105 protein-coding genes, 5 tRNA genes and 4 pseudogenes (1 of these 114 only partly in view) are annotated in these 114,316 nt (G+C 70.6%); 82 read left to right on the top strand and 32 right to left on the bottom strand.

Annotated elements, in window-relative coordinates:
- The 5 genes from ACWD35_RS32495 to ACWD35_RS32475 form a co-directional block, all read right to left on the bottom strand.
- Positions 1–734, bottom strand: the 5' portion of a protein-coding gene (locus ACWD35_RS32495; protein WP_451354914.1) for a sensor histidine kinase. It extends 2,440 nt beyond the left edge of the window; the window shows 734 of its 3,174 coding nt (coding positions 1–734); it begins with the start codon at positions 732–734; its stop codon lies beyond the left edge, outside the window.
- 376 nt (positions 735–1,110) lie between these two features.
- Positions 1,111–1,686 (bottom strand): GTP-binding protein, encoded by a 576-nt coding sequence (locus ACWD35_RS32490; protein ID WP_451354913.1) that lies wholly within the window; start codon positions 1,684–1,686, stop codon positions 1,111–1,113.
- The gene (locus tag ACWD35_RS32485) at positions 1,667–2,065 is read right to left on the bottom strand and encodes a DUF742 domain-containing protein (RefSeq protein ID WP_369037137.1); all 399 of its coding nucleotides are present in this window, start codon (positions 2,063–2,065) and stop codon (positions 1,667–1,669) included. The genes ACWD35_RS32490 and ACWD35_RS32485 overlap by 20 nt, the downstream gene beginning before the upstream one ends.
- A gap of 112 nt (positions 2,066–2,177) precedes the next feature.
- The gene (locus ACWD35_RS32480) at positions 2,178–2,591 is read right to left on the bottom strand and encodes a roadblock/LC7 domain-containing protein (RefSeq protein WP_005479910.1); all 414 of its coding nucleotides are present in this window, start codon (positions 2,589–2,591) and stop codon (positions 2,178–2,180) included.
- Between the two features lie 9 nt (positions 2,592–2,600).
- Positions 2,601–6,380: a nitrate- and nitrite sensing domain-containing protein gene (locus ACWD35_RS32475; RefSeq protein ID WP_451354912.1), complete on the bottom strand. Its 3,780-nt coding sequence runs from the start codon at positions 6,378–6,380 to the stop codon at positions 2,601–2,603.
- Positions 6,381–6,950: 570 nt separating this feature from the next.
- On the opposite strand from ACWD35_RS32475, the gene ACWD35_RS32470 reads away from it, so the two are divergent.
- The 9 genes from ACWD35_RS32470 to ACWD35_RS32430 all read left to right on the top strand — a co-directional run bounded on the left by ACWD35_RS32470 (position 6,951) and on the right by ACWD35_RS32430 (position 11,036).
- Positions 6,951–7,139: a hypothetical protein gene (locus tag ACWD35_RS32470; protein ID WP_451354911.1), complete on the top strand. Its 189-nt coding sequence runs from the start codon at positions 6,951–6,953 to the stop codon at positions 7,137–7,139.
- Between the two features lie 159 nt (positions 7,140–7,298).
- A complete protein-coding gene (locus tag ACWD35_RS32465; protein ID WP_451354910.1) occupies positions 7,299–8,084 on the top strand; it encodes a fumarylacetoacetate hydrolase family protein in 786 nt (261 codons plus the stop codon).
- On the top strand, positions 8,077–9,561 hold the full coding sequence (gene gltX, locus ACWD35_RS32460; RefSeq protein WP_451354909.1) for a glutamate--tRNA ligase: 1,485 nt from the start codon (positions 8,077–8,079) through the stop codon (positions 9,559–9,561). The genes ACWD35_RS32465 and gltX overlap by 8 nt, the downstream gene beginning before the upstream one ends.
- A 179-nt stretch (positions 9,562–9,740) precedes the next feature.
- A complete protein-coding gene (locus ACWD35_RS32455; RefSeq protein WP_451354908.1) occupies positions 9,741–10,484 on the top strand; it encodes an HAD family hydrolase in 744 nt (247 codons plus the stop codon).
- 90 nt (positions 10,485–10,574) lie between these two features.
- Positions 10,575–10,646, top strand: a tRNA-Gln gene (locus tag ACWD35_RS32450).
- 21 nt (positions 10,647–10,667) lie between these two features.
- Positions 10,668–10,740, top strand: a tRNA-Glu gene (locus ACWD35_RS32445).
- Positions 10,741–10,769: 29 nt separating this feature from the next.
- Positions 10,770–10,842: transfer RNA gene (locus ACWD35_RS32440), tRNA-Glu, on the top strand.
- A 21-nt stretch (positions 10,843–10,863) separates the two neighbouring features.
- A tRNA-Gln gene (locus tag ACWD35_RS32435) sits at positions 10,864–10,935 on the top strand.
- 28 nt (positions 10,936–10,963) lie between these two features.
- Positions 10,964–11,036: transfer RNA gene (locus tag ACWD35_RS32430), tRNA-Glu, on the top strand.
- A 42-nt stretch (positions 11,037–11,078) separates the two neighbouring features.
- Here the strand turns inward: ACWD35_RS32430 and ACWD35_RS32425 are convergent.
- Positions 11,079–11,723 (bottom strand): MerR family transcriptional regulator, encoded by a 645-nt coding sequence (locus ACWD35_RS32425; protein ID WP_451354907.1) that lies wholly within the window; start codon positions 11,721–11,723, stop codon positions 11,079–11,081.
- A 90-nt stretch (positions 11,724–11,813) separates the two neighbouring features.
- Between ACWD35_RS32425 and ACWD35_RS32420 the strand changes: the two genes are divergently transcribed.
- Positions 11,814–12,341 (top strand): DUF4188 domain-containing protein, encoded by a 528-nt coding sequence (locus tag ACWD35_RS32420; RefSeq protein ID WP_451354906.1) that lies wholly within the window; start codon positions 11,814–11,816, stop codon positions 12,339–12,341.
- Positions 12,342–13,183: 842 nt separating this feature from the next.
- Here the strand turns inward: ACWD35_RS32420 and ndgR are convergent.
- Complete coding sequence (gene ndgR, locus ACWD35_RS32415) at positions 13,184–13,900, bottom strand: IclR family transcriptional regulator NdgR (RefSeq protein WP_145883474.1); 717 nt, start codon at positions 13,898–13,900, stop codon at positions 13,184–13,186.
- A 192-nt stretch (positions 13,901–14,092) separates the two neighbouring features.
- Between ndgR and leuC the strand changes: the two genes are divergently transcribed.
- From leuC to ACWD35_RS32395, 4 genes are all read left to right on the top strand, one after another.
- On the top strand, positions 14,093–15,526 hold the full coding sequence (gene leuC / locus ACWD35_RS32410; protein WP_451354905.1) for a 3-isopropylmalate dehydratase large subunit: 1,434 nt from the start codon (positions 14,093–14,095) through the stop codon (positions 15,524–15,526).
- Positions 15,527–15,531: 5 nt separating this feature from the next.
- Positions 15,532–16,125, top strand: a complete 594-nt coding sequence (gene leuD / locus ACWD35_RS32405; protein ID WP_451354904.1) for a 3-isopropylmalate dehydratase small subunit — start codon at positions 15,532–15,534, stop codon at positions 16,123–16,125.
- A gap of 287 nt (positions 16,126–16,412) precedes the next feature.
- Positions 16,413–16,643 carry an SCO5555 family protein gene (locus ACWD35_RS32400; RefSeq protein ID WP_451354903.1) on the top strand — a complete coding sequence of 77 codons (231 nt, stop codon included), beginning with the start codon at positions 16,413–16,415 and terminating at the stop codon, positions 16,641–16,643.
- Between the two features lie 136 nt (positions 16,644–16,779).
- Positions 16,780–17,424 (top strand): HU family DNA-binding protein, encoded by a 645-nt coding sequence (locus tag ACWD35_RS32395; RefSeq protein WP_451354902.1) that lies wholly within the window; start codon positions 16,780–16,782, stop codon positions 17,422–17,424.
- Between the two features lie 88 nt (positions 17,425–17,512).
- Here ACWD35_RS32395 and ACWD35_RS32390 read toward each other — a convergent pair whose 3' ends face one another.
- Together ACWD35_RS32390 and cofC are read right to left on the bottom strand one after the other, a co-directional pair.
- Positions 17,513–17,716, bottom strand: coding sequence for a hypothetical protein (locus ACWD35_RS32390; RefSeq protein ID WP_451354901.1), 204 nt, complete (start codon positions 17,714–17,716; stop codon positions 17,513–17,515).
- A 63-nt stretch (positions 17,717–17,779) separates the two neighbouring features.
- Entirely contained in the window at positions 17,780–18,418 is a 639-nt protein-coding gene (gene cofC / locus ACWD35_RS32385; protein ID WP_451354900.1) for a 2-phospho-L-lactate guanylyltransferase, read from the bottom strand.
- A gap of 141 nt (positions 18,419–18,559) precedes the next feature.
- Between cofC and ACWD35_RS32380 the strand changes: the two genes are divergently transcribed.
- From ACWD35_RS32380 to ACWD35_RS32370, 3 genes are all read left to right on the top strand, one after another.
- Positions 18,560–19,330 (top strand): lysophospholipid acyltransferase family protein, encoded by a 771-nt coding sequence (locus tag ACWD35_RS32380; protein WP_451354899.1) that lies wholly within the window; start codon positions 18,560–18,562, stop codon positions 19,328–19,330.
- On the top strand, positions 19,327–20,337 hold the full coding sequence (locus ACWD35_RS32375) for an NAD(P)H-dependent glycerol-3-phosphate dehydrogenase (protein WP_451354898.1): 1,011 nt from the start codon (positions 19,327–19,329) through the stop codon (positions 20,335–20,337). The genes ACWD35_RS32380 and ACWD35_RS32375 overlap by 4 nt, the downstream gene beginning before the upstream one ends.
- 93 nt (positions 20,338–20,430) lie before the next feature.
- Positions 20,431–21,588 carry a D-alanine--D-alanine ligase family protein gene (locus tag ACWD35_RS32370; protein ID WP_451354897.1) on the top strand — a complete coding sequence of 386 codons (1,158 nt, stop codon included), beginning with the start codon at positions 20,431–20,433 and terminating at the stop codon, positions 21,586–21,588.
- Between the two features lie 25 nt (positions 21,589–21,613).
- Here ACWD35_RS32370 and ACWD35_RS32365 read toward each other — a convergent pair whose 3' ends face one another.
- Both ACWD35_RS32365 and ACWD35_RS32360 read right to left on the bottom strand, forming a co-directional pair.
- Positions 21,614–22,132 (bottom strand): DUF3515 domain-containing protein, encoded by a 519-nt coding sequence (locus tag ACWD35_RS32365; protein ID WP_451354896.1) that lies wholly within the window; start codon positions 22,130–22,132, stop codon positions 21,614–21,616.
- A 20-nt stretch (positions 22,133–22,152) separates the two neighbouring features.
- Complete coding sequence (locus ACWD35_RS32360) at positions 22,153–22,386, bottom strand: Lrp/AsnC family transcriptional regulator (RefSeq protein ID WP_030040983.1); 234 nt, start codon at positions 22,384–22,386, stop codon at positions 22,153–22,155.
- Between the two features lie 249 nt (positions 22,387–22,635).
- Between ACWD35_RS32360 and ACWD35_RS32355 the strand changes: the two genes are divergently transcribed.
- A complete protein-coding gene (locus ACWD35_RS32355; protein WP_451354895.1) occupies positions 22,636–23,601 on the top strand; it encodes a thiamine-phosphate kinase in 966 nt (321 codons plus the stop codon).
- A complete protein-coding gene (gene thiD / locus ACWD35_RS32350; protein ID WP_451354894.1) occupies positions 23,598–24,398 on the top strand; it encodes a bifunctional hydroxymethylpyrimidine kinase/phosphomethylpyrimidine kinase in 801 nt (266 codons plus the stop codon). Before ACWD35_RS32355 ends, thiD begins: the two co-directional genes overlap by 4 nt.
- A 123-nt stretch (positions 24,399–24,521) precedes the next feature.
- On the opposite strand, the gene rpmB is transcribed toward thiD, so the two are convergent.
- Entirely contained in the window at positions 24,522–24,707 is a 186-nt protein-coding gene (gene rpmB, locus ACWD35_RS32345) for a 50S ribosomal protein L28 (RefSeq protein WP_009190838.1), read from the bottom strand.
- Between the two features lie 258 nt (positions 24,708–24,965).
- On the opposite strand from rpmB, the gene ACWD35_RS32340 reads away from it, so the two are divergent.
- Positions 24,966–26,684 carry a DAK2 domain-containing protein gene (locus ACWD35_RS32340; RefSeq protein WP_451354893.1) on the top strand — a complete coding sequence of 573 codons (1,719 nt, stop codon included), beginning with the start codon at positions 24,966–24,968 and terminating at the stop codon, positions 26,682–26,684.
- A gap of 12 nt (positions 26,685–26,696) precedes the next feature.
- On the opposite strand, the gene ACWD35_RS32335 is transcribed toward ACWD35_RS32340, so the two are convergent.
- The gene (locus tag ACWD35_RS32335) at positions 26,697–29,669 is read right to left on the bottom strand and encodes a tetratricopeptide repeat protein (RefSeq protein WP_451354892.1); all 2,973 of its coding nucleotides are present in this window, start codon (positions 29,667–29,669) and stop codon (positions 26,697–26,699) included.
- On the bottom strand, positions 29,669–31,528 hold the full coding sequence (locus ACWD35_RS32330) for an HSP90 family protein (protein ID WP_451354921.1): 1,860 nt from the start codon (positions 31,526–31,528) through the stop codon (positions 29,669–29,671). Before ACWD35_RS32330 ends, ACWD35_RS32335 begins: the two co-directional genes overlap by 1 nt.
- A gap of 177 nt (positions 31,529–31,705) precedes the next feature.
- On the opposite strand from ACWD35_RS32330, the gene recG reads away from it, so the two are divergent.
- The 8 genes and pseudogenes from recG to mutM all read left to right on the top strand — a co-directional run bounded on the left by recG (position 31,706) and on the right by mutM (position 38,932).
- Positions 31,706–33,928: an ATP-dependent DNA helicase RecG gene (gene recG / locus ACWD35_RS32325; protein WP_451354891.1), complete on the top strand. Its 2,223-nt coding sequence runs from the start codon at positions 31,706–31,708 to the stop codon at positions 33,926–33,928.
- Positions 33,929–33,999: 71 nt separating this feature from the next.
- Positions 34,000–34,599, top strand: a pseudogene (gene rsmD / locus ACWD35_RS32320) (16S rRNA (guanine(966)-N(2))-methyltransferase RsmD); the annotation flags it as partial.
- A 26-nt stretch (positions 34,600–34,625) separates the two neighbouring features.
- Complete coding sequence (coaD, locus tag ACWD35_RS32315) at positions 34,626–35,105, top strand: pantetheine-phosphate adenylyltransferase (protein WP_451354890.1); 480 nt, start codon at positions 34,626–34,628, stop codon at positions 35,103–35,105.
- A 57-nt stretch (positions 35,106–35,162) separates the two neighbouring features.
- On the top strand, positions 35,163–36,224 hold the full coding sequence (locus ACWD35_RS32310) for a cell division initiation protein (RefSeq protein ID WP_451354889.1): 1,062 nt from the start codon (positions 35,163–35,165) through the stop codon (positions 36,222–36,224).
- A gap of 145 nt (positions 36,225–36,369) precedes the next feature.
- Positions 36,370–37,014: a YceD family protein gene (locus tag ACWD35_RS32305; RefSeq protein ID WP_451354888.1), complete on the top strand. Its 645-nt coding sequence runs from the start codon at positions 36,370–36,372 to the stop codon at positions 37,012–37,014.
- Between the two features lie 2 nt (positions 37,015–37,016).
- Positions 37,017–37,190 carry a 50S ribosomal protein L32 gene (rpmF, locus tag ACWD35_RS32300; protein ID WP_003951102.1) on the top strand — a complete coding sequence of 58 codons (174 nt, stop codon included), beginning with the start codon at positions 37,017–37,019 and terminating at the stop codon, positions 37,188–37,190.
- A gap of 8 nt (positions 37,191–37,198) precedes the next feature.
- Positions 37,199–37,990, top strand: a complete 792-nt coding sequence (gene rnc / locus ACWD35_RS32295; RefSeq protein ID WP_451354887.1) for a ribonuclease III — start codon at positions 37,199–37,201, stop codon at positions 37,988–37,990.
- An 81-nt stretch (positions 37,991–38,071) separates the two neighbouring features.
- On the top strand, positions 38,072–38,932 hold the full coding sequence (gene mutM, locus ACWD35_RS32290) for a bifunctional DNA-formamidopyrimidine glycosylase/DNA-(apurinic or apyrimidinic site) lyase (RefSeq protein ID WP_451354886.1): 861 nt from the start codon (positions 38,072–38,074) through the stop codon (positions 38,930–38,932).
- Here the strand turns inward: mutM and ACWD35_RS32285 are convergent.
- Positions 38,905–39,300 (bottom strand): winged helix-turn-helix transcriptional regulator, encoded by a 396-nt coding sequence (locus tag ACWD35_RS32285; protein WP_451354885.1) that lies wholly within the window; start codon positions 39,298–39,300, stop codon positions 38,905–38,907. The genes mutM and ACWD35_RS32285 overlap by 28 nt on opposite strands.
- Positions 39,301–39,426: 126 nt before the next feature.
- On the opposite strand from ACWD35_RS32285, the gene ACWD35_RS32280 reads away from it, so the two are divergent.
- Positions 39,427–40,011 carry a flavodoxin family protein gene (locus tag ACWD35_RS32280; RefSeq protein ID WP_451354884.1) on the top strand — a complete coding sequence of 195 codons (585 nt, stop codon included), beginning with the start codon at positions 39,427–39,429 and terminating at the stop codon, positions 40,009–40,011.
- A gap of 9 nt (positions 40,012–40,020) precedes the next feature.
- On the opposite strand, the gene ACWD35_RS32275 is transcribed toward ACWD35_RS32280, so the two are convergent.
- On the bottom strand, positions 40,021–41,145 hold the full coding sequence (locus ACWD35_RS32275) for a CAP domain-containing protein (RefSeq protein WP_451354883.1): 1,125 nt from the start codon (positions 41,143–41,145) through the stop codon (positions 40,021–40,023).
- Positions 41,146–41,325: 180 nt separating this feature from the next.
- Between ACWD35_RS32275 and ACWD35_RS32270 the strand changes: the two genes are divergently transcribed.
- The 4 genes from ACWD35_RS32270 to ACWD35_RS32255 all read left to right on the top strand — a co-directional run bounded on the left by ACWD35_RS32270 (position 41,326) and on the right by ACWD35_RS32255 (position 47,786).
- A complete protein-coding gene (locus ACWD35_RS32270; protein WP_451354882.1) occupies positions 41,326–41,607 on the top strand; it encodes an acylphosphatase in 282 nt (93 codons plus the stop codon).
- A 382-nt stretch (positions 41,608–41,989) separates the two neighbouring features.
- Complete coding sequence (locus tag ACWD35_RS32265; protein ID WP_451354881.1) at positions 41,990–42,193, top strand: hypothetical protein; 204 nt, start codon at positions 41,990–41,992, stop codon at positions 42,191–42,193.
- A gap of 297 nt (positions 42,194–42,490) precedes the next feature.
- Complete coding sequence (locus tag ACWD35_RS32260; RefSeq protein WP_451354880.1) at positions 42,491–46,165, top strand: AAA family ATPase; 3,675 nt, start codon at positions 42,491–42,493, stop codon at positions 46,163–46,165.
- A gap of 202 nt (positions 46,166–46,367) precedes the next feature.
- On the top strand, positions 46,368–47,786 hold the full coding sequence (locus ACWD35_RS32255; protein ID WP_451354879.1) for a sugar porter family MFS transporter: 1,419 nt from the start codon (positions 46,368–46,370) through the stop codon (positions 47,784–47,786).
- A 117-nt stretch (positions 47,787–47,903) separates the two neighbouring features.
- On the opposite strand, the gene ACWD35_RS32250 is transcribed toward ACWD35_RS32255, so the two are convergent.
- The 3 genes from ACWD35_RS32250 to ACWD35_RS32240 are packed head-to-tail and all read right to left on the bottom strand — an operon-like array spanning position 47,904 to position 50,786.
- The gene (locus tag ACWD35_RS32250) at positions 47,904–48,263 is read right to left on the bottom strand and encodes a hypothetical protein (protein ID WP_451354878.1); all 360 of its coding nucleotides are present in this window, start codon (positions 48,261–48,263) and stop codon (positions 47,904–47,906) included.
- Between the two features lie 48 nt (positions 48,264–48,311).
- Positions 48,312–49,283: an LLM class flavin-dependent oxidoreductase gene (locus ACWD35_RS32245; RefSeq protein ID WP_451354877.1), complete on the bottom strand. Its 972-nt coding sequence runs from the start codon at positions 49,281–49,283 to the stop codon at positions 48,312–48,314.
- A 54-nt stretch (positions 49,284–49,337) separates the two neighbouring features.
- The gene (locus ACWD35_RS32240) at positions 49,338–50,786 is read right to left on the bottom strand and encodes a cytosine permease (protein ID WP_451354876.1); all 1,449 of its coding nucleotides are present in this window, start codon (positions 50,784–50,786) and stop codon (positions 49,338–49,340) included.
- Positions 50,787–50,962: 176 nt separating this feature from the next.
- On the opposite strand from ACWD35_RS32240, the gene ftsY reads away from it, so the two are divergent.
- The gene (ftsY, locus tag ACWD35_RS32235; protein ID WP_451354875.1) at positions 50,963–52,177 is read left to right on the top strand and encodes a signal recognition particle-docking protein FtsY; all 1,215 of its coding nucleotides are present in this window, start codon (positions 50,963–50,965) and stop codon (positions 52,175–52,177) included.
- A gap of 139 nt (positions 52,178–52,316) precedes the next feature.
- Here ftsY and ACWD35_RS32230 read toward each other — a convergent pair whose 3' ends face one another.
- On the bottom strand, positions 52,317–52,979 hold the full coding sequence (locus ACWD35_RS32230) for a bifunctional DNA primase/polymerase (RefSeq protein WP_451354874.1): 663 nt from the start codon (positions 52,977–52,979) through the stop codon (positions 52,317–52,319).
- Between the two features lie 457 nt (positions 52,980–53,436).
- Here ACWD35_RS32230 and nsdA point away from each other — a divergent pair, with 457 nt between their 5' ends.
- The 6 genes from nsdA to ftsH all read left to right on the top strand — a co-directional run bounded on the left by nsdA (position 53,437) and on the right by ftsH (position 63,091).
- Positions 53,437–54,915 carry a transcriptional repressor NsdA gene (nsdA, locus tag ACWD35_RS32225; protein ID WP_451354873.1) on the top strand — a complete coding sequence of 493 codons (1,479 nt, stop codon included), beginning with the start codon at positions 53,437–53,439 and terminating at the stop codon, positions 54,913–54,915.
- A gap of 344 nt (positions 54,916–55,259) precedes the next feature.
- Positions 55,260–56,600, top strand: a complete 1,341-nt coding sequence (locus ACWD35_RS32220) for an ammonium transporter (RefSeq protein WP_451354872.1) — start codon at positions 55,260–55,262, stop codon at positions 56,598–56,600.
- The gene (locus tag ACWD35_RS32215) at positions 56,597–56,935 is read left to right on the top strand and encodes a P-II family nitrogen regulator (RefSeq protein WP_451354871.1); all 339 of its coding nucleotides are present in this window, start codon (positions 56,597–56,599) and stop codon (positions 56,933–56,935) included. The genes ACWD35_RS32220 and ACWD35_RS32215 overlap by 4 nt, the downstream gene beginning before the upstream one ends.
- Before the next feature lie 26 nt (positions 56,936–56,961).
- A complete protein-coding gene (locus tag ACWD35_RS32210) occupies positions 56,962–59,478 on the top strand; it encodes a [protein-PII] uridylyltransferase (protein WP_451354870.1) in 2,517 nt (838 codons plus the stop codon).
- An 83-nt stretch (positions 59,479–59,561) separates the two neighbouring features.
- Positions 59,562–61,109, top strand: a complete 1,548-nt coding sequence (ffh, locus tag ACWD35_RS32205; RefSeq protein ID WP_451354869.1) for a signal recognition particle protein — start codon at positions 59,562–59,564, stop codon at positions 61,107–61,109.
- A gap of 44 nt (positions 61,110–61,153) precedes the next feature.
- Positions 61,154–63,091 (top strand): ATP-dependent zinc metalloprotease FtsH, encoded by a 1,938-nt coding sequence (ftsH, locus tag ACWD35_RS32200; RefSeq protein ID WP_451354868.1) that lies wholly within the window; start codon positions 61,154–61,156, stop codon positions 63,089–63,091.
- A 30-nt stretch (positions 63,092–63,121) separates the two neighbouring features.
- On the opposite strand, the gene ACWD35_RS32195 is transcribed toward ftsH, so the two are convergent.
- A complete protein-coding gene (locus tag ACWD35_RS32195; protein WP_451354867.1) occupies positions 63,122–63,994 on the bottom strand; it encodes a class I SAM-dependent methyltransferase in 873 nt (290 codons plus the stop codon).
- Positions 63,995–64,529: 535 nt separating this feature from the next.
- Here ACWD35_RS32195 and ACWD35_RS32190 point away from each other — a divergent pair.
- The 17 genes and pseudogenes from ACWD35_RS32190 (at position 64,530) to ACWD35_RS32110 (ending at position 77,594) form a co-directional block, all read left to right on the top strand.
- The gene (locus ACWD35_RS32190; RefSeq protein WP_451354866.1) at positions 64,530–65,132 is read left to right on the top strand and encodes a hypothetical protein; all 603 of its coding nucleotides are present in this window, start codon (positions 64,530–64,532) and stop codon (positions 65,130–65,132) included.
- Positions 65,133–65,426: 294 nt separating this feature from the next.
- Positions 65,427–65,846, top strand: coding sequence for a 30S ribosomal protein S16 (gene rpsP, locus ACWD35_RS32185; protein WP_449200920.1), 420 nt, complete (start codon positions 65,427–65,429; stop codon positions 65,844–65,846).
- A gap of 5 nt (positions 65,847–65,851) precedes the next feature.
- The gene (locus ACWD35_RS32180) at positions 65,852–66,091 is read left to right on the top strand and encodes an RNA-binding protein (RefSeq protein ID WP_005479813.1); all 240 of its coding nucleotides are present in this window, start codon (positions 65,852–65,854) and stop codon (positions 66,089–66,091) included.
- 82 nt (positions 66,092–66,173) lie between these two features.
- Entirely contained in the window at positions 66,174–66,716 is a 543-nt protein-coding gene (rimM, locus tag ACWD35_RS32175) for a ribosome maturation factor RimM (RefSeq protein WP_451354865.1), read from the top strand.
- On the top strand, positions 66,716–67,549 hold the full coding sequence (gene trmD, locus ACWD35_RS32170; protein ID WP_451354864.1) for a tRNA (guanosine(37)-N1)-methyltransferase TrmD: 834 nt from the start codon (positions 66,716–66,718) through the stop codon (positions 67,547–67,549). The genes rimM and trmD overlap by 1 nt, the downstream gene beginning before the upstream one ends.
- Before the next feature lie 135 nt (positions 67,550–67,684).
- A complete protein-coding gene (gene rplS, locus ACWD35_RS32165) occupies positions 67,685–68,035 on the top strand; it encodes a 50S ribosomal protein L19 (RefSeq protein WP_059252839.1) in 351 nt (116 codons plus the stop codon).
- A 45-nt stretch (positions 68,036–68,080) separates the two neighbouring features.
- Complete coding sequence (lepB, locus tag ACWD35_RS32160; protein ID WP_451354863.1) at positions 68,081–68,782, top strand: signal peptidase I; 702 nt, start codon at positions 68,081–68,083, stop codon at positions 68,780–68,782.
- Positions 68,775–69,863: pseudogene (gene lepB, locus ACWD35_RS32155) on the top strand (signal peptidase I); the annotation flags it as partial. The gene lepB (ACWD35_RS32160) and the pseudogene lepB (ACWD35_RS32155), both read left to right, overlap by 8 nt.
- The gene (lepB, locus tag ACWD35_RS32150) at positions 69,754–70,764 is read left to right on the top strand and encodes a signal peptidase I (RefSeq protein ID WP_451354862.1); all 1,011 of its coding nucleotides are present in this window, start codon (positions 69,754–69,756) and stop codon (positions 70,762–70,764) included. The pseudogene lepB (ACWD35_RS32155) and the gene lepB (ACWD35_RS32150), both read left to right, overlap by 110 nt.
- Before the next feature lie 103 nt (positions 70,765–70,867).
- Positions 70,868–71,593 (top strand): signal peptidase I, encoded by a 726-nt coding sequence (lepB, locus tag ACWD35_RS32145; protein WP_451354861.1) that lies wholly within the window; start codon positions 70,868–70,870, stop codon positions 71,591–71,593.
- Positions 71,583–72,119 carry an NUDIX hydrolase gene (locus ACWD35_RS32140; protein WP_451354860.1) on the top strand — a complete coding sequence of 179 codons (537 nt, stop codon included), beginning with the start codon at positions 71,583–71,585 and terminating at the stop codon, positions 72,117–72,119. Before lepB (ACWD35_RS32145) ends, ACWD35_RS32140 begins: the two co-directional genes overlap by 11 nt.
- 75 nt (positions 72,120–72,194) lie before the next feature.
- On the top strand, positions 72,195–72,503 hold the full coding sequence (locus tag ACWD35_RS32135) for a DUF2469 domain-containing protein (RefSeq protein ID WP_008745401.1): 309 nt from the start codon (positions 72,195–72,197) through the stop codon (positions 72,501–72,503).
- 107 nt (positions 72,504–72,610) lie between these two features.
- On the top strand, positions 72,611–72,976 hold the full coding sequence (locus tag ACWD35_RS32130) for a YraN family protein (protein ID WP_451354859.1): 366 nt from the start codon (positions 72,611–72,613) through the stop codon (positions 72,974–72,976).
- A complete protein-coding gene (locus ACWD35_RS32125; protein WP_451354858.1) occupies positions 72,977–74,602 on the top strand; it encodes a YifB family Mg chelatase-like AAA ATPase in 1,626 nt (541 codons plus the stop codon).
- Positions 74,599–75,759, top strand: coding sequence for a DNA-processing protein DprA (gene dprA, locus ACWD35_RS32120; protein ID WP_451354857.1), 1,161 nt, complete (start codon positions 74,599–74,601; stop codon positions 75,757–75,759). The genes ACWD35_RS32125 and dprA overlap by 4 nt, the downstream gene beginning before the upstream one ends.
- 351 nt (positions 75,760–76,110) lie before the next feature.
- Positions 76,111–76,953: an RNA polymerase sigma factor WhiG gene (whiG, locus tag ACWD35_RS32115; protein ID WP_451354856.1), complete on the top strand. Its 843-nt coding sequence runs from the start codon at positions 76,111–76,113 to the stop codon at positions 76,951–76,953.
- A gap of 83 nt (positions 76,954–77,036) precedes the next feature.
- The gene (locus tag ACWD35_RS32110) at positions 77,037–77,594 is read left to right on the top strand and encodes a TetR/AcrR family transcriptional regulator (protein WP_451354920.1); all 558 of its coding nucleotides are present in this window, start codon (positions 77,037–77,039) and stop codon (positions 77,592–77,594) included.
- 43 nt (positions 77,595–77,637) lie between these two features.
- Here the strand turns inward: ACWD35_RS32110 and ACWD35_RS32105 are convergent, their stop codons facing one another.
- A complete protein-coding gene (locus tag ACWD35_RS32105; protein WP_451354919.1) occupies positions 77,638–78,210 on the bottom strand; it encodes a murein hydrolase activator EnvC family protein in 573 nt (190 codons plus the stop codon).
- Positions 78,211–78,494: 284 nt separating this feature from the next.
- On the opposite strand from ACWD35_RS32105, the gene rpsB reads away from it, so the two are divergent.
- From rpsB to ACWD35_RS32040, 13 genes are all read left to right on the top strand, one after another.
- Positions 78,495–79,397, top strand: a complete 903-nt coding sequence (gene rpsB, locus ACWD35_RS32100; RefSeq protein WP_451354855.1) for a 30S ribosomal protein S2 — start codon at positions 78,495–78,497, stop codon at positions 79,395–79,397.
- Between the two features lie 231 nt (positions 79,398–79,628).
- Positions 79,629–80,465 (top strand): translation elongation factor Ts, encoded by an 837-nt coding sequence (gene tsf / locus ACWD35_RS32095; protein ID WP_451354854.1) that lies wholly within the window; start codon positions 79,629–79,631, stop codon positions 80,463–80,465.
- Positions 80,466–80,668: 203 nt separating this feature from the next.
- A complete protein-coding gene (pyrH, locus tag ACWD35_RS32090; protein WP_451354853.1) occupies positions 80,669–81,427 on the top strand; it encodes a UMP kinase in 759 nt (252 codons plus the stop codon).
- 184 nt (positions 81,428–81,611) lie between these two features.
- The gene (gene frr, locus ACWD35_RS32085; RefSeq protein WP_451354852.1) at positions 81,612–82,169 is read left to right on the top strand and encodes a ribosome recycling factor; all 558 of its coding nucleotides are present in this window, start codon (positions 81,612–81,614) and stop codon (positions 82,167–82,169) included.
- Complete coding sequence (locus tag ACWD35_RS32080; RefSeq protein WP_451354851.1) at positions 82,169–83,419, top strand: phosphatidate cytidylyltransferase; 1,251 nt, start codon at positions 82,169–82,171, stop codon at positions 83,417–83,419. Before frr ends, ACWD35_RS32080 begins: the two co-directional genes overlap by 1 nt.
- A 176-nt stretch (positions 83,420–83,595) precedes the next feature.
- Positions 83,596–84,045, top strand: a complete 450-nt coding sequence (locus tag ACWD35_RS32075; protein ID WP_451354850.1) for an SRPBCC family protein — start codon at positions 83,596–83,598, stop codon at positions 84,043–84,045.
- 110 nt (positions 84,046–84,155) lie between these two features.
- Positions 84,156–84,569 (top strand): DUF1003 domain-containing protein, encoded by a 414-nt coding sequence (locus tag ACWD35_RS32070; RefSeq protein ID WP_451354849.1) that lies wholly within the window; start codon positions 84,156–84,158, stop codon positions 84,567–84,569.
- A 25-nt stretch (positions 84,570–84,594) separates the two neighbouring features.
- Positions 84,595–84,822 (top strand): tautomerase family protein, encoded by a 228-nt coding sequence (locus ACWD35_RS32065; RefSeq protein ID WP_451354848.1) that lies wholly within the window; start codon positions 84,595–84,597, stop codon positions 84,820–84,822.
- Between the two features lie 109 nt (positions 84,823–84,931).
- Positions 84,932–86,038: a 23S rRNA (adenine(2503)-C(2))-methyltransferase RlmN gene (gene rlmN, locus ACWD35_RS32060; protein WP_451354847.1), complete on the top strand. Its 1,107-nt coding sequence runs from the start codon at positions 84,932–84,934 to the stop codon at positions 86,036–86,038.
- Between the two features lie 224 nt (positions 86,039–86,262).
- On the top strand, positions 86,263–87,345 hold the full coding sequence (locus ACWD35_RS32055) for a thiamine ABC transporter substrate-binding protein (protein ID WP_451354846.1): 1,083 nt from the start codon (positions 86,263–86,265) through the stop codon (positions 87,343–87,345).
- Between the two features lie 44 nt (positions 87,346–87,389).
- Positions 87,390–88,991, top strand: a complete 1,602-nt coding sequence (locus ACWD35_RS32050) for an ABC transporter permease (protein WP_451354845.1) — start codon at positions 87,390–87,392, stop codon at positions 88,989–88,991.
- Positions 88,991–90,013, top strand: a complete 1,023-nt coding sequence (locus tag ACWD35_RS32045) for an ABC transporter ATP-binding protein (protein ID WP_451354844.1) — start codon at positions 88,991–88,993, stop codon at positions 90,011–90,013. Before ACWD35_RS32050 ends, ACWD35_RS32045 begins: the two co-directional genes overlap by 1 nt.
- Positions 90,014–90,038: 25 nt before the next feature.
- Entirely contained in the window at positions 90,039–90,833 is a 795-nt protein-coding gene (locus tag ACWD35_RS32040; RefSeq protein ID WP_451354843.1) for a maleylpyruvate isomerase family mycothiol-dependent enzyme, read from the top strand.
- 74 nt (positions 90,834–90,907) lie between these two features.
- On the opposite strand, the gene ACWD35_RS32035 is transcribed toward ACWD35_RS32040, so the two are convergent.
- The 6 genes from ACWD35_RS32035 to ACWD35_RS32010 form a co-directional block, all read right to left on the bottom strand.
- The gene (locus ACWD35_RS32035; RefSeq protein WP_451354842.1) at positions 90,908–91,564 is read right to left on the bottom strand and encodes an LAETG motif-containing sortase-dependent surface protein; all 657 of its coding nucleotides are present in this window, start codon (positions 91,562–91,564) and stop codon (positions 90,908–90,910) included.
- Positions 91,565–91,788: 224 nt separating this feature from the next.
- Positions 91,789–92,196: a VOC family protein gene (locus ACWD35_RS32030; protein WP_451354841.1), complete on the bottom strand. Its 408-nt coding sequence runs from the start codon at positions 92,194–92,196 to the stop codon at positions 91,789–91,791.
- Positions 92,197–92,287: 91 nt separating this feature from the next.
- Positions 92,288–93,652, bottom strand: coding sequence for a hypothetical protein (locus ACWD35_RS32025; protein WP_451354840.1), 1,365 nt, complete (start codon positions 93,650–93,652; stop codon positions 92,288–92,290).
- Positions 93,634–94,374 (bottom strand): ABC transporter ATP-binding protein, encoded by a 741-nt coding sequence (locus tag ACWD35_RS32020; RefSeq protein ID WP_451354839.1) that lies wholly within the window; start codon positions 94,372–94,374, stop codon positions 93,634–93,636. Before ACWD35_RS32020 ends, ACWD35_RS32025 begins: the two co-directional genes overlap by 19 nt.
- A gap of 211 nt (positions 94,375–94,585) precedes the next feature.
- Complete coding sequence (locus ACWD35_RS32015) at positions 94,586–95,950, bottom strand: aspartate aminotransferase family protein (protein WP_451354838.1); 1,365 nt, start codon at positions 95,948–95,950, stop codon at positions 94,586–94,588.
- 19 nt (positions 95,951–95,969) lie between these two features.
- Entirely contained in the window at positions 95,970–96,488 is a 519-nt protein-coding gene (locus ACWD35_RS32010) for an Lrp/AsnC family transcriptional regulator (protein WP_451354837.1), read from the bottom strand.
- A 206-nt stretch (positions 96,489–96,694) separates the two neighbouring features.
- Between ACWD35_RS32010 and ACWD35_RS32005 the strand changes: the two genes are divergently transcribed.
- The 4 genes from ACWD35_RS32005 (at position 96,695) to ACWD35_RS31990 (ending at position 101,549) form a co-directional block, all read left to right on the top strand.
- Positions 96,695–98,134: a gamma-aminobutyraldehyde dehydrogenase gene (locus ACWD35_RS32005; RefSeq protein ID WP_451354836.1), complete on the top strand. Its 1,440-nt coding sequence runs from the start codon at positions 96,695–96,697 to the stop codon at positions 98,132–98,134.
- 206 nt (positions 98,135–98,340) lie between these two features.
- Positions 98,341–99,534 (top strand): ABC transporter substrate-binding protein, encoded by a 1,194-nt coding sequence (locus tag ACWD35_RS32000; protein WP_451354835.1) that lies wholly within the window; start codon positions 98,341–98,343, stop codon positions 99,532–99,534.
- A gap of 97 nt (positions 99,535–99,631) precedes the next feature.
- On the top strand, positions 99,632–100,981 hold the full coding sequence (locus ACWD35_RS31995) for an FAD-dependent oxidoreductase (RefSeq protein WP_451354834.1): 1,350 nt from the start codon (positions 99,632–99,634) through the stop codon (positions 100,979–100,981).
- 31 nt (positions 100,982–101,012) lie between these two features.
- The gene (locus tag ACWD35_RS31990) at positions 101,013–101,549 is read left to right on the top strand and encodes a hypothetical protein (RefSeq protein ID WP_451354833.1); all 537 of its coding nucleotides are present in this window, start codon (positions 101,013–101,015) and stop codon (positions 101,547–101,549) included.
- Here ACWD35_RS31990 and ACWD35_RS31985 read toward each other — a convergent pair.
- The 3 genes and pseudogenes from ACWD35_RS31985 to ACWD35_RS31975 all read right to left on the bottom strand — a co-directional run bounded on the left by ACWD35_RS31985 (position 101,539) and on the right by ACWD35_RS31975 (position 104,691).
- A complete protein-coding gene (locus tag ACWD35_RS31985) occupies positions 101,539–102,681 on the bottom strand; it encodes a serine hydrolase domain-containing protein (RefSeq protein ID WP_451354832.1) in 1,143 nt (380 codons plus the stop codon). The genes ACWD35_RS31990 and ACWD35_RS31985 overlap by 11 nt on opposite strands.
- A gap of 169 nt (positions 102,682–102,850) precedes the next feature.
- Entirely contained in the window at positions 102,851–103,537 is a 687-nt protein-coding gene (locus ACWD35_RS31980) for a glycerophosphodiester phosphodiesterase (protein WP_451354831.1), read from the bottom strand.
- 45 nt (positions 103,538–103,582) lie between these two features.
- Positions 103,583–104,691 (bottom strand): annotated as a pseudogene (locus tag ACWD35_RS31975) (adenosine deaminase).
- 97 nt (positions 104,692–104,788) lie between these two features.
- On the opposite strand from ACWD35_RS31975, the gene ACWD35_RS31970 reads away from it, so the two are divergent.
- A complete protein-coding gene (locus ACWD35_RS31970) occupies positions 104,789–105,406 on the top strand; it encodes a DUF4190 domain-containing protein (RefSeq protein ID WP_451354830.1) in 618 nt (205 codons plus the stop codon).
- Positions 105,407–105,453: 47 nt separating this feature from the next.
- On the opposite strand, the gene ACWD35_RS31965 is transcribed toward ACWD35_RS31970, so the two are convergent.
- Positions 105,454–106,011 carry an NADAR family protein gene (locus tag ACWD35_RS31965; protein ID WP_451354829.1) on the bottom strand — a complete coding sequence of 186 codons (558 nt, stop codon included), beginning with the start codon at positions 106,009–106,011 and terminating at the stop codon, positions 105,454–105,456.
- Positions 106,012–106,219: 208 nt separating this feature from the next.
- On the opposite strand from ACWD35_RS31965, the gene ACWD35_RS31960 reads away from it, so the two are divergent.
- The 7 genes and pseudogenes from ACWD35_RS31960 to ACWD35_RS31930 all read left to right on the top strand — a co-directional run.
- Complete coding sequence (locus ACWD35_RS31960; protein WP_451354828.1) at positions 106,220–107,755, top strand: gamma-aminobutyraldehyde dehydrogenase; 1,536 nt, start codon at positions 106,220–106,222, stop codon at positions 107,753–107,755.
- A 92-nt stretch (positions 107,756–107,847) separates the two neighbouring features.
- Complete coding sequence (locus ACWD35_RS31955) at positions 107,848–109,095, top strand: ABC transporter substrate-binding protein (RefSeq protein WP_451354918.1); 1,248 nt, start codon at positions 107,848–107,850, stop codon at positions 109,093–109,095.
- An 8-nt stretch (positions 109,096–109,103) separates the two neighbouring features.
- On the top strand, positions 109,104–110,258 hold the full coding sequence (locus tag ACWD35_RS31950; RefSeq protein ID WP_451354827.1) for an ABC transporter ATP-binding protein: 1,155 nt from the start codon (positions 109,104–109,106) through the stop codon (positions 110,256–110,258).
- Positions 110,258–111,187, top strand: coding sequence for an ABC transporter permease (locus tag ACWD35_RS31945; RefSeq protein ID WP_451354826.1), 930 nt, complete (start codon positions 110,258–110,260; stop codon positions 111,185–111,187). The genes ACWD35_RS31950 and ACWD35_RS31945 overlap by 1 nt, the downstream gene beginning before the upstream one ends.
- Positions 111,188–111,988, top strand: a complete 801-nt coding sequence (locus tag ACWD35_RS31940) for an ABC transporter permease (protein WP_451354825.1) — start codon at positions 111,188–111,190, stop codon at positions 111,986–111,988. It abuts the gene before it with no gap.
- 35 nt (positions 111,989–112,023) lie between these two features.
- Positions 112,024–113,454, top strand: coding sequence for an NAD(P)/FAD-dependent oxidoreductase (locus tag ACWD35_RS31935; RefSeq protein WP_451354824.1), 1,431 nt, complete (start codon positions 112,024–112,026; stop codon positions 113,452–113,454).
- 147 nt (positions 113,455–113,601) lie between these two features.
- Positions 113,602–114,316: pseudogene (locus ACWD35_RS31930) on the top strand (hypothetical protein); the annotation flags it as partial.

Genomic DNA, 114,316 nt, shown 5'->3' with positions numbered 1-114,316 from the left:
AGGTTCGGGGCGTCCGGGCCGGGCTTGACCAGCAGGTGCATGCCGATCGACCGCTCCAGCGACAGCGCCGCCTTGGTGAGCGACATCGCGTAGACGGTACGGCCGTAGGAGGTGATGTTGCCGGTGCCCAGACCGAGCTCGTTGGCGAACTCCATCAGGGGGTGGATGACCTTGACGTAGCCCTCTTCGGTCTGCACGCCCGTGAGCTTGGAGGTGTACGCGACCTGGCGCAGCACGGGCAGCTTGGCCTGGGCCTCGCGGAAGATCTTCAGCCGGCGCTCCAGGCCCGACTTGTGCGGCATGTTCTTCGCGGCCTGGTCGAAGCCGGTGGCCGCCGCGTCCGACTGCTGACGGGCGTCGGTGACGGTCTGCTTGTCCTTGTTCGCCAGAATGGGGGCCGCGCTGACGTCGCGCTCGGTCTCCAGCGCGTCGGCGTAGGTGAGGGCGGCACGGACCAGGCGGGCGGTCTGCTCGGCGTCGCGGGCTTCCTGCCAGGTGTCGATCGAGTTCTTCACCTGGAAGCCGCCCATGACGAGGCCGACCGCCACGGGTATGAGCAGGATCGCGTTCAGCCGGGTCCGCACCCGCCAGTTACGCATGGTGAAACGGCCGCCGCTGGGTGCGGGAGTGGCCGGTGCCTCCGTACCTGGCACAGGGCTGGGCGCCGCAGCGCGCGGCGGCGGGGTGAAGTTGCCCCGCGCCGACGGCTCGGGACCGTTCTTGCTTCGCCTCACTCGACCAACAACCTCTCGGCGGTCGGCACCTACGTCGTGCCGCAGTCTCTCAGAGCCCGTTCAGCCATCGACCGTTCAGTACGACATTGACCAATGGGCAGTTCAGGCATTCCAGCACGTGGACCAGCGCACTTCCAAACAGTGGAAACCCCCGGGCGGGGCTCCGGCGCGCCATAGATAAAACGGTCATAAAGAGCGAGCCCCGCCAAAAGGCGGGGCCTTTGTGAGCGCAGCGGCACCGGTCGACCGCGACGCGTGGCGACGCCACCTGATTCCTCTGCCGAAACGTTATGAACACCGGAGCCGACCGTGTCAAAGGCCACAGTCGGCTCCGTTCCGTTTACGGCAACTGCCGTATGGCACGTCTTGTTTGCGGCTACCGCAGGCGGGCCATCAGGGCGTGTTCCACCAGCGTGATCAGCGCGCTCTTGGCGTCGGCACGATGCCGCGCGTCGGTCGTGATGATCGGGGCGTCGGGACCGATCTGCAGAGCCTCGCGCACCTCGTCCGGGTTGTACGGCTGGTTGCCGTCGAAGCCGTTGAGGGCGATGACGAACGGCAGACCGCTGTTCTCGAAGTAGTCCACCGCCGGGAAGCAGTCCGCGAGACGGCGCGTGTCCACGAGCACCACCGCGCCGATCGCGCCGCGCACCAGGTCGTCCCACATGAACCAGAAGCGGTCCTGGCCGGGGGTGCCGAACAGGTACAGGATCAGGTCCTGGTCCAGGGTGATGCGGCCGAAGTCCATGGCCACCGTGGTGGTGGTCTTGTCTCCGGTGTGGGTGAGGTCGTCGATGCCCGCGCTCGCGGACGTCATGACGGCCTCTGTGCGCAGCGGGTTGATCTCCGAGACGGCGCCGACGAACGTGGTCTTGCCCACGCCGAAGCCGCCCGCCACCACGATCTTCGCGGAGGTGGTCGCCCGGCCCGCGTCAGAGCTTGCGAAGTCCACTGAGCACCCTTTCGAGCAGCGTCACAGCCGGAGCGCCGCCGTTGTTCTCGTCGCCGCCCGGCTGGTGGATGGCCACCAGGCCCGCCTCGGCGAGGTCGGCCACCAGGATCCGGGCCACGCCCAGCGGCATGGCCAGCAGCGCGGAGACCTCCGCGACCGACTTGACCTCGCGGCACAGGTGGCAGATGCGCTGGTGCTCCGGGAGCAGGCCCATCAGCGCTGCCGGGTCGGCCGTGGTGCTGATCAGGGCCTCGATGGCGAGCTGGTAGCGCGGCCGGGTCCGGCCGCCGGTCATCGCGTACGGACGCACCAACGGCTGGTCGCCCTCATCCCCGTACGGCTCAGCGTACGGATCATGAGAGGCGGTGGGCGGGGTCATGAATCCTCCGGGCGGGACAGCAAGTCGGTCGGTCGTGCCGTCTTGTCGGGGCCGGTGGGGGGATTGTGGCGGCCGGACGGTGTTTTCGTGAGGTGGGTGGTGCCGGGGCTGGTCAGTGAAGCAGACTGCCCTGGAGTTCGGCGCGCAGGTCCGGGGTGAGTACCGCACCCGCGCGGTCGACGAGCAGTGCCATCTCGTAGCCGACGAGACCGATGTCGCACTCCGGGTGGGCCAGGACCGCGAGGGACGACCCGTCCGAGACGGACATGAGGAAGAGGAAGCCGCGCTCCATCTCGACGACCGTCTGCGCCACGTCGCCGCCCTCGAAGATCCGGGACGCCCCGGCCGTCAGCGAGGTCAGCCCGGACGCGACGGCCGCCAGCTGGTCGGCGCGGTCGCGGGGGAAGCCTTCGGACATGGCCAGCAGAAGGCCGTCGGCGGAGACCACCACCGTGTGGGACACCCCGGGGGTGTTGTCCACGAAGTTGGTGATCAACCAGTTCAGGTTCTGTGCCGCCTGGCTCATCGGACTCAACTAACGCTCCTGCTGGTGAGTGGGGCTCGGGAAGCTGCCGGTCTGGCCGCTGCCGGCCTGACGGCCCTGAGCGATGCCCCGACGGAGGTTGGTCAGCCGGCCGCGTACGTCGTCAGGCGCACGCGAGACCTGCGGACCCGCTTGGTTCTGCTGCTGCTGAGCCGTGCCCGGAACGAGGTTCGCCCGGGGCACGCGGCGCGGCAGGCCGGAGGTGGTGATACCGCCCGCGGCGGGCTGCCGGACACGCTCGGCCTGCCGGACGAGTTCGTCGTTCGGCGAGGTACGCCAGGTGCCGGTGTCGGTGGTGTTGCGCTGCGGCGCGGGCGCGGGGGCCTGCTGCTGCGGCTGCTGCGGGGCCTCCGGCTGCCGTTCCTGCTGGCTGCCGTGGAACCAGTTGGTCTCGAGCGTGTCGTACAGCGGGGTACGGGCCTCGGGCTGAGCGACGGCCGGCGGCAGAGCCCACCCGTCACCCGGCCGCTGCGCGGCGCCCCCATTGTCTGGCTCGGGGCGGGTACGACGCTGCGGGGCCGCCGGGCGCCCGGCACCGGAGGCGTCCCGGCCGCCCGCCTGCGGGCGCTCGAACTGGCCGGTCTGCGCGGGGCCCTGACGGCCGGGCATGGCGTGCTGCCCGGTGGAGCTGCCGTCGTAGCCGCCGTTGAAGCCGTTGTCGTAGGCCTGTGGGGCCTGCGGAGCCTGCGGGGCCTGCGGGGCCGCGAACTGGCCCGTGCTCTGCGACGGGCTGTCCTGCCGAGTGGGCGCCGGCGTGCCGAAGATGTCGGAGCGGACGAACGAGCCGGACTCCTGCTGGGCGCCGGGGTGCTGGAACTGCCCGGTGCTCTGCGGGAGTTCGGGCCGCGCGAACTGGCCGGTGCTCTGCGGGCCGTGCATGCCGTTCAGGTCCGCGCGCGGGTACTCGCCCGTGGGCGCCGGACCCTGCGGGTCGATCCGGGGTATCTCCGCGGTCGAGCCGGGACCCTGCCGGTCGTCCACGCGCGGCATGGGCGCGGTGTGCGTCGGGTCCTGCAGCTCGTCGTGGCCGCGCGGGGCGTCCAGCGAGGCGCCGCTCCAGTCCGGCGTGTGCGGCTGCGTGTTGCTGCCGGGCAGCTCGGCCCGTGGACCGCCGCGCGGCGGCAGCTGGGGCTGACGGCCCTGGTCGGAGGGGTTGGCGCCGCGCTGCGGGCCACGGCCGCCGAAGGCGTCCTGCTGCGGACCGCCCGGGTTCGCGGCCTGCAGGCCCTGCGGCGCGGCCGGAGCCTGACCGCCGAAGCCCGCACCCGCACCGGCACCGCCGGGCACCTGTCGGCCCTGCTGCTGCGCACCGGGACCGCCCTGCGGACCGCGCGGTCCGCCCGGCGTACCGGGACGCCCGCCCTGGCCCGCGCCGGGCAGCGCGGCCCGGGGACCCTGGCCGGCACCGACCTGGCCGCGCGCACCGGGACCGGCACCCAGCCGGCCACCGCCGGCGGGGGCACCGCCGCTGAGGAGACCACCGGGGGCCGAGCCCTGGCCGCCCCCGCCGTTCTGACGGCGGGCCGCGGCGGCACCGGCGGCGGCCTGCGCGGCGGCGGGACCGCCGGTCGGCAGGGACGCGCCGGACTTGCCCGGGGCGGGCTTCTTGTTGCCCTGGGCGACGTCGACGGGAAGCATGACCAGCGCGGTCGTACCACCGGAGTCGGACGGGCGCAGCTGGATGCGGATGCCGTGGCGCTGCGACAGACGACCGACCACGAACAGACCCATGCGGCGGGAGACGGAGACGTCCACGGTGGGCGGCGAGGCGAGCCGCTCGTTGATCGCCGCGAGGTCCTCCGGGGAGAGACCGATACCGGTGTCGTGGATCTCGATCAGCACGCGGCCGTCGGGCAGCGCGTGACCGGTGACCTTGACCTTGGTCTGCGGGGAGGAGAACGAGGTCGCGTTCTCCAGCAGCTCGGCGAGCAGGTGCACGAGGTCGTTGACGACCCGGCCGGCGACCTCGGTGGTCGGGACGGCGGCCAGTTCGATGCGCTCGTACTGCTCCACCTCGGACGCGGCGGCGCGGAGCACGTCGACCAGCGGGACCGGGCGGGTCCAGCGGCGGCCGGGCTCTTCACCCGCGAGGACGAGGAGGTTCTCGCCGTTACGGCGCATACGGGTGGCGAGGTGGTCCAGCTTGAACAGCGAGGACAGCTGGTCCGGGTCCGCCTCGCGGGACTCCAGCTCGGAGATCAGCGACAGCTGGCGCTGGATCAGACCCTGGGAGCGGCGCGAGAGGTTGGTGAACATCGCGTTGACGTTGCCCCGCAGCAGGGCCTGCTCGGCGGCGAGGCGGACCGCCTCGCGGTGCACGTCGTCGAAGGCCGCGGCCACCTGGCCGATCTCGTCCCGGGAGTGCACACCGACCGACTCGACCGAGGTGTCGACGTCCTGCGGGTCGGACTCCGACAGCTGCTTGACCAGCTCGGGCAGGCGCTCCTGGGCGACCTTGGTCGCGGTCTCCTGGAGGCGGCGCAGCGAGCGGATCATGGAGCGGGCCACGACGAAGGCGCCGACGAGCGAGATGCCGAGCACGAGCAGGATCAGCGCACCGGAGATGATCGCGTCGCTCTCGGAGGCGCTGCGCAGCTCGCGGGCCTTCTGCTCCATGTCCTCGAGCAGCGTGTGCTCGATCTTCTTCATCTGCTCGATCTTGGTCGAGCTGTCGTCCACCCAGTCGCGGTACGAGCGCGCGGGCTGGTCGGCGAGGCCGCCGGGGTTGCCCAGGGTGCGCTTGGCGTACGTGTCGGCCGACTGGATCGTCGGGTTGCCCTGCTCGATCGGCTTGAGGAGTTCCTCGGCGTTCTGGCTGGCGTACACCTTCCGGAAGATCGCCAGCTCGGAGCCCTCGCTCTGGTAGGCCGACCAGCCGTAGAGGCGGTCGTTCTCGGCGAGGTTGCCCTTGGTGGTGTTGGTGGAGTTCAGGGCCGCGGCGATGACGGCGCGCTGGACCGACGCGTACTCCTTGGCCGTGGAGAAGGCCGCGAGTGCGCGGGTGCGCTCGATCATCTGCGGGTTGCTGGACGCCTCGGCCATGGACTGGGAGAGGTCGATCAGCTGGGTGATCAGGCGGTGGTACGACTCGACCGTCTGCGTCGAGTTGTCCTTGGCCGTGTAGGCGTGCTTGCGGATCTGGGCCAGCGTTTCCAGCTGGCTCTCCAGACCGACGACGGTGTCGCGGACACCCTGGAGGTTGCCGTTCTTGCTGGCCGAGCCGATCTGCTCGGTGGCGTCCTCGAAGTTCTGCTTGGCCCGGTCGGTCTTGTCCCGGTAGCCCTTGATCGAGTAGTCGTTCGCCTTCAGGCCGTGCGACAGCGGACCGGCGGACTGGTCGCGCTCCTCCTGGAGCGCGGCGGCCAGCTCGGTGGCCTGCTTCGTCATGTCCGTCAGCAGCCGCATGTTGTCGAGCTGCTGGATGTCGTCCATGTTCTGGTTGATGCGCAGCGCGCCCAGCGAGGTCGCCGCGACCACGGGGAGCGCCAGCAGCGAGACCAGTCGCGTGGAGATGCGCCAGTTGCGCAGGGCCAGGCGCGAGCCGGGGCCGGTGGGGCCCTGGGAGGACTTCACGCTCGGCTTGGGGCTGCCGGACTTCGCGGTCCCCGAGGAGGCCGGGGTGCCGGGACCCCCGGCGCGCTCACCGCCGTCTCCGGACGGAGCCGGGTTCTGGGCGTGCTGGGGCGCGGAGCTGCCTTTCATCGGGCCAGTCCCGCCGTGCGGCTCCGGCTCCGCCGAAGCGCTGCCATCCCTCTTGAAACGTCCCTGCACTAGCGTCGCAACCTCTGGACCAGGCACCCCTTCGCGCGAACGAAGGGACACGGTGTCGGCGTCTTGGAGAGCGCCCTGAATACGCCCCCCGGTGGTCTTGAGTGACCGGCGCTGATTCCCCCTATCTCGCCGCCACTCGGCGCTGCGTTGCGCCCTGCGCGCCGGCTCGATCCTGCGGCGGTCCGTGGAATTCCAGCACAGTGCCGGATCTCCAACAAGAGCCATGGTCCGAGCCGTGACCTTCGTGACGGGCTGTGAGGGCTGGGTTACGAGCCGTGGAGGCGGATCCTGTAAATAACGGACGTATCCCTGCGATTCGCCGCTCGGTGTCTGGTGTCCCAGTCGCCATGATCAGGAGCGGAATGATGTCTTCAGGTAGTCAATGTCCGTTTCGCTGGGGTCGATTGCGGGCCGGAATTGACCGGTTTGACCGCGAGGTCGTGAGCAAACTCACACGCAGATCAGGGGCGGTTGGCGTCTTCGGCGGGGAATCGGATGTTTAGCCTGGCGCTTTACATGACGGGCGACTATGCCAACCCACCCCTACCCCGAGGGCACAGGACGACAACCGTGAAGACGACGATGATGTTCCGCAACATAGCCAACCCGCGGCGCACGACCCTGGCGCACCTCGCGGACGCCGACGAACTGCAGTCGCCCGAGCTGCCGGAGCACTCCGCCGACCTGCCCGCCCAGACGGCCAACCCGAGGCGCACCATCCTCATGGAGATCCCGGTCCAGAGCCTGGCCGGAGAGTAGCCGAGCGGGCCGTACACGCGCACGGCGCGGCCGGGAAGATCACCCATTCGTGACGATCTTCCCGGCCGCGCCCGCGTTTACTCACCGCGCTTCCGTCTTTGCGACCGGTTAACCTGGGGCGTCAGTACGCCGGTTCTCAGTAAGGGGCGCAAGGATCCCGTGCGCATCGCCAGGTTCTCCATCGACGGGAACGTAGCCTTCGGCGCGGTCGAGGGCGACAAGCAGGACGAACTCGTCCTCGACATCATCAAGGGCATCCCGTTCGCGGACTACGAACTGTCCGGTACGAAGGTGCCGCTGAGCAAGGTCAGGCTGCTCCCGCCGGTGCTCCCCAACAAGGTCGTGGCGTTCGGCCGCAACTACGCCGAGCACGCGCGCGAGCTGGGCAACGAGGTGCCTGAGGCGCCCTTCGCCTTCTTCAAGCCCTCCACCTCCGTGATCGGCCCCGGCGACGAGATCCAGTACCCGTCGTTCTCCGAGGAACTGCACCACGAGGCGGAGCTGGCCGTGGTCATCGGCCGTATGTGCCGCGAGGTCCCGCGCGAGCGCGTCAAGGACGTGATCTTCGGCTACACCTGCGCGAACGACGTCACCGCCCGCGACGTGCAGCGGCGCGAGAAGCAGTGGGCACGGGCCAAGGGCTTCGACACCTCCTGCCCGCTCGGCCCCTGGGTGGAGACGGACCTGAGCCTGGCCGAGGCGTCCGACCTGACCATCCAGCTCACGGTCAACGGCGAACAGCGCCAGCTGGGCCGCACGAGCGAGATGATCCACTCCATCGAGGACCTGATCGTCAACATCACGCAGGCCATGACCCTGCTGCCCGGCGACGTGATCCTCACCGGCACCCCCGCGGGGGTCGGCCCCCTGAACGTCGGCGACGAGGTCGCCGTCACCATCGAAGGCATCGGCACTCTCACCAACAAGGTTGTCAAGCGTGGCTAGCGCATCCGGCTCACCCGTACGCGTCCGTTTCTGCCCCTCGCCCACCGGTAACCCCCACGTGGGCCTGGTCCGCACCGCCCTGTTCAACTGGGCGTTCGCCCGGCACCACCAGGGCACCCTGGTCTTCCGCATCGAGGACACCGACGCGGCCCGCGACTCGGAGGAGTCGTACAACCAGCTCCTCGACGCGATGCGCTGGCTCGGCTTCGACTGGGACGAGGGCCCCGAGGTCGGCGGCCCGCACGCGCCGTACCGCCAGTCGCAGCGCATGGACATCTACAAGGATGTCGCGCAGAAGCTCCTGGACGGCGGCTACGCCTACCACTGCTACTGCTCCCAGGAAGAGCTGGACACCCGCCGCGAGGCCGCCCGCGCCGCCGGCAAGCCGTCCGGCTACGACGGCCACTGCCGCGACCTGAGCGCCGAGCAGATCGAGGCGTACGAGGCCCAGGGCCGCGCCCCGATTGTCCGCTTCCGGATGCCGGACGAGACGATCACCTTCACGGACCTGGTCCGCGGCGAGCTGACGTTCACCCCGGAGAACGTCCCGGACTACGGCATCGTCCGCGCGAACGGCGCTCCGCTGTACACGCTGGTCAACCCGGTGGACGACGCCCTGATGGAGATCACCCACGTCCTGCGCGGCGAGGACCTGCTCTCCTCCACCCCCCGCCAGGTCGCGCTCTACAAGGCGCTGACCGAGCTGGGCATCGCGAAGCAGACCCCGGCCTTCGGCCACCTGCCGTACGTGATGGGCGAGGGCAACAAGAAGCTCTCCAAGCGCGACCCGCAGGCGTCCCTCAACCTCTACCGCGAGCAGGGCTTCCTGCCGGAGGGCCTGCTCAACTACCTGTCCCTGCTGGGCTGGTCGCTCTCGGCGGACCAGGACATCTTCACCATCGACGAGATGGTCGCCGCCTTCGACATCGCGGACGTCAACCCCAACCCGGCGCGCTTCGACCTGAAGAAGTGCGAGGCGATCAACGCCGACCACATCCGCATGCTGGATGTGAAGGAGTTCACGGAGCGCTGCGCGCCCTGGCTGAAGGCCCCCTTCGCGCCCTGGACGGCGGAGGAGTTCGACGCGGCGAAGTGGGAGGCGATCGCCCCGCACGCGCAGACCCGCCTGAAGACCCTGTCGGAGATCACCGACAACGTCGACTTCCTGTTCCTGGCCGAGCCGGTCTTCGACGAGGCGTCGTGGACGAAGGCGATGAAGGAAGGGTCCGACGCCCTCCTCCGCACGGCCCGCGAGAAGCTGGAGTCGGCGGACTGGACGTCGGCCGAGTCCCTCAAGGAGGCCGTCCTGGCCGCCGGCGAGGCCCACGGCCTCAAGCTGGGCAAGGCCCAGGCCCCGGTCCGCGTCGCCGTCACCGGCCGCACGGTCGGCCTGCCGCTGTTCGAGTCCCTGGAGATCCTGGGCAAGGACAAGACGCTGGCCCGCATCGACGCGGCGCTGGCGAAGCTCGCGGCGTAAGCACCGAGTCACCCCACAGGGGCGGCACCCGGAACTCCGGGTGCCGCCCCTGTGCGTTCGGTCACGCGGCGTCGACGCCGACGATCGCGACAACGTGTTCGATACGACATCCATTCGATGCCGGACCCATCCGGGGACAAGCCCTGGACGCCGGCCGGTCGGGCAGTACCGTCGCTGTCATGACGATCAGTGCCGTTGTCTGGGACGTGGACGACACCCTTTTCGACTACACGAGCGCGGATCGGCAGGGGCTGTGCGAGTACCTCGCCGAGCAGGGGCTGCTCGGCTGGTACGGCGGGGCCGAGGAGGCGCTCGCCTGGTGGCGGGAGGTCACCGAGCAGCACTGGGCGCAGTACGCGGCGGGGGAGAACACCTTCGAGGGGCAGCGGCGCGACCGCGTGCGGTACTTCCTGGGCGAACCGCTGAGCGACGCGGAGGCGGACGCCTGGTACGAGCGCTACCGCAGCCACTACGAGGCCGCCTGGCGGCTGTTCCCGGACGTCCTGCCCGCGCTGGACGCCCTCGCCGTCAGCCACCGGCACGCGGTGCTCTCCAACTCCAGCAGCACGGTCCAGGAGCACAAGCTGAGCGCCCTGGGTGTCCGCGACCGCTTCGAGGCCGTCCTGTGCGCGGCCGAGCTGGGTGTCTCCAAGCCGACGGCCGGTGCCTTCCTGGCGGCCTGCGAGGCGCTCGGGCTGCCCCCGCACGAGGTGGCGTACGTCGGCGACCACCCGGAGATCGACGGCCGGGGCGCCGCCGAGGCCGGGCTGCTGTCGGTGTGGATCGACCGCGGGGCGGCATACGCGCGGGCCGGTGCGGAGGCTGGTGGGGAGGTCCTGGTGCACCGGATCACGACCCTCGCCGAACTCCCCGCGCTGGTCCGTGCGGATACCCGTTTTGGAGCCCCGTCCACCTTCAGGTAATGTTCTTCCTGCGCCGAGGGGAACGGGCCGAAAGGCCGAAGCCTCGAGGAGCAAGCTAGAACGAGAACCCCGCAGGGGCTTGAGTTCCAGTGGCCTATGGTGTAATTGGCAGCACGACTGATTCTGGTTCAGTTAGTCTTGGTTCGAGTCCAGGTAGGCCAGCTCGCAGAGCTTATCTGCAAAGCCCCCGTTGTGTAGCGGCCTAGCACGCTGCCCTCTCAAGGCAGTAGCGCCGGTTCGAATCCGGTCGGGGGTACTGATCTCGATCAACTCGAGATCGCTAGGGCCCCCGTTGTGTAGCGGCCTAGCACGCCGCCCTCTCAAGGCGGTAGCGCCGGTTCGAATCCGGTCGGGGGTACTGACTGGTCTAAACCATCATTGGTCTATGGTGTAATTGGCAGCACGACTGATTCTGGTTCAGTTAGTCTTGGTTCGAGTCCAGGTAGACCAGCTCGGACCTGCGGAAACGCAGTGTCCAGGCCCCCGTTGTGTAGCGGCCTAGCACGCCGCCCTCTCAAGGCGGTAGCGCCGGTTCGAATCCGGTCGGGGGTACGCACAGGAAAGGCCCTCCACTTCGGTGGAGGGCCTTTCGCGTTACTTGAAGCCGTACCGCCGCGCGGACTCCTCCTCCTGCGCCAGCCGGTGCAGCGCCTGCAGCAACGGCTCGGCCAGGATCGCTCCGAGCACCGCGGTCTCCACCTTCTCCGCCTCCGAGGGGTGCGTCTCCACGAAGTCGAGGTCGAGGATCGCCGCCTGGTGCATCAACTGGGCGTAGGCGGCGAGCCGTTCGGGGGCCCAGTCGTAGCCGAGCCGGCGGAGCGCGGCCACGGACACCACGAGTGAGCGGTACGCGGGGGAGATGGCGACGAGCATCTTGGCGTTCGACCAGCCCAGCGAGTCCAGCAGCTCGTCCGCTTCGCGGTGTGCGGCCTGGATGTACTCGTCGTCCTCGTCCGGCTCCGGCAGCTGCGGCAGCGCCCACAGGGCGGCGCCCATGCGGATCGTGCGGCCCAGTGAGTCGTCGTCGACGTGCCCGAGCACCTCCCGGACCGTCGCCACCGGGATCCGGCCGACCTGAATCATCGCGCGCACCAGCCGCAGCCGGCGCAGGTGCTCCTCGTCGTACTCCGCGGTCGTCATGTTGACCTGGCGGCCCGGGGCCAACAGCCCTTCACGCAGGTAGTACTTGATCGTCGCGGTCGACACACCGCTGCGTCTGCTCAACTCGGCGAGCCGCATCCCTTGCGTCCCTTCTTGGATAACGGCACTATCTAAACACGCGCCGCTTGGATAGCGGTGCTCGCCGACACGGGGTGACGAGGGGGAGCCATGCCTGAAAACCGGATCATCCGGGGTCGTACGACCGCTGATGCCGAGGGCGATGTGGTGGTCCTGCTGATAGGCATGCGGATCAACCGCTTCTGGGCGGTGCACGTATGGCTGCCGGTGATGCTGGCGATGCTCCGCATGCTGCGGGAGCTGAAGCGCGACCCGGCACGCGGCCTGCGCAGCCACGTCCTGCTGACGGCGTCGCCGCGCACGTACTACGTCGTGCAGTACTGGGAGTCCAAGAAGCAGCTCTACGCCTACGCGACCGCGCCCGACGCCTTCCACCACGAGGCCTGGGCAACCATCAACCGCAAGGACCGAGCCGGGAAGCTGGCCGGACGCGTGGGCATATGGCACGAGACGTACATAGTCCCCGAGGGCTCCTACGAGGCCATCTATGGCGACATGCCGGCCTTCGGCCTGGCCGCGGCCCACGGCCAGATCCCCCTGGAGCGCCGTGGCCGCTACGCCAAGGACCGCTTCGCCTACCGCTCACAGCAGGCACCGGCGGCAGAGAAGACCGGCTGAGCGGGGGAGAGGGCTGGTCTGCGGGGGGCCGTTGGGGAGGCCGACTGGCGGGGGCCGCGCGCGGGAGGCCGGCCGGCGGGAGATCCGGCCTACGGGGTCCGTCGGCCGGGGGCTGGCCGACGGGAGGCTGGTCCACGGGGGCCGGTTGCCGGGGGGAGCCAGTCTGCGGGGGTGGTCGGCGGGGGCCGCGCATGGGAGGCGGGCTGACGGGGGGGGCCGGTCTACGGGGGGCTGGCTGGCGAGAGCGCTGGTCTACGGGGGAGCCCGTCTGTGGGGTCGGGCGGCGAAGGAGCCTGTCGACAGGGGGGCTGGTTGGCGGGAGATCCGGTCTGCTGGGTCGGTTGGCCGGGGAGCCGGTCCAGGGGCCGGTTGCCGGGGGAGCCGGCCCGGCAAGGGAGCCGTGCAGGAGGCCGGCTGGGTGGGGAACGGTCGACGGGGAATCCGTGTACGGGAGGCCGGCCGACGAGGGATCCGGCCTACGGGGTCCGTCGGCCGGGAGCCGGCCGACAGGAGGCTGGTCGACGGGGGCCGGTCTGCTCGCTCGGTCAGCGGAGGGGCCGGTTGCCAGGGAACCGGTCGACAGGGGGGCCGGTCGGCAAGGGCCGTGCAGGAGGCCGGCTGGGTGGGGAACGGTCGACGGGGAATCCGTGTACGGGTGGCCGGTTGCCAGGGGAGCCGGGCGCTGGGGAAGTCGTGCACGGGAGGCCGGCCGGCGGGGAACCGGTCGACAAGGGAGCCGTGCGCGGGGGGCCGGTCGGCGGGGGAAGTGAGGAGGGCTGCCGCGGCGTTGGGGCAGGCCCTCCTCGGGGTTTCCGGGAGTTTGCCGGGGGTTCGGCGGGGGTTCAGCCTGAGCGGCGCAGCGCCTCGGAGAGGCGGCCGGCGGCGTCGATGACCGCCTGGGCGTGCATACGGCCGGGGTGGCGCGTCAGGCGCTCGATCGGGCCGGAGACGGACACCGCGGCCACCACGCGGTTGGAAGGTCCGCGTACGGGCGCTGAGACGGACGCGACGCCGGGCTCCCGCTCGCCGATGGACTGGGCCCAGCCGCGCCGCCGTACGCCCGAGAGGGCCGTCGCCGTGAAGCGGGCGCCCTGGAGGCCGCGGTGCAGGCGCTCCGGCTCCTCCCAGGCCATCAGGATCTGTGCCGAGGAGCCCGCCTTCATCGTGAGCGTGGAGCCGACCGGGACCGTGTCCCGAAGTCCGGACAGCCGCTCCGCCGCGGCCACGCAGATGCGCATGTCACCCTGGCGTCGGTAGAGCTGTGCGCTCTCGCCGGTGACATCGCGCAGGTGCGTGAGCACCGGGCCCGCCGTGGCCAGCAGGCGGTCCTCGCCGGCCGCCGCGGCCAGTTCCGCGAGGCGCGGGCCGAGGATGAACCGGCCCTGCATGTCGCGTGCCACCATGCGGTGGTGTTCCAAGGCCACGGCCAGACGGTGGGCCGTGGGTCGTGCCAGTCCGGTGGCTCCGACCAGACCCGCGAGGGTGGCCGGACCGGACTCCAGAGCGCTCAGGACGAGGGCCGCCTTGTCCAGAACGCCGACGCCGCTACTGTTGTCCATGCAACGATATTCACGTCTCACTCTGTGAAACGCAAGTTCAATTTTCCGTGGAACCCGCCACTCTGGAATCACACAGCGGCCCGTGGACCAAAGGGCCTGGCGGCGGACGCCCGGAATCAGCAGGGGCGAGGGCGCCGTCTCCTCAAGATCTCTAGTTGGGCCGCAGAACATTTGTCGGCCGAAGGGAAAGCGATGGGTAGGACACTCGCGGAGAAGGTCTGGGACGACCACGTCGTCCGGCGCGCCGAGGGCGAGCCCGACCTCCTCTACATCGATCTGCACCTGCTGCACGAGGTGACCAGCCCCCAGGCCTTCGACGGCCTGCGCAAGAGCGGTCGCCAGGTGCGCCGCCTCGACCTCACCATCGCGACCGAGGACCACAACACCCCGACCCTCGACATCGACAAGCCGATCGCCGACCCGGTCTCCCGCGCCCAGCTGGAGACCCTGCGCAAGAACTGCGCCGAGTTCGGTGTGCGCCTGCACCCGCTCGGCGACGTCGAGCAGGGCGTCGTCCACGTCGTGGGACCGCAGCTGGGTCTGACCCAGCCGGGTACGACCGTCGTCTGCGGTGACTCCCACACCTCCACGCACGGCGCCTTCGGTGCCCTGGCGTTCGGCATCGGCACCTCCCAGGTCGAGCACGTGCTCGCCACCCAGACGCTGCCGCTGGCCCGCCCCAAGACCATGGCCATCACCGTCGAGGGCGAGCTGCCCGAGGGCGTCACCGCCAAGGACCTGATCCTGGCGATCATCGCCAAGATCGGTACGGGCGGCGGCCAGGGCTACATCCTGGAGTACCGCGGCTCCGCCATCGAGCAGCTCTCGATGGAGGCCCGGATGACCATCTGCAACATGTCGATCGAGGCCGGCGCCCGCGCGGGCATGATCGCCCCCGACGAGACCACCTTCGCGTACCTCGAGGGCCGCCCGCACGCTCCCGAGGGCGCCGACTGGGACGCCGCCGTCGCGTACTGGAAGACGCTGAAGACCGACGAGGACGCCGTCTTCGACGCCGAGGTCGTCATCAACGCCGCCGAGCTGTCCCCGTTCGTCACCTGGGGCACCAACCCCGGCCAGGGCGCGCCCCTTTCGGCGTCCGTCCCCGACCCGGCTTCGTACGAAGACGCTTCGGAGCGCCTCGCCGCCGAAAAGGCCCTGGAATACATGGGGTTGGAGGCCGGCCAGCCGCTGCGCTCCATCAAGGTGGACACCGTCTTCGTAGGCTCCTGCACCAACGGCCGCATCGAGGACCTGCGCGCCGCCGCCGAGCTGCTGCAGGGCCGCAAAGTCGCCGACGGCGTACGGATGCTGGTCGTCCCGGGCTCCGCGCGGGTGGGTCTGCAGGCCGTCTCCGAGGGCCTGGACGTGGTCTTCAAGGAGGCCGGCGCCGAATGGCGGCACGCGGGCTGCTCGATGTGCCTCGGCATGAACCCCGACCAGCTGGCCCCGGGTGAGCGCTCCGCGTCCACCTCCAACCGCAACTTCGAGGGCCGGCAGGGCAAGGGCGGCCGTACGCACCTGGTGTCGCCGCAGGTCGCGGCGGCCACCGCGGTCCTGGGCCACCTGGCCTCGCCCGCCGACCTGACCGACGTATCCGCCGCTGCCGCGCCCGCTGGAGTCTGAGAACCATGGAAGCCTTCACCACCCACACCGGCCGGGCCGTCCCGCTGCGCCGCAGCAACGTCGACACCGACCAGATCATCCCTGCTCACTGGCTCAAGAAGGTGACCCGGGACGGGTTCGAGGACGGGCTGTTCGAGGCCTGGCGCAAGGACCCGGAGTTCGTGCTCAACCGCCCCGAGCGGCAGGGCGCGACCGTCCTGGTCGCCGGGCCCGACTTCGGCACCGGCTCCTCCCGTGAGCACGCGGTCTGGGCGCTGCAGAACTACGGCTTCAAGACCGTGATCTCCGCCCGCTTCGCGGACATCTTCCGGGGTAACTCGCTGAAGAACGGCCTGCTCACGGTGGTCCTCGACCAGAAGACCGTGGACGCGCTGTGGGAGCTGACCGAGCGGGACCCGCAGGCGGAGATCACCGTCGACCTCGAGGCCCGCGAGGTGCGCGCCGAGGGCGTCACCGCCTCCTTCGAGCTGGACGAGAACTCCCGCTGGCGGCTGCTGAACGGCCTGGACGACATCTCCATCACCCTCCAGAACGAGGACGACATCGCCGCCTACGAGACCAAGCGCCCCTCGTACAAGCCGCGCACGCTCCAGGGCTGAGATCCGTACCCCGAAGGGCCGGACCTCCGCATCCTGAGGGGTCGAGTTTCGGCCACCTCAACACCTACCCTGTACCCCCGATCGCCACGATTGGGGGTACAGCTGTGTCTGCACCCGGACGGCCCCGCGCGCTCTCGCCGCCGCGCTCAACTTCCCACGTTAGAAGGGTGATTGGCGGGGTACGCGCACCGTTGGATCCAGGCTTTCGGAGCGGCCGAGAGGGCTGTCAGGGGCGGCAGTTACCCCCTGCGCAGGCGACAACTCGCCCCAGATGGCACAATCTGTGCATGGAACACGACGGCCAACTCGACCTCTATACGGCAGTCGCGGACCAACTAAAGGAAGCGCACTCCCGGGTGCGCGCACTGCAAGTCCCGGAGGGCGTACGGATGGCGCTGACCCGGAAGCTGCTGGTCATTACGGCTGCGGCCAAGCACGATCTCGCCGATGCGGCAAGGCGGCTCGAACGGTTCACCGCGGACCTCGACGAGGGTCGGATCCCCGAAGAGGACAGCTGAACAGTTCGAGACAGCCGAGTCCGTTGCGGCACAAGGGTGATAAGCCCGTTTCGTGTTTGATTTGCGGTATATATCTGCCTAACGTGCGAAAAAGCTTGAACACTTTCGTTCTGGCGATGTCTCCGAAGGGGAAGACGTGAACAAGGCGCAGCTCGTAGAAGCGATTGCCGACAAGTTGGGGGGCCGCCAGCAGGCCGCCGAGGCTGTCGACCATGTCCTGGACGCCATCGTCCGCGCGGTCGTCGCAGGTGAGCGGGTCTCGGTCACCGGCTTCGGGTCCTTCGAGAAGGTGGACCGCCCCGCCCGTTACGCCCGCAACCCCCAGACGGGCGAGCGGGTTCGGGTCAAGAAGACCTCCGTTCCGCGCTTCCGCGCCGGCCAGGGCTTCAAGGACCTGGTGAGCGGCTCGAAGAAGCTCCCGCGGGGCGGCGAGGTCTCCGTCAAGAAGGCCCCCAAGGGCAGCCTCACCGGCGGTGCTGCCGCGACGGTCAAGAAGGCCGCCGCGAAGAAGACCGCCAAGGCTGCCGCGAAGAAGGTCACGGCCAAGAAGGCCGCACCGGCGAAGAAGGTCACCGCCAAGAAGGTCACCGCGAAGAAGGTCACGGCGAAGAAGGTCACCGCCAAGAAGACCACGGCCGCCGCCAAGACGGCTGCCGCGAAGAAGGTCACGGCCAAGAAGGCCCCGGCGAAGAAGGTCACCGCCAAGAAGGCCCCGGCCAAGAAGTCGACGGCTCGCAAGACCACCGCCAAGAAGGCCACCGCTCGCAAGGCGACGTCGTAAGGACGCCAGGGCACTCACGCGCCGGGCCGGACTCCCCTGGGGAGCCCGGCCCGCGGCGTATGTAAGGGGAGTTACTGCGTAACGGCAGTTACAGCGTCTGAAGCGTCACGAGGGTGATCCGGACGGCGTCCTTCTCGCCCTCCGTCTCGATCCGCACCCGCTGCCCCGGCCGCAGCAGCCGCAGCCCGCCCGCGTCGAACGCGGCGGCATCGAAGGGCACCGGGGTGCCGTCGTCCAGCAGCACCTGCCCACTGCGGGTTTCCGGGTCGTACGTGTACGCGGTCGCTTGCATGGCGGCCAGCCTAATGCTCGGGCGTCTGCGGCACCTTGCCGGCGCCGGTGGGCGACCCCCGGCTCAGGACCCCGGGATCAGCAACCCCGCCGACACCGCTGCCGTATGCCGGCCCACCCCCAGCGCCAGCGCCGCGCGCAGGTCCGCGCCGGTGTCCACGTCCTGCCGTACCGAATCCACCGCCGGCAACCGCAGTTCCGCTGCGCCCGAGGCGCGGTGGCGGGCGCGGGAACCGGTGCCGAAAGCCGGGAGCAATTCCTGGCCGGGGGCCGCGGCCAGCAGCGTCGTGCCGAGTGCCGCCGCGTCCGGGAGAAAAGCCCGCGGGAATTCCGCCGCCGCCTCCAGTACCCGGGACAATTCCTGCGGGCGCAGAGCCGGCAGATCGGCGTTCAGGGCCGCGACCGGGACGCGGGGGGACATTTCCCGTACGACGGTGGCTCCGTGCCTCAGGGCGGCGTTCAGGCCGCTTCCCGGGGCGTCGGGGACGATCCGTGCACCCAGCGCCGCCAGTTCCCGGCCGGCCAGCTCGTCGTCCGTGACGACCGCCACACCCGCGACCGCCCCGCAATCGACGGCCGCGGCCACCGTGTCCTGCGCGAACGCGAGTGCCAGTCCCGGGCGCACCCCGTCGGCGGCGGTGTCCGAGAGCCTGCTCTTGGCCAGCGTCAGGGGCTTCAGGGGGATCACCAAGGTCCACTGCACCGGATCATTGTCCCCCGGGTCATCTGGCGGCCCTCGTGTCGGGGCGTACGGTGTTCTCGACAGACCGGCGGCCTGGAGCGACACTTGTGCGGCCCCCGGCCCAGGTGGCAGCCCCTTAGAGGCCTAGAGGAAGGTGTCCGCGTGCCCCGCCGCAGAATCGGCTTCTGGTACCGCTTCGCCGCGGTGATCTGCAAACCGCCGCTGGTGGTTCTGATCAAGCGGGACTGGCGTGGAATGGAGCACATTCCGGCCGAGGGCGGATTTATCACCGCGGTGAACCACAATTCCCACGTTGATCCTTTCGCGTACGCCCATTACCAGTACAACACCGGACGGGTTCCGCGATTCCTGGCGAAGAGCGGACTTTTCAAGAAGGGATTGGTCGGCGCCGCCATGCGCGGTACCGGACAGATCCCCGTCTACCGCGAGAGCACGGACGCGCTCAGCGCCTTCCGCGCCGCGATCGACGCCGTGGAGCGCGGCGAGTGCGTCGCCTTCTACCCCGAGGGCACCCTCACCCGCGACCCGGACGGCTGGCCCATGACCGCCAAGACCGGCGCCGCGCGCGTGGCCCTGCAGACCAAGTGCCCGGTCGTCCCGGTCGCCCAGTGGGGCTGCAACGAACTCCTGCCGCCCTACTCGAAGAAGCCCAACCTCTTCCCGCGCAAGACCCACCACGTCCTCGCGGGCCCGCCCGTGGATCTCTCCCGCTTCTACGACCAGGAGATGACCGCCGAGCTCCTGAAGGAGGCCACGGAGGCCATCATGGCGGCCGTCACCCGCCAGCTGGAGGAGATCCGCGGCGAGAAGGCGCCCGCGACGCCGTACGACCCGCGCCTGGAGCGGATCGAGCAGCGCCGCCGCACCCAGGCGCAGACGACGGGCAAGCAGGAAGAGGGGCAGAGCAAGTGAGCAAGCCGGTCAAGGCGGCGGTCTTCAGCGCCGGTTCGTGGGGCACGGCCTTCGGCATGGTGCTCGCGGACGCCGGGTGCGAGGTCACCCTGTGGGCGCGCCGCCCGGAGGTCGCGGAGGCGATCAACGCCACCCGGACCAACCCGGACTACCTCCCGGGCGTCGAGCTTCCGGAGAACCTCCGCGCGACCACCGATCCCGCCGAGGCCGCCGCCGACGCCGACTTCACCGTCCTGTCGGTGCCCTCCCAGACCCTGCGCGCCAACCTCGCCGAGTGGGCCCCGCTGCTCGCCCCCGGGACCGTCCTCGTCTCCCTGATGAAGGGCGTCGAACTCGGCTCCACCATGCGGATGAGCGAGGTCATCGAGGACGTCACCAAGGTCGGCCCCGAGCGCATCGCCGTGGTCACCGGGCCCAACCTGGCCCGTGAGATCGCCGCTCGTATGCCCGCCGCCGCCGTGGTCGCCTGCACCGACGAGGCCGTCGCCCGGCGGCTCCAGGCCGCCTGCCACACGCCGTACTTCCGGCCGTACACCGAGACGGACGTGGTCGGTTGCGAGCTGGGCGGCGCCGTGAAGAACGTCATCGGCCTCGCCGTCGGCATCGCGGACGGCATGGGGCTCGGCGACAATGCCAAGGGTTCGCTCATCACGCGCGGTCTCGCGGAGACCGCGCGGCTCGGGGTCGCGCTCGGCGCCGACCCGCTGACCTTCTCCGGACTCGCGGGCCTGGGCGACCTGGTGGCCACCTGCTCCTCGCCGCTGTCCCGCAACCACACCTTCGGCACCAACCTCGGCAAGGGCATGACCCTGGAGGAGACCATCGCGGTCACCAAGCAGACCGCCGAGGGCGTCAAGTCCTGTGAGTCCGTGCTGGATCTGGCCCGCCGGCACGGCGTCGACATGCCCATCACCGAGACGGTCGTCGGAATCGTCCACGAGGGCAAGCCGCCGGTGGTCGCTCTCAAGGAGCTGATGTCGCGCAGCGCGAAGCGCGAGAGGCGTTGACCACGACGCTGAGCGACCGTCCGTGCGACGCTGAGCGACGGCGGCAAAGTGGGCGCTGACTCGGGGGATACCAGCGGGTACTCTCAACGCGATATGAGCACCGAGAACCTCCCCCAGAGCCCTGAGCAGCCGTCCCGGAAGCCGCGCGTGGCCGTTGTATTCGGCGGGCGCAGCTCCGAACACGGGATCTCCATGGTCACCGCCGGCGCCGTCCTCGAGGCCATCGACCGGACGAAGTACGACGTCCTGCCGATCGGCATCACGCGGGAGGGCCGCTGGGTGCTCACCGCCGACGCGCCGGAGCGGATGGCGATCACCGACCGCCGCACCCCCGAGGTCCAGGACCTGGCGGAATCCAGCGAGGGCGGCGTCGTGCTCCCCGTCGACCCCGCGAACCGCGAGGTCGTCTACACCGAACCCGGCTCCGTGCCCAAGGCCCTCGGCGAGGTCGACGTGGTCTTCCCGGTGCTGCACGGCCCCTACGGCGAGGACGGCACCCTCCAGGGCCTCCTGGAACTGTCCGGAGTGCCGTACGTGGGCTCCGGCGTGCTCGCCTCGGCCGTCGGCCAGGACAAGGAGTACATGAAGCGGGTGTTCACCTCCTTCGGGCTCAAGGTCGGCCCGTACGTGGTGATCCGGCCCCGCGAGTGGCAGCAGGACGAGTCCGCCGCCCGCAAGAAGATCATCGACTTCGCCGGCGAGCACGGCTGGCCGCTCTTCGTGAAGCCCGCGCGCGCGGGTTCGTCGATCGGCATCACCAAGGTCGACGACCTCTCCGGTCTCGACGAGGCCATCGCCCTGGCGCAGCAGCACGACCCGAAGATCCTGGTGGAGGCGGCGCTCAGGGGCCGCGAGATCGAGTGCGGCGTCCTGGAGTTCGAGGACGGGCCGCGCGCCTCCGTCCCGGCCGAGATCCCGCCGCCGGACGCGCACGCGTACTACGACTTCGAGGCCAAGTACATCGACTCCACGCCCGGTGTCGTGCCGGCCCCGCTCACCGACGAGGAGACCGCCGAGGTGCGCCGTCTCGCGGTGGACGCCTTCGAGGCGGCCTCCTGCGAGGGCCTGGTCCGCGCGGACTTCTTCCTCACCGAGGACGGCGAGTTCGTGATCAACGAGATCAACACGATGCCCGGCTTCACGCCCATCTCGATGTACCCGCAGATGTGGCAGGCCACCGGCATCAGCTACCCGGAGCTGGTGGACCGCCTGGTGCAGGCCGCGCTGCGCCGCTCGACCGGGCTGCGCTAGCGCTCCCGTCACACCGCATGGAGGCTCAGCGCATGGAGGCGATCCCCTTGGGGATCGCCTTCCTGACGGAGGGCGCGAGATCCGCGAGGATCGAGGCGCCCTCCTGCTGCGCCGACATGCCCTTGGGCACGGTCACCTGCACATAGGCCACGCGCTTGGCCGTGGTGAACCGCCAGGTGCCGTCGCCCTGCTTCTCCATGAGCCAGTCGACGCCGTCGACCCCGCCCGGGATCGCGTCCGGGTCACCGCCCTCGGCCACCTTGGGATCGACCATCTTCGGCGGCCGTACGACACCGCAGCGCAGTATGATCGCCGGGTTTCCCCAGCCCGCCGTGTAGGCGGACCGGGGCGCGGGGTCGTTGCGGGTCCGTCCGTCCAGCTTCCCGGGCAGCACCGGGTGCAGCGCACGGCACGCCTTCGCCGTCCTGGCGTCGGGGGTGGGAACCGTGGTCGCCGCGTTGTCGTCTGCCGAGGAGCAGCCCGCGACCGCGATCAGCAGGGCGGGCGCGAGCAGGCCGAGGGGCCGGTGACGGAAGAAGTTCACCGGCCAAGCGTAGACGGGGGCTACAGATGCACGACCGGACAGGTCAGGGTGCGCGTGATGCCGTCCACTTGCTGGACCTTGGCGACCACCATGCGGCCGAGGTCGTCGACCGTGTCGGCCTGGGCGCGCACGATCACGTCGTACGGACCCGTCACGTCTTCGGCCTGGATCACTCCAGGGATCTTGTTGATGGTCTCGGCGACGGTCGACGCCTTGCCGACCTCCGTCTGGATCAGGATGTACGCCTGTACCACGGAACCTCCAAGGCGGCCACGAGGATCATGTGGGGAAAAGGAACGCCACGGTATCGCGTCGCCGCTCTCCGCGGGGAGACCCACGGAAACCGGGCTTGCGCGCCAGGGTGCAGGCACGACAGAAGTTGACGGTCGTCCCGACAGTATCGGACGGTCATCCTGACCGTATCTGACGGTCTTCTCGACCGTATCGAGGACACTGGTGACGCGCGAGCGGGCAAGGCAAGAGGCAGAAGGGGAGCAAGCGTCATGAAGGGCACTGTTGGTGAGCTCGGAGAGTTCGGGCTCATCAGGGAGCTCACCTCCCGTCTGACCACCACCCCGGCGGTCCGGGTCGGCCCCGGCGACGACGCCGCGGTGGTCGCCGCCCCCGACCGCCGGGTGGTGGCGAGCACCGACATCCTGCTGGAGGGGCGGCACTTCCGCCGCGACTGGTCCACGGCCTACGACGTGGGCCGCAAGGCGGCGGCCCAGAACCTCGCGGACATCGCCGCCATGGGCGCCGTACCGACCGCGCTGCTGCTCGGCCTGGTCGTCCCCGCCGAACTCCCGGTCACCTGGCCCAGCGAGCTGATGGACGGCCTGCGCGACGAGTGCCAGGTAGCCGGCGCCTCCGTGGTCGGCGGAGACGTCGTACGCGGCGACACGATCATGGTGTCGATCACCGCGCTCGGCGATCTGCGCAACCAGGAGCCCGTGACCCGCTCCGGAGCCCAGCCCGGCGACCTCGTTGCCGTCACGGGCTGGCTGGGCTGGTCCGCGGCCGGTTACGCGGTGCTCTCCCGCGGCTTCCGCTCGCCGCGCGCCTTCGTGGAGGCCCACCGGCGCCCCGAGCCGCCGTACCACGCGGGTCCGGCCGCCGCCGCGCTCGGCGCGACCGCCATGTGCGACGTCAGCGACGGTCTGATCGCCGACCTCGGGCACATCGCCGAGGCCAGCAAGGTCCGCATCGACATCCGCTCCGGCGCGATCGACATCCCGTCCCAGATGAACGACATCGGACAGGCCGTCGGCGTCGACCCGATGCAGTGGGTGCTGGCCGGCGGAGAGGATCACGCGATCGTCGCGACCTTCCCGTCGGACACCAAGCTCCCGGCCCGCTGGAAGGTCATCGGCGAGGTCCTCAACCCCTCGGCGCTGCCCCAGGTGACGGTCGACGGGGCGCCCTGGACCAGCAAGGGCGGCTGGGACCACTTCGGGGACATCGAGTCATGAGCGCCTCTGCCGTGCCTCCCCGGGTTCTGACCGTGGCCGGCTCCGACTCCGGCGGCGGCGCGGGCATCCAGGCCGACCTCAAGACGATGCTGGCGCTCGGCGTGCACGGCATGAGCGTGATCACCGCCGTGACCGCACAGAACTCCCTGGGCGTGCAAGGCGCCTGGGAGCTGCCGGTGGAGGCGGTGCGGGCGCAGTACCGCGGCGTCGTCGACGACATCGGCGTACAGGCCGTGAAGACCGGGATGCTCTCCTCGGCCGAACTGGTCGAGGAGGTCGCCGAGTTGATCTCCGGTACGGACGCCCCTGCGGTCGTGGACCCGGTCGGCGTCTCCAAGCACGGCGACCCGCTGCTGGCCGCGTCCGCGCTGGACTCGGTGCGCACCAAGCTGCTGCCGGCGGCGACCGTGGCGACCCCGAACCTGGACGAGGTGGCCCAACTCACAGGCGTACGGGTCGAGTCGGAGGGTGATCTGCGACGGGCCGCGGCGGCCGTGCTGGCGTACGGGCCGCGCTGGGTGCTGATCAAGGGCGGGCACCTGGCGGGGGACGCCCTGGACCTGCTCACGGACGGCTCCGCGGAGCACTGGCTGCGGGCACCCCGCCACGACAACCGGCACACCCACGGCACGGGCTGCACGCTGGCCTCCGCGATCGCGTCGGGGCTGGCGAAGGGACTGGCCGTGCCCGAGGCGGTGGCCGAGGCCAAGGAGTACGTCACCGGGGCGATCGCCGCCGGGTTCGCCCTGGGAGCGGGGATCGGGCCGGTGGATCACGGGTGGCGGTTCAGGGGCTGAACCAGCTGAACCACAGGAGGGGAGCGAGGGGAGCAGCGAGTGGGTACGGCAAAAAGCCGGCCCACCCTGAGGTGGACCGGCTCAGTGCAGCGAACCAGCAGTGGCCGCGCGCTTAGCTGTGCGTCAGCGCGAGACCTTGCCGGCCTTGATGCACGAGGTGCAGGCGTTCACGCGCTTCGGCGTCCCGCCGACCACGGTACGCACACGCTGGATGTTCGGGTTCCAGCGACGGGACGTACGGCGGTGCGAAAACGAGATGTTGTTGCCGAAGCCCGGCCCCTTGCCGCAGACGTCGCAGTTGGCAGCCACGGGTCACTCCAAAGACTTCAGATGCACTTACGGATAATCCCGGCAGGCCGGGATCGAGATCATAAGACCTGAGATCTTGAGTGGCGTTGCCAGGGGACTGCCCGATCAGGATCGGGCAACCGGAGCAGCATACAACGGCTGCTTCGGTACAACGAAACTACCATGGCAGCTCAGGGCCCCGCTCCCGGCCCTCTTCCGGTGGACACCGGTGCAAGGTCTACGCTGCGTCCACCGTCCAGCCAGCTCAGGGAGGCGCAGGTGGCGCAGGTGCCGCAGACATTCTTCGATGCTCTCGCGGTGCGCTCCTGGTGCGGTCTGGCGCTGCGGGCACTGGGGCAGGCGCGCGCCGAGATCGACGCGATCAACGTCTATCCGGTGGCGGACGGCGACACCGGGACCAACCTGTACCTGACCCTGGAGTCCGCCGCGGCGGCCGTGGAGGCCGTCTTCACCGGGTACGAGACCGGCTCCGAGGAGCCGTCGCTCGCCGACGCCGTGCACGCCATGGCCCACGGGGCGCTCATCGGGGCCCGGGGCAACTCCGGGACGATCCTGGCGCAGCTGCTGCGCGGCATGGCCCAGGTGCTCGCCGAGGCGGAGGCGTCGCACATCGACGGCACGGGGCTGCGGCTGGCGCTGCGGCACGCGGCCGACTCCGCCCGGCAGGCCGTGGCGCACCCCGTCGAGGGCACCGTGCTGACGGTCGCCTCGGCCGCTGCCGACGCCGCCGAGGGGGCGGGGGAGGCCGGGGACGACTGCGGGGCGGTCGCGCGGGCGGCCTACGAGGGCGCGCGTGCGGCCCTGGCGGCCACTCCCGGCCAGCTGGCCGTGCTGGCGCGGGCCGGCGTGGTCGACGCGGGCGGACGGGGGCTGGTGGCGGTGCTGGGGGCACTGGTGGAGGCGTTCACGGGGGAGACGATGACCGGGCAGGCGGTGACCGGGGAGGTGGCTCGGGAGGCCGTACCCGCCCCCGCTGCCGACGCGCACGCGCGCGTGGCCGCCGTTTCCGAGTGCGCCGAGGCCGACGAGCTGTGCGCCGACGGTGGCGAGAGCGGGGGCCCCGCCTTCGAGGTGATCTATCTCCTGGAGGCCGGTGACACGGCCGTGGCCCGGCTGCGTGAGCGGCTCGACGCCCTCGGGGACTCCCTCGTCGTGGTCGGCGGCGACGGGCTGTGGAACGTCCACGTGCACGTCGACGACGCGGGCGCCGCCGTGGAGGCCGGCGTCGAGGCCGGGCGGCCGTACCGGATCCGGATCACGCACTTCGGGTTCGGCGACGCGCACACGCGCGGCGAGCGCCCGCCGCGCGAGCGCGCCCAGCGGGCCGTCGTCGCCGTCGTACCGGGGGAGGGCCTGGCCGGGCTGTACACAGAGGCCGGCGCGACCACCGTCCTCGCGCGCCCGGGGGAGCCGCCGGCCAGCGGGGAGCTGGTGCAGGCCGTACGGCGCGCCCACGCGCGCGAGGTCGTGCTGCTGCCCAACGACGGCGAGCTGCGCCACACGGCCGCGGCGGCGGCCGAGCAGGCCCGCGCCGAGGGCATCCGCGTGGCCCTGATCCCGACCCGCTCGGCGGTCCAGGGCATCGCCGCGCTCGCGGTGCACGAGCCGGAGCGCCGGTTCGACGAGGACGTCGTCCAGATGACCTCGGCGGCGGGCGCCACCCGGTACGCCGAGGTCGTCGTCGCCGAGCACCGGTCCTTCACGACGGCCGGCATCTGCCAGGCCGGTGACGTCCTCGGCCTGATCGACGGCGATGTGGCGGTGATCGGCCAGGACGTCACCGCCACCGCCGAGACCGTGCTGGACCGCATGCTCCAGGCCGGCGGCGAACTGGTCACCGTCGTCGTCGGCGACGAGGCTCCGGAGGCCGTCGCCGAACACCTGGAGGCCCGTGTACGCGAGTCCTACCTGGCCGTGGACACGGTGGTGTACCGGGGCGGCCGGCAGGGGGCACTGCTGCTCATCGGCGTGGAGTGAACCGGCCCCCGGTTATTCCCCGCTCCCGTCCAGCTGGAGCATCTGGTGCGCCTCCGCCCGTCGGGCCTGGACGATCTCGTCCGCGTCGTCGGCGCCCTCGTAGGCCGCGAGCACGCCACGCGCGCGTGCCACCGCGTCGGCGGGCCGGCCCAGGTCGGCCTCCAGCCAGCCCGCGGCGAGTTCGGCGCCGGTACGGCTGTGCAGACCGTCGGCGCCGAGGGTGCCGAACAGCGTGGCCGCGCGGGCCATCTGGACCAGAGCGCCTTCGAAGGCCCCCTGAATCCCCTGATCCTGGTCCGCCTGATCTGCCTGGTCCGTCTCGTCCACCTCGGCCGCCGAGCGGGCCAGCAGTTCGCCGAACTGGCGGTGGGTGTTGGCAAGTTCGGCGGTGAGCTGATCGCGGGCCATCGGGCCGGCGGCGGCTTCCAGCGCCCGCTCGCACTCCCGCACCGCCTGCGCCATCCGCTCCCGCGCGCCCTCCGCTCCGGCCTCTGCGCGCAGGGCCAGCCACGCGCGGGCGCGCAGGGAGCGGACGAGGAAGGGGGCGTTGCCGAGCGAGCGCCACAGGTCGCCCGCGCGCGTGTAGGCCTGGTCCGCCTCCTCCAGCAGCCCGGCGTTGCTCAGGGACTCGGCGGCGAGGTGGGCCAGCGTGGCGTGGTCCTGCTGCTCGGGCCAGTGCCGGGCGAGCTCGGCGGCCCGCAGCCGGTGTTCGGCGGCGGCCCGGTGCTCGCCCAGCTCGCTCAGGCAGTCCCCGAGCCACCACCGAGCCTGCACGACCACGCCGTCGCCGTGCGTCTCGGCGCTCACCTCGGGCAGCACCGACTCCAGCACCTCGGCGGCCTCCGCGCACCGCCCCTCCCGGAGCAGGAAGCCGCCCAGCTGGTGCCGGGCCCAGACGCCCAGCGCCGCGCTCTCGCCCGCCTCGTCGGCCCAGTGCGCGGCCTCCAGGGCGTGCTCCGCCGCCTCCCCGGCCGCACCCCGGGCGCCGGTCACCTCGGCGAGCTGGAGGTGCAACTGGGCCCGGCCGGCCGCCTCCACGTACGGCCCGCCGTGCTCCAGCGCCGACCGCAGCGCCCGCTCGGCCCCGGCCAGGTCACCGACCTGATGGGCGAGCCCGGCGACCCGGACCTCGTACTCGACCGCGAACCAGGGCAGCCCCGCCCCCACGTACTCCGCGGCAGCCCGCCGGAACAACTCCATCGCCCGCTCCACGTTCCCGGCCCGCTCGGCCAGCTCCGCGAGCATCGCCCGCCCCTCGGCCCCCCGGGCCGCAAGCCGCACGTCACCATCACCACGCCCGTCCACGAGCGCCAGCACCTCGCGTACGGCCTGCTCGGCGTCGTGCAGGGCGGCGTCGGCGTCCCGCGCCGAGAGCGCGGCGGCCCCGCCCGCGGCCTCCGCCCCCGCGTCCACCCGGCGCATCAGGATCCGCGCCCTGCTCATCAGCACCGACGCCGTCTGCCGTACGCCGGTGGACTCCTCGGCGTAGAGCGCGAGGATCTCGTCGTACGGGGCGGTGACCGCCGCCAGTGCCGCGTCCAGCTCGCCTGCCAGGGCGCGGACGTGCGCTCCACGCGCGCGTGCCGCCAGTGCCTCCCCGGGGTCGCCCGCCTCCGCGTACAGGGCGGCGGCCCGGTCGAACAGGGCGATGCCCTCGGGGCCGCGGGACATCGCCTCGTGGTCGGTGAGCTCCGCCCGGGAGCGCGGATCCAGCTCCACGTCCTCGGCGGCCCGTGCCACCGCCTCCCACGCCTCCAGGGCGCGCGGTTGCAGCGTGTCCGACAGCCGGCGTGCCTCGGTGAGGAGAGCGGCGAGGTCGGACGGCTCCGGGGCCGCCTCCTGCGGGGGGCGCGCCGGGGCGGCCGTCCGCGCGGGAGCGCGTACGCCCAGCGGCAGGCGGTCCACCAGCGGTTGCTGGGCCATCCGTTCGCGGACGCGGTCGCCGACGTACGACGTCCCGTTGCGCAGGTCGAACCGCTCGGCCAGGTCCAGCGCCTCCGCGCGCGCGTGCGCGGCGAGTTCCCGCGCGGTCCACACGCGGCCGGCCGGGCCCGGTACCCGCTGCTCGCCCAGGCCCAGCCCGGTCAGCCGGTCCATCAGCAGCGTCACCACGGCCAGGAAGTCCAGGCGGCTGCGCGGATGCCCGGTGTCGGTGAAGTACGCCGGCCGCTGCGCGAGCAGTTCGAGGCCGCGCGCCTCGTTGCCGGTCAGGGCGCAGAACTCCACGTGGTCGGCGTAGGCGCCGCGCATGCTCTCCATGGGGCGGACGAGGCGGAAGCCGCGCAGATGGTGGGCCCGGGCCTCCGCCACGCGGCCGAGGCGCAGCAGCGGCACCAGCGAGGACGCGAGCACCGTGTGCGGCTCGTGCGCGCAGCTGTACTCGCCCTCCAGCACCGGCGCCCACAGGTCCAGGGCCGCCGCGTCCCGGTCGCACGTGACCTGCCAGCTGCCCTGCCCGTGCAGCTCGCACGCGTGGCAGTCGGCCATCCGGTCCCGGTCCGCGGCGAGCCAGGCGGCATACGCCCGCTCGGCCCGCGCCAGGTCCCCGATGTGCGAGGCCACGCTGAACTCGGCGCTGCGCACGGCCCGTTCGGAGTGACCGGCGAGCCGGTAGCGGTGCTCCATCTCGCCGAGCCACTGCTCGATCGAGGCGAGCGGGATGTGCGGCTGGTCCAGCATGCCGGCCGAGACCCACTTGAACACCCAGTGCAGCGAGTGCGTCTCGTACTCGTCGAAGTCCTCGGGCCGTTCGTCCCACAGGCGCAGCAGCCGCGCGAACGGGACGAACATCTTGTCCTTCTCGGAGCTGTAGTTGTAGACCTTCAGCTGGTGCCCGAGCGCCTCGATCACGGCGAGCGGGACGTCCAGCTTCTCGGCCTCGGCGAGCAGCTGCTCCGCGCGCGCGTTGCGGGCCGGTCCCTCCGGCTGCTCGGAGTTCTCCGCCATCGCCCGGCGCAGCGCGTCGAAGTCCGTGATCTCACCCATCAGCGACCGTTCTCCCCATGCGTGCCCCCGTGTGACTCCCCGTGCGTGGCCCACTCCAGGAGGCCGATGAACGCCCGGTTGAGCAGTGCCGAGTCGGCGGGCCGCAGCGGGCGCTGCGCCATCAGCAGCGCCTGCCCGTACAGCGACTCCGTGGCGGTGCCGATCAGCTCCGGGTCCCCGAGCGAACTGATCCGGCGGATCAGCGGGTTGAGATGGTTGAGCACCAGACGCGCGCGCGGGGCGCTGCCGCGCAGCGAGCCCAGGATCCCTGCCCACAGGTCGTCCGCCTGCTCCTCGGCCTCCGCGCGGGCCTGCTCGTGCCGCGCGGCCCGGTCGTCCAGGTGCAGCGCGGGCACGGAGAGCGGGTGGAAGGCGCGCAGGACGACGTCACAGCCGAGCGGGTCCAGCTTCGCCCGCGCGGCTGCCAGGAAGCCGGACAGCGCCAGCTCCACGCCGGGGTCGACCGCGTCCAGGTGCGCGGTCACGGTGTCCGCGTCCAGTTCGGCGACCACCGTCCCCGGCCGCACCGCGGGCAGCGCCTCGACCAGCTCGCTGTCGTACGTGTAACCGCCGTTGACCACTCCGATGCCCTGCGCCGAGGCGATGGGTGCGACCTGCCGGTACTCCTCGACCGTCCGCGTGAAGTGCACCACCGGGTGCCGCTGGGCGAACTCCTCCAGGGACAGCTGCCCGTCCGTGGTCTCGAACGGCAGCCACGGCAGCATGGTGCGCAGCATGTCGCCGTCGTGCCGCGCCAGGGACTTCACGCCCAGGTGGTGCACGGCAAGGAAGGCGGAAAGCCGCTCCGGATCACCGGCGGCGAGCCCCGTCAGCCAGGAGCGAATCCTTTCGCCCAGGGCTTCCCGTACAGCGGCGAGGGTCTCGTCCTCGTACAGCGACTCGCGCGAGGCCGTGGGCCGCAGGCTGTCCGTGTCCAGCACGCAGCGCACGAAGAACGCCCAGTCCGGCAGCAGTTGTTCGGCCCGCTCGGTGAGCAGCATGCCCTTCAGGTGCACCCGGTGGGTGGCCCGCTGGGCGGGGCTGACCGCCGACGGCAGCACGTACGCCACCCCGCGGATCCCGGCCAGCGGCACGTCCAGGTCGATCGAGTCCAGCGGGGTGAACCCGAACAGCTCGTGACAGTGCCGGGCCAGCGCCACCCTGCGGGCGGTGGGGGAGAGGTGGGGCCGGTCCCAGGGCGCCGGCAGGTCCGTGACCGGCTCCTCGCCCACCCGGACGTCGTACGGCAGCAGCGCGCCGAAGTCCCGGGCCAGCGCGCGCACCCGCTCGGGCGCGAGCCACTCGGCCGCCCCCGCCCGCGCCGTCAGGTACACCGTGGTGCCGGGCTCGGGCCGCTCGGCGTCGGGCAGCGTCCGCACCCGGTACGAGCCGTCGTCGCGCGCCGTCCACTCCACCGGCGGGGCCTCGGGCGTACGGGCGCTGCGGCTGACCACCCGGATGCGCTCGGCGACCACGAAACAGGCCAGCAGGCCGATGCCGAACTGGCCCAGGAAGTCGGAGCGGGCCTCCTGCAGGCCCTCCGCGCGCTTGGAGCTGCGCCCGATGGTCGCGAGCAGGCTGTGCACGTCCGACTCGGTGAGCCCGACGCCGCTGTCCTCCACGCGCAGCGCCCCGTCCGCGGCATGCAGCCGCACCCACGCCGGAGCGCCGGGCTCCGCGGCCCGCCGGGCGGTGACGGCGTCCACGGCGTTCTGCAGCAGCTCGCGCAGATAGACCTTGGGGCTGGAGTAGAGGTGATGGGAGAGCAGGTCCACCAGACCGCGGAGGTCGACCTGGAACGTATGAGGTGTGTGAGGTGACTGGGATGCCTGGGCTGACTGCGAGGTCTGGGAGTCCATCGTCACTGCGCCGGAGGGGGGAGTGCGTGCGGCGCGGGGTCGGGCGGTCCCGGTCTGGGGCGGTGACCGCGGGGGATGGCCGGAGCGCGCCATCCTAGGCCCGGAACGGCCCACCTGACCAGCGCTTTCCCGAATCCCAGCGCAGCGTCTACGGCATTGTCAGTGGAGTGGTGTGCAATGGATCTCGTGCCCGCACTGCAAGAACCGCTGAAGCAACCACTGAAGTCGGTGCTCGGCCCCGCCACCGCGAAGGTGATGGCCGAGCACCTAGGCCTGCACACCGTCGGCGACCTCCTGCACCACTACCCGCGCAGATACGAGGAGCGCGGCCAGCTCACCCACCTCGCCGACCTCCCCATGGACGAGCACGTCACGGTGGTCGCCCAGGTCGCCGACGCCCGCCTGCACTCCTTCGCCTCGTCCAAGGCCCCCCGAGGCAAGGGCCAGCGCCTGGAAGTCACGATCACCGACGGCAGCGGGCGACTTCAACTGGTCTTCTTCGGCAACGGGGTTCACAAGCCCCACAAGGAACTGCTCCCGGGCACCCGCGCGATGTTCGCCGGCAAGGTCTCCGTCTTCAACCGCCGCCTCCAGCTCGCCCACCCGGCCTACGAGTTGCTGCGCGGCGACTCCGACGAAACGGTCGAGACCTGGGCCGGCGCCCTGATCCCCCTGTACCCGGCCACCGCCAAGCTGGAGTCCTGGAAGATCGGCAAGGCGATCCAGACGGTGCTCCCGAGCGCCCAGGAGGCCCTGGACCCCCTCCCGGACTCCCTCCGCGCGGGCCGCGGCCTCCTCCCCCTCCCCGAGGCCCTGCTCAAGATCCACCGCCCGCACACCAAGGCCGACATCGCCGACGCCCGCGCCCGCCTGAAGTGGGACGAGGCCTTCGTCCTCCAGGTCGCCCTGGCCCGCCGCCGGCACGCCGACGCCCAGCTCCCCGCCGTACCCCGCACCCCGAAGCCCGACGGCCTCATGTCCGCCTTCGACGACCGCCTCCCCTTCACCCTCACCGAGGGCCAGCAGAAGGTCTCCAAGGAGATCTTCGACGACCTGGCCACCGAACACCCGATGCACCGGCTGCTGCAGGGCGAAGTGGGATCGGGAAAGACAATGGTGGCCCTCCGCGCCATGCTCGCCGTCGTCGACGCCGGGGGCCAGGCCGCCATGCTCGCGCCCACCGAGGTGCTCGCCCAGCAGCACCACCGGTCGGTCGTCGAGATGATGGGGGAGCTGGCCGAGGGCGGCATGCTGGGCGGTGCCGACCACGCCACCAAGGTGGTGCTGCTCACCGGCTCCATGGGCGCCGCCGCCCGCCGCCACGCCCTGCTGGACCTGGCCACCGGCGAGGCCGGCATCGTGATCGGCACGCACGCGCTGATCGAGGACAAGGTGCAGTTCCACGACCTCGGCCTGGTCGTCGTGGACGAACAGCACCGCTTCGGCGTCGAGCAGCGCGACGCCCTGCGCGGCAAGGGCAAGCAGCCGCCGCACCTCCTCGTCATGACCGCCACCCCCATCCCGCGCACGGTCGCCATGACCGTGTTCGGCGACCTGGAGACCTCGGTCCTGGACCAGCTCCCGGCCGGCCGTTCCCCGATCGCCAGCCACGTCGTCCCGGCTGCGGACAAGCCCCACTTCCTCGCCCGGGCCTGGGAGCGGGTCCGCGAGGAGGTGGGGAACGGTCATCAGGCGTACGTGGTCTGCCCTCGCATCGGTGACGACATCGACGAGGCGGCCGACCCGAAAAAGGCGAGCAAGTCCCCCGAGGACGAGGCCGAGAAGCGTCCGCCCCTCGCCGTCCTCGACGTGGCCGACCAGCTCGCCAAGGGCCCCCTCAAGGGCCTCAGGGTCGAGGTCCTGCACGGCCGTATGCACCCCGACGACAAGGACGCCGTCATGCGCCGCTTCGCGGCCGGCGAGACGGACGTCCTGGTCGCCACCACGGTCATCGAGGTCGGCGTGAACGTCCCCAACGCCACCGTCATGGTGATCATGGACGCCGACCGCTTCGGCGTCTCCCAGCTGCACCAGCTCCGCGGCCGGGTGGGCCGTGGCTCGGCCCCCGGCCTCTGCCTCCTGGTCAGCGAGATGCCCGAGGCCAGTGCGGCCCGCCAGCGCCTGACCGCCGTGGCCTCCACCCTGGACGGCTTCGAACTCTCCCGCATCGACCTGGAACAGCGCCGCGAGGGCGACGTCCTCGGCCAGGCCCAGTCCGGCGCCCGCACCAGCCTCCGGGTCCTCGCCGTCATCGAGGACGAGGAGGTCATCGCGGAGGCGAGGGAGGAGGCGACGGCTGTCGTGGCGGCAGACCCCGAGCTGGCCGGCCTCCCCGGCCTGCGCACGGCCCTGGACGCCCTGTTGGACGAGGAGAGGGAGCAGTACCTGGAAAAGGGGTGACGGGGAATCGACCCAGGGGCGCAAGGAACTGCGCGACCAGCCACAATGAACCGTAAAGCCGCCCACGGAGAAGGACCCCCAAAATGACCCGCGTGATCGCCGGCGCGGCCGGCGGACGCCGCCTCGCAGTCCCGCCCGGGACCGGCACCCGGCCAACATCAGACCGCGCACGCGAGGGCCTCTTCTCCACCTGGCAGTCCCTCCTCGGCGGCCCCTTGGACGGCGAACGGGTCCTGGACCTCTACGCGGGCTCGGGCGCGGTAGGCCTGGAAGCCCTCTCCCGGGGCGCCGGCCACACCCTCCTGGTCGAGGCCGATGCCCGAGCGGCCCGTGTCGTCCGGGAGAACGTGAAGAACCTGGGCCTTCCCGGCGCCGAGGTCAGGTCGGGCAAAGCGGAACAGATCATCAAGACCCCGCCGGCGGCCGAGCCGTACGACCTCGTGTTTCTCGACCCCCCGTACGCCGTCTCGGACGACGATCTTCGCGAGATTCTGCTCACACTCCGCTCGGAGGGCTGGCTCACCGACGAAGCACTCGTCACCGTGGAGCGCAGCACCAGAGGTGGCGAATTCCGGTGGCCGGACGGCTTCGAGGGCCTCCGGTCCCGTCGCTACGGCGAGGGAACGTTTTGGTACGGTCGCGCCGCCGCTACGTGCGAAGACGCACGATGACCGGACCGGAGAGCGAGGGATCACAAGTGCGCCGCGCCGTCTGCCCCGGGTCGTTCGACCCGATCACCAATGGACACCTCGACATCATTGCCCGCGCCTCCCGTCTGTACGACGAGGTCTACGTCGCGGTGATGATCAACCAGGCCAAGAAGGGCCTGTTCGAGATCGAGGAGCGGATCGAGCTGATCCGCGAGGTCACCGCCGACTACGGCAACGTACGGGTCGAGGCCTTCCACGGCCTGCTCGTCGACTTCTGCAAGCAGCGCGACATCCCGGCCATCGTCAAGGGCCTGCGCGCGGTCAGCGACTTCGACTACGAGCTCCAGATGGCCCAGATGAACAACGGCCTCACCGGCGTCGAAACCCTGTTCGTGCCCACGAACCCCACCTACAGCTTCCTGTCCTCCTCCCTGGTCAAGGAGGTCGCGGCGTGGGGCGGCGACGTCTCCCACCTGGTGCCGCCCGCGGTCCTGGACGCCCTGAACCAGCGCCTCCGCAAGGGCTGATGGGGCTACAGTCGTCCCGTCCGTCTCCAACACAGCTGTAGAGAGTGGCGAGCACAGGTGGACGTGCAGAGAAAGCTCGACGAGATCGTCTCCACGGTCTCCGGCGCCCGGGGCATGCCCATGTCGGCATCGTGCGTGGTCAACCGCGCCGACCTGCTCGCGATGCTCGAAGAGGTGCGCCAGGCCCTGCCCGGCTCCCTCGCGCAGGCGCAGGAGCTGATCGGCGACCGTGAGCAGATGGTCGAGCAGGCCCGCGTGGAGGCCGAGCGGATCATCGGGGACGCGCACGCCGAGCGCGGCTCGCTGATCTCCGGCACCGAGATCGCCCGCCGCTCCCAGGCCGAGGCCGACCGGATCCTCGCCGAGGCCCGCAAGGAGTCCGAGGAGGTCCGCGCCGAGGCCGACGACTACGTCGACTCCAAGCTCGCCAACTTCGAGGTCGTCCTCAACAAGACCCTCGGCTCGGTCGGCCGCGGCCGGGAGAAGCTCCTCGGTACCGGGCCCGGCCTGGACGAGAACGGCTACGAGGACGAGGACGCCCCCGAGCGCAGCCAGGACCCGGAGACCCTGCGGCACAACGCCGACGCTTACGTCGACGCCAAGCTCGGCGCCTTCGAGGCGGTGCTCGCCAAGACCCTGGAGGCCGTCGGGCGCGGCCGGCAGAAGCTGCACGGCCGGATCGCCGCGGACGACCTCGGCGCCCTCGCCGAGGACACCACGACCTTCCAGCACTCCAGCGACGCCGACTACCTCGCCGACCTCGCGGCCCTGGCGGACGCCTCGGACGACCGCCAGGCCCAGCCACGGCAGCCGGAGCCGGAGCCGCAGCAGTCGCCGTACGAGCAGCAGCCGGCCTACGCCTACGAGCAGCAGCAGCCGGACCCGTACGCCGGCTATGGCCAGGAGGCCCCGTACGGCTACCAGCAGGCGGATCCGTATGCCTACCAGGGCTACGATCCCCAGCAGGCCGCCTACGACCCGAACCAGGCCGCTCAGCAGCCCCACCAGGCCCACCAGGTGCCCCAGCAGGGCTACGCGCTGGACGAGACGAGTCTCTTCGACACCGGCATGATCAGCGCGGAGCAGCTGCGGGCCTACGAGCAGGGCCGCGGGCTGTAGCGCGGGGGCGCCGGGGGCACCGGATTGGGACCTGAGCGCAAGGTCCAGTATCCTGGCTCTTCGGTCGCGCGTACGTCCGCGATCAACGCTGCCCGGTGACACCTCCGGAGTGGCGTCCCTTCGAGCATGAAGACCGAAAGCAGGAATGGCTTCCAACGCCCGCCTCGACCACCGCAACCCCCTCGTGATCGACACGCACGAGCTGGGTCGGCGTCCTGGTGCGCTGCAGCGCCTGACCCGCACGGTCGACGCCCCGGCGGACCTCGGCATCGAAGGGGTCATCGGAGTGCCGGAAGGCGCCCCGCTGGAACTCGAACTCCGCCTCGAGTCGGTCATGGAAGGGGTGCTTGTCACATGCACCGCCCGTGCACAGGCTCAGGGGGAGTGCGTAAGGTGTCTGGAGCCGGTCGAGCTGCCGCTCGATGCGGACTTCCAGGAGATGTTCTCGTACCCTGACGCCGACGGCCGGGGCCGCGTGATCGCGGAACCGGGCGACGACGCCGAGGACGACGAGGACAGGCTCTTTGTCGAGGACGGTCTGATCGACCTCGAACCTCTGCTGCGCGATGCGGTGGTGCTCGCACTGCCGATGCAGCCGGTGTGCCAGGAAGACTGCCCGGGTCTGTGCTCCGAGTGCGGAGTGCGGCTCGCGGACGACCCGGACCACCACCACGACGCCGTCGACATCCGTTGGGCGGCTTTGCAGGGACTCGCCGGTTCGCTCGAACCCGGCGAGAAGGACGAGATGAGCGGCGCCGAAGCGGGCGTCGACGAGAAGCAGGAGAAGTAGCCGTGGCTGTTCCGAAGCGGAAGATGTCGCGCAGCAACACGCGCCACCGCCGGTCGCAGTGGAAGGCTGCGGTCCCCACCCTGGTTGCGTGCGAGCGCTGCCACGAGCCCAAGCAGCAGCACATCGCGTGCCCGTCTTGTGGCACCTACAACAAGCGCCAGGTCCTCGAAGTCTGATCGGGCTGGTGAGAGGCACTGTGTCCAGTCCCAAGAAGGCGGAAAACCAGGCCTCGTCCCACACGCTTCTGGAAGGGCGGCTCGGCTACCAGGTCGAGTCCGCCCTTCTGGTGCGTGCGCTGACCCACCGTTCCTATGCGTACGAGAACGGCGGTCTGCCGACGAACGAGCGGCTGGAGTTCCTCGGGGACTCCGTGCTCGGCCTCGTCGTCACGGACACGCTGTACCGCACCCACCCCGACCTGCCCGAGGGCCAGCTGGCCAAGCTGCGGGCCGCGGTGGTCAACTCGCGTGCGCTGGCGGAGGTCGGCCGCGGCCTCGACCTGGGTTCCTTCATCCGGCTCGGCCGTGGTGAAGAGGGCACGGGCGGCCGGGACAAGGCGTCCATCCTTGCCGACACCCTGGAAGCGGTGATCGGCGCGGTCTATCTCGATCAGGGCCTCGATGCGGCGTCCGAGCTGGTGCACCGGCTCTTCGACCCGCTGATCGAGAAGTCCTCGAACCTCGGAGCCGGCCTGGACTGGAAGACCAGTCTCCAGGAGCTGACCGCGACCGAAGGGCTCGGTGTGCCCGAGTACCTGGTCACGGAGACCGGCCCCGATCACGAGAAGACCTTCACTGCTGCCGCCCGCGTCGGAGGCGTCTCGTACGGCACCGGCACCGGCCGCAGCAAGAAGGAGGCGGAGCAGCAGGCCGCCGAGTCCGCCTGGCGCTCGATCCGCACCGCTGCGGACGAGCGGGCCAAGGCGGCCAAGGAAGCCGTCGCGGGCGACAGCACGTCGTCGTCCGCCACCGCCTGACAGAGCAGCACCGAGCGCCCGCCCCGCCCTTCGCGCCGGGGCGGGCGCTCGGTTCGTCCCACGGTCCGTACGGGGGTTCCGATGCCTGAGTTGCCCGAGGTCGAGGTCGTCCGGCGGGGCCTTGCGCGCTGGGTCGCCCACCGCACGGTCGTCGACGTCGAGGTGCTGCACCCACGTGCGGTGCGCCGGCACATCGCGGGCGCCGACGACTTCGCGCACCGTCTCAAGGGCCACCGCATCGGCACGCCCAGCCGGCGTGGCAAGTACCTGTGGCTGCCCCTGGAGGACACGAACCAGTCGGTCCTGGCCCACCTCGGTATGAGCGGCCAGCTCCTGGTCCAGCCGCACGAGGCGCCGGACGAGAAGCACCTGCGCATCCGTGTCCGCTTCGCCGACGCCCTCGGCACCGAACTCCGCTTCGTCGACCAACGCACCTTCGGCGGCCTGTCGTTGCACGACAACACCCCCGAGGGCCTGCCGGACGTCATTGCGCACATCGCCCGCGACCCCCTCGACGAACAGTTCGACGACGAGGCCTTCCACCAGGCCCTGCGGCGCAAGCGGACCACCATCAAACGGGCCCTGCTGGACCAGTCGTTGATCAGCGGCGTCGGCAACATCTACGCGGACGAGGCCCTTTGGCGCGCCCGCATCCACTACGAGCGCCCGACGGCGAACTTCACCCGCCCGGTCACCGCCGAACTCCTCGGCCACGTCCGGGACGTGATGAACGCGGCCCTCGCCGTCGGCGGCACCAGTTTCGACAGCCTGTACGTCAACGTGAACGGCGAGTCGGGCTACTTCGACCGCTCCCTGGACGCGTACGGCCGTGAGGGCCTGCCCTGCAAGCGGTGCGGCACCCCTATGCGCCGCCGCGCGTGGATGAACCGCTCCAGCTACTTCTGCCCGAAGTGTCAGAGGGCGCCGCGCGTCTCGTCGTAACGCGCGCGGGCCGCGAGGACGTCGTCCATCGCGCCCTCCACGCAGTGGATGAGCGAGAGCAGCCGTTCGGCGACCGAGCGGCCCAGCGCGGTCAGTTCGTAGTCGACGCGGGGCGGGTTCGTGGGCTGTGCCTCGCGGTGCACCAGACCGTCGCGCTCCAGCGCGTGCAGCGTCTGGGACAGCATCTTCTCGCTCACCCCGTCGACCCGGCGGCGCAGCTCGTTGAAGCGCAGCGAGCCCTCGTGCAGCGCGCCCAGGGTGAGTCCGCCCCAGCGGCCGGTGACGTGCTCCAGCGTGCCGCGCGAGGGGCAGGCCTTGGCGAACACGTCGTAGGCGAGGTCGTCCTGGTCCTGGGTGCCGACAGTCATGGCTTCAGGGTACGGCAGCGCAGCGCTATCCACCAGCTTGCACTAACTAGAAGTTAGTGCTTTCCTGTGGTCACTGCTGCTGAGCTGCCGTTCCGGCGTGCTCATGTGTTTCAAGGAGTAACCATCGTGACCAGCCCTGTCGTGTCCATCGCCTACCACTCCGGCTACGGCCACACCGCCGTCCTCGCCGAGGCAGTCCGCGCCGGCGTCGCCGACACGGGTGCCGAGGTGCACCTGATCAAGGTGGACGAGATCACCGACGAGCAGTGGGAGACGCTGGACCGCTCCGACGCGATCGTCTTCGGCTCGCCCACCTACATGGGCACCGCCTCCGGTGCCTTCCACGTCTTCGCCGAGGCGACCTCGAAGCGCTGGATGGGGCAGGACTGGAAGGACAAGCTGGCCGCCGGCTTCACCAACTCCGGCTCCAAGAGCGGCGACAAGCTGCATACCCTGCAGTTCTTCCAGATCCTCGCCGCCCAGCACGGCATGAACTGGGTCAACCTCGGCCTGCACCCCGGCTGGAACCACAGCGCGGGCTCCGAGAACGACCTCAACCGCCTCGGCGTCTTCGCGGGCGCGGCGGCGCAGACCAACGTGGACGAGGGTCCGGACGCCGTGCACAAGGCCGACATCGCCACGGCCGAGCACCTGGGGCGCCGGGTGGCGGAGGCGGCGCAGGCGTTCATGCGGGGGCGTGCCGCCGCGTAACGGGCTGCCTCAGAAGCCGAAGTCCTCGGTCCACCAGGGCCCGCCCGGCCCGAAGTGCACACCCACACCGAGGGTGTTGAAGTCGCAGTTCAGTATGTTCGCGCGGTGGCCGGGGCTGTCCATCCAGGCCTTCATGACCGCCGCCGGGTCCGCCTGGCCGCGCGCTATGTTCTCGCCGCCGAGGCCGGTGATGCCGGCCTTCGCGGCCCGGTCCCACGGGGTGAGGCCGTCCGGGTCGGTGTGGTCGAAGAAGCTCCGCGCGGCCATGTCGTCGCTGAAGTCCTCGGCAAGCTCGGTCAGCGAGGAGTTCGCCGCCAGCGCGCTGCACCCGACCTTCGCCCGCTCCTCGTTGACGAGCTTCAGCACCTCCGCCTCGGCGGCGGCCCGGGTCGACACCGTCACCGGCGTGGAGGTCGGGGCCGGTGCCTTCGTCGCGGGGTGGGACGGGGTCTTCGTGGGCTTCGCCGAGGGCGTGGCCGTCGGCACCGGCTTCGCGGACACCCGCTTCGCCGGCGTGGGCGACGGCGAGGCGGACGCGGAGGCCGAGGAGGAGGTGGACAGGGACGGGGTCGGGGCCGGCGGGGTCGCCGAGCGTCGGGTGCCCGAGCCGCCCGTGGCGCCGCCGCCCCGGTTCTCGGCGCTGCCGGAGGTGCCGCCCTGTGCGGCGGCGGTGTTGCTGGGAGAGTCCGCGGCCTGCACCTGGTCGCCGCCGGTGGCGCTGGTGACGCCGCCGAGCTTGTAGTTCTCCAGGCCGGGCATCACGCCCGTGGCCACGGCTATCGAGCCGAGGGCGACCGCCGCCGATATGCCGAGCAGGCTCGTGCGCACCGGCTTCGCGGGCTTCGCCTTGCGCCGGTGGGTGCGGGACGGACCGCCGCCGGGGGTGAAGCCGCCGCCTTCGGGAGCGCCCTCGGCCCCGTCCCCGCCCATCGCGTACAGGTAGGCCGTGCTCTTCGCGTTGGCATCGGCGTACGCATCGGGGCTCAGGTACGGCGCGACGCCCTCGGGCCGTCGCTCGCCCGCGTACGAGTCCTGGGGGTCGTCGCTCCCCGTACCGGAGAGGTGCGTGTGCGTGACCCCGGTGGCGCGGCCCTTGGCGGCGCGGCCGGCGGCGGAGCGTCGGTGGCGTCCCATGTCCTTGCCCTCTTCCTCGTGCTCGCGGTCGACCGGCGCCTCGTGGCGACTGACTCCTTCTGGCCAACCCGACTCACTCGATCGAGTGAGTTTCATATGAGATGCATCGGGTGGGGACGGTACCGCATGGTGCCGATGCGGGAAGTGCTCCGAGCGACAGCGGCCGGTTAGGTTGCACCCATGAGCGAGGAAGTACGACTGGTCGCCTGGGTACGCGGATACGTGCAGGGCGTGGGGTTCCGCTGGTTCACGCGCGCCAAGGCGCTGGAGATCGGCGGTCTGCGTGGTTTTGCTCTCAATTTGGCCGACGGCCGCGTCCAGGTGGTCGCGGAGGGGGCCCGCGAGGGCTGCGAGGGGCTGCTCGACTGGCTACAGGGAGGCGACACGCCCGGACGCGTGGAGGGCGTCACCGAGATCTGGGACACACCCCGCGGCGGCTACGACGGCTTCGCCATCCGCTGATCCGCTTCCGCGGAGCCGTGCCGGCCGCCGCGCGGCGAGTTGCCCGGAGCACCCGTCCACAGCAGAAACGGCCTGGTGGTTGCCAAGAACCGCTCGGCATGGCAGGCTCCGCAGGTACAGAAGATCGTCACGCCCTGTGGGCACCGCTGGAGTCACAGCGCCGCCAATTCTTCCGGCCGCGCACCCCGGTTCGCCCCCAATGCAGGGCGTGATCGTGTTGACCGTCAAACTTTTTGGTGAGACGCTGAAAGCCCCGCGCACCTTAGCTGTTTGGCATGGAACAACAGCAGAGCAACACTCGGATGTGCCAAGCACCGCGGGTGCAAATCCCTCACGACCCACACCGCATCGGTCGGTCACTCAGTGTGGAGGACCATCCATCATGGCAAAGGCGCTTCTCGGTTACGTCGGCGGCTCCGACCCTCGACTCCTCGCCGAGATGCGACGGCTGCAGCAGCGCGTCCAGGACCTCGAATCCGAGCTCGTGCGGATCCAGGCCGAGAACGACGCGCTGACGGCTGCCGCCTCTCAGGACGGGATCATGGAGAGCATCGACGCACACCAGGCGGAGCCTGCGCTCACCTGATCACTGCATCGCTTCACGACAGCACTCGCAGCGGTTGGGCTGCCCGTAATCCACCGCAAAAGTTGTCAGAGCTGCAAGGAGTTGCAAGGGACGCTTCGGCGTCCCTTCGTTCTTTCCCCCGCGTAGTCTCCCCTGTTCCGCCCCCGTATCGCCGCGGTTCCTTTCCGCCGTGCACTGTCCCCCGCGCATCCTTTCAGCCTCTTTAACGTCTGGTGTGCCCTGCATGTTCAACGGCGAAACCGCGGGGTTGCGGGCATTCGTGGAGTGAGCTAAGCGCGGCGGGTAGAGTCCAGCGACGTGCACCTCAAGGCCCTGACCCTGCGCGGGTTCAAGTCGTTCGCCTCGGCCACCACGCTCCGGTTCGAGCCGGGGATCACCTGCGTGGTCGGCCCGAACGGCTCGGGCAAGTCCAATGTCGTGGACGCCCTCAGCTGGGTCATGGGGGAGCAGGGTGCCAAGTCGCTGCGCGGCGGCAAGATGGAGGACGTCATCTTCGCCGGCACCACCGGGCGCCCGCCGCTCGGCCGCGCCGAGGTGTCCCTGACCATCGACAACTCCGACGGCGCCCTGCCCATCGAGTACGCCGAGGTCACCATCACGCGGATCATGTTCCGCAACGGCGGCAGCGAGTACCAGATCAACGGCGACACCTGCCGCCTTCTGGACATCCAGGAACTCCTCTCCGACTCCGGCATCGGCCGCGAGATGCACGTCATCGTCGGCCAGGGCCAGCTCGACTCCGTCCTGCACGCCGACCCCATGGGCCGCCGCGCCTTCATCGAGGAGGCGGCCGGCGTCCTCAAGCACCGCAAGCGCAAGGAGAAGGCGCTGCGGAAGCTGGACGCGATGCAGGCCAACCTCGCGCGCGTGCAGGACCTGACGGACGAACTCCGAAGGCAGCTCAAGCCGCTCGGCCGCCAGGCCGCGGTCGCACGCCGCGCCGCCGTCATCCAGGCCGACCTGCGCGACGCCCGCCTGCGGCTGCTCGCCGATGACCTCGTACGGCTGCGCGAAGCCCTCAAGGCCGAGATCGCCGACGAGGCCGCGCTCAAGGAGCGCAAGGAAACCGCCGAGCAGGAGCTGAAGAAGGCCCTCCAGCGCGAGGCCCTGCTGGAGGACGAGGTACGGCGGCTCACGCCCCGCCTCCAGCGCGCCCAGCAGACCTGGTACGAGCTGTCCCAGCTGGCCGAGCGGGTACGCGGCACCATCTCGCTTGCCGACGCCCGGGTGAAGAGCGCCACCTCCGCACCCCCGGAGGAACGGCGCGGCCGTGACCCCGAGGACCTGGAGCGCGAGGCCGCCCGCGTCCGCGAACAGGAGGCAGAGCTGGAGGCGGCCCTGGAGGCGGCCCAGCACGCCCTGGACGACACGGTCGCCCACCGCGCCGAGCTGGAACGCGAACTGGCCGTCGAGGAACGCCGGTTGAAGGATGCCGCCCGCGCCATCGCCGACCGCCGCGAGGGCCTGGCCCGGCTGTCCGGGCAGGTCAACGCGGCCCGCTCGCGCGCCGCGTCCGCCCAGGCCGAGATCGACCGGCTGGCCGTCGCCCGCGACGAGGCCCAGCAGCGCGCCGTCCAGGCCCAGGAGGAGTACGAGACCCTGAAGGCCGAGGTCGACGGCCTCGACGCCGACGACGCCGACCTCGCCGAGCAGCACGAGGCGGCCAGGCGGCAGCTCGCCGAGGCGGAAGCCGCGTCGAGCGCGGCGCGCGAAGCGGCCACCGCGGCCGAACGCCGGCGCGCGGCGACCCAGGCCCGCCACGAGGCGCTGGCGCTGGGCCTCAGGCGGAAGGACGGCACCGGAATACTGCTGGGCGCCCGGGACCGGCTCACCGGAGTCCTGGGCCCGGCCGCGGAGTTGCTGACCGTCGCCCCGGGCCACGAGGTCGCCCTGGCCGCCGCCTTCGGCGCGGCGGCGGACGCCATCGCCGTGACCACCCCGGCCTCGGCGGCCGAGGCGATCCGCCTGCTGCGCAAGCAGGACGGCGGCCGTGCGGCCCTGCTCCTGGCGGGGGCCCCGGAGGAGCGGGCGCCGGCCGCACCACCCCAAAGGGGCGCGGGGCCGTGTCTGACATGCGGCGACCGCCGCGCGGGCGCGACCAGCCACGACGAACCCGCAGACGCCCGGCCTCCCGTCACCGCACTCCCCGCAGAGCGCACGGCACTTCCCGCGGAGCGCTTCGCCGCCGACCTGGTGCGCGGTCCCGCCGAACTCATGCCCGCCGTACGCCGGCTGCTGCGCGGGATCGTCGTCGTGGGGAGCCTCGAAGAAGCCGAGGACCTGGTCTACGCGCACCCCGAGCTGACCGCCGTCACCGCCGAAGGCGACCTGCTCGGCGCGCACTTCGCGCACGGCGGGTCCGCCGGGGCGCCCAGTCTGCTGGAGGTGCAGGCCTCCGTGGACGAGGCCGCGGCGGAGCTGGAAGAGCTGGCGGTGCGCTGCGAGGAACTCACCGAGGCACAGCGGGCGGCGGCCGAGCGGCGCACGGAGGCCGCCGCGCTGGTGGAGGAGCTGGAGGAGCGGCGCCGGGCCGCCGACCGGGAGAAGTCGGCCGTGGCACAGCAGCTCGGGCGGCTCGGCGGACAGGCGCGCGGGGCCGCCGGGGAGGCCGAGCGGTCCGCCGCGGCTGCCTCGCGTGCACAGGAGGCGCTGGAGAAGGCCGTACTGGAGGCGGAGGAGCTGGCCGAGCGGCTGGCCGTCGCCGAGGAGATGCCCGTCGAGGAGGAGCCGGACACCTCCGTGCGGGACCGGCTCGCGGCCGACGGCGCCAACGCGCGGCAGACCGAGATGGAGGCCCGCCTCCAGGTCCGTACGCACGAGGAGCGGGTCAAAGGGCTGGCCGGCCGGGCCGACTCCCTGGACCGGGCCGCCCGCGCAGAACGCGAGGCACGCGCGCGTGCCGAGCAGCGGCGGGCCCGGCTGCGGCACGAGGCGGCCGTGGCGGAAGCCGTCGCCTCCGGTGCCCGGCAGCTGCTCGCGCACGTCGAGGTGTCGCTCGCCCGCGCCGAGCAGGAGCGGGCCGCCGCCGAGGCCGCGAAGGCCACGCGCGAGCAGGAGCTGGCCGCCGCGCGGAACGCCGGGCGTGAACTCAAGTTGGAACTGGACAAGTTGACGGACTCGGTGCACCGGGGCGAGGTGCTCGGCGCCGAGAAGCGGCTGCGGATCGAGCAACTGGAGACCAAGGCGCTGGAGGAACTGGGCGTCGAGCCCGCCGGGCTCGTCTCCGAGTACGGCCCCCACCAGCTCGTACCGCCCTCCCCGCCCGCCGAGGGCGAGGAGCTGCCCGAAGACCCGGAGCACCCGCGCAACCAGCCGAAGCCGTATCAGCGGGCCGAACAGGAGAAGCGACTCAAGGCCGCCGAGCGCGCCTACCAGCAGCTGGGCAAGGTCAACCCGCTGGCGCTGGAGGAGTTCGCGGCCCTGGAGGAGCGGCACAAGTTCCTCAGCGAGCAGCTGGAGGACCTGAAGAAGACCCGCGCCGACCTGCTCCAGGTCGTGAAGGAGGTCGACGAGCGCGTCGAGCAGGTCTTCACCGAGGCCTACCGGGACACCGCCCGCGAGTTCGAGGGCGTCTTCAGCCGGCTGTTCCCGGGCGGTGAGGGGCGGCTGGTCCTGACCGACCCCGACAACATGCTCACCACGGGCGTCGACGTCGAGGCGCGTCCGCCGGGCAAGAAGGTCAAGCGGCTCTCCCTGCTGTCGGGCGGCGAGCGGTCGCTGACGGCCGTCGCGCTGCTGGTGTCGATCTTCAAGGCCCGGCCGAGCCCGTTCTACGTCATGGACGAGGTCGAGGCCGCCCTGGACGACACCAACCTCCAGCGGCTGATCCGGATCATGCAGGAGCTGCAGGAAGCCTCGCAGCTGATCGTGATCACGCACCAGAAGCGCACGATGGAGGTCGCCGACGCTTTGTACGGCGTCTCCATGCAGGGTGACGGTGTGTCGAAGGTCATCTCGCAGCGGCTTCGTTAGCCCGCTTTCAAGATCAACTAACTCTATGTTCAAGAAGTGAACATGAAGTGGCCGGGCGTATCTCATATCTCACAGCCGTTGAACTATTGACTTCGAAACTTGAAGGCATAGTCTCTGCAACGTTGCTTTTACCTTCAGGTGTCAGCGCCTGAGAGGGCTCACCCCCCACGCGGCAGCGTTGCCGCGGCCCGAGGAGATACACGTGACCAGCAGAGTGCAGGCACAACCGTCAGGAGCCAGGACGGCTCAGCCCGAACACCTCGGGCACGTCATCTTCATCGCGGCTGCCGCGGCCATGGGCGGCTTCCTCTTCGGGTACGACAGCTCCGTCATCAACGGCGCCGTCGAGGCCATCCGTGACCGCTACGACATCGGCTCCGCGGCCCTCGCCCAGGTCATCGCCATCGCCCTGATCGGCTGCGCCATCGGCGCCGCGACCGCCGGCCGCATAGCCGACCGGATCGGCCGCATCCGCTGTATGCAGATCGCCGCCGTCCTGTTCACCATCAGCGCCGTCGGTTCCGCACTGCCCTTCGCGCTGTGGGACCTCGCGCTCTGGCGCGTAGTCGGCGGTTTCGCCATCGGCATGGCCTCCGTCATCGGCCCCGCCTACATCGCCGAGGTCGCCCCGCCCGCCTACCGCGGCCGGCTCGGCTCCTTCCAGCAGGCCGCGATCGTCGTCGGCATCGCCATCTCCCAGCTCGTCAACTGGGGCCTGCTCAACGCCGCCGGCGGTGACCAGCGCGGCCACCTGATGGGCCTGGAGGCCTGGCAGGTCATGCTCGGCGTCATGGTCGTCCCGGCCGCCCTGTACGGCCTGCTCTCCTTCGCGATCCCCGAGTCCCCGCGCTTCCTGCTCTCCGTCGGCAAGCGCGACCGCGCCCGGGAGATCCTCGCCGAGGTCGAGGGCAAGGACGTCGACCTGGACGCCCGAGTCGCCGAGATCGAGCACGCGATGAACAGCGAGCACAAGTCCACCTTCAAGGACCTGCTCGGCGGCGGCTTCTTCTTCAAGCCGATCGTCTGGGTCGGCATCGGCCTGTCGGTCTTCCAGCAGTTCGTCGGCATCAACGTCGCGTTCTACTACTCCTCGACGCTGTGGCAGTCGGTCGGTGTCGACCCGGCGCAGTCGTTCTTCTACTCCTTCACGACGTCGATCATCAACATCGTCGGCACCGTGATCGCGATGATCTTCGTGGACCGCGTCGGCCGTAGGCCCCTCGCCCTCGTCGGCTCCGTCGGCATGGCCGCCGGACTCGCCCTGGAGGCCTGGGCGTTCAGCCACCACCTGGTCGACGGCAAGCTGCCGCACACTCAGGGCCTGATCGCCCTGATCGCCGCCCACATGTTCGTCCTCTTCTTCGCCCTGTCCTGGGGTGTGGTCGTCTGGGTCATGCTCGGCGAGATGTTCCCGAACCGGATCCGCGCCGCCGCCCTGGGCGTGGCCGCCGCCGCGCAGTGGATCGCCAACTGGGCCATCACCGCGAGCTTCCCGTCGCTGGCCGACTGGAACCTGTCCGGCACGTACGTGATCTACGCCGTCTTCGCCGCGCTCTCCGTCCCGTTCGTCCTGAAGTTCGTCAAGGAGACGAAGGGCAAGTCGCTGGAGGAGATGGGCTGATCAGCCCCCCGAGCCCGAGGAGAAGGGCCAAGTCCCCGCTGCCCCTCTCCTCGCACCGTCCGCCGCCTCTGGTCCGGTCACTGCCCGGACCGGGGGCGGCGGTCTTGTGCGCGCCGGTCACCAGATGAGGACGCGGGCGTCGAGCTCCTGGGCGCGCAGGGTCGCCGCCTCGATGTTGTCCAGGCGGCTGGTGATATGGGACGGATGCAGTTCGAGCGCCGTGCTGATCCGGTCCATGTGGGCACGCAACAGGGCGATCTCGGCCAGGAACAGCGGCAGCTCCTCGGTCGGCACCTCCATCCATTCACCGTCGAGCAGGGGAAGGTAACGGGCGCCCAACGAGCGCACCACGTCCGATCCCCACACCTGCCAGCGCCAGCTCTCGAACCCGGCCGAGTCGTTGACGCCCTCAGGCGTGTCGAGCACATCGAACTGCCCGTTCGGACCCCGGACGACCACATCAACGTTGAGACTCATGGGCTCAGGGCACCATCGACAGGGAGGGGCGGTCCACTGGTTATCGGGTCAGTCGCCGAGCGAGGGCAACACCCGCTCCGCGAACAGCCTCAGGCTCCGCCATCCCTCCGCCACCGGCATCCCGCCCGCCAGCGGATGCAGGACGAGACTGTCCAGCCCCAGCCCGGCACACTCCTGCGGCGTGACGATCCGGTACACGCCCTCCGCGCGCAGTTCCCGCACCGTCGTCGCCGCCGACCGCACCGCCGACGTGATGTCACCGGACTGCCAGGAGGCGTACATCCGCGCCTCGTGCAGGAAGTGCTCGCCGTACTCCGCCCACGCCCGGTCCGGGTCCTCCGCGAGGTGGAGCAGCGGGGTCTCGGCGGCCGGCATCAACGCCCAGCCCTCGGTGCCGTACTCGGTGAGCTTCTCCTTGTAATACGCCTCCAGCTCCGGCAGATGCGCGCTCGGGAAGAACGGCAGGCCGAGCCGGGCGGCCCGGCGGGCGGCGGCCTTCGAGGAGCCGCCGACCAGCAGCAGGGGGTGCGGATCGGTGTACGGGCGCGGGGTGAGCCGTACGGTACGGCCCCGGTAGATGAACTCCTCGCCGGTCCACGCCCGCAGCAGCGTCTCAAGCAACTCGTCCTGGAGCCGGCCGCGCCGCTTCCAGTCCACGCCGAACAGGTCGTACTCCTCGGGCCGGTAGCCGATCCCGGCCACGGTCACCAGCCGGCCGCCGCTCAGCAGGTCCAGCACCGCGATCTCCTCGGCCAGCCGCAGCGGATCGTGCAGCGGGCCGATCACCGCCGACACCGTCACCGCGATCCGGCGGGTCGCGCCGAACACCGCGGCGGCGAAGGCGAACGGCGACGGCAGCCAGTTGTTCTGGGCGCCGTGGTGCTCCTCGGTCTGCACGGTGGTGACCCCGTGCTCGTCGGCGTACGCGGCCATCTCCAGCGCGGCCTGGTAGCGGGCGGCGAGGGAGGCGGGGGTGGCGCCGGGTTCGACCAGGTTGAAACGCACGACCGTGACGGGCATGGGAAGTCCCCCTCCGGTACTGCTCGGTGGAGGGGGACGGTAGCTGACGGAGCGTCAGACAGCCAGAGGCTCGCGCTCCTCCGCGGGCGTCTGAGCGGCCGGGGTCACCACCGCCGGCTTCGGCAGCACCAGGTACAGCAGGCCGGAGATCACGATCGTGGCGACCCAGCCGAGGCCGTACTCGCCGATCACGTTGTTCTTCGCCAGCGGGCCGGTGAACCAGTCCGAGGTGGTGAACAACAGGCCCCCGACCAGGCCGATCGCCCAGGCGGCGACGGCGGCGGGGGAGAACCCGCCCTTGTACCAGTAGGCGCTGGTGCGCGTGGTGTCCGCCATGGCCCGGCCGTCGTACTCCGTGCGCCGGAGCATGTCCGCGCCGAAGACGCCGACCCAGGCGGAGAAGGCGACCGCCAGCAGCGACAGGAAGGCGATGAACGAGCCCATGAAGCTGGTCGCCACCAGCATCAGCACACCGCCGAAGGCCAGCGAGATCACGGCGTTGACGGAGACCGCCCAGTGGCGCGGCACCTTGAAGCCGAGGGTCTGCGCGGTGAAGCCCGCCGAGTACATCGACATCGAGTTGATCAGCAGCATGCCGACGAGCGCGATCAGCAGGTACGGCACCGCGATCCACGTCGGCAGGATCTCGCCCAGGAAGGACACCGGGTCGGTCGCCGAGGCGAGGTCCGGCGTGGACACCGCCATCACCGCGCCCATCAGGACCATGGGGAGGACGACGACACCGGCGCCGCCCACCGCCGTGCCCACGATCGCCCTCGAGGAGGCCGTACGCGGCAGGTAGCGCGTGAAGTCAGGCGCGGACGGGATCCAGCTGACACCGCCCGCCGCGATCATCCCGATGCCGGTGATCACCGCGGCCGTGGAGCCGGCACCGTGGTCCATGACCTTCGACCAGTCGGTGTTCACGGCCAGGTACACCAGGACCAGCACCGAGAAGACGCCGAAGAAATACGTCGCGTACTTGTTGCACTTCTGCACGGCGTTGATGCCGAGCCCGGAGATCGCGAAGGTGGCGACGACGAACAGCAGCAGCATGACGATGTCGAGCACGCTGTTCGCCTTGATGCCGAGCGCGAGGTCCAGGATGGTGAGCATCGCGTAGGCGCCGGTCACCGCGTTGATCGTCTCCCAGCCCCAGCGGGCGACCCAGATCAGCGAACCGGGCAGCAGGTTCCCGCGCTGCCCGAAGACCGCACGCGACAGCGCCATGCCGGGCGCCCCGCCCCGCTTGCCCGCGATGCCGATCAGCCCGACCAGGCCGTACGACACGAGGGGCGCGGCCACCGCGACGACGAGCGCCTGCCAGATGTTCAGGTGGTACGCCACCACCAGGCTCGCGCCCATGGTGAGCAGCAGCACGCTGATGTTGGCGCCGACCCAGGTGGGGAACAGCTCGCGGGTCTTCGCGGTGCGCTCGGCGTCGGGCACCTGCTCGATGCCACGGGTTTCGAGAGCGCCTTCGGTCTCGACGGTCTTGCTCATGGATGTGCCTAGGAGTGGGGGGAAGGGGATCGTGGTGACTCTACGCGCGTCAACCAATTCGCCGCCATCGTACTTTGCTCCGACTCCTGGCTTTACGTGGCGTTTGTCTCTTGGAGAAAACCACAAGCGGCCGTAACCCGGGCCTGCCGCATCCGATGGCCGATACTGGACCCGTTATGGAAACCGTCATCCTTGCTGTAGTCATCGCCGTGGTCGTGCTCGGCGCGCTCGGCGGGCTCATCGTCGGCAGCCGGCGCAAGAAGCCGCTGCCCCCGCCGCCGCCCGCCGCGCCCGACATCACCGCGCCCCCGGCCGAGCCGCACGTCGGCGACGAGTCCGAGACGCCGCGCGACGAACCGCGCCGGACCATCGAGGAGGTGGATCTCCCGGGCGGCCCCGCGGTCGCCGTCGAGGAGCCCCCCGTTGAAGAGGCTCCGGTCGAAGAAGCTCCGGCGATCGAGATCCCGGAGCCCACCGCCGGGCGGCTGGTCCGCCTGCGCGCCCGCCTGTCCCGCTCGCAGAACGCCCTCGGCAAGGGCCTGCTGACGCTGCTCTCCCGCGAGCACCTCGACGAGGAGACCTGGGAGGAGATCGAGGACACCCTGCTCACCGCCGACGTCGGCGTGCAGCCCACCCAGGAGCTGGTGGAGCGGCTGCGCGAGCGCGTCAAGGTGCTCGGCACCCGCAGCCCGCAGGAGCTGCGCGGTCTGCTGCGCGAGGAGCTGCTCAAGCTCGTCGGCACCGACGCCGACCGCACGGTCAAGACCGAGCCCGAGGACCGCAAGCCCGGCATCGTGATGGTCGTCGGCGTCAACGGCACCGGCAAGACCACCACCACCGGCAAGCTCGCGCGCGTGCTCGTGGCGGACGGCCGTACGGTCGTCCTCGGCGCCGCCGACACCTTCCGTGCCGCCGCCGCCGACCAGCTCCAGACCTGGGGCGAGCGCGTCGGCGCCTACACCGTGCGCGGGCCGGAGGCCGGCGATCCCGCCTCCGTCGCCTTCGACGCGGTCAAGGAAGGCAAGGAGATGGGGGTCGACGTCGTCCTCATCGACACCGCCGGCCGCCTGCACACCAAGACCGGCCTCATGGACGAGCTGGGCAAGGTCAAGCGCGTGGTCGAGAAGCACGCGCCGCTGGACGAGGTGCTGCTCGTCCTGGACGCCACCACCGGCCAGAACGGTCTGGTGCAGGCCCGGGTGTTCGCCGAGGTCGTGGACATCACCGGCATCGTGCTCACCAAGCTCGACGGCACCGCCAAGGGCGGCATCGTCGTCGCCGTCCAGCGCGAGCTGGGCGTGCCGGTCAAGCTGGTCGGCCTCGGCGAGGGCGCGGACGATCTCGCGCCGTTCGAGCCGGAGGCGTTCGTGGACGCACTGATCGGCGAGTAATCACCTCCGGATTTCCGGAGGTGGCCCTGCCTGTCACCCAGGAACGTTCCCAGGTGCTCAGGTGACCGGACCGCGAGAAGCGCCCGCCCCTAAGGTGCAGTCAGGGTCGGGCGCTTCGCTCTGTGCGGGCACGGTCCGGCTACGTCCACGCCCGCGACCGATGGGCCACATACGCCAGCGTGCCCAGCAGCAGCCGGGCTGCCGGGGGCCGGGCCGTCGTGTCCAGTGCGGGCGGGCGCAGCCAGCGCACCGGGCCCAGGCCGCCCCGGTCGGAGGGCGGCGCGGTGATGTACGTGCCCGGGCCGAGGCCGCGCAGGTCAAGGGCGGAGGGGTCGTCCCAGCCGAGGCGGTAGAGGAGCTGGGGGAGGCCGCCGGCGGCGCCGGGGGCCACGAAGAACTGGGCGCGGCCGTCCGGAGTGGCGGTGACCGGGCCGAGCGGGAGCCCCATTCGTTCGAGGCGGACCAGGGCGCGGCGGCCGGCGGGCTCCGAGACCTCGATGACGTCGAACGTGCGGCCCACCGGCAGCATCACCGAGGCGCCCGGGAGTTCCGCCCAAGCCTTGGCCGCCTCGTCCAGCGTGGCCCCGGCCGGCACCTGGGCGGCGAACTCCAGCGGATGCGCGCCCGGCGCCCGGCAGTCGGCGCGCCCGCACGAGCAGACGCCCGCCGCGGCCCGCGCGCCCGGCACCACGTCCCAGCCCCACAACCCGGTGAACTCGGCAACGGCGGTGCACTCCGAGGGCCGGCCGCGCCTGCGCGTGCCGGAACGGATCTCGCGGATGCCGCCGATCGTGAAACCCATGCCCCCTCCAACGGGTCCAGCGCGCCGGTGGTTACGACACGGAACAAGACGGAAGCGGAACGTGACACTATGGCTCCGCTTTCCCGCGTCCCGGAGCGGTCAAGGCGGCGCTTTGAAGTGCACCGGGTGGTGCACCGGGCCCCACGCGCCCCTGAGTGCACCACTCCGCCCACTCCCCGTCGTCCTATGTCAAGTGAATCGCGCGTAGGCGTTCACGAGTTCATTCGAAGGGGTGGCGAATGGTGGCGTTTCCGCGATCGCCATGGCTGGACCGGTGATCGTGGGATTACTGTGAGTGTGCGAGGCCTGGGGGCACATGCACTCGTGGGTATGCCGGTGGCAAGTCGTCAGCTCGTTCTAAGGGTGAGAACCGGAGGACGGGACGCCGTCATGACGGGCATGCTGATAGGGCTTGGCGCACTCGGCATCAAGTGGTCTCAGGGATGGGGGCGTTCCAGTGGGCGGCAACGGCGGTAGCGGGACGAACGCTGACAAGCGCCCCAACGAGCTGCTCGGCTCGTGGTTCGTGCGCAGCGGCTGGTCCAAGGGCGAGCTGGCCCGCCAAGTGAACCGCAGGGCACGCCAGTTGGGTGCCAACCACATCTCCACCGACACGTCACGCGTGCGCCGCTGGCTGGACGGGGAGAACCCGCGCGAGCCGATCCCGCGCATCCTCTCCGAGCTGTTCTCCGAGCGCTTCGGCTGTGTCGTCTCCATCGAGGACCTCGGCCTGCGCGCCGCCCGCCAGGCACCCTCCGCGACCGGCGTCGACCTGCCCTGGACGGGCCCGCAGACCGTGGCGCTGCTCAGCGAGTACTCGCGCAGCGACCTGATGCTCGCCCGGCGCGGCTTTCTCGGCACCTCGCTCGCCCTGTCCGCCGGGCCCTCCCTCATCGAGCCCATGCAGCGCTGGCTCGTCCCCACCCCGGCCTCCCTGGTCGCAGCCGTTCCCGAGTCCGACGCGGACTCCCGCCGCCCCGGCCGGCTCTCCCGGCCCGAGCTGGAGCTGCTGGAGTCCACCACGCGGATGTTCCGTCAGTGGGACGCCCAGTGCGGCGGCGGCCTGCGCCGCAAGGCGGTCGTCGGCCAGCTGCACGAGGTCACCGACCTCCTCCAGGAACCCCAGCCCGAGGCCACCACCCGCAAGCTCTTCAAGGTCGCCGCCGAACTCGCCGAACTGGCCGGCTGGATGTCGTACGACGTGGGCCTGCAGCCCACCGCGCAGAAGTACTTCGTCCTCGCCCTGCACGCCGCCAAGGAAGCCGGCGACAAGCCGCTCGGCTCCTACATCCTCTCCAGCATGAGCCGCCAGATGATCCACCTCGGCCGGCCCGACGACGCCCTGGAGCTGATCCACCTCGCCCAGTACGGCAGCCGCGACTGCGCGAGCCCGCGCACCCAGTCCATGCTGTATGCGATGGAGGCCCGCGCCTACGCCAACATGGGCCAGCCCGGCAAGACCAAGCGCGCGGTCCGGATGGCCGAGGACACCTTCGCCGAGGTGGACGAGTGGGACGAGCCGGACCCCGACTGGATCCGCTTCTTCTCCGAGGCCGAGCTGTACGGCGAGAACTCCCACTCCTTCCGTGACCTCGCCTACGTCGCCGGCCGCAGCCCCACCTACGCCTCCCTCGCCCAGCCGCTGATGGAGCGGGCCGTGGAGCTGTTCGCCAAGGACTCCGAGCACCAGCGGTCGTACGCGCTCAACCTGATCGGCATGGCTACCGTGCACCTGCTCCAGCGCGAGCCCGAAGAGAGCACCGGCTACGCCAAGCAGGCCATGGACATCGCCAAGAAGGTCCGCTCCGAGCGCGTGAACACGCGTATCCGAAAGACGGTCGACACCGCCGTGCGCGACTACGGCGACCACGCCACCGTCGTCGACCTCACCGAACAGCTCGCCGTCGACCTGCCCGAGACCGCGGAGGCGGTCTGAGCACCGCGTAGGAACCCAGAACCCCGGCCGCGGCCGGCCCTCCGAACTGCTCGACTCGGCTCCCCCCATGCCAGGTCATCGGAGAGGCCCGCCGCGGCCGGTCTGCTTCCCCGTGAGAGTCCTCCAGGGAAGATTGCGCCACGATAACGATCGGCGCGCCGGACATCCGGCGGTTCATCGACGCGTAACACGCAGGGCGCCTTCGTCACCCCGGCGAAACAACGAGGGGCTTCCACCGAAACCGCGCTGCGCCAATCTCTGGCGCATAACCGGCCGCCCCTCACTGACCGGACCGCTCAAGGCACCGCCCGCACGGCGCCGTACCAACCGACGAGGAGACGCCGATGGCACCAGCCATCACGCTTGCCGCGGAGGCACCCAAGCTTTCCTCCGCGAACACAGGCTTCATGCTCATCTGTTCCGCCCTGGTGCTGCTCATGACCCCGGGCCTGGCCTTCTTCTATGGAGGCATGGTCCGCGTCAAGAGCACCCTCAACATGCTGATGATGAGCTTCATCAGCATGGGCATCGTCACCATTCTGTGGGTGCTCTACGGCTTCTCCCTCGCCTTCGGCACGAACAACAGCCTCATCGGCTGGAACTCCGACTGGTTCGGCCTCAGCAACATCGGACTGACGGAACTGTGGGACGGCTACACCATCCCGATCTTCGTCTTCATGGTCTTCCAGCTGATGTTCGCGATCATCACGCCGGCCCTGATAAGCGGCGCCCTCGCCGACCGCGTCAAGTTCTCGGCCTGGTCGCTGTTCATCGCCCTGTGGCTCACGATCGTCTACGTGCCGGTCGCCCACTGGGTCTGGGGCGCCGACGGCTGGGCCTACAAGCTCGGCGTGATCGACTTCGCCGGTGGTACGGCGGTCCACATCAACGCGGGTGCCGCGGCGCTCGGCGTGATCCTGGTCATCGGCAAGCGCGTCGGCTTCAAGAAGGACCCGATGCGCCCGCACAGCCTCCCGCTGGTCATGCTCGGCGCCGGCCTGCTGTGGTTCGGCTGGTTCGGCTTCAACGCGGGCTCCTGGCTCGGCAACGACGACGGCGTCGGCGCGCTGATGTTCGTCAACACGCAGGTCGCGACGGCCGCCGCCATGCTGGCCTGGCTCGCCTACGAGAAGATCCGGCACGGCGCGTTCACCACGCTGGGCGCCGCCTCCGGCGCGGTCGCCGGTCTGGTCGCCATCACCCCGTCCGGCGGCGCGGTCTCCCCGCTCGGCGCGATCGCCGTCGGCGCCATCGCCGGTGTCGCCTGCGCCGCGGCCGTCGGCCTGAAGTTCAAGTTCGGCTTCGACGACTCGCTCGACGTAGTCGGCGTCCACATGGTCGGCGGCATCCTCGGCTCCCTGCTCATCGGCTTCTTCGCCACGGGCAAGGGCCAGTCGAAGGTCGAAGGCCTCTTCTACGGCGGCGGCCTGCACCAGTTCTGGATCCAGTGCGCCGGTGTCTTCGCGGTCCTCGCCTACTCCCTGGTCGTCTCCGCGGTCCTCGCCTTCCTCATCGACAAGACCATGGGGATGCGGGTCACAGAGGACGAGGAGATCTCCGGCATCGACCAGGCGGAACACGCCGAGACCGCATACGACTTCAGCGGTGCCGGCGGTGGTGTGATCGGATCCGCCGCCCACGCCCCGACCCTGGCCGCCGCCCAGAGCAAGAAGGTGGACGCATGAAGCTCATCACCGCCGTCGTGAAGCCGCACCGGCTCGACGAGATCAAGGAGGCCCTCCAGGCCTTCGGCGTCCACGGCCTGACGATCACCGAGGCCAGCGGCTACGGCCGGCAGCGTGGCCACACCGAGGTCTACCGCGGCGCCGAGTACACCGTCGACCTCGTCCCCAAGATCCGCATCGAGGTGCTGGCCGAGGACGACGACGCCGAGCAGCTGATCGAGGTCGTCGTCAAGGCGGCCCGCACCGGCAAGATCGGGGACGGCAAGGTCTGGTCCCTTCCGGTCGACACGGCCGTCCGGGTGCGCACCGGCGAGCGCGGCCCGGACGCGCTCTGACACAGCACAAGGACAGGAGCTCCTGGGTGACGCGTACGGAAGTGCACAGCGAAGCGGACGACTCGGGACCCAGCGGCTACGCGGCGGCCCGGCTGCGCCTCCTCACCGAGGCGGCGCGGCCCGGGCCGCCGCGCCGTGCCGCGCTCGCCGAGCTGACCGACGACTGGCTGGCGGGGCTCTTCGGCGCCGGCGCCGACGGGGTGCGCGGCGTCTCCCTCGTCGCCGTCGGCGGCTACGGCCGCGGCGAGCTGTCCCCGCGCAGCGACCTCGACCTCCTGCTGCTGCACGACGGCAGTGACCCCGGCGCGGTCGCCGTCCTGGCTGACCGCCTCTGGTACCCCGTCTGGGACCTCGGCCTCGCCCTCGACCACTCCGTGCGCACCCCGGCGGAGGCTCGCAGGACCGCCGGCGAGGACGTGAAGGTCCAGCTCGGCCTCCTGGACGCCCGCCACCTCGCCGGCGACGCCGGCCTCACCACCGGCCTGCGCACCGCCGTCCTGGCCGACTGGCGCAACCAGGCACCCAAACGCCTCCCCGAACTCCAGGAGCTGTGCGCGGAGCGCGCCGAGCGCCAGGGTGAGCTGCGCTACCTCCTGGAACCCGACCTGAAGGAGGCCCGGGGCGGCCTCCGTGACGCCACCGCGCTGCGCGCCGTCGCCGCCTCCTGGCTGGCCGACGCCCCGCGCGAAGGCCTCGCGGACGCCCGGCGGCGCCTGCTCGACGTCCGAGACGCCCTGCACCTGACGACGGGCCGTGCCACCGACCGCCTCTCCCTCCAGGAGCAGGACCAGGTCGCCGCCGAGCTGGGCCTGCTGGACGCCGACACGCTGCTGCGGCAGGTGTACGAAGCGGCGCGCGTGATCGCGTACGCCAGCGACGTCACCTGGCGCGAGGTCGGGCGCGTACTGCGCTCGCGCGCCGTACGGCCGCGGCTGCGCAAACTAGCGAGGGAGCGAAGCGACTTCCTCAAAAGGGCGGTGGCGGGCGACGGGAGGGCGCTGGGCGGCGGGAAGCCCGTCGCCGAGCGTTCCCCGCTGGCCGAGGGGGTCGTGGAGCAGGACGGCGAGGTGGTGCTCGCCCGCACCGCACGCCCCGAACGCGACCCCGTGCTCCCCCTGCGCGCCGCAGCCGCCGCCGCCCAGGTCGGCCTCCCGCTCTCCCTGCACGCCGTACGGCGCATGGCCGCCACCGCGCGCCCCCTGCCCACACCCTGGCCCGCCGAGGCCCGCGAACAGCTCGTGACCCTGCTCGGCTCGGGCCGCCCGACCATCGAGGTCTGGGAGGCGCTGGAGGCGGAGGGCCTGATCAGCCGCCTGCTGCCGGACTGGGAGCGGGTCCGCTGCCGCCCGCAGCGCAACGCGGTCCACCTCTGGACCGTCGACCGGCACCTGATCGAGACCGCCGTCCGCGCCTCCGAGCTGACCCGCCGCGTCAGCCGCCCCGACCTGCTCCTGGTCTCCGCGCTGCTGCACGACATAGGGAAGGGCTGGCCGGGCGACCACTCGGTGGCCGGCGAGATCATCGCCAGGGACGTCGCCGCGCGGATCGGCTTCGACCGCGCGGACGTGGCCGTGTTGTCCACGCTGGTACGCCACCATCTGCTCCTCATCGAGACGGCCACGCGCCGCGACCTGGACGACCCGGCCACCGTCCGCTCGGTCGCCGAGGCGGTCGGCACCCAGAACGCGCTGGAACTGCTGCACGCGCTGACCGAGGCGGACGCCCTGGCCACCGGCCCGGCCGCCTGGTCCTCCTGGCGCGGCTCCCTCGTCACCGACCTGGTCCGCCGGGTCTCCGCGGTCCTCGCGGGCGACGCCCCGGACGCACCCGAGCCCGCCGCGCCCACGGCCGAGCAGGAACGGCTGGCGATCGAGGCGTTCCGCACCGGCGGCCCCGTCCTCGCCCTGCGCGCGCAGACGGAACCACCGACGGCGCCACCGACGGACGAGGAAGCCACCGGGGCACCCGAGCCGCTCGGCGTCGAGCTGCTCATCGCCGTACCGGACCAGCCGGGCGTGCTGCCCGCGGTCGCCGGTGTCCTCGCCGTCCACCGCCTCACCGTCCGCACGGCCGAGCTGCGCGCCCTGAGCCTGCCGGACGACGTGGAGGACGGCTCGGTCCTCCTCCTGAACTGGCGGGTCGCCGCCGAGTACGGCTCCCTGCCCCAGGCGACCCGGCTGCGCGCGGACCTCGTCCGCGCCCTGGACGGCTCCCTGGACATCGCCGGCCGCCTCGGCGAACGCGACGCCGCCTACCCCCGCCGCCGCGGCTGGATCGCCCCGCCGCCGAGGGTGACGGTGGCCCCGGCGGCCTCGCATCACGCCACGGTGATCGAGGTACGCGCCCAGGACGCCCCGGGGCTGCTGCACCGCATCGGCATGGCCCTGGAGAAGGCAGGGGTGCGGGTGCGGAGCATGCACGTCAGCACGCTCGGCTCCAACGCGGTGGATGCGTTCTATGTCACGACGGGGACGGGGGCGCCGCTGCCGGGGCAGGACGCTGGTTCACTGGCACGGGTGCTGGAGGAGACGTTGCGGGGATGACTCTTTCCCGGTGACTTCGTCGCCGGGATACCCTGGAGGGCGATTCCCTGAAGCCACCACCGACTCCGAGGACCGACGCCGCTGTGTTCGATACTCTCTCCGACCGCCTCTCAGCGACTTTCAAGAACCTGCGCGGCAAGGGGCGCTTGAGCGAGGCGGACATCGACGCCACCGCGCGCGAGATCCGTATCGCGCTCCTCGAAGCCGACGTGGCTCTGCCTGTCGTCCGGACGTTCATCAAGAACGTCAAGGAAAGGTCACTCGGCGCCGAGGTCTCCAAGGCGCTGAACCCCGCCCAGCAGGTCCTCAAGATCGTCAACGACGAGCTGGTCACCATCCTCGGCGGTGAGACCCGGCGGCTCCGCTTCGCCAAGCAGCCGCCCACCGTGATCATGCTCGCGGGTCTGCAGGGTGCCGGTAAGACCACCCTCGCGGGCAAGCTCGCCTGGTGGCTGAAGGAGCAGGGCCACTCGCCACTGCTGGTCGCCGCCGACCTCCAGCGCCCCAACGCCGTGAACCAGCTGAGCGTCGTCGCCGAGCGCGCGGGCGTGGCGGTCTTCGCGCCGGAGCCGGGCAACGGCGTCGGTGACCCGGTGAAGGTCGCCAAGGACTCCATCGAGCACGCCCGGACCAAGGTCCACGACATCGTGATCGTGGACACCGCCGGCCGCCTCGGTATCGACCAGGAGATGATGCAGCAGGCCGCGGACATCCGGGACGCGGTCAAGCCCGATGAGATCCTGTTCGTCGTCGACGCGATGATCGGTCAGGACGCCGTCAACACCGCCGAGGCCTTCCGCGACGGCGTCGGCTTCGACGGCGTGGTCCTCTCCAAGCTCGACGGTGACGCCCGCGGTGGTGCGGCCCTGTCGATCCGCCAGGTCACCGGCAAGCCGATCATGTTCGCGTCGAACGGCGAGAAGCTGGACGACTTCGACGCGTTCCACCCGGACCGGATGGCCTCCCGCATCCTCGACATGGGTGACCTGCTCACCCTGATCGAGCAGGCGGAGAAGACCTTCAGCCAGGAAGAGGCCGCCAAGATGGCCTCGAAGCTGGCGTCCAAGAAGGGCCAGGACTTCACCCTGGACGACTTCCTGGCCCAGATGGAGCAGGTCAGGAAGATGGGCTCCATCTCCAAGCTGCTCGGCATGCTGCCCGGCATGGGCCAGATCAAGGACCAGATCAACAACCTGGACGAGCGGGACGTCGACCGCACCGCCGCGATCATCAAGTCCATGACCCCGGGCGAGCGCCAGGACCCGACGATCATCAACGGCTCCCGCCGCGCCCGTATCGCCAAGGGTTCCGGCGTCGAGGTCAGCGCGGTGAAGGGGCTTGTCGAGCGGTTCTTCGAGGCCCGCAAGATGATGTCCCGCATGGCCCAGGGCGGCGGTATGCCGGGCATGCCGGGGATCCCGGGCATGGGCGGCGGCCCCGGTCGGCAGAAGAAGCAGCAGAAGCAGGCCAAGGGCAAGCAGCGCTCCGGCAACCCGATGAAGCGCAAGCAGCAGGAGCTGGAGGCCGCGCAGCGCCGCGAGGCCGCCGCGCAGGGCGGCAACGCGTTCGGGCTGCCGGAGCAGGGCGGCGAGTTCGAGCTGCCGGACGAGTTCAAGAAGTTCATGGGCTGAGTTCTGCGCGTGCCAGGGGTTGGTCCATGTCGTAACGTCCCGATATGACCAACCCCGCGCCGCCGCGCAAGTCGCCCGACCAGCCCTGGCGTACCGAGGGCGCTCCCGAGGAGCCGCCGCAAGCGCCGGGCGGCGGGAGACTGCGCGGGGGCTGGTGGCGGCTGATCGCCACCGCGCTGGTGGTGTATCTGATCGCCAACCTGGTGCTGTCGTACTTCGATCAGGCCAACGAGCCGACGATTTCGTACACCGAGTTCAGCAAGCAGGTGAACGACGGCAATGTCGCCAAGATCTATGCCAAGGGCGACTCGATCCAGGGCCAGCTCAAGAAGGAGAAGTCCCGGCCGGGCGGCGGCACGTACACCAAGTTCAACACCGAGCGGCCGTCCTTCGCGGGCGACGACCTGTGGACGAACCTGACCAAGCACAACGTCACCGTCACGGCCCAGCCCGTCGTCCAGCACCGCAGTTTTCTCGCCAATCTGCTGATCTCACTTGCGCCGATGCTGCTGCTGATCGCCGTGTGGGTGTTCATCGCGCGGCGGATGAGCGCGGGGCTGGGCGGCGCGGGCGGCATGCTCGGCCGAAAGGCGCCACCCAAGCCGGTCGAGCTGATCCCGGGGGAGAAGCGCACCACGTTCGGCGACGTGGCCGGCATCGACGAGGTCAAGGGCGAGCTGAACGATGTCGTCGACTTCCTGAAGAACCCCGACGCCTATCGCCGCATGGGCGCCAAGATGCCCCGCGGTGTGCTCCTCGCGGGCCCGCCCGGCACCGGCAAGACGCTGCTCGCACGGGCGGTCGCGGGGGAGGCGGGGGTGCCGTTCTTCTCGGCGTCCGCCTCCGAGTTCATCGAGATGATCGTGGGCGTGGGTGCCTCCCGGGTGCGGGAGCTGTTCGCGGAGGCCCGCAAGGTCGCCCCGTCGATCATCTTCATCGACGAGATCGACACCATCGGGCGGGCGCGCGGCGGCGGCGCCTCGATGGGCGGGCACGACGAGCGCGAGCAGACCCTGAACCAGATCCTCACCGAGATGGACGGCTTCTCCGGCGCCGAGGGCGTCATCGTGCTCGCCGCCACCAACCGCGCCGACATCCTCGACCCGGCCCTGACCCGCCCCGGGCGCTTCGACCGCGTGGTGCAGGTCTCGCCGCCGGACCGGGGTGGCCGTGAGGCCATCCTGGAGATCCACACGCGGGAGATCCCGCTGGCCCCGGGCGTCGACCTCGCCCAGGTGGCCCGTACGACCCCGGGCATGACCGGCGCCGACCTGGCGAACCTCGCCAACGAGGCCGCCCTGCTCGCGGTCAAGCGGAAGCAGCAGGTAGTGACCCAGAGCGACCTCTCCGACGCCCTGGAGAAGGTCCAGCTGGGTGCGGAACGCCCGCTGGTGATGCCGGAGGAGGAGCGCCGCCGCACCGCCTACCACGAGAGCGGGCACGCCCTGCTCGGCATGCTCCAGCCGGGCGCCGACCCGGTCCGCAAGATCACCATCGTGCCGCGCGGCCGGGCGCTCGGAGTGACGCTGTCCACGCCGGATGCCGACAGGTACGCGTACACCGAGGAGTACCTGCGCGGCCGGATCATCGGCGCGCTCGGCGGAATGGCGGCCGAGCAGGTCGTGTACGGCGTGATCACCACCGGCTCGGAGAGCGACCTGGAGCAGGTCACCAACATCGTGCGCGGGATGGTCTCCCGCTGGGGCATGAGCGAGCAGGTCGGCCGGCTGTCCGCGCTGCCCAACGACGCCCAGCAGGCCTACGGGCTCGCCGCCGCCCCCCAGACCCTCGACGTCATCGACAGCGAGATGCGGCGGATCGTGGACGAGTGCTACGCGGAGGCGTGCCGCAAACTGCGCGACCATCGCGGCCGGCTGGACGCGCTGGCACAGGCGCTGCTGGAGAACGAGACGCTGGAGGAGGCGGACGCGTACCGGATCGCGGGGATCACGCGCCTGACCAAGGACCACGACGAGTCCTAGGCCCTGTCCGGTCCCAGCGCCGCAAGCCCTCTAGGGCACGCGGGCGATGAGGTACCGGAACACGTTGGGCATCCACACGGTCCCGTCCGGGCGCCGGTGCGGGTGCAGGGCCTCCGTCAGCTCCTTGTCGACCTGCTTGTGGTCGGTCGCCGCGATCGCCTCGTCGAACAGACCCGTCGAGAGCAGGCCGCGTACGGCGCTGTCGAGGTCCGCGTAGCCGAAGGGGCAGGCGACCCGGCCGGAGCCGTCCGGCTTCAGCCCGGCCCGCTGGGCGACCTCCTCCAGGTCGTCGCGCCGGGCCGGGCGCCAGCTGCGGGCGCCGCGCAGCGGATCGGCGAGCTTCGTCGCCACCCGCAGCACCCCCGAGGTGGCGCAGCGCTCCGGCGGGCCCCAGCCGGCCAGCACCACGGCGGCCCCGCGCGCGGCGAGCGGCAGCGCGGACGCGAGCAGCTCGCCGGGCCCCTCGTCGGAGTCGTCGGCGAGGCAGCCGATCGGCTCGAAGACGGTCACCAGGGTGTACGCGGGCGTCTCCGGGCCGGCCGGGTCCCCGGGCGGTCCGTCCAGCAGCCGGGCGGCTCCACGCGTGCGTGCCCCGCGCGGTGCGTCCGGCAGCAGGCGCTCGCGCGCGAGGGCGAGCCGCTCGGGGGAGGTGTCGGCGCCGGTGACCGCGGCTCCTCTGGAGGCCGCCAGCAGCAGGGCGAGCCCGGAGCCGCAGCGCAGGCCCAGCAGCCGGGTGGCAGGGCCCACTTCCAGTCGCTCGTAGACGGTCTCGTAGAGCGGGACCAGCATCCGCTCCTGGATCTCGGACCAGTCACGCGCGCGTGCGCACAGCTCCGCGTGGGTTTTCGCCTGAGCTGCCGAGTCCGCGTGAGGGGGGTGGTGCCGCACGAGCGTAGGTGTCATTGGTAAGCGCCCCAATCCGCCGACAGTTCACCGCTGTGCCCCCGTCCGTTCCCCCGTCGCGTGGCCCCCGTGCCGTGCGGGCGCACGCTCCACGGTTGTCAGGTAACTCCCGGTTCGCGGCGGCGTCCAGGGGTCGTGGAGGGACGTTTGGCGACCGCGCGCGGGTGTGGCGAGATTTCATGTCGCGGTAACCCGGGTGACCGTACGGTGGCCGCTCCCCGGGGACGGGCCGGTGCCCGGGGGCCGGGCGGCGAACGGTAACGTCCCCGTCGTCACGGACGCTGACTGAGGTGAGGTCTCCTCCCGAGAGCGGCCGAAACGCCTCTTGCGCATCCGCCGGCCGCGACCGTGCCCGGGCTACACGCTGGGGCGTACGTTGGACTACGCACCAGCTTGGTATGAGCTGTGTGGCTTCTCCGCAGATCAGCGCACCCGCCCTCGTCAGGACGCATCAGCGGCAACTGACGGGTACGTGCAAATTATTTGGGATGGCCCGGAATAGGAACACAGTGGCACCCACGCTCGTTGTCATTACGTGAGCACGACACAGACAACACCTGTACTCGCCGCAGAGCTGGCGCAGGCGTGGGCCGATATTCAGCGGTACCACCCCGAGCTGCCGGACCTTGCCGCGCCGGAGTCCCTGATCGGGGAGTCGTCGTCCGCGTGCGGTCACGAACTCTCCTTCGAACGGCTGCTCCATGAAGCAGTCCATGGCATCGCCGCCGCCCGAGGGGTCCGAGACACCTCCCGCGCCGGGCGCTACCACAACCGCCGCTTCCTCGCGATCGCCGAGGAGCTGGGCCTGGACCACCCCGAGGAGCCGCACCCGAGCAGCGGCTTCTCGCTGGTCACGCTCAACGCTGAGGCGAAGCGGCGCTACCGCCCGACCATCGAGCGGCTGCAGCGCGCGCTGAAGGCCCACACCGTGGCCACCTCCGCCGACACCTCCCGTACCTTCCGCGGCCCGGCCGCCCGGCACGGCTCGTCCGGTGGCGGCGTCCGCGTCAAGGCGGTCTGCGACTGCGGTCGCAACGTCCGGGTGGTCCCGTCGGTCCTGGCCCAGGCCCCGATCGTGTGCGGCGGCTGTGGAAAGCCGTTCCGGATCCCCGAGGTCGTCGGAGCGGCGGCGAGCTGAGACCGCGACTGCTCGTGGCAGCCGCGGTCCGCTCGTACGGACCCCGGGCACGGCACCCGACGTAACTCCCCTCCACGCCGGGTGCCGATCACGCATGTCCGAAACGCACCCGCCCCCGCCCCGCCCTCGGCCGAGAGCGGTCCGCGGGGTATGGCAGAATGGCTAGCTGTACTCGACAGCCGCATAGGACCCCTCTCTCCTCCGGCTGACGCGTCCATCGGGCATTCGGGTACCGCAACCCCACGCGGCAGCTCGCCGTGCCCAACCACGTCAAAATCAGGAGAATCCACTCCCGTGGCAGTCAAGATCAAGCTGAAGCGTCTGGGCAAGATCCGTTCGCCTCACTACCGCATCGTCGTCGCCGACTCCCGTACCCGCCGTGACGGCCGGGCCATCGAGGAGATCGGCAAGTACCACCCGACCTACAACCCGTCGGTCATCGAGGTGGACGCCGAGCGCGTGGCGTACTGGCTGGGTGTCGGCGCGCAGCCGACCGAGCCCGTCCTCGCCATCCTGAAGAAGACCGGCGACTGGCAGAAGTTCAAGGGCGAGCCCGCCCCGGCGCCGCTGCTCGTCGCCGCGCCGAAGGCCGCGCGTCCGTCGTTCGAGGCTCTCGGCGGTGACGACGAGGGCAAGGGTGAGGCGATCACCCAGAAGAAGAAGGCTGAGAAGAAGGACGAGGCCGCGGCTGAGTCCGAGTCGACCGAGGCCTGAGCAGCATGCTCGAAGAGGCGCTTGAGCACCTCGTGAAGGGCATCGTCGACAACCCTGACGATGTGCAGGTCGCCTCGCGCGACCTGCGCCGCGGGCGCGTGCTGGAGGTCCGGGTCCACCCCGACGACCTCGGCAAGGTGATCGGCCGCAACGGCCGTACCGCGCGCGCTCTGCGTACCGTCGTGGGCGCCATCGGCGGTCGCGGTGTCCGCGTCGACCTCGTCGACGTGGACCACGTCCGCTGACGCTTCAATGCAACCGGCTCGGGCCGGGGAGGGCCACTGGGCCGTCCCCGGCCCGTAGTCGTATGACAGGAGATTTGGACTCGTGCAGCTGGTAGTCGCACGGATCGGCCGCGCCCACGGCATCAAGGGCGAGGTCACCGTCGAGGTACGTACCGACGAGCCGGAGCTGCGCCTCGCCCCGGGCGCCGTTCTGGCCACCGACCCGGCCTCCGCCGGGCCGCTCACCATCGCCACCGGCCGCGTCCACAGCGGTCGGCTGCTCCTGCGCTTCGAGGGCGTCAGCGACCGCAACGGCGCCGAGGCCCTGCGCAACACCCTGCTGATCGCCGAGATCGACCCCGAAGAGCTGCCCGAGGGCGAGGACGAGTACTACGACCACCAGCTCATCGACCTCGACGTGGTCACCGAGGACGGGCAGGAGGTCGGCCGGATCACCGAGATCTCGCACCTGCCCTCCCAGGACCTGTTCATCGTGGAGCGCCCCGACGGCAGCGAGGTGATGATCCCCTTCGTGGAGGAGATCGTCACCGAGATCGACCTGGAGGAGCAGAAGGCGGTCATCGCGCCCCCGCCGGGCCTGATCGACGACCGCGCGGTGATCGACTCGACCCGGGACGAGTCCTGATGCGCCTCGACGTCGTCACGATCTTCCCCGAGTACCTGGAGCCGCTGAACGTCTCCCTGGTCGGCAAGGCACGCGCGCGCGGACAGCTGAACGTGCACGTGCACGATCTGCGCGCGTGGACGTACGACCGGCACAACACGGTGGACGACACGCCGTACGGCGGCGGCCCCGGCATGGTCATGAAGACCGACCCCTGGGGCGACGCCCTGGACTCCGTCCTCGCCGACGGCTACGAGACCGGCGCCCAGGCCCCCGCGCTGATCGTCCCCACGCCCAGCGGCCGGCCCTTCACCCAGGAACTGGCCGTCGAGCTGTCCGAGCGGCCCTGGCTGATCTTCACGCCGGCCCGCTACGAGGGCATCGACCGGCGCGTCATGGACGAGTACGCCACCCGTATGCCGGTGTACGAGGTCTCCATCGGCGACTACGTCCTCGCCGGCGGCGAGGCGGCTGTCCTGGTCGTCACCGAAGCTGTGGCCCGGCTGCTGCCCGGCGTCCTCGGCAACGTCGAGTCCCACCGGGACGACTCCTTCGCACCCGGCGCGATGGCCAGCCTCCTGGAAGGCCCCGTCTACACCAAGCCGCCCGTCTGGCGCGGCCGGGACATCCCCGACGTGCTGCTCAGCGGCCACCACGGCAAGATCGCCCGCTGGCGCCGCGACGAGGCCCTCAGGCGTACGACGGCCAACCGGCCCGACCTGATCGAGCGCTGCGACCCCAAGGCCTTCGACAAGAAGGACCGCGAGATGCTCTCCATCCTGGGCTGGGCGCCGGACCCGGACGGGGAGCCGTACGGCCGATTTTGGCGCCGGGTCGAGGGCGTGGAAGAATAGGGCGCTGCTGTGCGTCCGTCCGGCGTGCGCCCCTGCCGCAGGGGGACACGACGCCCGTCCCGACCCGCACACGGCTTCATGCAAACTCCTAGTTGCCGTTGATGACCTGTGGCATCAGCGAAGAAAGCAGACGAAATGTCTCACCTGCTCGACTCCGTCGACGCCGCGTCGCTGCGCAGCGACATCCCGGCCTTCCGCCCGGGTGACACCGTCAACGTCCACGTCCGCGTCATCGAGGGCAACCGCTCTCGTGTGCAGCAGTTCAAGGGCGTTGTGATCCGCCGCCAGGGCTCCGGTGTCCGCGAGACCTTCACGGTCCGCAAGGTCTCGTTCTCCGTCGGCGTGGAGCGCACCTTCCCGGTGCACACCCCGATCGTCGAGAAGATCGAGCTGGTCACCAGGGGTGACGTGCGCCGCGCCAAGCTGTACTACCTCCGTGAGCTGCGCGGCAAGGCCGCCAAGATCAAGGAGAAGCGCGAGAGCTGATCTCGCGCGGGCGTTCATGGCGGGTCCGGATAGCATCTGGCCCCGATGGACACCGAAGAACAGCCAACGGAACGCGACCGCTCCTCCCACCCCGGAACTCCGGGGGCGGAGGAACGGTCGCGTTTCGCGTTGGTGTCGCGGATCGCCGACTGGCTGCCGGGTGGCCGGATCACCCTCACCCTCTTCGCCTGCCTGGCGTTCCTGCTGCTCCTCAACGCCTTCGTGCTACAACCGTTCCAGATCCCGAGCGGCTCCATGGAGCGGGGATTGAGGATCGGGGACCGCGTTCTCGTAAACAAGTTGGCGTACCGTTTTGGTGCCCAGCCGCGCCGCGGTGACGTGGTGGTGTTCGACGGCACCGGCTATTTCGGGCACGCGGACTACGTGAAGCGCGTTGTAGGGGTGGGGGGAGACCGCGTGGTCTGCTGCGACAAGGCGGGGAGGATCCAGGTGAACGGTCAGGCCGTCGACGAGTCGGCGTTCCTGTTCCCCGGAGACACCCCGTCCAGCGTGCCCTTCGACGTCGTCGTCCCTGAGGGGCGCCTGTTCCTCCTCGGCGACCACCGCGCCGACTCCAGCGACTCCCGCGACCACCTCGGCTCGCCCGGCGGCGGCATGATCCCGGTCGGCGAGGTGATCGGCCGGGCCGAATGGATCGTGTGGCCGTTCGCGCACTGGACGCACCTGACCCGCCCGTCCGCCTACGCGCGCGTGCCCGCTGCCTCCGCGGCAGGCCCCCATGGGTAACCGCGGCAAGCCGCGCGGGGTGCCCAGCACGCCCGCCGACAACCTGCTGCCCACGGGGGCCCGGCGCACCTCCGTGGCCGGCGCCGGCCGCACACGCGCGGAGCGCCGCAAACTGCAGCGCAAGGTCAAGCGGAAGCGCCGCCGTTCAAACGTTCGGGAGATTCCGCTGCTGGTCGGTGTCGCCGTCCTCATAGCGCTCGTCCTGAAGACGTTCCTCGTCCAGGCGTTCGTGATCCCGTCCGGCTCCATGGAGCAGACGATCCGGATCGGCGACCGCGTCCTGGTCGACAAGCTCACCCCGTGGTTCGGCTCCAGGCCCGAGCGCGGGGACGTCGTCGTGTTCCACGACCCGGGCGGCTGGCTGGCGGGCGAACAGACCGCGAAGAAGCACGACCCGGTCGTCCTCAAACAGCTCAAAGAAGGCCTCGCCTTCATCGGCCTGCTGCCCTCCGACAATGAGAAAGACCTGATCAAGCGGGTCATCGGCGTCGGCGGAGACCACGTGAAATGCTGCGACGCGCAAGGCCGCGTCACCGTCAACGGCGTACCGCTGACGGAAGGCGACTACCTGTACCCGGGCACCTCCCCGGCCGCCACCCCGTTCGACATCACCGTCCCCAAGGGCCGGCTGTGGGTGATGGGCGACCACCGCGAGGATTCGGCGGACTCCCGCGCCCACCAGAACACCCCGTATGGCGGCACCGTCTCCGAGGATTCGGTGGTCGGCCGGGCCATGGTCATCGGCTGGCCCATCGGCCACTGGACCAGCCTGGACGAACCTAAAACCTTCGCAAGCGTCGCGAACTCCGTGTCGGGGTCGACCGCGCGTCCCCGCCTGTCGCATAGGGTTGCCTCCTACGATCCGAACGGAATGAACCGGCTCCCGACCCCTGCGGAACTCCCGCTCGTTATGGGAGTGGTGGGCCTGCACCGGCTATGGGGCAGGCGGCGGCACAGAGTAAGGAGTTGGCGTGGGGGATGTGGCGGTTGGCGCACGGTCGGGACACGACGGCGAGGAGCACCGCGGGCACCCCGGGGAAGCGAACGACGCCGCCCCGGTAGACGCCGCGACGCCGGGGAACCCAGGGAACATGGCGAACACGGGGAACGGCTCCGCGGCGGCCGACGGCGGCGCGCCGGAGGGCGAGCAGCCGGACCGGACCGACGAGGCCGGGGCGGAGGAAGGCGCCCGCCAGCCGAAGAAGCCGCGCTCCTTCTGGAAGGAGCTGCCGATCCTGATCGGCATCGCGCTGGTGCTGGCGCTGCTGATCAAGACGTTCCTGGTGCAGGCGTTCTCGATCCCGTCCGACTCGATGCAGAACACCCTCCAGCGGGGTGACCGCGTCCTGGTCGACAAGCTGACCCCGTGGTTCGGCTCCAAGCCCGAGCGCGGCGAGGTCGTCGTCTTCCACGACCCGGACAAATGGCTGTGGGGCGAGCCGACGCCGAACCCGAACCCCATCCAGAAGGCCCTCAGCTGGATCGGCCTGATGCCGTCCGCCGAGGAGAAGGACCTGATCAAGCGGGTCATCGGGGTCGGCGGCGACACCGTCGAGTGCAAGCACACCGGCCCGCTGCTCGTGAACGGCCATCCGCTGAACGAGCCGTACGTCTACCCCGGCAACACGCCGTGCACCGATGACGGCGACGGCGGCCAGTTCAAGGTGACGGTCCCCCAGGGCTACATCTGGGTGATGGGCGACCACCGGCAGAACTCCCGGGACTCCCGCTACAACCAGGCCGACAAGCACCACGGCATGGTCCCCGTCGACAAGGTCGTCGGCCGCGCCATCGTCAAGGCCTGGCCGATCAACCGCTGGGGCACCCTGCCGGTCCCGGACACCTTCGACCAGCCGAACCTCAACCAGCAGTCCGCGGTACCGGCGGCCCTGTCGGTGGCCCCGGAGGGCATCGCGGTGGCCGTGGTGCTGCCGGTGGCGGTGTGGCGGCGCAGGCGGGCCGTGAAGTCGGCGAAGGACTGAAGTCCGCGAAGGACCGAACCCGGCGAAGGACCGAGGCGGCGCCCTTGCGCCCACCAGGCCGGGGGTGGGCAAGGTGCCGTACCGCCGGGTAGGGTCCCGCTCCATGAGTGGTGAGAGCAGGAGGGGCCACCGGCTGTCCGGCCTGGCCGTAGCCCTGGGCCTGGTGCTGTTCCTCGGCGGTTTCGCATGGGGAGCGGTGGTCTACCGGCCGTACACGGTGCCGACCAGCTCCATGACCCCGACGATCGACGCGGGCGACCGGGTGCTGGCCCAGCGCGTCGACGGCGACGAGGTCCGGCGCGGTGACGTGGTCGTCTTCCGCGACAAGAGCTGGGTCACCAACGCCAAGGTGGTCAAGCGCGTGGTCGCGGTCGGCGGTGACACCGTCTCCTGCTGCACGAACGGCAAGCTGACCGTCAACGGCAAGCAGATCGACGAGCCGTACCTGGCCAAGGGCAGCCTGGCCGAGATCCAGAACTTCCCGACGGTCACCGTGCCCAAGGGCCGCCTGTTCCTCCTCGGCGACGAACGCCAGGGCTCCCTGGACTCCACCGCCCACCTCACCGACGCGGCCAAAGGCACGGTCTCCCGCAGTGCGGTGTCCGCCCGTGTCGACGCCGTCATCTGGCCCATGAACGGCATGCTCAAGCGCCCCACCGGCTTCGAGTCCCTGGGCGCCCTGTCCCAGCCGGGCCCGCTGCGCACCATCGAGTGGCTGATCGCCGCCGGCGCCGTCCTGGTCCTCGCCGGCGGCGCGTACGGCCCGATCGCGAGCCGTCTGGGCCGCTCCCGGGCCCGTACGCGCCCGGAGGCGGCCGGTGCCCGCTGAGCCTGCGCCCGAGACCGCGCGGCCGGGCGATGAGGCGTACGAGGGCGGTCTGCGCAAGGTGGCCCGGGTGGTGCTGCTCGACCCCCAGGACCGCATCCTCCTGCTACACGGCCACGAGCCGGACGATCCCGCCGACGACTGGTGGTTCACCCCGGGCGGCGGCCTGGAGGGCGCCGAGACCCGCGAGGAGGCCGCGCTGCGGGAACTGGCCGAGGAGACCGGCATCACCGATGTCGAACTCGGTCCCGTGCTGTGGCGGCGCATGTGCTCCTTCCCGTTCGCGGGCCGCCGCTGGGACCAGGACGAGTGGTACTACCTGGCCCGTACGGCCCAGACGGCCACGGCTGCAACGGGGCTGACGGAGCTGGAGCGGCGCAGCGTCGCCGGAGCGCGCTGGTGGACCTGTCAGGAACTGACGCGGGCGCATGAGACGGTGTATCCGACCAGACTCGCCGGGCTGCTGCGTACGCTGCTCGACGAAGGTCCCCCGGCCGGCCCCGTGACCCTCGACCCGGAAATCGTCTAGCGACCCGGAAATCGTCTGAAGGTCCGTCGGACTGGCGCACAATGGTGGGATCGCACGGCTGAAGGGGAACATGCCATGAGCGCCGAGGACCTCGAAAAGTACGAGACCGAGATGGAGCTGAAGCTCTACCGGGAGTACCGCGATGTCGTCGGTCTGTTCAAATACGTGATCGAGACCGAGCGGCGCTTCTACCTCACCAACGACTACGAGATGCAGGTGCACTCGGTTCAGGGCGAGGTGTTCTTCGAGGTCTCCATGGCCGACGCCTGGGTCTGGGACATGTACCGGCCGGCCCGGTTCGTGAAGCAGGTCCGGGTGCTCACGTTCAAGGATGTGAACATCGAGGAGCTGAACAAGACCGACCTGGAGCTTCCGGGCGGGTGATGCTCCCTCCGGCGGGTGACGGAGTTTTCCACAACCGCTGAGTAGCCCACCAAGATCCACTTCTCTGGGCGGGATGCGTGACGGTTGGCGCCGGAGGTGGTGCCGACATGAGCAACGCACGCAGTGCACTCGGCAAGTACGGCGAGAGCCTGGCCGCCCGGCGGCTGGCCGAGGCCGGAATGACGGTCCTGGAGCGCAACTGGCGCTCCGGCCGGACGGGCGAGATCGACATCGTCGCGCAGGATGGCGACGTTCTGGTGGTCTGCGAGGTCAAGACCCGCAGGAGCGGTACGTTCGAGCATCCGATGGCCGCGGTCACGCCCGAGAAGGCCGCACGCCTTCGGGGCCTGGCCGAATGCTGGATCCACGCCCATGGAGGAGCGCCACCCGGAGGCGTCCGCATCGACCTGGTCGGCGTCCTCCTGCCCCGCCGCGGCGCCCCGACCGTCGAGCACGTGCGGGGGGTGGCCTGAATGGGATTCGCCCGTACGTGCTCGGTGGCCCTGGTGGGCGTCGAAGGCGTGGTCGTAGAGGTCCAGGCCGACCTCGAACCCGGCGTGGCGGCCTTCACCCTGGTGGGCCTCCCGGACAAGAGTCTGACGGAGAGCCGGGACCGGGTCCGGGCGGCGGTGGTGAACTCGGGCGGCGAGTGGCCGCAGAAGAAGCTCACCGTCGGACTCAGCCCGGCCTCGGTGCCCAAGGCGGGTTCCGGCTTCGACCTGGCCGTGGCCTGCGCGGTGCTCGGTGCCGCAGAGCGGATCGACCCCAGGGTCCTGGCCGACATCGTCATGATCGGAGAGCTCGGCCTGGACGGCCGGGTGCGGCCGGTCCGGGGCATCCTGCCCGCGGTGCTGGCCGCCGCCGACGCCGGCTACGACCAGGTGGTGGTGCCGGAGTGCGCCGCCGCCGAGGCCTCGCTGGTCCCCGGTGTGTCGGTGCTCGGCATCCGTAGCCTGCGGCAGCTCATCGCGATCCTGACCGATGAACCCGTACCCGAGGAGGAACCGGACGAGCAGGGACGCCCGGATCCCCTTCTGGCGGGCCTGCGGGTTCCGGGCACGGGCGCGGCCACCGGCATGCACAGCATCGGGGCCGCGCAGCACGAACCCGATCACGATCTGGCCGATGTCGTGGGCCAGACCTCGGCCCGTACGGCCGTGGAGGTGGCGGCGGCCGGAGGGCACCACCTGTTCCTGGAGGGGCCACCCGGCGCCGGCAAGACCATGCTCGCCGAGCGGCTGCCCGCCGTCCTGCCCCGCCTGAGCAGGGAGGAGTCCCTGGAGGTCACGGCCGTGCACTCGGTGGCCGGGCTGCTGCCGCCGGGCAAACCCCTGATCGACGTCCCGCCCTACTGCGCCCCGCACCACTCGGCCACGATGCAGTCCCTCGTCGGCGGCGGCCCCGGCATCGCGCGACCCGGAGCCGTTTCCCTCTCCCACCGGGGCGTGCTGTTCCTGGACGAGGCCCCCGAGTTCCACAGCCAGGTCCTCGACGCCCTGCGGCAGCCCCTGGAGGCGGGGCATGTCGTGATCGCGCGCAGCGCCGGTGTGGTGCGGTTCCCGGCGAGGTTCCTGATGGTGCTCGCGGCCAACCCCTGCCCCTGCGGACGCTTCTCCCAGCGCGACGCTCTGTGCGACTGCCCGCCGTCGGCCATTCGGCGGTACCAGGCCCGGCTGTCCGGCCCGCTGCTCGACCGGGTCGACCTGCGGGTCGAGGTCGACCCGGTCAGCCGCGCCCAGCTCACCGAACCCGGCGCCCGGGGGGAGTCCACCGCGACCGTCGCCGACCGGGTCGGCGAAGCCAGGCAGCGCACGGGCGCCCGGCTGGCCGGCACGCCGTGGCGCACCAACAGCGAAGTGCCCGGACGGGAACTGCGCAGCCGCTTCCACGCCGTGGCCGGCGCGATGGACGAGGCCGAACGCAACCTGGAGCGGGGCGTGCTCACGGCCCGCGGAATCGACCGGGTCCTCCGTGTCGCCTGGACGGTGGCGGACCTCGTCGGCCACGACCGCCCGGACGCCACCGACGTCGCCCTGGCCCTGCAACTGCGTACCGGAGTCCCGCGGGGTGTGCCCATGGCCATCGGGGCGCTCACGTGACCGCAGCCGGACCGCCGGACGACGAGTTGCTCGGGCGGGTGTTTCTGTCGCGGGTCGTCGAGCCGGGGGACGAGGCCGGTGGGCGGTGGGTGCGGGAGTTCGGGGTGGGGGAGGTGGTGGGGCGGCTGCGCAGCGGCGGGGAGGCCTTGCCGGGGGTGAGCGGGACCCGGTGGGCGGGGCTCGTCGCGCGAGCCGGGAGGGCCGAGCCCGAGCGGGATCTCGAGGTGGCGCAGGCCGCCGGGGTGCGGTTCGTCCGTCCGGGGGACGGGGAGTGGCCCGGCCAGCTGGACGACCTCGGAGACGCTCGGCCCCTCGGCCTGTGGGTGCGGGGACGGCCCAGCCTGCGGACGTGGGCGATCGGATCCGTCGCCGTCGTCGGCGCCCGCGCCTGCACCGAGTACGGCACGCACATGGCAGCCACCCTGGCCTCCGGGCTCGCCGAGCGCGGGTGGGTGGTGGTGTCCGGGGGCGCGTACGGCATCGACGGCGCCGCCCACCGGGGTGCGCTGGCCGCCGGCGGGGCCACCGTCGCCGTCCTGGCCTGCGGCGTCGACCGGCCCTACCCGCGGGGCCACGCCGCGCTGATCGGCAGGATCGCGGAACAGGGGCTGGTGGTCGGCGAGTTGCCGCCCGGCGATCACCCGACGCCGAGTCGGTTCATCCTCCGGAACCGGGTGATCGCCGCCCTCACCCGGGGCACCGTCGTCGTGGAGGCCGCCTTCCGCAGCGGCTCGCTGGTCACCGCACGGGCCGCCCAGCGCCTCGGACGGTTCACCATGGGCGTGCCCGGTCCGGCCACCAGCGCCCTCTCCGCCGGTGTGCACGAACTGCTTCGCGGTGAGGCCGCCCTGGTCACCGACGCCGCGGAAGTCGTCGAACTCGTGGGCGCCATGGGCGAGCTGGCACCGGTGCGGCACGGGCCCGTGCTCCCGCGCGATCTGCTGGAACCGGCGGCCCGGACCGTCCTCGCCGCCCTGCCCGGCAACCGCGCGGCCCCCGCCCGGGACATCGCGCTGGGTGCGCGGACCACCACGGACGAGGCCATCGCGAGGCTGTACGAACTCCGAGCACTTGGTTACGTCGAACGACACGGCGACGGCTGGAAGTTGACACGCCAGGCGCTGATGTCGGTCCGGAACGGTCACCGCCCACGCTGACCGAGCGTGTTCGGCCGTCCGGGGGAACCCCGTACGCCCTTGGGAATTGGCCGAGTTGGCGCCCCCGGCCGTCACGCAGAGCGACGCGTGGAGTGCGTCGGCGTGTACGGCGGAGGGGCCCCGCGCACGGGTGGTGCCTCGCTGTTCGCACACCGCGACACCTCAGTCACGCTACGCTCACGAAGACCCCGGCGCAGAACGCGTCAACTCGACATCAGACCGACAGCTCACCCAGGCGGCCCACTTCACCCCACGACTCCACAGGGCCTCCCACTCTCAGCGCACTACTGCACTCCATAGCACTTCACTGCACTTCATGGCACTTCACGGCAGAACGGCACAAGGCGACGAATGCCCCAGCACACCTCCGGGTCCGACCGGGCGGCGATCCCCCCAGCCGCCCGCGACGGTGGCAGCGTGCGACCGCCCGCTCCCTCGACGCTCGACGAGCTGTGGCGGTCGTACAAGGCGACGGGGGACGACCGGCTGCGGGAGCAGCTGATCCTGCACTACTCGCCGCTCGTCAAATACGTGGCGGGCCGGGTGAGCGTCGGGCTGCCGCCCAACGTGGAGCAGGCGGACTTCGTGTCCTCCGGGGTGTTCGGGCTGATCGACGCGATCGAGAAGTTCGACATCGACCGGGAGATCAAGTTCGAGACATACGCGATCACCCGGATCCGGGGTGCGATGATCGACGAGCTGCGGGCGCTGGACTGGATTCCGCGCTCGGTGCGGCAGAAGGCCCGCAACGTCGAGCGGGCGTACGCGACCCTGGAGGCGCGGCTGCGGCGGACGCCGAGCGAGGTCGAGGTCGCCGCCGAACTGGGTATGGAGGTCGACGAACTCCATGCGGTTTTCAGCCAGTTGTCGCTCGCCAACGTCGTCGCCCTGGAGGAGCTGCTGCATGTCGGCGGCGAGGGCGGAGACCGGCTCAGTCTCATGGACACGCTGGAGGACACCGCCGCCGACAACCCGGTGGAGGTGGCCGAGGACCGGGAGCTGCGGCGGTTCCTGGCGCGGGCGATCAACACGCTGCCCGAGCGGGAGAAGACCGTCGTCACGCTGTACTACTACGAGGGGCTCACCCTCGCCGAGATCGGCAATGTGCTCGGGGTCACCGAGAGCCGGGTCAGCCAGATCCACACCAAGTCGGTGCTGCAGTTGCGGGCGAAGCTGGCCGGCTTCGGCCGTTGAGCGAGTCTCGGCGCTGAGTCGTCTCCCGTTCGTGGGAGTGCGTCCGTAAAGTGGTTGACGTGCCAAGGATTCGAGCGGCCTCCGTGGCCGAGCACCGGTCGATGCAGCGAGCCGCCCTGCTGGACGCGGCTCGCTCGCTGCTGTCCGAGGGCGGGACGGAAGCCCTGACGTTTCCCGCGCTGGCCGAGCGGACGGGGCTGGCGCGGTCGTCCGTGTACGAGTACTTCCGCTCCCGGGCTGCCGTGGTCGAAGAGCTGTGCGAGGTCGACTTTCCCGTGTGGGCGGCCGAGGTCGCGGCGGCCATGGAGCGGGTGGAGTCGGCCGAGGGCAAGGTCGAGGCGTATGTGCGCCGGCAGCTGGCCCTGGTCGGGGACCGGCGGCACCGGGCCGTCGTCGCCATCTCGGCGAGCGAGCTGGACGCCGGGGCGCGGGAGAAGATCCGGGCGGCGCACGGTGCGCTGGTCGCGATCATCGTCGAGGCGCTCGGGGAGTTGGGGCACGGGCAGCCCCGGCTGGCGGCGATGCTGCTCCAGGGGGTTGTGGACGCGGCCGTGCGGCGGATCGAGCTCGGGGCGGCGGAGGATCCCGCGGTGATCACGGACGCGGCGGTGGCCATGGCTCTGCGGGGAGTGCGGGGCTGAGCGCTGCGGCGCCCCGCGGCAGGCGGGAATTTGACGGCAGGGCCTAGGCCGGCAGCGGTACTCCCAGTACCGGCAGCAGTCTCGACGGACCCCTCCGCAGCAACCACGGCGGCAGCAAGGACAGCGGGTCCAGGTAGGTCTCACCTCTCAGCAGGCCCCAGTGCACGCAGGGAGTCGTGCCGCAGTGCGAACCCGTGGTTTCCACCGTGCCCAGCAACCCGCCCGCTCCCACCTCGTCCCCCTTCTTCACCGACGGGGTCACCGGTTCGTACGTCGTCCGCAGGTCCGTTCCCGTCAGCTGTACCGCCACCACGCCGCGGCCCGCCACACGGCCCGCGAAGGTCACTCGGCCGGGGGCCACCGCGTGTACCGGCGCGCCGGGCGGGGCTGCCAGGTCGACGCCGCGATGACCGGGGCCGTACGCCGTCGCCGGTGGCTCCCAGCCCCGTAGCACCACCGGCCGGACCCCCACCGGCCAGGTGCGGCCGATGGCCGGAACTGGTGCCTGGCGGGCAGGCGGGGGCTGCGGAGGCGGGGGGTCCGCCCAGGCCAGGGGAGACAGCAGCGTCACCGCCGCGGCCAACAGGAAGCCCGTCCACAAGGTCACGCATCGCATCACTCGTCGCATGCCCAGAGCGTGGCGCAACCCCGCCGATCATGGCCGGGACCTGTGGATTACCGCCCGGTTGTGGACAGCCGCGTCACCCGGCACCCCGCCGGTCCCGTACACTTCTTCTGGCGATCCGGGTCACCGGGTCGACTTCGCACGCCCCGATACGAGATCGGAAACGGTTCGTATCAGCGCCCCTCGGTCCTTCGTGGCACGGCGCATCGCGGGCGTCAGGCGCGACCGCCGTCCGGCGGACGCGGCACAACCGAGAAATTCAAGGAGATACGGCCATGGCCGTCGTCACGATGCGGGAGCTGCTGGAGAGCGGCGTCCACTTCGGTCACCAGACCCGTCGTTGGAACCCGAAGATGAAGCGCTTCATCTTCACCGAGCGCAACGGCATCTACATCATTGACCTGCTCCAGTCGCTGTCGTACATCGACCGCGCCTACGAGTTCGTCAAGGAGACCGTGGCCCATGGCGGCACGGTCATGTTCGTCGGCACGAAGAAGCAGGCGCAGGAGGCCATCGCCGAGCAGGCCACCCGCGTCGGCATGCCCTACGTCAACCAGCGCTGGCTGGGCGGCATGCTCACCAACTTCTCGACCGTCTACAAGCGTCTGCAGCGCCTGAAGGAGCTTGAGCAGATCGACTTCGAGGACGTCGCGTCCTCCGGTCTGACCAAGAAGGAGCTGCTGGTCCTCTCCCGCGAGAAGGCCAAGCTGGAGAAGACCCTCGGTGGTATCCGCGAGATGCAGAAGGTGCCCAGCGCCGTCTGGATCGTGGACACCAAGAAGGAGCACATCGCCGTTGGTGAGGCCCGGAAGCTGAACATTCCGGTCGTCGCGATCCTCGACACCAACTGCGACCCCGACGAGGTCGACTACAAGATCCCGGGCAACGACGACGCGATCCGCTCCGTCACCCTGCTCACCCGCGTGATCGCCGACGCCGTCGCCGAGGGCCTCATCGCCCGCTCCGGTGTCGCCACCGGTGACAAGGGCGAGAAGGCCGCGGGCGAGCCGCTCGCCGAGTGGGAGCGCGACCTGCTCGAGGGCGAGAAGAAGGACGAGGCTCCGGCTGCCGAGGCTGCTCCGGCTGCCGAGGCTGCTCCGGTCGCCGAGGCCGCCGAGGCCGCCCCCGCCGAGGCTCCGGCCGCCGAGGCTCCGGCCGCCGAGGGCGAGCAGGCCTGATCGTCAGCGTTGACGGCGGGGGCGGCGACATGAAGTCCGCCCCCGCTGTTCACCCGTAGGTTGGCATTGAGTCGGCGCGCCACCCGGATCCACGTCTACATGTGGATCGTAAATATCTACATCGCCTGTAGATGATCTACATCTACAGGCGGATCGTGGATATCCGGATACGTGGACCGCAGACCGTGCGGATCTCTGATCTTCCAGACTTCGAGAAAGACTCACAGACTCATGGCGAACTACACCGCCGCCGACGTCAAGAAGCTCCGTGAGCTCACCGGCGCCGGCATGATGGACTGCAAGAAGGCGCTGGACGAGGCCGACGGCAACGTCGACAAGGCCGTCGAGGCGCTGCGCATCAAGGGCCAGAAGGGCGTCGCCAAGCGCGAGGGCCGCTCCGCCGAGAACGGCGCCGTGGTCTCCATCATCGCCGACGACAACTCCTCCGGCGTTATCGTCGAGCTGAAGTGCGAGACGGACTTCGTCGCCAAGGGCGAGAAGTTCCAGGCTGTGGCCCAGGCCATCGCCGAGCACGTCGCCAAGACCTCCCCGGCCGACCTGGAGGCCCTGCTCGCCTCCGAGATCGAGGCCGGCAAGACCGTCCAGGCGTTCGTGGACGAGGCCAACGCCAACCTCGGTGAGAAGATCGTCCTGGACCGCTTCGCGCAGTTCGCCGACGGCTTCGTGCTCGCCTACATGCACCGCACGATGCCCGACCTGCCGCCGCAGATCGGTGTCCTCGTCGAGCTGGACAAGCCGAACGCCGAGGTCGCCAAGGGCATCGCGCAGCACATCGCAGCCTTCGCGCCGAAGTACCTCACCAAGGAGGACGTCCCGGCCGAGGTCGTCGAGTCCGAGCGTCGCATCGCCGAGGAGACCACCCGCGCCGAGGGCAAGCCCGAGGCCGCGATCGCCAAGATCGTCGAGGGTCGCGTCAACGGCTTCTTCAAGGACGCCACGCTGCTCGGCCAGCCGTACGCGCTGGACAACAAGAAGTCGGTCCAGAAGGTCCTGGACGAGGCCGGTGTCACCCTGAAGCGCTTCTCGCGCATCAAGGTCGGCATCTGAGTCCGTACCGCGATCGACGCGCGACCCACGGGGAATTCTCGATAGGGTCGACAGCAGTCGTCCGCACACACCGCCGCACCCGGGCATGTGGCGGACGGCAGCAGATCTGACGAGGAGGCCATTGCCGCGCATGGGAGCGAACAGCGACCCGACCGGCAATGGCCTTCTTCGTATGTGCAACACGTGAAAGAGGCGGGATCTCCATGACCACCAAGGCCCAGAAGAGCGACGACGGCAAAGTACGCGGCCGGTTTCTGCTGAAGCTGTCCGGAGAGGCCTTCTCCGGTGGCGGCGGCCTGGGCGTGGACCCCGACGTGGTGCACAAGATCGCCCGTGAGGTCGCGGCCGTCGTACGCGACGGCGCACAGGTCGCCGTCGTCATCGGCGGCGGCAACTTCTTCCGCGGCGCCGAGCTCCAGCAGCGCGGCATGGACCGCGCCCGCTCCGACTACATGGGCATGCTCGGCACCGTGATGAACTGCCTCGCCCTCCAGGACTTCCTGGAGAAGGAGGGCATCGACAGCCGGGTGCAGACCGCCATCACGATGGGCCAGGTCGCCGAGCCGTACATCCCGCTGCGTGCCGTGCGCCACCTGGAGAAGGGCCGCGTGGTCATCTTCGGCGCCGGTATGGGCATGCCGTACTTCTCCACCGACACCACTGCCGCCCAGCGCGCCCTGGAGATCGACGCCGAGGCGCTGCTCATGGGCAAGAACGGCGTGGACGGGGTCTATGACTCCGACCCCAAGACCAACCCGGACGCCGTCAAGTTCGACGCCCTCAGCTACGGCGAGGTCATCACGCGCGACCTCAAGGTCGCCGACGCCACCGCCATCACGCTGTGCCGCGACAACAAGCTCCCGATCCTCGTGTTCGAACTCCTGGTGGAGGGCAATATCGCGCGGGCCGTCAAGGGTGAGAAGATCGGCACGCTGGTGGGTGACCAGGGCAGCCGGGACTGACCGGCTGACCTCCTTCGCCCCGGGAACGACACCTGTCCGAGGGACGGACGGGACGCACCCTGGCCGGGGGATGGACAATGTCCTGCCGGTCGGGAACCGTGCAGGAAGAAGACGCGACGCAGCCGGCCGCCGCCCCGATGTGGAACCGCAGCCGGGCCTTACTCAAGACACGCAGGAGCAAGTGGTGATCGAAGAGACCCTCCTCGAAGCCGAGGAGAAGATGGAGAAGGCCGTCGTGGTCGCCAAGGAGGACTTCGCCGCGATCCGCACCGGCCGTGCGCACCCGGCGATGTTCAACAAGATCGTGGCCGACTACTACGGTGCCCTGACGCCGATCAACCAGCTGGCCTCGTTCTCCGTGCCGGAGCCGCGCATGGCGGTCGTGACGCCGTTCGACAAGAGCGCGCTGCGCAACATCGAGCAGGCGATCCGCGACTCCGACCTGGGCGTCAACCCCAGCAACGACGGCAACATCATCCGGGTGGTGTTCCCCGAGCTGACCGAGGAGCGCCGCCGCGACTACATCAAGGTCGCCAAGGGCAAGGCCGAGGACTCGAAGGTCTCGATCCGCTCCGTGCGCCGCAAGGCCAAGGACGCCATCGACAAGCTGATCAAGGACGGCGAGATCGGTGAGGACGAGGGCCGCCGTGCGGAGAAGGAGCTGGACGACACCACCGCGAAATACGTCGCCCAGGTGGACGAGCTCCTGAAGCACAAGGAAGCAGAGCTGCTCGAAGTCTGATGACCGACTCTTCCTGGGGAGTGCCGCCACCGGCGGGGCAGACCGGCTACTGGGGGTCCACCGCGGGTGGGCCTGTCCAGGGGGCTGCCCCGGCGGGTCCCGCGTACGATGCGCCCGAGGCGCAGCAGACTCGCCCCATGCCCATCGTGCCCGACGTACCTGCGTATGGCGGAGACCAGGACGACCGGGGGGCCGCTCGGCTGAGCGGCCCCTTGTTCCGGGACGAGACGTTCACGCCCGCGCACGGTCACACGCCCGAGCAGGGTTACGCGCCCGAGTACGGCCACATGCCCCCGCAGGGTCACACGCCGGAGTACGGGCACATGCCCCCGCAGGGTCACACGCCCGAGTACGGGCACAATCCCGCGTACGGTCCCACTCAGAATCCGGAGCCCATGCCCGACGCCCCGCAGCCGGCGCCAGCGCCGCAGAAGAAGAGCGCGGGCCGTGACCTGAGCGCGGCCATAGGGGTCGGGGTCGGGCTCGGCGTGGTGATCGTCGCGTCCCTGTTCATCTACAAGGCCGTGTTCGTCGGCGTGGTCGCGGTCGCCGTGGTCGTCGGCCTGTGGGAGCTGACGAGCAGGCTGCAGGAACGCAAGGGCATCAAGGCGCCGCTCGTGCCGCTCGCGCTGGGCGGCGCGGCGATGGTGGTCGCCGGGTACGTGCGGGGTGCCGAGGGCGCATGGGTCGCCATGGCGTTGACGGCCCTGGCCGCGCTGGTCTGGCGCATGACGGAGCCACCGGAGGGCTACCTCAGGGACGTCACGGCCGGTGTCTTCGCCGCGTTCTATGTGCCCTTCCTGGCGACGTTCGTGGCGATGATGCTTACCGCCGCCGACGGCCCGTGGCGGGTGCTGACCTTCCTGCTGCTGACGGTGGTCAGCGACACGGGTGCGTACGCCGTCGGCTGGCGCTTCGGCAAGCACAAGCTGGCCCCGCGCATCAGCCCCGGCAAGACCCGCGAGGGACTGCTCGGCGCGGTGCTGTTCGCCATGGTCGCGGGCGCGCTGTGCATGCAGTTCCTGATCGACGACGGCACCTGGTGGCAGGGCCTGCTGCTGGGCCTCGCGGTCGCGGCCAGCGCCACGCTGGGCGACCTGGGCGAGTCCATGATCAAGCGCGACCTGGGCATCAAGGACATGGGCACCCTGCTCCCCGGTCACGGCGGCATCATGGACCGACTGGACTCCCTGCTGCCGACGGCCCCGGTGGCGTGGCTGCTGCTGGTGCTTTTCGTGGGCAGCGGCTGAGCCCCCCGGTTCCTACGGCTTACGGGCCCCATCCCCGACGACTTCGGTCGGGGATGGGGCCCGTAGCCGTACGCGGGGCCGGGGGATGGTCGCGCGAGTGGCCGAGTGGGACGATTCGGATGTAGCCGACTGTTCGGATCATCTGGACTGTTCAGGGCATCCGGAAGGAGCGTGCCATGTCAGGCTTCCACGAGGAGATCGACGTCGACCGGGCGCCTGGTGACGTCTGGGCCTACGTCGCCGACCCTTCGCACCTGCCCGAATGGCAGGAGGGTGCGGTCGCCTGCGAGCAGCTGGACGAGGGCCCCTACGGCCTCGGTTCCCGGCTCCGCATCACCCGGCAGGTGGGGCGCCGTGAGGTGCCGATGACCATGGAGGTCACCGAGTTCGACCCGCCCCGCACCTGGGGCATGCGCGGCATCGACGGCCCGGTCCGGGGCCGCGTCCACGGCGAGGTCACCCCGCTCCCCGACGGCCGCACCCGCATCACGATGGACCTCGACTTCGAGGGCCACGGCATCGGCAAGGTGCTCCTGCCCCTCGTCGTACGACCGCAGGTCCGCAGGGAACTCCCGCGCAACGAGCGGCGGCTCAAGGAATGCCTGGAGCAGGCGGGCGGCCGCTGACACTCACGACACCGCGGACTGCGATGACCGGGATGTGCCCGGAAATGTGGTGACGTCCACCCGAGCCCGGAGCGACTCTCCCTGCTCCGACGACCAACTCTGGAGATCAGATGCCGTCCGAGCCCAAGCAGAGTGGGATGCACCACCCCGTCACCATCGCGCACGAAGCCGAGCGGTTCAACCATCTTCAGTTGCGCATCGCCGACATGATCACCACGTATGCCGGCTCGATGATGTTTGTGTATGTCCATGCCGCACTGTTTGCGGTGTGGATGCTCTTCATCGAGTCCGATCCCTGGCCCAAGCTCACTCTCGTCGTGTCTCTTGAGGCGATCTTCCTCTCCACCTTCATCATGATTGGACAGAATCGCCAGGCCGCGTTCCAACGAGCCAAGGCCGACCATGACTTCAACGAGCAGGAGTTGGAACTCAAGACCAACACGGATCTCACCCGAGCAATCCATGTGCTCACCACCGAGCTGCACCGGCGCCTGGTCGAAGAGGCCGGCCCGCGAGACGTTTAGCCGCCCACAGGAGAGAGGGCAAGTCATGCCATTCATCGACATCAAGGTGATCGCCGGAGTATTCACCCCCGAAGAGAAGCGACGGCTGGTCGAGAACGTCTCGGAGGCAGTGATCGCCATTGAAGGCGAAGCGCTGCGACCTTCCACGCACGTCGTGATCACCGAGACACCCGGTGGCGAGTGGGCTATCGGCGGCCAGGCGCTGACAGCCGAAGATGTCCGCGCCAAGCGTGCGAGCGCACCGGCGTCCTGAGCTGTCGACCCGCTTGGAACGCGCACAAGACGTCTCAACGCAACCGCACAGCCGATCAAGTGCCGACGGTCCCAGGTCACCCAATTGGATCTGCGACACTGGTACAGCCATGCCTAAGCCCGGAGAACTCACTTTCGTCGCCCCGCGCGGAGCCAAGAAGCCGCCGCGGCACCTTGCCGACCTCACGCCCGCCGAGCGCAAGGACGCGGTGGCCGAGACCGGCGAGAAGCCGTTTCGTGCCAAGCAGCTCTCGCAGCACTACTTCGCGCGGTACGCGCACGAGCCGGAGCAGTGGACCGACATCCCGGCCGGCTCGCGGGAGAAACTGCGCGAGGCGCTGTTCCCGGAGCTGATGACGGTCGTCCGGCATCTGTCGACCGACCAGGGGACCACCCGTAAGACGCTGTGGCGGCTCTTCGACGGGACTCTCGTCGAGTCCGTGCTCATGCGGTACCCGGACCGCGTCACCATGTGTATCAGCTCGCAGGCCGGGTGCGGAATGAACTGCCCCTTCTGCGCGACCGGGCAGGCGGGGCTCGACCGGAACCTGTCGACCGCTGAGATCGTCCACCAGATCGTCGACGGGATGCGGGCGCTGCGGGACGGGGACGTCCCCGGCGGCCCGGCCCGGCTGTCCAACATCGTCTTCATGGGTATGGGCGAGCCGCTCGCCAACTACAAGCGGGTCGTGGGGGCCATCCGGGCGCTCACCGACCCTGCCCCTGACGGGCTCGGGCTGTCCCAGCGCGGGATCACCGTTTCGACCGTCGGTCTCGTTCCGGCCATCCACCGGTTCGCCGACGAGGGCTTCAAGTGCCGGCTCGCGATCTCCCTGCACGCCCCCGACGACGAACTGCGCGACACCCTCGTCCCCGTGAACACGCGGTGGAAGGTGCGCGAGGTGCTGGACGCCGGGTTCGAGTACACCGAGAGGTCCGGGCGCCGGCTGTCGATCGAGTACGCGCTCATCCGCGACATCAACGACCAGGCCTGGCGCGGTGACCGGCTCGGGCGGCTGCTCAAGGGCAAGCCCGTGCACGTCAATCTCATTCCGCTGAACCCGACTCCGGGATCGAAGTGGACCGCGTCACGGCCCGAGGACGAGAAGGCGTTCGTCGAGGCCATCGCGGCCCATGGGGTGCCGGTGACCGTCCGGGACACCCGTGGCCAGGAGATCGACGGAGCCTGTGGTCAGCTCGCGGCCACCGAGCGGTAGTCTGGCTGAGTTCCATCGCTTCACATCACATCTTCATATTCCGACAGGGGAGCGCCACAGCGCTGAGAGTGCGGCAAACGGGCCGCAGACCCTCTGAACCTCGCCCAGGTCATTCTGGGTAGGAAGTTCGGTCATCACTCAAGCTGTTGCGCCCTGCCCGGGCTCCCGCGTGGAGACCGGGCAGGGCCGCGTCTCTTCCTGGCCAACCCCCAGGAGGACATCCAGTGCACAACAAGACCCTCGTGGCCGCCACGGTCGGGCTCGGCCTCGTCTCGCTGGCGGCGCTGACCGGGTGCGGGTCGAGCGACACCAAGAGTTCCGCGGACTCCAAGACCGTGACCCTGGTCAGCCACGACTCGTGGGCCGTCTCCAAGAACGTGCTCAAGGACTTCGAGAAGCAGTCCGGGTACAAGGTGCGGGTCCTCAACGACGGCGACGCCGGGCAGGCCGTCAACAAGGCCATCCTGACCAAGGACAACCCTCAGGGCGACGTCTTCTTCGGCGTCGACAACACCCTGCTGTCCCGCGCCCTCGACAACGGCCTGTTCCAGTCGTACGAGCCCAAGGCCTCCGACCTGGTCCTGCCGCAGTACCGCGTCGACCAGGACAAGCACCGCGTCACGCCCATCGACACCGGCGACATCTGCGTCAACTACGACAAGGCGTATTTCAGCAAGCACAAGCTGACCCCGCCGCAGTCCTTCGCCGACCTCGCCAAGCCGGAGTACAAGAACCTCCTCGTCACCGAGAACGCGTCCACCTCCTCGCCCGGCCTCGGCTTCCTGCTCGGCAGCGCCGCGCAGTTCGGGGACAACGGCTGGCAGGGCTACTGGAAGAAGCTCAAGGCCAACGGCGTCAAGGTCGTCGACGGCTGGGAGCAGGCCTACCGCCAGGAGTTCTCCGGCTCCTCCGAGGGCAAGAAGGCCGGCGGCGACCGGCCGCTCGTCGTGTCGTACGCCTCCTCCCCGCCCGCCGAGGTGATCTACGCCAAGAAGCGGCCCAGCACCGCCCCGACCGGGGTGTCTTACGGCACCTGCTTCCGGCAGACCGAGTACGCGGGGCTGCTGAGCAACGCGAAGAACACCAAGGGTGGCAAGGCGTTCCTCGACTTCCTGCTCACCAAGGAGTTCCAGGACGACATGCCGCTCAACATGTTCGTCTACCCGGTGGTGAAGGGCGCCGCTGTGCCGGCCGACTTCACCAAGTACGGCCCGCAGGCCAAGCAGCCCGAGATCATGGCCCCGGAGAAGATCGCCGCCAACCGCGACCAGTGGGTCAAGGCGTGGACGTCGCTCGTACTGAAGTAGCGGCCAAAATCAGGCGACGCGGGAACGCGGCGCGGCTCGGTCTCATGGCCCTGCCCGTCGCGTTCTTCGCGGTGTTCTTCGCCTGGCCCGTGGCCGCGATCGTGGCGCGCGGGCTGAAGGTGGACGGCGCCTGGCAGTTCGGGCGGATGGCGGACGTCGTCACGCAGCCGGACATCCGGCACGTGCTGTGGTTCACCACCTGGCAGGCGTTCGCCTCCACCGCGCTCACCCTGCTGCTGGCGCTGCCCGCCGTCTACGTCTTCGCGCGCCTCGACTTCCCCGGCAAGCAACTGCTGCGCGCCGTCGTCACGGTGCCGTTCGTGCTGCCGACCGTCGTCGTCGGCACCGCCTTCCTGGCGCTCGTCGGGCACCGCGGACTGCTCGACCAACTGTGGGGCGTACGGCTCGACACCACGGTGTGGGCGATCCTGCTCGCGCACGTCTTCTTCAACTATGCGGTCGTCGTCCGCACGGTCGGCGGGCTGTGGGCACAGCTCGACCCCCGGCAGGAGCAGGCCGCGCGGATGCTCGGCGCGTCCCCGCTCACCGCCTGGCGGAAGGTCACCCTGCCCGCGCTCGCGCCGGCCGTGGCCGCCGCCGCGCTGATGGTGTTCCTGTTCACCTTCACCTCCTTCGGTGTCGTCCAGATCCTCGGCGGGCCCACCTTCTCCACCCTCGAAGTGGAGATCTACCGGCAGACCTCCGAGGTCTTCGACCTGCCGACGGCCGCCGTCCTCACCCTCGTCCAGTTCGTCGCGGTCGGCGCGATCCTCGCCGTGCACGCCTGGACCGTACGGCGCCGGGAGACCGCGCTGCGCCTCGTCGATCCGAAGGTGACCGCGCGCCGGCCGCGCGGGGCCCGGCAGTGGGCGCTGCTCGCCGGGGTGCTGGTCACCGTCGCCCTGCTCCTGGTGCTGCCGCTCGCCGTCCTCGTACGGCGCTCCCTGGACGCGCCCGGCCTCGGGTACTACCGGGCGCTGACGCACACCGACGGCGGCACCTTCCTCGTGCCGCCCGTGCACGCCGTGTGGACCTCGCTGCAGTACGCGTTCGCCGCCACGGCCGTCGCTGTACTGATCGGAGGTCTCGCCGCCGCCGCGCTGGCCCGGCGGGACGCGGGACGCCTGGTGCGCGGCTTCGACGCGCTGCTCATGCTGCCGCTCGGCGTCTCCGCAGTGACCGTCGGCTTCGGCTTCCTGATCGCGCTGGACAAGCCCCCGCTGGACCTCAGGCAGTCCTGGATCCTCGTCCCGCTCGCGCAGGCACTGGTCGGCGCCCCTTTCGTTGTACGGACCATGCTGCCCGTGCTGCGCGCGGTGGACCTACGACTGAGGGAGGCGGCGGCCGTGCTCGGGGCCTCGCCCTGGCGGGTGTGGCGGGAGGTCGATCTGCCGCTGGTGCGGCGGGCGTTGCTGATCGCGGCCGGGTTCGCGTTCGCCGTCTCGCTCGGCGAGTTCGGGGCGACCGTGTTCATCGCCCGGCCCGACAACCCGACGCTCCCGGTCGCCGTGGCCCGGCTGCTCAGCCGCCCCGGAGACCTCAACTACGGCCAGGCGATGGCCCTTTCGACCATTCTGATGGTGGTGTGCGCCGCCGCCCTGCTCCTGCTGGAGCGGCTGCGCACCGACCGGACGGGGGAGTTCTGATGCTGCTGAGCCTCCAGGCCGCGACCGTGCGCTTCGGCGGGCGGGCCGTGCTCGACGCCGTCGACCTCGACGTCGCCGAGCGCGAGGTGGTGTGCGTGCTCGGGCCCAGTGGCAGCGGTAAGTCCACGCTGCTCCGGGCGGTGGCGGGCCTGCAGCCGCTCGACTCCGGGCGGGTGTCGCTCGACGGCCGCGACCAGGCGGGGGTGCCCGCGCACCGGCGGGGCGTCGGCCTGATGTTCCAGGACCACCAGCTCTTCCCGCAGCGGGACGTCGGTGGCAACGTGGCCTTCGGGCTGCGGATGCACGGCGTTGCCAAGGGGCAACGGGGCGCCGAGGTGGGGAAGTTGCTGGAGCTGGTCGGGCTGCCGGGGGCTGCCGGGCGGGCCGTCGCCGGGCTGTCCGGCGGCGAGCAGCAGCGGGTGGCGCTCGCCCGCGCGCTGGCCCCACGGCCCCGGCTGCTGATGCTGGACGAGCCGCTCGGCCAGCTCGACCGCTCGCTGCGGGAGCGCCTCGTGGTCGAACTCCGCGAGCTTTTCGGCCGGTTGGGCACCACCGTGCTCGCGGTGACCCACGACCAGGGCGAGGCGTTCGCGCTGGCCGACCGGGTGGTGGTGATGCGGGACGGGCGGATCGCCCAGTCCGGCACGCCCCTTGAGGTCTGGCAGCGGCCCGCGGACGAGTTCGTGGCCCGGTTCCTCGGCTTCGACAACGTGGTCCCGGCGACCGTTGCCGGAGCGGCGGCGGACAGCCCGTGGGGCAAACTGCCGGTGCCCGACGGCTCCCCGCAGGGCAACCGCACGGTCCTCGTCCGCCCCGCCGGGGTCCGGCTCGTGCCGGCCGACGAGGGCCTGCCCTGCACGGTCACCGCCCGCACCTTCAAGGGCACCCACGTGGCCGTAGGCCTCCAGCCCCACGACGGCGCGCCGCGCCTGGAGGCGGCCTGCACCCTCAGGGACGCGCCGGAGGCCGGGACTGCGGTCGGCGTGACGTTCGACGCGGCCGAAACAGCCGTGCTCGGCTGATCGTCGGAGCTCTAGGGTGAGGGTCATGACTCTGCTCGCACATGACCGTTACTGCGACGAAATCGCCTATCAGGTCGACCAGTTGAGGGCCGTCGCGACCTCCGGTGCCGATCTGGCCACCCCCGTCCCGACCTGCCCGGAGTGGTCGCTGGAAGACCTCGTACGGCACATGGGCGCCGCCCTGCGCTGGGTGAACGCCCTGGTGCGCAGCCGGGCGCAGGAGAACATCCCGTCCGACCGGATCCCGCTGCGCCGCGGGCCGGAGGAGCGAGGCGACGCGGCGGCCCTGGACGCATGGCTGGCGGAGACCGGCGAACTCGTCGTCGGGGCGCTGCGGGAGGCCGGGCCCGACACCAAGGTGTGGAGCTGGCAGGGGAACGCGACGTCCGGCTTCTGGGCCCGCCGTATGACCCACGAGATCACCGTGCACCGTGCCGACGCCGTCCTCGCCGTCGGCCAGTCCTACGAGGTGGCGCCCGAGGTGGCCGTCGACGCGCTGGACGAGTGGCTGGACCTCGCCGCGTGGTTCCAGCAGCACCGGGGCGACGAGCAGGCCCACCGGCTGGACGGCCCAGCGCGCTCGATCCACCTGCACGCCACCGACGCCGACCCCGCCCTGAACGCCGAATGGCTCCTGGAGTTCGGTGCGGACGGCGTCCAGTGGCGGCGCGGCCACGAGAAGGCGACGGTCGCCCTGCGCGGCCCGCTCACCTCGGTCCTGCTCGCCTTCTACCGGCGGCTCCCGCTGGACACGCCCGGCCTCGAAGTGCTCGGCGAGCGTGAGGTGCTGGACCTCTGGCTGTCCCGGGCGAGCTTCTGAACATGACTGAACATGACTGAGCCCGTCCCCTGGGGATAGGAGGACGGGCTCAGCGGCGCAAGGGGGCCGAGGCGTCAGTCGCCGTTCTTCGCCCCACGGCGGCGCATGCCGAAGAACACCGCGCCACCGCCGACGACGACCAGCGCCCCGGCGATCCCGGCGATCAGGCCGGTGTTGGAGCTGGCACCGGTCTCGGCGAGGTTCGAGTCACCGGCCGCGGGGGACGGCGCGTTGTTCGACGTGTCCGCCGGGGCGGAGCTGGACGCGGAGGCCGACGGAGTCGGGGTCGCGGACTCGGCCGGGGCGGACGTGGACGCGGACGGCGCCGGGGTGACCGGCGGCTTCGGGGTCTTCGTCTCGGTCTTGCAAGCCGTGTGAGGGGTCTTCACGTCGGGCTTGACGTTCTGGTCGACCTGGTCGCCGGCCTGGACGTGGACGCGGTACGTCGTCTTCGGCTTCCAGGCCTCAGCGAAGGTGACCGTGGTGCCCTCGGCGGTGCCCTTGACGACCTGCGGCCGGCCGACCGGCGTCTCGACGCCGGCGGGGCTCTTCAGGAACACGGTGATGGTGGCAGGGGTGCCCGAGCGGTCCTTGTCGGTGACGACGATGGAACCCTTGCCGCCGTCGCACGTGGCTACGGCGGAGAACTCACTGATGTCGCAGGCGAGCGCGTGGCCCGCGACACCGAGGGCCAGCGCGGTGGTGGCGGAGGCGACACCCAGGATGCGCACGGAACGACGTGCGTTACGGCGAGTTATGGACAACGTTTGTCCTTTACAGAGTGCAAGTGAGGGGGGTTTGGGGGGAGTTGGGGCCAAATGAGAGAACGGCGCCCCAGCGCCCCCAGGAGGCTCACAGGTCTATAAGCGCTCCGTAAGAACTGTCAACGCCCGCGCCGTCAACAGACGTTGACTTTACCCCCTCATTAACCGCCGTGATGTTTGACGGGTTGGGTTCAGCCCTGGATGGCCGCCGGGTCCATCCAGATGACCTCCCAGGTGTGGCCGTCGAGGTCGTCGAAGGACCGGCCGTACATGAAGCCGAGGTCCTGAGTCTTGCCGCCGGCCGTGCCGCCCGCCGCGAGCGCCTTGTCGACCAGCTCGTCCACCTTCGCGCGGCTCTCGGCGCTCAGCGCCACCAGGACCTCGCTGGTCTTCGTGGCGTCGGCGATCTCCTTGTCGGTGAAGGTCGCGTAGAACGGCTTGGTGAGGAGCATCGCGACGATCGTCTCGCTGATCACCACGGAGGCGGCGTTCTCGTCGCTGAACTGCGGGTTGATCGTGTAGCCGAGGTCCGTGAAGAACTTCTTCGAGGCGTCGAGGTCGTTCACGGGCAGGTTCACGAAGATCATCTGCTGGTACATGGGGGTCTGTCTCCCTCGGATCCGTGCGCTTGCTGCGGTTCGCTGGGGTAGACGACCGGCCGCGGAAAAACTCATCGGCGGATCGGAAAAATTATCTGCGGGCCAGCGGAAGAGCCGCCAGATTCGCGATCACCAAGGTCAGCGGGACGAACAGGGCGAGCAGGGCGCCCGCGCGCAGGGCGGCGGCACTGCGCAGCATCGTGGCCGGGGCGCCGAGGCGCAGCAGCGCGGCGATGGTGTCGGCGCGGCACTGGCGGGCCTCGACGGCCGCCGTCAGCAGGGTCGCCACCGTGCAGCCGGTGACGACGAGCCCGAAGAGGGTGCTGAGCGGCCCGAAGGGGTGCGTCGAGTCGTCGTACAGGGAGGTCATCGCGTACCCGGCGGCGGCCACCGCGCAGACCACGCCGAGCGGGCGCCCGATCCGGGTGGCCTCGGCCATGAGCACCCGGCCCGCCAGCAGCCGCAGCGCGCCCGGGCGGACCGACTGCAGGAGCCTGCCGCACAGGTGGGTGAGGCCGGGCCCGGCGAGGACCAGACCGAGGGCGGTGAGGAGCCAGCCGACCAGGACCGTGACGGCTCCGGCGGGCAGCGCCGTGAGGCTGGGGGTGGAGCCGGCGCGGCCCGTGTAGGCCTGTACGGCGAGACCTGCGGCGACGGCGGTGATGCCCCAGGGGAGCCCGGCGGGGACGTCGCGCCCGGGCGCCGGGCCGGGGACCGCGCCGGACCGGTCGGTGTCCTGGGCGTGCTGGGCGTCCTCGGCGTTCGGGGCGTTCTGGCCCTCGGGCTCGGGGGCCGTTTCCTCCGCCGGGGCCTCCGCGCGCCGCCGCTCAGCTGTACGCCAGTGCGCGCCGAACCTGCCGTACGCCCCGAACGTCTCCCGCGCCGCCGCGTGGCCGTGCGCCCCGAAGCGGCCGAAGGCGTGGCTGCCCCGGGCCGCGGGGCGGGGGTCCTGGGGGCGCAGTGCCAGGGCCACCGTCGTCGAGGCGATCACCGGGACGACGGTCAGCAGGGTCAGGGCTGCCGGGAGCGGCAGCGGCTGGTCCGCGGCCAGGAACTGAGCCGCCGCGCCGTCGAAGGGCATGCCGGTCAGGTCGCCGCGCAGGTGCAGGAAGACCAGCAGCGCCAGCAGCGAGCCCAGGGTGCAGGACAGGGCCGTGGTCAGCGCCGAGATCGCCATCAGGCGCCCGGGGCCGAGACCGACGGCGGACAGGCCGGGCCGCGGTCGGGTGCCGGGGTCGGTACGGGCGACCGCGAGCGCGAAGTGCACGGTGGCGGCGACCGGGATCGCGCACCAGGCCAGGCGAGGCAGGGCGGTGCCCGTCGGGCCGGGGTGGCGCAGCGCGTAGCCGAGGGCGGAGAGCAGCAGGAAGCCGGTGCCGGCCGCGGCCAGGGCGACCAGCATCCGGCGGAGCTGGAGGCCGGGCCGGCCCGCACGGGTCAGACGGAGAGCGAGCACGCGGCCCGGCTTTCGGTCTCGGGGGCGTCCGGAAGGTGCAGGGTGTGCACGCGCCGCCCGTCCAGCAGGGACACCGTGCGGTCGGCGATCGCGGCGGTGTCGGCGTCGTGCGTGGCGAGGACCACCGTGATGCCGTGCGAGCGGGCGACCGTGGTGAGCGTGCGCAGGACAGGGCCGCGGTCGGCGCGGTACAGCGGAGCCGTCGGCTCGTCCGCGAAGAGCACCGTGGGGCCGGGGGCGAGCGCGCGGGCGATGGAGACGCGCTGGCGCTCGGCCTGCTGGAGTTCGTGCGGGCGTTTGCGGGAGGTGGTGCCGACGTCCAGGCGTTCCAGCCACTCCAGGGCGGCCACCTTGGCTCTGCGGCGGCTGGTGCCGCGCAGCATCAGCGGGAGGGCGGCGTTCTCCCACGCGTTCAGCTCGGGGACCAGGACCGGCGCGGGGTCGATCCAGCCGAACCGGTCCCGGCGCAGCCGCTCCCGAGCCATCGGCCCCAGGGTGTGCACGGGGGAGCTGTTGAACCAGACCTCGCCCTGGCGCACCGGCACCAGACCGGACAGGCAGCGCAGCAGTGTGGTCTTGCCGCTGCCGCGCGGGCCGCTCACGGCGAGGACCTCTCCCTCCCGCACAGCCAGCGAGACGCCGGCGAGCCCGGGCGAGCCGTCGGGGTGCCTGAAGTGCAGGGCGCGTGCCCAGAGCACGTCGTTGTCCGGCGGGGCCTCCATGGCGTACACCTCGGTTCTGATCCGTTTTCCCTTGACCTGGTCCCCCGTGCGGGGGAACGAAGGCTGGGCCGATCGGTCACTGGGCACGCTAGGCAGCCACCCCCGGGAGCCCGGACAGCACACGGCCCCGGGCCGCCGTTCTCACTCGAACGGAGGGCACCGGGGCCGGTGTTGATCATCCAGCGGGATGATCGGAGCTTCCCGAGGAGGCTCAGAGCTTGGTCCACGCCTCCGTGAGGGTGGCCCGCAGGATCTGCTCGATCTCGTCGAAGGTCTCCTGGTTGGAGATCAGCGGCGGGGCGAGCTGGATCACCGGGTCGCCGCGGTCGTCGGCACGGCAGTACAGGCCGTTCTCGAACAGCGCCTTGGAGAGGAAGCCGTACAGGACGCGCTCGGTCTCCTCCTCGTTGAAGGACTCCTTGGTGTTCTTGTCCTTCACCAGCTCGATGCCGTAGAAGAAGCCGTTGCCGCGGACGTCGCCGACGATCGGCAGGTCGTGCAGCTTCTGCAGCGTCGAGAGGAACGCGCCCTCGTTGTCCAGCACGTGCTGGTTGATGTTCTCGCGCTCGAACAGGTCGAGGTTGGCGAGACCCACCGCGGCGGACACCGGGTGACCACCGAAGGTGTAGCCGTGCAGGAAGGTGTTGTCGCCCTTGTAGAACGGCTCGGCGATGCGGTCGGAGACGATGCAGGCGCCGATCGGGGAGTAGCCCGAGGTCATGCCCTTGGCGCAGGTGATCATGTCCGGGACGTAGCCGAACTTGTCGCAGGCGAACATCGTGCCCAGGCGGCCGAAGGCGCAGATGACCTCGTCCGACACGAGGAGCACGTCGTACTTGTCGCAGATCTCGCGCACGCGCTGGAAGTAGCCGGGCGGCGGCGGGAAGCAGCCACCGGCGTTCTGCACCGGCTCCAGGAAGACCGCGGCGACGGTGTCCGGGCCCTCGAAGAGGATCTCCTGCTCGATCTGGTCGGCGGCCCAGCGGCCGAAGGCCTCGGGGTCGTCACCGAAGAGCGGCGCGCGGTAGATGTTGGTGTTCGGCACCTTGTGCGCACCCGGCACCAGCGGCTCGAACGGGGCCTTCAGGCCCGGCAGGCCGGTGATGGACAGGGCGCCCTGCGGGGTGCCGTGGTAGGCGACCGCACGGGAGATGACCTTGTACTTGGTCGGCTTGCCCTTGAGCTTGAAGTACTGCTTGGCGAGCTTCCAGGCGGTCTCGACCGCCTCGCCGCCGCCGGTGGTGAAGAAGACCTTGTTCAGGTCGCCCGGGGCGTAGTCGGCGAGGCGCTCGGCCAGCTCGACGGCCTTCGGGTGGGCGTAGGACCACACCGGGAAGAAGGCCAGCTCCTGGGCCTGCTTGAAGGCGGTCTCGGCGAGTTCCGTGCGGCCGTGACCGGCCTGGACCACGAACAGACCAGCAAGACCGTCGAGGTAGCGCCTGCCCTTGTCGTCGTAGATGTAGGTGCCCTCACCCCGGACGATCGTCGGGACGGGGGAGTTCTCGTACGAGGACATGCGGGTGAAGTGCATCCACAGGTGGTCGTACGCGGTGCGGCTGAGGTCCTTGCTGCTCACGGTTATCGGGTCCTCACGGTTATCGGGTTCCCCACATGTAGGTCTGCTTCTTGAGCTTCAGATAGACGAAGCTCTCGGTGGAGCGCACTCCGGGCAGGGACCGGATGCGTTTGTTGATGACGTCCAGCAGGTGGTCGTCGTCCTCGCAGACGATCTCGGCGAGGATGTCGAACGAGCCCGCGGTCATCACCACGTACTCGACTTCCGACATGTCAGTCAGCGCGTCCGCGATCGACTCGACATCGCCCTCGACGTTGATCCCGACCATCGCCTGCCGACGGAAGCCCACGGTGAGCGGGTCCGTGACGGCGACGATCTGCATCACGCCCTGGTCCAGCAGCTTCTGGACGCGCTGTCGCACGGCCGCCTCGGAGAGGCCGACGGCCTTGCCGATCGCGGCGTACGGCCTCCGGCCGTCCTCCTGGAGCTGCTGAATGATGGCGAGGGAGACGGCATCCAGCGTAGGGGTGCCGTTCCTGGACTCGCGGGACGAGTCCCTCTGGTCTGCGCTTCGACTGGCCACGACCTCACTGTGCACGAGGTCTCGACAGTTTTGCAACCCCCGAGCGATGAAATTCGTTGTTTCGACGACCGTTACTTGCGGATTTCGCAGGAGTGATGGCGGTGGGGGTGTTGAAAACGTGGGTCAGCCGACTAGGGTTGGGGTGTCTCAGTGACTGGACAGCCGAACCGGCTGGTCAGGCTGGACAGCTCGAACCCTCGAATCAGATCAGGAGGCCGGCAGTGAGCACCGAGCTGCGTCGTCTGCGCAACTACATCGACGGTGAGTTCCGGGACGCCGCCGACGGACGGACCACCGACGTGGTCAACCCCGCGACGGGCGAGGCGTACGCGACCGCGCCGCTGTCCGGCCAGGCGGACGTGGACGCCGCGATGGCAGCCGCCGCCGCGGCCTTCCCGGCCTGGCGCGACACCACCCCCGCCGAGCGGCAGAAGGCCCTCCTGAAGATCGCGGACGCGTTCGAGGAGCGCGCCGAGGAACTGATCGCGGCCGAGGTGGAGAACACGGGCAAGCCGACCGGGCTCACCCGCTCCGAGGAGATCCCGCCGATGGTCGACCAGATCCGCTTCTTCGCGGGTGCGGCCCGGATGCTCGAGGGCCGCTCGGCCGGCGAGTACATGGACGGGATGACCTCGATCATCCGCCGCGAGCCGGTCGGCGTCTGCGCGCAGGTGGCGCCGTGGAACTACCCGATGATGATGGCCGTATGGAAGTTCGCCCCGGCCATCGCCGCGGGCAACACCGTGGTGCTGAAGCCGTCGGACACGACCCCGGCCTCCACCGTCCTGATCGCCGACATCATGGGCTCGATCCTCCCCAAGGGCGTCTTCAACGTCATCTGCGGCGACCGTGAGACCGGCCGCCAGATGGTCGAGCACGAGACCCCGGCGATGGCCTCCATCACCGGCTCCGTGCGCGCCGGCATGTCCGTCGCCGAGTCCGCCTCCAAGGACCTCAAGCGGGTCCACCTGGAGCTGGGCGGCAAGGCCCCGGTCGTCGTCTTCGAGGACAGCGACATCGCGAAGGCTGTCGAGGACATCTCGGTCGCGGGCTACTTCAACGCAGGCCAGGACTGCACGGCCGCCACCCGCGTCCTCGTCCAGGAGTCCATCCACGACGAGTTCGTGGCCGCGCTCGCCAAGGCCGCGTCCGAGACCAAGACCGGTCAGCCGGACGACGAGGACGTCCTCTTCGGCCCGCTGAACAACCCCAACCAGCTCAAGCAGGTCGCCGGCTTCATCGAGCGGCTGCCCGCCCACGCCAAGGTCGAGGCCGGCGGCCACCGGGTCGGCGAGGAGGGCTACTTCTTCGCCGCGACCGTCGTCTCGGGCCTCAAGCAGGACGACGAGATCATCCAGAACGAGGTCTTCGGCCCGGTCATCACCGTCCAGTCCTTCACCGACGAGGACCAGGCCGTCGAGTGGGCCAACGGCGTCGAGTACGCCCTCGCCTCCTCGGTGTGGACCAAGGACCACGGCCGTGCGATGCGCATGTCCAAGAAGCTCGACTTCGGCTGCGTGTGGATCAACACCCACATCCCGCTGGTCGCCGAGATGCCCCACGGCGGCTTCAAGAAGTCCGGCTACGGCAAGGACCTGTCGGCGTACGGCTTCGAGGACTACACGCGCATCAAGCACGTGATGACGTCCCTGGACTCCTGAGCCCCGGCGGCTTCGCCGCACCACGACCTCGGCCCCGGACGGGTTCACCTCCCCGTCCGGGGCCGAGGTGTCTGTCGTAGGGCTGTTCTGTCGTACGGCCCCGCTCTCGCCGTACGGCTGCTGATCGACAAGGTGTCGGGTCCGGACCGGCGGGCTCGACGCAGCGTCGATTGTCGGCGCGCGGGCGTTCGCGGCATCCTTCCTGGGTGCCCCAGACCCCCTCCCGTAAGCCCCCGTTGTCCCGTCGTTCCCTGCTGCGCGCGCTGGGCGGCACCGCCGCGCTCGGTGCGCTGGCCGGCTGCGGAGTGCCCGCCGCCTACGTCCAGCCCGGCGACCGTGCCGTGGCCGACGAGTCCGCCGCCGACCGGAAGCTGACCTGGGCGAACTGGCCGCTCTACATCGACACCGACGACCACGACCCGAACAAGCGCCCCACGCTGGACGCCTTCGAGAAGCGCACCGGGATCTCCGTCGACTACACCGAGGAGATCAACGACAACGACGAGTTCTTCGGCAAGATCAGCCCCGCGCTGATGAACCACCAGTCCACCGGCCGCGACCTGATCGTCATCAGCGACTGGATGTGCGCGCGGTTCGTGCGGCTCGGCTGGGTGCAGCGGATGGACCGTGCCCACCAGCCGAACGTGGCGCAGCACCTCGACCCGCTGCTCCGCTCGCCCGCCTTCGACCCGGGCCGCCGGTTCACGGTGCCCTGGCAGTCGGGCATCACCGGCATCGCGTACAACCACAAGAAGCTCGGCCGCGAGATACGCCAGGTGTCGGACCTGTGGGCGAAGGACCTCAAGGGCCGCGTGACCCTGCTGTCCGGCCTGGACGAGTCGTTCGCGCTGCTGATGCAGGGCAACGGCGTCGACATCACGAAGTGGACGGCGGACGACTTCCACCGGGTCTGCGACCAGGTGGAGCGGGAGGTCCACCGGGGCCAGATCCGCCGCTTCACCGGCAACGACTACACCAAGGACCTGGTCAGCGGCGACGTCCTGGCCTGCCAGGCGTACTCCGGTGACGTCATCCAGCTCCAGGCCGACAACCCCGACATCCGCTTCGTCGTACCGGAGTCGGGCGCGGAGCTGTGGTCGGACTCCCTGATGATCCCCAACCGGGCCCGCCACAAGGCCAACGCGGAACGGCTGGTCGACTACTACTACACCCCCGAGGTCGCGGCTGGTCTCGCCGCTTGGGTCAACTACGTCTGCCCGGTCCCGGCCGCCAAGGAGGTGCTGGCCGCGGCCAAGGACAAGGACACCGCCGCCCTGGCCGAGAACCCGCTGATCTTCCCCGACAGCACCATGCGCAAGCGGCTCGCCGTCGCCCGTGACATAACGTCCACCGAGCGCGTGGAGTTCGCCCGGCGCTGGAACCGGATCGTGGGGCTGTAACACGCGCTCCCCGGGTGCTTCCCGAGCCCCGTGTCGCGCTGCTCGCAAAGCCCGTTGACCCGTGTGAACGCCCTGGTCGGCACACGTGGGAGACGACATGACAGCAAATCGCCCTTGGGGCAAGGCCGTGGTCATCGGCGGCAGTTACGCGGGGCTGGTGACCGCCCGGGTGCTGGCCGACTTCTTCCGGGAGGTCGTCCTCGTGGAACGCGACGCCGTCGACGAGGACACCGGAACCCATCCCGGCGCCCCGCAGGGCTACCACGCGCACGCGATGCTGGCCCGGGGCGGCCAGATCCTGGAGCGGCTCTTCCCGGGCCTGCGCGAGGAGTTGCGCGGCGAGGGCGCGCCGGTCTTCGACTACGGGGAGGGGATCGATTTCCTGCTGCCCGCGGGACTCGCGCCTCGCAAGAGCACGGGCATCAGGATCCAGACGTTCACTCGCCACGAGCTGGAACGCCGGCTGCGCCGCAAGGTGCTCGTCCGGCCCGAGGTCGCGCTGCTGCCGTCCACCCGGTGCGCGGGCCTGACCCGGGACGCCTCGGGACGGGTGAGCGGGGTGACCTGCCAAGGGCAGGACGACGAGCCCTACGAGGTGGCCGCCGACCTGGTGGTCGACGCCTCCGGCCGGTCCAGCGCGCTGGCGGACTGGCTGGGCGCGATGGGGGTCGCCGTCCCGCCGAAGCGGACCGTGAAGGCCAAGGTCACGTACACGTCGATGAACTTCGACCGGCCCGCGGAGGACCACCCGACCCACCCGGACTACTACGTCGCGTACCAGATGCTGTTCGCGCCCACCGTGCCCCGGGCGGGCGTCATGCTGGCCGTCGAACGGAACCGCTGGACGTGCTCGCTGTTCGGCTTCGAGGACCAGCCGCCGACCGACGACAAGGGCTACCTGGCCTTCGCGGAGAGCCTGGACAACCCGCGCCTGGCCCAGCAGATCAGCCGGCGCAGCGTCCAGGAGTCCACCCACCGCTACACCAACGTCGACAACCAGTGGCGTCCCTACCACGCCGTCCGGAACTGGCCGGACCGGCTGATCGCCGTCGGCGACGCCGTCTGCGTCTTCAACCCCGTCTACGGCCAGGGCCTGACGGTGGCCGCGATGGAGGCGGAGGTGCTGCACCGGATGCTGGCGGCCCGCCGCCGGTCCGGGCAGCAACTGGACGGTCTGGCCGGCGGCTTCCAGAAGAAGCTGGGCCGACTGCTGCTGGGCCCGTGGACGCTGTCCACCAACTCGGACCTGATGTGGAACCCCGAACGCCAGCCGCTCGCCGCGCGCTTCGCCCACTGGTACAACACGCGGCTGTTCCGGGTGGCGGTGCAGGACGCGGACGTGTGGTCGGCGTTCGTGCGGGTGGTCAACATGGTGGCCTCCCCGGCCCTGCTGTTCCACCCGGCGGTGGCCGTGAAGGTGCTGAACCCGTGGCGCGGGCGGTTTTGAACGCGTTCAAACACTGGCGTACGCTCCTCCCATGAGCGACAGTGCCGCCCTGCTCAAGGGCATCCGCGTGTGGCTGGTCTTCTTCGTCGTGTGCCTCGTGCTCAGCGGGGCCACCGCCTTTCCGCTGGTGCACGAACTACGGTGGACGGAGAGCGCGTTGCGGGCGCTCTCAGTGCCCGACCGTCTGCCGGGGCTGATGGACTGGATCTCGCGGGTGCGGGTCGGACTCGACACCGTCGACGCCAAGTACCCGTTCGTGCTCTACGGCACGGACTGGCTGGCCTTCGCCCATCTCGTCATCGCCGTCGCCTTCTACGGGCCGTTCCGCGACCCCGTCCGCAACATCTGGGTGATCGAGTTCGGGATGATCGCCTGCGCCGGGATCATCCCGCTCGCGCTGATCTGCGGCCCGGTCCGCGGGATCCCCTTCTGGTGGTCGGTGATCGACATGTCCTTCGGGTTCTTCGGGGTCATCCCGCTGTACGTCGTACGGAAGAAGATCAAGCGGCTGGAACAGCTGACCGCGCCGTCCGCATCCGCCGCCGCGGCCGTGGCCGTCAGCGGTTGAAGGCGGGATAGGCGAAGCGCTGGGCGGTGGCCAGGCCGTCGCCCTTGGCGTCCGTGGAGTTCACCGAGTAGACGAGGGTGCGGGACAGGTCGGGGGTGGCCGCGATCACCGTGGCGTAGCCCGGCCGCGACCCGGTCTTGCCCCAGATCACCTTGCCGTTCAGCTCGAACCGCTCCAGCCCCGCGCCGTACCGTGCCCCCGGCACGTCGGGGAGCGTGAACATCTCCTTCAGCTGCGGCTCGGGCACGACCCGGCCGCGGAACAGACCCACCAGCAGCCGCTCCAGGTCCGCGGTCGTGGAGATCAGGTCCCCGGCCGCCCAGCGGTCGGACATGTTCCAGTCGGTCACGTCGACCAGCTTGCCGTCGATCCAGTCGTAGCCCCGGTTGTGCGGTCCGTGGATACGGGGGTCCGCGCCGACGGGGAACGAGGAGTCCCGCATGCCGAGCGGCCGGAAGATCCGCAACTCGGCCTGGTGCGCGTACGAGTCCCCGGTCACCTTCTCTATGAGCATGCCGAGCACGGTGTAGTGGATGTTGTCGTACACCTGATGGGTGCCGGGCGCGTACTGAGGGCCCTGGGCGACCGAGGACGCGACGACCTGCTCGGGCGTCAGCGTCTCGAAGCGGTGCGGGTAGCCGTCCTCGACCGTGTCCCCGAGGGACATACCCGAGTGCAGTCCGCTGGTGTAGTTCAGCAACTGCCGTACGGTGATGGGGCTGAAGTCCTTGGTGAGCAGGTCCGGCAGATACTGCTGCACGGTGCCGTCGAGGTCGATGCGGCCCTCCGCGGCCAGTTGCAGCACGAGCGCCGCGGTGACCACCTTCGTCACCGAACCGGCCCGGAAGCGCGCGTTCTCCAGCGCCGGCGCCCCGCTCCGGACGTCCCGCACCCCGGCCGTACCGCGCCAGCTCCCGTCGCCGCCGACGCGCAGCAGCGCGGCGGTCGCGGTGTGGTCGGGGAGTCCGGCGATCGCGGCGGCGAGGGCGTCGGAGTCCGGGCCGGCCGTCGTGACCTGCCCGGACACCGTCTTCGTGGGCGCGGCGAACGCGGGGGCGGCGGCCAGCGGGCCGGCGGTCAGCGCGAGGACGAGTCCGGCGGCCAGGAGGACGGGTCGGCTGCCGCGGCGCATGGGCTGCTCCTTGGGGAGGATCGGAAGATCGCGGTGAAGTACGTGATCATCCTCTGCCGCCCGCCCGCTGCCCGGATCGTCACTGAGGAGGGTGTACGACCCCGGCCGCTCCCTGATCAACGACCCTTGTATGCCGAGGAGTTGTCGGGGCCCGCCCCCTAGGGGACGGCTAGGCGCCGTTGCGCAGCGCGTGCAGGGTGTCGATGCGGTTCGTCGTGATGGAGTCGACGCCCAGGTCGAGCAGGCGGCGCATGGTGCGGCGGGTGTCCGGGGTCCACACGGACAGCAGGTACCCGTCGTGGTGGATGCGCGCGCTCAGGTTCCGGTCGACCAGGGAGAAGCGGTAGTTGAGCCAGCGAGGGCGGATCGCGTCCAGCAGGGCGGGCCGGGGCGGGGCGAGGGTCGTCCAGGTCAGGGCGATCTCGGCGGCCGGGTCGGCGGCCCGGACGGCGAGCATGGCATCGGCGTACGCGCAGTAGTACACGCGCTCCCGGGCCCCGCTCTCCCGGACCACGTCCATGATCCGCTGGACCGTGCGGCGGTCGACCCGCCCGCACAGGTCCAGCATCACCCGGCTGCCGTCCGTCGCCGCCAGCGCCTCCGCCAGCGTCGGCACACCGCCCGCCGTGAGCCCGCGCACCTCCTCGGCGGACAGAGCGCCGAGCGGCCGGTCGATCTCCCACAGCCGCTTCAGCGTCTCGTCGTGCAGCAGTACGGGGACGCCGTCACGGGTGAGCCGTACGTCGATCTCGACCGCGTCCGCGCCCTGTACGAGCGCGGAACGCAGCGAGCCGACGGTGTTCTCACGGAGGCGGTAGGGGTCGCCGCGATGGGCCACGGCGGTCACGGTCTGCATGGCCCCCATTGTGGCGGGGGAGCGGGGGTGAGCTGGGCGCAGGTGTCAGCGGGCGAGCCAGGCGGTGGTGTACGTGTCGATCTCCCCGGAGATCCGGGCCTTGCCCGCCGGGTCCAGGAAGGACGCCTCCACGGCGTTCTTGGCGAGGTCGGCCACGCCCCGCTCGTCCAGGTCGAGGAGGCGGGCGGCGACCGCGTACTCGTTGTTCAGGTCGGTGCCGAACATCGGCGGGTCGTCGGAGTTGATCGTGACCAGCACCCCGGCCTCGACGAACTCCTTGATCGGGTGCTCGTCCAGCGTGCGCACCGCGCGCGTGGCGATGTTCGAGGTCGGGCAGACCTCCAGCGGGATGCGGTGCTCGGCGAGGTGGGCGAGCAGCCGGGGGTCCTGGGCCGAGCTGGTGCCGTGCCCGATGCGCTCCGCGCGCAGCTCGGTCAGCGCGTCCCACACGGTCTGCGGGCCGGTCGTCTCCCCGGCGTGCGGAACGGAGCGCAGGCCCGCGGCGATGGCCTGGTCGAAGTACGGCTTGAACTGCGGCCGGTCCACGCCGACCTCGGGTCCGCCGAGCCCGAACGACACCAGGCCCTCCGGGCGGACCCGGTCCTCGGTCGCGAGCCGCACCGTCTCCTCGGCCGACTGGAGTCCGGCCTCGCCGGGAATGTCGAAGCACCAGCGCAGTACGGTCCCGAACTCGGCCTCGGCCGACTTCCGGGCGTCCTCGATCGCGTCCATGAAGGCCCGCTCGTCGATGCCGCGGCGGGTGGAGGAGAACGGGGTGATGGTCAGCTCGGCGTACCGCACCTGCTGCCGGGCCAGGTCGCGGGCCACCTCGTAGGTGAGCAGCCGGACGTCCTCCGGGGTGCGGATGAGGTCGACGACCGAGAGGTAGACCTCGACGAAGTGCGCGAAGTCCGTGAAGGTGAAGTACCGGGCGAGGGCCTCGGGGTCGGTGGGGACCTTGGAGTCGGGGTGGCGGGCGGACAGTTCCGAGACGATGCGCGGGGAGGCGGAGCCTACGTGGTGGACGTGCAGTTCGGCCTTGGGCAGTCCGGCGATGAAGGCGCGCAGGTCGTGGTCGGTCAAGGGTTCCTCCCCGGGAACGGCGCCCGCGGACCGTGGTCCGTGATCCGGGCGCGGGTGATCGGCTGATCGATGACTGCCGGTCATCGTAGGCCCTGGCTCAGGCCCCGGGCCGGGGTGCCCGGGAGCCTCGCCGTAGCATGGCGGGACATTCTGCAGAGGGGGCCAGTCATGTCCGACGAGGTGTCGCAGCCGGGGCCTGCCGATGCGCCGTGGCCGGGCTCGGTCCACGACCAGCAGACGGTGACGTCGCTGCCCGCGGCCACTGATGTCCCCCCGGCCTGGGCCCCTCCGGCCGCCTCCGGCAACCCCTTCGCTTCGCCCGCGGCCCCGGGTGTCCTGCCCCAGGCCGCTGCCGTGCCTCCGCCGCCCATCGCACCCGACGGCCCCGGGCAGGTGCCGTACGGCTACCCGGGCGGACCGGCGCCGTACGGCTATGCCTATCCGGCCCAGGCGGCGCAGCCGCCGTACGGCTCGGGCGGTGTCCCCTCCTACCCGGCCGGGAACGGCTACGGCTACGGCTGGCCCGGTATGCAGCAGATGCCGAGCAACGGCATGGGCACGGCCTCCCTGGTGCTCGGCATCCTGTCGGCGGTCGGCTTCATAATCTGGCCGGTGGCCCTGGTGCTGGGCATCCTGTCGGTGATCTTCGGCGCGCTCGGCCGCGGCAGGGCGAGCCGCGGCGAGGCCACGAACCCCGGCGTGGCCCTGGCCGGCCTCATCTGCGGCGCGGCAGGCATCGTCCTGGTCCTGCTCCTGTTCGCCGCGATCATCGCGTTCCGCCTCTGATCCGGTCGGCGAAGCGGGGCCCCTTTCGCGGCCGGAGCCCCGCAGGGCTACGCCCCCGCCAGCCTTTCCCGTGCCTCCATCAGCGCGAAGCCCAGCAGGTTGGGGCCCTTCCAGCGCTCCGGGTCCGACGCGGCCTCGTCGTCCGCGGTGAGGCCGATGCCCCACACGCGGTCCACCGGGCTCGCCTCCACCAGCACCCGGTCGCCGCTGCCCAGCAGGAACTCCCGCAGGTCGTCGTGCGCGGCGAACTTGTGGACGCTGCCCTGGGCCACGATCTCGAAGCGCTCCCGCTCCCATATGGCCTCGTCGAAGTCGCGGACCAGCCGCCCCGCCTTCTTGGCCTCGGCGGGATGCACGGCGGCCAGCACCCGGCGCTCCGCCTCCGCGTCCCTGAACAGGCGCGCCTTACCGGCCATCATCCAGTGCTCTGCCGTCGCGTAGGAGACGCCGTCCACTACGAAGGGTGACGGCCACCACTGGCTCAGACAGCTCGCGCCGATCCGGCCGTCCGGCCTCGGCCGGTGCCCCCAGAAGTGAAGGTATTTGATCCGGGCACCCGCCCGAACCTCTCTGATCAGGGACTCCACCCCGTCGATCTTGCCCATGCACGCGAGTGTGGCACGCACCACTGACACTCCGTCCGGCCTTTTCCCTCTCGACTCGACACCTGGTCGACAGATTCCGTCGCGTAACCAAAAGGCAACAACGGAATCACTTGTTGGAGTCCCATTGCTCTGTCAGGATCGGCACTCAAATCGAGCTGGAGCTACGCCACCCACCCCCCGGGACGGGCGAACGGCGGAGGAGAGCGACATGCATAAACCGGGCACCGCCACCCCGGAACGATTCCCCGCGCAGGAGCGCTTCGCCGAGGGCGCGCAATACATCGCGGGCCGTCTGACGAAGGGCACCTCCGGCCGTACCCATGCAGTGGTCGACCCCGCGACCGGCGCGGAGGTGTACACCTACGAGCTGGCCGGCACGCAGGACGTCGACGCGGCCGTGGCCGCCGCGCGCGACGCCTTCCCCGGCTGGTCCTCGCTGACCCCCGGCGAGCGCTCCGACGCGCTGCACCGGTTCGCTGCCGTGCTCGCCGACCGTGCCGAGGACTTCGCCCGCGCGGAGTCCCTCCAGTGCGGCAAGCCGCTGAAGCTCACCCGCGAGTTCGACGTGCCGGGAACCATCGACAACATCGCGTTCTTCGCCGGGGCCGCCCGGCACCTGCAGGGGCAGTCCGCCGGTGAGTACTCCGGCGACCACACGTCCTACGTCCGCCGCGAGCCGATCGGTGTCGTCGGGTCCATCGCGCCCTGGAACTACCCGCTGCAGATGGCCGCCTGGAAGATCCTCCCGGCGATCGCCGCGGGCAACACCATCGTGCTCAAGCCCGCCGAGCTGACCCCGCTCACCTCGCTGATGTTCGCCCAGGCCGCCACGGACGCCGGGATCCCGGACGGCGTGATCAACACCGTCACCGGGACCGGGAGGGAGGCCGGTGAGCACCTCGTCGGGCACCCCGATGTCGCCATGACCTCCTTCACCGGGTCCACCGGCGTCGGCAAGCGGGTCGCCGAGGTCGCCACGGCCACCGTCAAGCGGCTCCACCTGGAGCTGGGCGGCAAGGCGCCCTTCGTCGTCTTCGACGACGCCGACCTGGACGCCGCCGTGAACGGGGCCGTCGCCGGTGCGCTCATCAACACCGGGCAGGACTGCACGGCCGCCACGCGCGCGTACGTGCAACGGCCGCTCTACGAGGAGTTCCTGCTGAAGACGGCCGCCCTCATGGCGAGCGTCCGGCTCGGCGACCCCTTCGCGCCCGGCACCGACCTCGGCCCGCTGATCTCGCACGTCCAGCGCGACCGCGTCGCCGGCTTCGTGGACCGTGCGCGTGCCTACGCGCGCGTGCTGACCGGCGGCGAGGCTCCCCAGGGTGACCTCAAGGACGGCGCCTACTACCGGCCGACGCTGATCGCCGACGCCCCGCAGGACAGCGAGGTCGTGCAATCGGAGATCTTCGGCCCGGTCCTGGTCGTCCTGCCGTTCGACAGTGACGACGAGGGCATCCGGCTGGCCAACGACACCCCGTACGGCCTCGCCGCCTCCGCGTGGACGGGCAACGTCTACCGCGCGAACCGCGCCACCCGCGAGATCAAGGCGGGCTGTGTGTGGATCAACGACCACATCCCGATCATCAGCGAGATGCCGCACGGCGGCTACAAGGCCTCTGGCTTCGGCAAGGACATGTCGGCGTACTCATTCGAGGAGTACACGCAGGTCAAGCACGTCATGTTCGACAATACTGCGGTCGCCCGCAAGGACTGGCACCGCACGATCTTCGGGGACCGGTAGCAGACCCTCACCGGCTGCCGCCGGATGCGACGACAAGGCCCGTGACCAGGCCGACCCATCCCTCCCGTCCCTCCCGAAAGGGCACCACGCGCATGGAGCAGTACGAGCCCGACCGCCTGACACCGGTCGAACTGGCCGCCATACGCCGCAGCTTCCGAAGCGGCAGGGCCGCGATGACCCGCCGTTCGCTGCTGCGCGCCTCCGCGGGCGGCGCGCTCGCCGTCGGCGGACTCGGGGCCCTGAGCGGCTGCGGCATCCCCGCGGCGGCCAAGACCCAGGGCGGTGTGTCCGCCGACGACCACTCGGCCAAGGAGAAGGCCGTCAACTTCTCCAACTGGCCCGAGTACATCGACGTGGACGACAAGGGCAAGAGCCACCCCACGCTCGACGCGTTCGCCAAGCAGACCGGTATCAGGGTCAAGTACACCGAGGACATCAACGACAACGACGAGTTCTTCGGCAAGATCCAGCCGCAGCTCGCCGCGGGCCAGGACACCGGCCGCGACCTGATCGTCCTCACCGACTGGCTGGCCGCCCGGATGATCCGGCTCGGGTACGTCCAGAAACTGGACCCGTCCAACCTGCCGCACGCCTTCGCCAACCTGTCGGACCAGTTCCGCGCCCCCGACTGGGACCCGGGGCGGGCGTACTCGTACCCCTGGCAGGGCATCTCGACCGTCATCGCGTACAACAAGAAGGCGCTCGACGGCATCGAGGTGAAGTCGGTCTCCGACCTGCTGGACAACCCGAAGCTCAAGGGCCGGGTCGGTTTCCTCACGGAGATGCGGGACAGCATCGGCATGACCATGCTCGACATGGGCAAGGACCCGGCGAAGTTCAGCGACGACGACTTCGACGCGGTGATCGCCCGCCTGCAGAAGGCCGTCGACAAGGGCCAGATCCGCCGCTTCACCGGCAACGACTACACGTCCGACCTGAGCAAGGGCGACTTCGCCGCGTGCATCGCCTGGGCCGGCGACGTCGTCCAGCTCCAGGCGGACAGCCCGGACGTCGGCTACGTCATTCCCGACAGCGGCTACATGACGTCCACCGACAACATGCTGATCCCCAACAGGGCGCGCCACAAGACGAACGCCGAGCGGCTCATCGACTACTTCTTCGAGCCCGAGCCGGCCGCCGAACTCGCCGCCTACATCAACTATGTGAGTCCGGTCGCGGGCGTGAAGCCCTATCTGGCCAAGATCGACAAATCGGCGGCGAACAACCCGCTGATCGTGCCCGACAAGGCCATGCAGGCCAGGTCCCATGCCTTCCGCTCGCTGAGCTCGAAGGAAGAGACGGCCTACCAGCAGAAGTTCTCCAAGCTCACAGGGGCGTGACGACGACGATGACGACGACAGACAACAGCGGCGACGTCCGCCTCACCGGTATCGGCAAGACCTACGGTTCCTTCACCGCCGTACACCCGCTCGACCTGACCGTGCCGCAGGGCTCCTTCTTCGCCCTGCTCGGCGCCTCCGGCTGCGGCAAGACCACCACCCTGCGCATGATCGCGGGCCTGGAGGAGCCGACGAGCGGCACCGTGCGCCTCGGCGAGCAGGACGTCACGCACCTGCCGCCGTACAAGCGGCCGGTGAACACCGTGTTCCAGTCCTACGCCCTCTTCCCGCACCTCGACATCTTCGAGAACGTCGCCTTCGGCCTGCGCCGGCGCGGCATCAAGAGCGTGAAGAAGCAGGTCGAGGAGATGCTGGAGCTGGTCCAGCTCGGCGAGCAGGCGCGCAAGAAGCCGCACCAGCTCTCCGGCGGCCAGCAGCAGCGCGTCGCCGTCGCCCGCGCGCTCATCAACCACCCCAAGGTGCTCCTGCTCGACGAGCCGCTCGGCGCCCTCGACCTGAAGCTGCGCCGCCAGATGCAGCTGGAGCTCAAGCGCATCCAGACCGAGGTCGGCATCACCTTCATCCACGTCACGCACGACCAGGAGGAGGCCATGACCATGGCCGACACGGTCGCCGTGATGAACGCGGGCCGCGTCGAGCAGCTCGGCTCGCCCGCCGACCTGTACGAGAACCCGCAGACCACCTTCGTCGCGAACTTCCTCGGCACCTCCAACCTCATCGAGGCCGAGGTCGACTCCAGGAGCGGCGGCGACATCGTGCTCAAGGCGGGCGGCGGCAAGCTGGTGCTGCCCGAGGCGCGCTGCAGCGCCCCGACGACGACCGGCGGCAAGGTGCTGGTCGGCATCCGCCCGGAGAAGATCTCGCTCACCCACGCCGACGACGCGGGGGAGATCCCGGAGGGCCGCAACCGCCTCACCGGCAAGATCGCGGACGCGAGTTTCATCGGCGTCTCCACGCAGTACGTGATCGACAGCCCGGTCTGTGACGAACTCGCGGTCTACGTCCAGAACGTCGAGCGCGACGGCCGGCTCGTCCCCGGCGCCGACGTCGTCCTGCACTGGAACCCGGCGCACACCTTCGGCCTGGACGCGGCGCAGGACATCGACGCCGGCGTGGAGACGGTCGGGGAAGAGGCCGCCTGATGACGACGATCACCAAGGCCGATGCGCCCGTCGCGGCGCCGGCCCCCGAGACGAAGCCCCCGCGGAGGCGCGGCAGATTCACGCCGTACTGGCTGCTGCTCCCCGGCATGCTGTGGCTGATCGTCTTCTTCGCGCTGCCGATGATCTACCAGGCCTCCACGTCCGTGCAGACGGGTTCCCTGGAGCAGGGCTACAAGGTCACCTGGCACTTCGTCACCTACTGGAACGCGCTGTCCGAGTACTGGCCGCAGTTCCTGCGCTCCGTCTTCTACGCCGCCGCCGCGACCGTGCTGTGTCTGCTGCTCGGCTACCCGCTGGCGTACATGATCGCCTTCCGCGCGGGCCGGTGGAAGAACCTGATCATGATCCTGGTGATCGCGCCGTTCTTCACCAGCTTCCTGATCCGCACCCTGGCCTGGAAGACGATCCTCGCCGACAACGGCCCGGTCGTGCACACCCTCAACTCGCTGCACATCCTGGACCTGACCAACTTCCTCGGCTGGACGGCCGGCGACCGCGTCCTCGCCACCCCGCTCGCGGTGGTGTGCGGACTGACGTACAACTTCCTGCCGTTCATGATCCTGCCGCTCTACACCTCGCTGGAGCGGATCGACGGGCGGCTGCACGAGGCGGCCGGCGACCTGTACGCCAAGCCGTGGACCACCTTCCGCAAGGTCACCTTCCCGCTGTCGATGCCGGGCGTGGTCTCGGGCACGCTGCTCACCTTCATTCCGGCGGCCGGTGACTACGTCAACGCCGAACTGCTCGGCTCCACCGACACCCGCATGATCGGAAACGTCATCCAGACGCAGTTCCTGCGCATTCTGGACTATCCGACGGCGGCTGCACTCTCCTTCATTCTCATGGCCGCGATCCTGCTCATGGTCACGGTCTACATCCGCCGGTCCGGGACGGAGGATCTGGTCTAAATGCCCTTCGTCACCTGGCTCAAGCGCCGTCTCGTCGTCATCGCGGGACTCCTGACGCTCGCTTATCTTCTGCTGCCCAACGTCATCGTCACGGTGTTCTCCTTCAACAAGCCGAAGGGGCGCTTCAACTACGAGTGGCAGCAGTTCTCCATAGCGGCCTGGAAGGACCCGTGCGGGGTCGCCGACATGTGCGGCTCGCTGTCCATCAGCCTCCAGATCGCGATCTGGGCGACGCTCGGCGCGACCGTCCTCGGCACGATGATCGCCTTCGCGCTGGTCCGCTACCGGTTCCGCGCGCGCGGCGCCGTCAGCTCGCTGATCTTCCTGCCGATGGCGATGCCCGAGGTCGTCATGGCCGCCTCGCTGCTCACCCTGTTCCTCAACATGGGCGCCCAGCTCGGCTTCATGACGATCCTGATCGCGCACATCATGTTCTGCCTCAGCTTCGTCGTCACCGCGGTCAAGGCGCGCGTGATGTCGATGGACCCGCGCCTGGAGGAGGCCGCCCGGGACCTGTACGCCGGCCCCGTGCAGACCTTCCTGCGGGTCACCCTGCCGATCGCGGCACCCGGAATCGCGGCGGGCGCGCTGCTGTCCTTCGCGCTCTCCTTCGACGATTTCATCATCACCAATTTCAACGCGGGCTCGACCGTCACCTTCCCCATGTTCGTCTGGGGTTCGGCGCAGCGCGGAACGCCCGTTCAGATCAATGTCATCGGTACGGCCATGTTCCTCGTCGCCGTACTGTTCGTCCTGGTCTCGATGTTCATCACCAATCGCCGTAACAATCAAAAGGCATAAGCCTTTCAGGAAAGTCCTCGTAGGGAGTTGAAATCATGGCCCCAAGCGCCATGAGTCGTGGCAAAGACAACTGGATCTCCTCTCTTTCCGAAGCCCAGCCGGTCCCGTACTGGCTGGAAGACCCCGGCAAGCCACCCGCCGAGCCCGCGCTCACCGGCACCGACACCTGCGACCTGCTGGTCGTCGGCGGCGGCTACAGCGGACTGTGGACCGCGCTCAACGCGAAGGAGCGCGACCCGCAGCGCGACGTGGTCCTGCTGGAAGGCCGCGAGGTGGGCTGGGCCGCCTCCGGCCGCAACGGCGGCTTCTGCGCCGCCTCCCTCACCCACGGCCTGCCCAACGGCCTCACCCGCTGGCCCGGTGAGATCCACAAGCTGGAGGAGCTGGGCCGGCGCAACCTCGACGAGATCGAGGCGGCTGTCAGCCGGCACGGCATCGACTGCGACTTCGAGCGCACCGGCGAGATCGACGTCGCCACCGAGACCTACCAGGCCTGGGAACTGCGCGACTGGCACCGGCAGTTGGAGGAGAAGGGCCTCGCCGACGGCATCGAGTTCCTGGACGCCGACACCGTGCGCGAGCAGGTCAACTCGCCCACCTTCGAGGCGGGCCTGTGGGACCGCCGGGGCGTGGCCATGCTGCACCCCGCCAAGCTGGCCTGGGGCCTGAAGCAGGCGTGCATCAGGCTCGGCGTCCGCGTGTACGAGCACACGCCCGCGCTCACTTTGAAGCAGTACGGCGCCGGGATGGCCGTACGCACCCCGTACGGCTCGGTCCGCGCCCGCCAGGTCGCGCTCGGCACGAACATCTTCCCGAGCCTGCTGCGGCGCCTGCGCTCGTACACCGTCCCGGTCTACGACTACGCGCTGATGACCGAGCCGCTCAGCGACGGGCAGCTCGCGGACATCGGCTGGAAGAACCGCCAGGGGCTCGGCGACTCGGCCAACCAGTTCCACTACTTCCGGCTGTCCGCCGACAACCGGATCCTGTGGGGCGGGTACGACGCGATCCACCACTACGGCGGCCGGGTGCGCGCCGAGTACGACGACCGCCCGGAGACCTACGCCAAGCTCGCGGGCCACTTCTTCGCCTGCTTCCCGCAGCTGGAGGGCGTCCGCTTCACGCACGCCTGGGGCGGTGCCATCGACACCTGCTCCCGCTTCTCGGCGTTCTTCGGCACCGCCCACCAGGGGAAGGTGGCGTACGCGGCGGGCTACACCGGCCTCGGCGTCGGCGCGACCCGCTTCGGCGCCGACGTGATGCTGGACCTGCTGGAGGGGGAGCGCACCGAGCGGACGGAGCTGGAGATGGTCCGCAAGAAGCCGCTGCCGTTCCCGCCGGAGCCCTTCGCCTGGACGGGCATCGCCCTCACCAAGTGGTCCCTGGCCCGCGCGGACACCCACGGGGGCCGCCGGAACCTGTGGCTGCGCACGATGGACCGGCTGGGGCTGGGCTTCGACAGCTGAGCCGAGCCGATCCGTTTACCCGGTCCTTATGGCTGAGTCAAGCCACGAGTTTCCGGAACATGACCTTGCTGCTGGATTCCGGCGTACTTGAAGCACGGGCCTCGCCGGGAGGCACCGACTTCCACTTCGGATCAGCAGGAGAAGATCATGACTCGCATCACCCGCAAGAACGACGGCTCGCGTCCCAAGCGCCGCCTGGGTCTGGCGACGGCGGTGGCCTCCGCCGCCGTCGTCGCCGGAGGCGTCATGCTGCCGGCCGCGGTCGCCACGGCGGCCCCGATGCACCAGCCGTCGACGGTGCGTACAGCTCCGCAGCACGACCACCACAATCGGTACTGCTGGGAGGTCACGTACACGAAGCACTGGAAGAAGCACCACGACTTCTACTGCTGGGACGACCACTACAAGTACTACTGGGACTACGACCACAACTGCTACTACGTGTGGTCGGGCCATCACCGGTTCTACTTCTGGGACTCCTACGACAACGTCTACTACTTCCACGACCACCACCATCACCAGGACCACTACTGGGACCTGCACGACGAGGACCACTGGAAGAAGGACCCCAGCCACGGGGACTGGGACTCCCACAAGTCGGACCACTCGGACCACGGGTCGTCCGACCCGGGCTCCGACAACAAGGATTCGGGCTCCGACAAGAAGGACTCCGGGTCGAGCGACTCCGGGACGACGGACCCGGGCAAGACGGACACCGGTAAGACGGACACCGGTAAGAACGACCCCGCGCAGCAGGACCAGACCCAGCAGGATCAGCCGCAGCAGGACCCGAAGCCGGGGCAGGCTGAGGAGGACCAGGCGAAGCAGGATCAGGGCCAGCAGGACCAGACCCAGCAGGAAC

The sequence above is a fragment of the Streptomyces sp. NPDC002671 genome (genome assembly GCF_053592475.1).
This window is presented reverse-complemented; position numbering and strand designations above follow the sequence as displayed.

Coding starts and splice junctions, on each gene's coding strand:
- ACWD35_RS32250 (WP_451354878.1), bottom strand. CDS start 48,263: ATGAGTCTCAACGTTGATGTGGTCGTCCGGGGTCCGAACGGGCAGTTC.
- ACWD35_RS32305 (WP_451354888.1), top strand. CDS start 36,370: ATGGCTTCCAACGCCCGCCTCGACCACCGCAACCCCCTCGTGATCGAC.
- ACWD35_RS32195 (WP_451354867.1), bottom strand. CDS start 63,994: ATGACACCTACGCTCGTGCGGCACCACCCCCCTCACGCGGACTCGGCA.
- ACWD35_RS32080 (WP_451354851.1), top strand. CDS start 82,169: ATGACCGACTCTTCCTGGGGAGTGCCGCCACCGGCGGGGCAGACCGGC.
- ACWD35_RS32335 (WP_451354892.1), bottom strand. CDS start 29,669: ATGGGTGAGATCACGGACTTCGACGCGCTGCGCCGGGCGATGGCGGAG.
- ACWD35_RS32265 (WP_451354881.1), top strand. CDS start 41,990: ATGGCAAAGGCGCTTCTCGGTTACGTCGGCGGCTCCGACCCTCGACTC.
- lepB (WP_451354863.1), top strand. CDS start 68,081: ATGGACACCGAAGAACAGCCAACGGAACGCGACCGCTCCTCCCACCCC.
- ACWD35_RS32420 (WP_451354906.1), top strand. CDS start 11,814: ATGCCTGAAAACCGGATCATCCGGGGTCGTACGACCGCTGATGCCGAG.
- ACWD35_RS32480 (WP_005479910.1), bottom strand. CDS start 2,591: ATGAGCCAGGCGGCACAGAACCTGAACTGGTTGATCACCAACTTCGTG.
- whiG (WP_451354856.1), top strand. CDS start 76,111: ATGCCCCAGCACACCTCCGGGTCCGACCGGGCGGCGATCCCCCCAGCC.
- ACWD35_RS32130 (WP_451354859.1), top strand. CDS start 72,611: ATGAGCAACGCACGCAGTGCACTCGGCAAGTACGGCGAGAGCCTGGCC.
- ACWD35_RS32245 (WP_451354877.1), bottom strand. CDS start 49,283: ATGCCCGTCACGGTCGTGCGTTTCAACCTGGTCGAACCCGGCGCCACC.
- ACWD35_RS32215 (WP_451354871.1), top strand. CDS start 56,597: ATGAAGCTCATCACCGCCGTCGTGAAGCCGCACCGGCTCGACGAGATC.
- ACWD35_RS32275 (WP_451354883.1), bottom strand. CDS start 41,145: ATGGGACGCCACCGACGCTCCGCCGCCGGCCGCGCCGCCAAGGGCCGC.
- ACWD35_RS32045 (WP_451354844.1), top strand. CDS start 88,991: ATGCTGCTGAGCCTCCAGGCCGCGACCGTGCGCTTCGGCGGGCGGGCC.
- ACWD35_RS32485 (WP_369037137.1), bottom strand. CDS start 2,065: ATGACCCCGCCCACCGCCTCTCATGATCCGTACGCTGAGCCGTACGGG.
- lepB (WP_451354861.1), top strand. CDS start 70,868: ATGAGTGGTGAGAGCAGGAGGGGCCACCGGCTGTCCGGCCTGGCCGTA.
- ACWD35_RS32270 (WP_451354882.1), top strand. CDS start 41,326: ATGAGCGAGGAAGTACGACTGGTCGCCTGGGTACGCGGATACGTGCAG.
- mutM (WP_451354886.1), top strand. CDS start 38,072: ATGCCTGAGTTGCCCGAGGTCGAGGTCGTCCGGCGGGGCCTTGCGCGC.
- ftsY (WP_451354875.1), top strand. CDS start 50,963: ATGGAAACCGTCATCCTTGCTGTAGTCATCGCCGTGGTCGTGCTCGGC.
- ACWD35_RS31955 (WP_451354918.1), top strand. CDS start 107,848: ATGGAGCAGTACGAGCCCGACCGCCTGACACCGGTCGAACTGGCCGCC.
- leuC (WP_451354905.1), top strand. CDS start 14,093: ATGGGTAGGACACTCGCGGAGAAGGTCTGGGACGACCACGTCGTCCGG.
- ACWD35_RS31945 (WP_451354826.1), top strand. CDS start 110,258: ATGACGACGATCACCAAGGCCGATGCGCCCGTCGCGGCGCCGGCCCCC.
- ACWD35_RS31935 (WP_451354824.1), top strand. CDS start 112,024: ATGGCCCCAAGCGCCATGAGTCGTGGCAAAGACAACTGGATCTCCTCT.
- thiD (WP_451354894.1), top strand. CDS start 23,598: ATGAGCGCCTCTGCCGTGCCTCCCCGGGTTCTGACCGTGGCCGGCTCC.
- ACWD35_RS32240 (WP_451354876.1), bottom strand. CDS start 50,786: ATGAGCAAGACCGTCGAGACCGAAGGCGCTCTCGAAACCCGTGGCATC.
- pyrH (WP_451354853.1), top strand. CDS start 80,669: ATGACCACCAAGGCCCAGAAGAGCGACGACGGCAAAGTACGCGGCCGG.
- leuD (WP_451354904.1), top strand. CDS start 15,532: ATGGAAGCCTTCACCACCCACACCGGCCGGGCCGTCCCGCTGCGCCGC.
- ACWD35_RS32075 (WP_451354850.1), top strand. CDS start 83,596: ATGTCAGGCTTCCACGAGGAGATCGACGTCGACCGGGCGCCTGGTGAC.
- ACWD35_RS32390 (WP_451354901.1), bottom strand. CDS start 17,716: ATGCAAGCGACCGCGTACACGTACGACCCGGAAACCCGCAGTGGGCAG.
- ACWD35_RS32070 (WP_451354849.1), top strand. CDS start 84,156: ATGCCGTCCGAGCCCAAGCAGAGTGGGATGCACCACCCCGTCACCATC.
- ACWD35_RS32040 (WP_451354843.1), top strand. CDS start 90,039: ATGACTCTGCTCGCACATGACCGTTACTGCGACGAAATCGCCTATCAG.
- ACWD35_RS32125 (WP_451354858.1), top strand. CDS start 72,977: ATGGGATTCGCCCGTACGTGCTCGGTGGCCCTGGTGGGCGTCGAAGGC.
- ACWD35_RS32050 (WP_451354845.1), top strand. CDS start 87,390: ATGGCCCTGCCCGTCGCGTTCTTCGCGGTGTTCTTCGCCTGGCCCGTG.
- ACWD35_RS32105 (WP_451354919.1), bottom strand. CDS start 78,210: ATGCGATGCGTGACCTTGTGGACGGGCTTCCTGTTGGCCGCGGCGGTG.
- ACWD35_RS32285 (WP_451354885.1), bottom strand. CDS start 39,300: ATGACTGTCGGCACCCAGGACCAGGACGACCTCGCCTACGACGTGTTC.
- ACWD35_RS32030 (WP_451354841.1), bottom strand. CDS start 92,196: ATGTACCAGCAGATGATCTTCGTGAACCTGCCCGTGAACGACCTCGAC.
- ACWD35_RS31970 (WP_451354830.1), top strand. CDS start 104,789: ATGTCCGACGAGGTGTCGCAGCCGGGGCCTGCCGATGCGCCGTGGCCG.
- ACWD35_RS32425 (WP_451354907.1), bottom strand. CDS start 11,723: ATGCGGCTCGCCGAGTTGAGCAGACGCAGCGGTGTGTCGACCGCGACG.
- ACWD35_RS32355 (WP_451354895.1), top strand. CDS start 22,636: ATGAAGGGCACTGTTGGTGAGCTCGGAGAGTTCGGGCTCATCAGGGAG.
- tsf (WP_451354854.1), top strand. CDS start 79,629: ATGGCGAACTACACCGCCGCCGACGTCAAGAAGCTCCGTGAGCTCACC.
- ACWD35_RS31960 (WP_451354828.1), top strand. CDS start 106,220: ATGCATAAACCGGGCACCGCCACCCCGGAACGATTCCCCGCGCAGGAG.
- rplS (WP_059252839.1), top strand. CDS start 67,685: ATGTCTCACCTGCTCGACTCCGTCGACGCCGCGTCGCTGCGCAGCGAC.
- ACWD35_RS31940 (WP_451354825.1), top strand. CDS start 111,188: ATGCCCTTCGTCACCTGGCTCAAGCGCCGTCTCGTCGTCATCGCGGGA.
- ACWD35_RS32135 (WP_008745401.1), top strand. CDS start 72,195: ATGAGCGCCGAGGACCTCGAAAAGTACGAGACCGAGATGGAGCTGAAG.
- ndgR (WP_145883474.1), bottom strand. CDS start 13,900: ATGGACAACAGTAGCGGCGTCGGCGTTCTGGACAAGGCGGCCCTCGTC.
- ACWD35_RS32400 (WP_451354903.1), top strand. CDS start 16,413: ATGGAACACGACGGCCAACTCGACCTCTATACGGCAGTCGCGGACCAA.
- ACWD35_RS31990 (WP_451354833.1), top strand. CDS start 101,013: ATGAGCGACAGTGCCGCCCTGCTCAAGGGCATCCGCGTGTGGCTGGTC.
- ACWD35_RS32230 (WP_451354874.1), bottom strand. CDS start 52,979: ATGGGTTTCACGATCGGCGGCATCCGCGAGATCCGTTCCGGCACGCGC.
- ACWD35_RS32220 (WP_451354872.1), top strand. CDS start 55,260: ATGGCACCAGCCATCACGCTTGCCGCGGAGGCACCCAAGCTTTCCTCC.
- rpsB (WP_451354855.1), top strand. CDS start 78,495: ATGGCCGTCGTCACGATGCGGGAGCTGCTGGAGAGCGGCGTCCACTTC.
- ACWD35_RS32330 (WP_451354921.1), bottom strand. CDS start 31,528: ATGGACTCCCAGACCTCGCAGTCAGCCCAGGCATCCCAGTCACCTCAC.
- ACWD35_RS32180 (WP_005479813.1), top strand. CDS start 65,852: ATGCTCGAAGAGGCGCTTGAGCACCTCGTGAAGGGCATCGTCGACAAC.
- ACWD35_RS31965 (WP_451354829.1), bottom strand. CDS start 106,011: ATGGGCAAGATCGACGGGGTGGAGTCCCTGATCAGAGAGGTTCGGGCG.
- trmD (WP_451354864.1), top strand. CDS start 66,716: ATGCGCCTCGACGTCGTCACGATCTTCCCCGAGTACCTGGAGCCGCTG.
- ftsH (WP_451354868.1), top strand. CDS start 61,154: ATGACCAACCCCGCGCCGCCGCGCAAGTCGCCCGACCAGCCCTGGCGT.
- ACWD35_RS31950 (WP_451354827.1), top strand. CDS start 109,104: ATGACGACGACAGACAACAGCGGCGACGTCCGCCTCACCGGTATCGGC.
- ACWD35_RS31995 (WP_451354834.1), top strand. CDS start 99,632: ATGACAGCAAATCGCCCTTGGGGCAAGGCCGTGGTCATCGGCGGCAGT.
- ACWD35_RS32020 (WP_451354839.1), bottom strand. CDS start 94,374: ATGGAGGCCCCGCCGGACAACGACGTGCTCTGGGCACGCGCCCTGCAC.
- ACWD35_RS32370 (WP_451354897.1), top strand. CDS start 20,431: ATGAGCACCGAGAACCTCCCCCAGAGCCCTGAGCAGCCGTCCCGGAAG.
- rlmN (WP_451354847.1), top strand. CDS start 84,932: ATGCCTAAGCCCGGAGAACTCACTTTCGTCGCCCCGCGCGGAGCCAAG.
- ACWD35_RS32065 (WP_451354848.1), top strand. CDS start 84,595: ATGCCATTCATCGACATCAAGGTGATCGCCGGAGTATTCACCCCCGAA.
- recG (WP_451354891.1), top strand. CDS start 31,706: ATGGATCTCGTGCCCGCACTGCAAGAACCGCTGAAGCAACCACTGAAG.
- ACWD35_RS31985 (WP_451354832.1), bottom strand. CDS start 102,681: ATGCGCCGCGGCAGCCGACCCGTCCTCCTGGCCGCCGGACTCGTCCTC.
- ACWD35_RS31980 (WP_451354831.1), bottom strand. CDS start 103,537: ATGCAGACCGTGACCGCCGTGGCCCATCGCGGCGACCCCTACCGCCTC.
- ACWD35_RS32455 (WP_451354908.1), top strand. CDS start 9,741: ATGACGATCAGTGCCGTTGTCTGGGACGTGGACGACACCCTTTTCGAC.